70 protein-coding genes and 1 tRNA gene (1 of these 71 running past the window's edge) are annotated in these 88197 nt (G+C 35.6%); 26 read left to right on the top strand and 45 right to left on the bottom strand.

Going from position 1 to position 88197, the window contains the following annotated elements:
* Both odhB and BLS90_RS04995 read right to left on the bottom strand, forming a co-directional pair.
* Window positions 1-180 carry the start of a 2-oxoglutarate dehydrogenase complex dihydrolipoyllysine-residue succinyltransferase gene (odhB, locus tag BLS90_RS04990; protein WP_091255928.1) on the bottom strand. It extends 1044 nt beyond the left edge of the window, so only the first 180 of its 1224 coding nucleotides appear in the window; the start codon lies at window positions 178-180; its stop codon lies beyond the left edge, outside the window.
* An 83-nt stretch (window positions 181-263) separates the two neighbouring features.
* On the bottom strand, window positions 264-3038 hold the full coding sequence (locus BLS90_RS04995; protein ID WP_091255938.1) for a 2-oxoglutarate dehydrogenase E1 component: 2775 nt from the start codon (window positions 3036-3038) through the stop codon (window positions 264-266).
* Between the two features lie 120 nt (window positions 3039-3158).
* Here BLS90_RS04995 and BLS90_RS05000 point away from each other — a divergent pair, with 120 nt between their 5' ends.
* Together BLS90_RS05000 and BLS90_RS05005 are read left to right on the top strand one after the other, a co-directional pair.
* Window positions 3159-3701, top strand: a complete 543-nt coding sequence (locus BLS90_RS05000) for a hypothetical protein (protein WP_091255941.1) — start codon at window positions 3159-3161, stop codon at window positions 3699-3701.
* Between the two features lie 9 nt (window positions 3702-3710).
* On the top strand, window positions 3711-5042 hold the full coding sequence (locus BLS90_RS05005; RefSeq protein ID WP_091255943.1) for an alkaline phosphatase D family protein: 1332 nt from the start codon (window positions 3711-3713) through the stop codon (window positions 5040-5042).
* Here BLS90_RS05005 and BLS90_RS05010 read toward each other — a convergent pair whose 3' ends face one another.
* A complete protein-coding gene (locus tag BLS90_RS05010) occupies window positions 5043-5393 on the bottom strand; it encodes a hypothetical protein (RefSeq protein WP_073354810.1) in 351 nt (116 codons plus the stop codon).
* Between the two features lie 156 nt (window positions 5394-5549).
* Complete coding sequence (locus BLS90_RS05015; protein WP_073354812.1) at window positions 5550-6524, bottom strand: polyprenyl synthetase family protein; 975 nt, start codon at window positions 6522-6524, stop codon at window positions 5550-5552.
* A 213-nt stretch (window positions 6525-6737) separates the two neighbouring features.
* Here BLS90_RS05015 and BLS90_RS05020 point away from each other — a divergent pair, with 213 nt between their 5' ends.
* The 5 genes from BLS90_RS05020 (at window position 6738) to BLS90_RS05040 (ending at window position 13680) form a co-directional block, all read left to right on the top strand.
* Window positions 6738-7259 (top strand): YceI family protein, encoded by a 522-nt coding sequence (locus tag BLS90_RS05020; protein ID WP_091255945.1) that lies wholly within the window; start codon window positions 6738-6740, stop codon window positions 7257-7259.
* A gap of 151 nt (window positions 7260-7410) precedes the next feature.
* On the top strand, window positions 7411-8007 hold the full coding sequence (locus tag BLS90_RS05025; protein WP_091255948.1) for a TetR/AcrR family transcriptional regulator: 597 nt from the start codon (window positions 7411-7413) through the stop codon (window positions 8005-8007).
* A gap of 2 nt (window positions 8008-8009) precedes the next feature.
* On the top strand, window positions 8010-9350 hold the full coding sequence (locus BLS90_RS05030) for a TolC family protein (protein WP_091255951.1): 1341 nt from the start codon (window positions 8010-8012) through the stop codon (window positions 9348-9350).
* A gap of 4 nt (window positions 9351-9354) precedes the next feature.
* Window positions 9355-10416, top strand: coding sequence for an efflux RND transporter periplasmic adaptor subunit (locus BLS90_RS05035; protein ID WP_091255954.1), 1062 nt, complete (start codon window positions 9355-9357; stop codon window positions 10414-10416).
* A gap of 90 nt (window positions 10417-10506) precedes the next feature.
* Window positions 10507-13680, top strand: coding sequence for an efflux RND transporter permease subunit (locus tag BLS90_RS05040; RefSeq protein WP_091255956.1), 3174 nt, complete (start codon window positions 10507-10509; stop codon window positions 13678-13680).
* Window positions 13681-13771: 91 nt separating this feature from the next.
* Here the strand turns inward: BLS90_RS05040 and BLS90_RS05045 are convergent, their stop codons facing one another.
* The gene (locus tag BLS90_RS05045; RefSeq protein ID WP_091255958.1) at window positions 13772-14212 is read right to left on the bottom strand and encodes a LexA family protein; all 441 of its coding nucleotides are present in this window, start codon (window positions 14210-14212) and stop codon (window positions 13772-13774) included.
* On the bottom strand, window positions 14203-15477 hold the full coding sequence (locus tag BLS90_RS05050; protein ID WP_091255960.1) for a Y-family DNA polymerase: 1275 nt from the start codon (window positions 15475-15477) through the stop codon (window positions 14203-14205). Before BLS90_RS05050 ends, BLS90_RS05045 begins: the two co-directional genes overlap by 10 nt.
* 402 nt (window positions 15478-15879) lie before the next feature.
* On the opposite strand from BLS90_RS05050, the gene BLS90_RS05055 reads away from it, so the two are divergent.
* Window positions 15880-16557, top strand: coding sequence for a hypothetical protein (locus tag BLS90_RS05055; protein ID WP_091255962.1), 678 nt, complete (start codon window positions 15880-15882; stop codon window positions 16555-16557).
* Between the two features lie 95 nt (window positions 16558-16652).
* Here the strand turns inward: BLS90_RS05055 and BLS90_RS05060 are convergent, their stop codons facing one another.
* A complete protein-coding gene (locus tag BLS90_RS05060; RefSeq protein WP_091255964.1) occupies window positions 16653-17525 on the bottom strand; it encodes an AraC family transcriptional regulator in 873 nt (290 codons plus the stop codon).
* Between the two features lie 186 nt (window positions 17526-17711).
* On the opposite strand from BLS90_RS05060, the gene BLS90_RS05065 reads away from it, so the two are divergent.
* Window positions 17712-18308 carry a T9SS type A sorting domain-containing protein gene (locus BLS90_RS05065; RefSeq protein ID WP_091255965.1) on the top strand — a complete coding sequence of 199 codons (597 nt, stop codon included), beginning with the start codon at window positions 17712-17714 and terminating at the stop codon, window positions 18306-18308.
* Window positions 18309-18396: 88 nt separating this feature from the next.
* On the opposite strand, the gene BLS90_RS05070 is transcribed toward BLS90_RS05065, so the two are convergent.
* From BLS90_RS05070 to aspS, 17 genes are all read right to left on the bottom strand, one after another.
* Complete coding sequence (locus BLS90_RS05070) at window positions 18397-19113, bottom strand: DsbA family oxidoreductase (RefSeq protein ID WP_091255966.1); 717 nt, start codon at window positions 19111-19113, stop codon at window positions 18397-18399.
* Between the two features lie 179 nt (window positions 19114-19292).
* Window positions 19293-20663, bottom strand: a complete 1371-nt coding sequence (locus tag BLS90_RS05075) for an NADH-quinone oxidoreductase subunit N (protein ID WP_091255967.1) — start codon at window positions 20661-20663, stop codon at window positions 19293-19295.
* 13 nt (window positions 20664-20676) lie between these two features.
* On the bottom strand, window positions 20677-22119 hold the full coding sequence (locus BLS90_RS05080) for a complex I subunit 4 family protein (RefSeq protein ID WP_091255968.1): 1443 nt from the start codon (window positions 22117-22119) through the stop codon (window positions 20677-20679).
* 9 nt (window positions 22120-22128) lie between these two features.
* A complete protein-coding gene (gene nuoL, locus BLS90_RS05085; protein WP_091255969.1) occupies window positions 22129-24012 on the bottom strand; it encodes an NADH-quinone oxidoreductase subunit L in 1884 nt (627 codons plus the stop codon).
* Window positions 24013-24018: 6 nt separating this feature from the next.
* Window positions 24019-24339, bottom strand: a complete 321-nt coding sequence (gene nuoK, locus BLS90_RS05090) for an NADH-quinone oxidoreductase subunit NuoK (protein ID WP_066079401.1) — start codon at window positions 24337-24339, stop codon at window positions 24019-24021.
* A 1-nt stretch (window position 24340) separates the two neighbouring features.
* Entirely contained in the window at window positions 24341-24853 is a 513-nt protein-coding gene (locus BLS90_RS05095) for an NADH-quinone oxidoreductase subunit J family protein (protein WP_073352265.1), read from the bottom strand.
* On the bottom strand, window positions 24853-25398 hold the full coding sequence (locus BLS90_RS05100; RefSeq protein WP_073352267.1) for a NuoI/complex I 23 kDa subunit family protein: 546 nt from the start codon (window positions 25396-25398) through the stop codon (window positions 24853-24855). The genes BLS90_RS05095 and BLS90_RS05100 overlap by 1 nt, the downstream gene beginning before the upstream one ends.
* 173 nt (window positions 25399-25571) lie before the next feature.
* Entirely contained in the window at window positions 25572-26624 is a 1053-nt protein-coding gene (gene nuoH / locus BLS90_RS05105; RefSeq protein WP_073352268.1) for an NADH-quinone oxidoreductase subunit NuoH, read from the bottom strand.
* Complete coding sequence (locus BLS90_RS05110) at window positions 26617-27666, bottom strand: 2Fe-2S iron-sulfur cluster-binding protein (protein WP_091255972.1); 1050 nt, start codon at window positions 27664-27666, stop codon at window positions 26617-26619. The genes nuoH and BLS90_RS05110 overlap by 8 nt, the downstream gene beginning before the upstream one ends.
* 94 nt (window positions 27667-27760) lie before the next feature.
* The gene (gene nuoF / locus BLS90_RS05115; RefSeq protein ID WP_091255974.1) at window positions 27761-29128 is read right to left on the bottom strand and encodes an NADH-quinone oxidoreductase subunit NuoF; all 1368 of its coding nucleotides are present in this window, start codon (window positions 29126-29128) and stop codon (window positions 27761-27763) included.
* Between the two features lies 1 nt (window position 29129).
* On the bottom strand, window positions 29130-29660 hold the full coding sequence (locus BLS90_RS05120; RefSeq protein ID WP_091255976.1) for a complex I 24 kDa subunit family protein: 531 nt from the start codon (window positions 29658-29660) through the stop codon (window positions 29130-29132).
* An 81-nt stretch (window positions 29661-29741) separates the two neighbouring features.
* On the bottom strand, window positions 29742-30980 hold the full coding sequence (locus BLS90_RS05125; RefSeq protein WP_073352276.1) for an NADH-quinone oxidoreductase subunit D: 1239 nt from the start codon (window positions 30978-30980) through the stop codon (window positions 29742-29744).
* 35 nt (window positions 30981-31015) lie between these two features.
* Window positions 31016-31537: an NADH-quinone oxidoreductase subunit C gene (locus BLS90_RS05130; protein ID WP_091255977.1), complete on the bottom strand. Its 522-nt coding sequence runs from the start codon at window positions 31535-31537 to the stop codon at window positions 31016-31018.
* Between the two features lie 3 nt (window positions 31538-31540).
* Window positions 31541-32089: an NADH-quinone oxidoreductase subunit B gene (locus BLS90_RS05135; RefSeq protein WP_066079375.1), complete on the bottom strand. Its 549-nt coding sequence runs from the start codon at window positions 32087-32089 to the stop codon at window positions 31541-31543.
* Window positions 32090-32175: 86 nt separating this feature from the next.
* Entirely contained in the window at window positions 32176-32541 is a 366-nt protein-coding gene (locus tag BLS90_RS05140; RefSeq protein WP_066079373.1) for an NADH-quinone oxidoreductase subunit A, read from the bottom strand.
* A gap of 291 nt (window positions 32542-32832) precedes the next feature.
* Window positions 32833-33027: a cold-shock protein gene (locus BLS90_RS05145; RefSeq protein WP_007137066.1), complete on the bottom strand. Its 195-nt coding sequence runs from the start codon at window positions 33025-33027 to the stop codon at window positions 32833-32835.
* Window positions 33028-33159: 132 nt separating this feature from the next.
* Window positions 33160-34905 carry an aspartate--tRNA ligase gene (aspS, locus tag BLS90_RS05150; protein WP_091255978.1) on the bottom strand — a complete coding sequence of 582 codons (1746 nt, stop codon included), beginning with the start codon at window positions 34903-34905 and terminating at the stop codon, window positions 33160-33162.
* A gap of 227 nt (window positions 34906-35132) precedes the next feature.
* Between aspS and BLS90_RS05155 the strand changes: the two genes are divergently transcribed.
* A complete protein-coding gene (locus tag BLS90_RS05155; RefSeq protein WP_091255979.1) occupies window positions 35133-35477 on the top strand; it encodes a toxin-antitoxin system YwqK family antitoxin in 345 nt (114 codons plus the stop codon).
* A 240-nt stretch (window positions 35478-35717) separates the two neighbouring features.
* Here BLS90_RS05155 and BLS90_RS05160 read toward each other — a convergent pair whose 3' ends face one another.
* From BLS90_RS05160 to BLS90_RS05190, 7 genes are all read right to left on the bottom strand, one after another.
* Window positions 35718-37388 (bottom strand): sodium/sugar symporter, encoded by a 1671-nt coding sequence (locus tag BLS90_RS05160; RefSeq protein WP_091255981.1) that lies wholly within the window; start codon window positions 37386-37388, stop codon window positions 35718-35720.
* Window positions 37389-37419: 31 nt separating this feature from the next.
* Window positions 37420-38469 carry a UDP-glucose--hexose-1-phosphate uridylyltransferase gene (locus tag BLS90_RS05165; protein WP_091255983.1) on the bottom strand — a complete coding sequence of 350 codons (1050 nt, stop codon included), beginning with the start codon at window positions 38467-38469 and terminating at the stop codon, window positions 37420-37422.
* Window positions 38470-39639 (bottom strand): galactokinase, encoded by a 1170-nt coding sequence (gene galK / locus BLS90_RS05170; RefSeq protein ID WP_091255985.1) that lies wholly within the window; start codon window positions 39637-39639, stop codon window positions 38470-38472.
* Between the two features lie 94 nt (window positions 39640-39733).
* Window positions 39734-42160 carry a DUF4982 domain-containing protein gene (locus BLS90_RS05175; protein WP_091255987.1) on the bottom strand — a complete coding sequence of 809 codons (2427 nt, stop codon included), beginning with the start codon at window positions 42158-42160 and terminating at the stop codon, window positions 39734-39736.
* A gap of 193 nt (window positions 42161-42353) precedes the next feature.
* The gene (locus BLS90_RS05180; protein WP_091255989.1) at window positions 42354-43403 is read right to left on the bottom strand and encodes a glycoside hydrolase family 53 protein; all 1050 of its coding nucleotides are present in this window, start codon (window positions 43401-43403) and stop codon (window positions 42354-42356) included.
* 6 nt (window positions 43404-43409) lie between these two features.
* Window positions 43410-44510 (bottom strand): glycoside hydrolase family 53 protein, encoded by a 1101-nt coding sequence (locus BLS90_RS05185; RefSeq protein WP_091255992.1) that lies wholly within the window; start codon window positions 44508-44510, stop codon window positions 43410-43412.
* A 1-nt stretch (window position 44511) separates the two neighbouring features.
* Entirely contained in the window at window positions 44512-45564 is a 1053-nt protein-coding gene (locus BLS90_RS05190) for an aldose epimerase family protein (RefSeq protein WP_091255995.1), read from the bottom strand.
* A 104-nt stretch (window positions 45565-45668) separates the two neighbouring features.
* On the opposite strand from BLS90_RS05190, the gene BLS90_RS05195 reads away from it, so the two are divergent.
* Together BLS90_RS05195 and BLS90_RS05200 are read left to right on the top strand one after the other, a co-directional pair.
* On the top strand, window positions 45669-46667 hold the full coding sequence (locus BLS90_RS05195) for a GntR family transcriptional regulator (RefSeq protein WP_091255997.1): 999 nt from the start codon (window positions 45669-45671) through the stop codon (window positions 46665-46667).
* Between the two features lie 598 nt (window positions 46668-47265).
* Window positions 47266-47841 carry a hypothetical protein gene (locus BLS90_RS05200; RefSeq protein ID WP_091255998.1) on the top strand — a complete coding sequence of 192 codons (576 nt, stop codon included), beginning with the start codon at window positions 47266-47268 and terminating at the stop codon, window positions 47839-47841.
* Between the two features lie 146 nt (window positions 47842-47987).
* On the opposite strand, the gene BLS90_RS05205 is transcribed toward BLS90_RS05200, so the two are convergent.
* Window positions 47988-48067 (bottom strand) — tRNA-Leu (locus tag BLS90_RS05205).
* A 291-nt stretch (window positions 48068-48358) separates the two neighbouring features.
* Between BLS90_RS05205 and BLS90_RS05210 the strand changes: the two genes are divergently transcribed.
* From BLS90_RS05210 to bioB, 7 genes are all read left to right on the top strand, one after another.
* Window positions 48359-49300 (top strand): ribose-phosphate pyrophosphokinase, encoded by a 942-nt coding sequence (locus BLS90_RS05210; RefSeq protein WP_091255999.1) that lies wholly within the window; start codon window positions 48359-48361, stop codon window positions 49298-49300.
* 43 nt (window positions 49301-49343) lie between these two features.
* Window positions 49344-49955 carry a 50S ribosomal protein L25/general stress protein Ctc gene (locus tag BLS90_RS05215; RefSeq protein WP_091256001.1) on the top strand — a complete coding sequence of 204 codons (612 nt, stop codon included), beginning with the start codon at window positions 49344-49346 and terminating at the stop codon, window positions 49953-49955.
* A gap of 292 nt (window positions 49956-50247) precedes the next feature.
* Window positions 50248-50874, top strand: coding sequence for an aminoacyl-tRNA hydrolase (gene pth / locus BLS90_RS05220; protein WP_091256003.1), 627 nt, complete (start codon window positions 50248-50250; stop codon window positions 50872-50874).
* A gap of 168 nt (window positions 50875-51042) precedes the next feature.
* Window positions 51043-53079 (top strand): M43 family zinc metalloprotease, encoded by a 2037-nt coding sequence (locus tag BLS90_RS05225; protein WP_091256006.1) that lies wholly within the window; start codon window positions 51043-51045, stop codon window positions 53077-53079.
* A gap of 98 nt (window positions 53080-53177) precedes the next feature.
* Entirely contained in the window at window positions 53178-54107 is a 930-nt protein-coding gene (locus tag BLS90_RS05230; protein ID WP_091256083.1) for a bifunctional riboflavin kinase/FAD synthetase, read from the top strand.
* 117 nt (window positions 54108-54224) lie between these two features.
* Complete coding sequence (locus BLS90_RS05235; protein WP_091256008.1) at window positions 54225-54680, top strand: hypothetical protein; 456 nt, start codon at window positions 54225-54227, stop codon at window positions 54678-54680.
* A 249-nt stretch (window positions 54681-54929) separates the two neighbouring features.
* Window positions 54930-56015, top strand: a complete 1086-nt coding sequence (gene bioB, locus BLS90_RS05240; protein WP_091256010.1) for a biotin synthase BioB — start codon at window positions 54930-54932, stop codon at window positions 56013-56015.
* A 62-nt stretch (window positions 56016-56077) separates the two neighbouring features.
* On the opposite strand, the gene BLS90_RS05245 is transcribed toward bioB, so the two are convergent.
* The 3 genes from BLS90_RS05245 to BLS90_RS05255 all read right to left on the bottom strand — a co-directional run bounded on the left by BLS90_RS05245 (window position 56078) and on the right by BLS90_RS05255 (window position 69451).
* Window positions 56078-59935, bottom strand: coding sequence for a T9SS sorting signal type C domain-containing protein (locus BLS90_RS05245; RefSeq protein ID WP_091256012.1), 3858 nt, complete (start codon window positions 59933-59935; stop codon window positions 56078-56080).
* A gap of 187 nt (window positions 59936-60122) precedes the next feature.
* Entirely contained in the window at window positions 60123-65024 is a 4902-nt protein-coding gene (locus tag BLS90_RS05250; protein WP_091256015.1) for a T9SS sorting signal type C domain-containing protein, read from the bottom strand.
* A 257-nt stretch (window positions 65025-65281) separates the two neighbouring features.
* Complete coding sequence (locus BLS90_RS05255; RefSeq protein ID WP_091256018.1) at window positions 65282-69451, bottom strand: T9SS sorting signal type C domain-containing protein; 4170 nt, start codon at window positions 69449-69451, stop codon at window positions 65282-65284.
* Between the two features lie 395 nt (window positions 69452-69846).
* Here BLS90_RS05255 and BLS90_RS05260 point away from each other — a divergent pair, with 395 nt between their 5' ends.
* Entirely contained in the window at window positions 69847-70344 is a 498-nt protein-coding gene (locus BLS90_RS05260; protein ID WP_091256021.1) for a regulatory protein RecX, read from the top strand.
* A gap of 301 nt (window positions 70345-70645) precedes the next feature.
* Here BLS90_RS05260 and BLS90_RS05265 read toward each other — a convergent pair whose 3' ends face one another.
* The 5 genes from BLS90_RS05265 to BLS90_RS05285 all read right to left on the bottom strand — a co-directional run bounded on the left by BLS90_RS05265 (window position 70646) and on the right by BLS90_RS05285 (window position 75590).
* Window positions 70646-71800, bottom strand: coding sequence for a beta-ketoacyl synthase N-terminal-like domain-containing protein (locus BLS90_RS05265; RefSeq protein WP_091256024.1), 1155 nt, complete (start codon window positions 71798-71800; stop codon window positions 70646-70648).
* 217 nt (window positions 71801-72017) lie between these two features.
* Entirely contained in the window at window positions 72018-73322 is a 1305-nt protein-coding gene (bioA, locus tag BLS90_RS05270) for an adenosylmethionine--8-amino-7-oxononanoate transaminase (protein ID WP_091256026.1), read from the bottom strand.
* Between the two features lie 2 nt (window positions 73323-73324).
* Window positions 73325-73942, bottom strand: coding sequence for a dethiobiotin synthase (bioD, locus tag BLS90_RS05275; protein ID WP_091256029.1), 618 nt, complete (start codon window positions 73940-73942; stop codon window positions 73325-73327).
* 56 nt (window positions 73943-73998) lie between these two features.
* Complete coding sequence (locus BLS90_RS05280; protein WP_091256031.1) at window positions 73999-74391, bottom strand: GxxExxY protein; 393 nt, start codon at window positions 74389-74391, stop codon at window positions 73999-74001.
* Window positions 74392-74438: 47 nt separating this feature from the next.
* Entirely contained in the window at window positions 74439-75590 is a 1152-nt protein-coding gene (locus BLS90_RS05285) for an aminotransferase class I/II-fold pyridoxal phosphate-dependent enzyme (protein WP_091256034.1), read from the bottom strand.
* Window positions 75591-75886: 296 nt separating this feature from the next.
* Here BLS90_RS05285 and BLS90_RS05290 point away from each other — a divergent pair, with 296 nt between their 5' ends.
* The 6 genes from BLS90_RS05290 to BLS90_RS05315 all read left to right on the top strand — a co-directional run bounded on the left by BLS90_RS05290 (window position 75887) and on the right by BLS90_RS05315 (window position 80932).
* Entirely contained in the window at window positions 75887-76426 is a 540-nt protein-coding gene (locus BLS90_RS05290; RefSeq protein WP_139171387.1) for a hypothetical protein, read from the top strand.
* Window positions 76427-76928: 502 nt separating this feature from the next.
* The gene (locus BLS90_RS05295) at window positions 76929-77852 is read left to right on the top strand and encodes a transporter (RefSeq protein WP_091256038.1); all 924 of its coding nucleotides are present in this window, start codon (window positions 76929-76931) and stop codon (window positions 77850-77852) included.
* Window positions 77842-79398, top strand: a complete 1557-nt coding sequence (locus BLS90_RS05300) for a phosphatase PAP2 family protein (RefSeq protein WP_091256041.1) — start codon at window positions 77842-77844, stop codon at window positions 79396-79398. Before BLS90_RS05295 ends, BLS90_RS05300 begins: the two co-directional genes overlap by 11 nt.
* A 269-nt stretch (window positions 79399-79667) precedes the next feature.
* Window positions 79668-80180 carry a DUF2975 domain-containing protein gene (locus BLS90_RS05305; RefSeq protein WP_091256043.1) on the top strand — a complete coding sequence of 171 codons (513 nt, stop codon included), beginning with the start codon at window positions 79668-79670 and terminating at the stop codon, window positions 80178-80180.
* 66 nt (window positions 80181-80246) lie between these two features.
* Window positions 80247-80720, top strand: coding sequence for a DUF2975 domain-containing protein (locus tag BLS90_RS05310; RefSeq protein WP_091256045.1), 474 nt, complete (start codon window positions 80247-80249; stop codon window positions 80718-80720).
* A 2-nt stretch (window positions 80721-80722) separates the two neighbouring features.
* Window positions 80723-80932, top strand: coding sequence for a helix-turn-helix domain-containing protein (locus BLS90_RS05315; RefSeq protein ID WP_091256047.1), 210 nt, complete (start codon window positions 80723-80725; stop codon window positions 80930-80932).
* Between the two features lie 164 nt (window positions 80933-81096).
* Here BLS90_RS05315 and BLS90_RS05320 read toward each other — a convergent pair whose 3' ends face one another.
* The 5 genes from BLS90_RS05320 to BLS90_RS05340 all read right to left on the bottom strand — a co-directional run.
* Window positions 81097-81378, bottom strand: a complete 282-nt coding sequence (locus tag BLS90_RS05320; protein WP_091256050.1) for a FoF1 ATP synthase subunit delta/epsilon — start codon at window positions 81376-81378, stop codon at window positions 81097-81099.
* An 80-nt stretch (window positions 81379-81458) separates the two neighbouring features.
* Window positions 81459-82970, bottom strand: coding sequence for a F0F1 ATP synthase subunit beta (gene atpD, locus BLS90_RS05325; protein ID WP_091256052.1), 1512 nt, complete (start codon window positions 82968-82970; stop codon window positions 81459-81461).
* A gap of 259 nt (window positions 82971-83229) precedes the next feature.
* Window positions 83230-84723: an SGNH/GDSL hydrolase family protein gene (locus tag BLS90_RS05330; protein WP_091256054.1), complete on the bottom strand. Its 1494-nt coding sequence runs from the start codon at window positions 84721-84723 to the stop codon at window positions 83230-83232.
* Window positions 84724-84757: 34 nt separating this feature from the next.
* Window positions 84758-87583 carry a carboxypeptidase-like regulatory domain-containing protein gene (locus BLS90_RS05335; protein ID WP_091256056.1) on the bottom strand — a complete coding sequence of 942 codons (2826 nt, stop codon included), beginning with the start codon at window positions 87581-87583 and terminating at the stop codon, window positions 84758-84760.
* Between the two features lie 361 nt (window positions 87584-87944).
* Window positions 87945-88197, bottom strand: a 253-nt coding sequence (locus BLS90_RS05340) for an integrase core domain-containing protein (protein WP_139171388.1), incomplete at its 5' end; no start/stop codon positions are given.

Consider the following 88197-nt stretch of genomic DNA (forward strand, 5'->3'; position numbering starts at 1 on the left):
TGCTTTCAACGTAATGATTCCGCTGGCTTCTGCAGGCAATTCTAAGGTTGCTTTGTCAGAATCAACCTCAGCAATAGCTTGGTCTTTTTCTACATAATCTCCATCTTTTACCAACCAAGTTGCAATTTCAACTTCTTTTATAGATTCCCCTGGTGATGGGACTTTCATTTCTAAAATCATCTTTTTTTTGTTTAAGGTTTGAATTGTTTAAAGTTTAAATTCACCCGAGAGCAACTTTAAACCTTAAACTTTAAACTATTTTTTTATCTATATAAATTTTTATCAAAAACCATTCGCAAAGCATCTGCCTGACGACGTTTTGCTCTTGTATAACTACCTGAGGCAGGAGCTGCGTATGCTTTCAACGATGCTAATCTCCATTTTACTAAATCAAAATTCATCAACATGAAACTATAGGCTCCCATATTTTTAGGCTCTTCTTGTGCCCAAACATAATCGTCAGCATTTGGATATTTAGCAATAATATCTTTCAATTGCTCCACAGGCAATGGGAATAATTGTTCGATTCTGACTACCGCTACATCATTCCTACCCAGATTTTCTCTTTCAGCAGTAATATCATAATAGAATTTTCCGGTACAGAAAACTAATGTTTTTACCTCCTCTTTATTCACCGTAATATCATCAAATGTTTCTTGGAAACTACCTGTTGCAAATTCCTCAACTGTAGAAACCACTCTTGGGTCACGCAACAAACTCTTTGGTGTAAACACGATAAGCGGTTTACGGAAGGTTGTTTTCATTTGTCTTCTCAACAAGTGATAAAAGTTTGCTGGGGTTGTACAATCCGCAACATACATGTTATGTCTGGCACAAAGTTGCAAATAACGCTCCATTCTGGCTGAAGAATGCTCTGCTCCTTGTCCTTCATATCCGTGAGGCAATAATAAAACAATTCCGTTCTGGTTGTTCCATTTATCTTCTCCACAAGAGATGTATTGGTCAATCATAATTTGGGCTCCATTACTGAAATCTCCAAATTGTGCTTCCCAAATGGTTAGTGTATTTGGGTTTGCCAAAGCGTATCCGTAATCAAATCCTAAAACTCCGTACTCAGATAAAAGTGAATTGTAAATATTGAATTTTCCGGTTGCTCCTTCTAAATTACTCAATAAAGTAACTTCTTCTTCTGAATCTTCCACTTTTACAACAGCGTGACGGTGAGAGAATGTCCCTCGCTCCACATCTTGCCCGGAAATACGAACATCGTATCCTTCTTTTAAAAGTGAACCATACGCTAAATGTTCGGCCATAGCCCAATCCAGCTTATTCGTTTCGAAAAACATTGTTTTTCTGTCGTTGATCAGTTTTTGTATTTTGCTAATAAATTTCTTGTCAGTTGGCAAGTTACAAATCACGTTTGCAACTTCAGTAAGTCCTTCTTTTGGGAAAGTGGTATCTACTTTTTTTAGCATTTCAACATCAGAAACTTGCTCGAAACCTTTCCACTCATTTTTCATGAATGGCGTAATTATAGTTAAATCCTTCTTGCGGGATTCTTCTAAGTTTATTTCCAAATTTGATTTGTATTCTTGCTCTAATCCTTTTACAAAAGTGTTGTCAATTACTCCGTCAGCAAGTAATTTCTCCATGTAAATATCTCTTGGATTTTTGTGCTTAGCAATGATTTTATACAATACGGGCTGTGTAAAACGAGGCTCATCACCTTCGTTATGTCCGTATTTTCTATATCCTAATAAATCGATAAATACATCTTTACCAAATTGCATTCTGAAATCCAAAGCAAATGACATGGCGTGAACTACTGCTTCAGCGTCATCCGCATTTACGTGCAATACTGGCGAAAGCGTTACTTTGGCAACATCCGTACAATAGGTAGATGAACGTGCATCAAGGTAATTAGTCGTAAATCCTACTTGATTATTGATTACAATATGGATTGTTCCTCCGGTTTTGTAACCGTCCAATTGCGCCATTTGTACAATTTCATAAAGAATTCCCTGACCTGCAATTGCGGCATCACCATGAACGGCGATTGGCAATACTTTAGAGAAATCATTTGGGAAATATTTATCTTGTTTTGCTCTTGTAATTCCTTCGATTACAGCACCTACTGTTTCAAGGTGTGAAGGATTGGGAGCTAAATTAATATTGATTTTTTTTCCTGTAGCGGTCACTTTATCAGCCGTTAGCCCTAAGTGGTACTTCACATCCCCATCAAAATATTCTTGATCGTAGTCTTTACCGTCAAACTCACCAAAAATATCTTGCGTTGACTTGCCAAAAATATTGGCCAAAACATTCAAACGACCACGGTGTGCCATTCCCATTACAAATTGTTCCACCCCTTTTTCGGCTGCTTTTTCTAGCAAAGCATCCAAAGCGGGAATAATTGACTCTCCACCTTCAAGAGAAAAACGTTTTTGACCCACATATTTTGTGTGTAAAAAGTTTTCAAAAGAAACAGCTTGGTTCAATTTATTCAGAATTGATTTTTTTTCATCTGCAGAAAAATTAGGCTGATTATCATTGACTCCTAATTTTTTCTGAATCCACTCCACTACTTCCGGTTTACGAATATACATATATTCCACCCCAATGTGCTGGCAGTATATAGTATCTAGGTGTTTGATGATTTCCTGAAGCGTACAAGGCTGAATATTTATCACCTTAGCGGCATCGAATACAGTGTTCAAATCCGCGGATGAAAGTCCAAAATTAGTAATTTCAAGTGTTGGCGATGTAGTACGTCTTTCTCGAACCGGATTCGTTTTAGTAAACAAATGGCCGCGGGAACGATATCCATCAATCAATTTCAATACATTAAACTCTTTTTGAAGTTTATCAGAGACCAAACTTACATCCGTATTACTAGAGGCAAAATTTGCAATTTGATCCACTGGGTTCTCCTCATTGTAAGTGGTCATCCCAAAGTCGAACCCTTGAAAAAAACTTCTCCAACTTGGCTCTACGCTATCTGGATTCTCTAAATATTGATCGTATAATTGTGCGAAAAATTCTGTGTGTGCTGCGTTTAAAAATGAAAACCTATCCATAATGTTTAGTGAATATACCTTTTTTGTTAAAATAGTTTCGCAAAAGTACGATAATACAATAAATTTCTAATTTATTTTAAGATACTTTTACATTGAATATTGTTAAAAAACTAGAAACTTATGACAAAGAATTGCTTTTTGAATTATTCCAAATCATTTTTGGTGATAATCACTGTGTTTTTTTCAAGTTGTCTCTTTGCACAACAAAATGACGTGCCGGTACAATTGGAAAACCAGTTCTGGAGAAATGTACAATTTGGAGGCGGTATCGGCTTAGGTTTTGGTTCCGGCTATACGGATGTTTCAGTGGCGCCAAGTGTGATTTATAATTTCAATGAATATGTCGCTTTAGGTGTTGGACTACAATATAAATATTTAAAGCAAAAGGATTTTTACGCTTCTCATTTATATGGAGGGAGTGCAATAGGTTTTTTTAACCCCTTACCTGAAATCCAACTTTCGGCTGAACTAGAGCAATTAAGAGTCAATGTGAATTTAGATGGTTCCAACAGTATTTCAGAAAATTACTGGAATACAGCTTTATTTATAGGGGCTGGTTATCGATCTGGAAATGCTACAATTGGCGCCCGCTACAATGTTTTGACAGATAAAAATAATATTTACGGCAGCGCATTTATGCCATTTATCCGATTCTACTTTTAAATACATCCCATGAAAAAAATCATTCTTTTACTATCAATTTTATTTATAAATCTAAGTTTTGCCCAAAAGTCTATTTTACAATCTGGACCTATGGTTGGCTATTGCGAAATAAAAGAAGCTGTTATTTGGCTTCAAACCAATAAAAATGCCACTATCAAAGTAGAATATGCTACAACTGACAATCCGTCTAAAGTCTTCCATTCTGAAAATTATACCAGTTCAAAAGAGTTTGGATATACCTATCATATTATTTTAGACCAATTACAACCAGGCAAAAAATACAATTACACTGTTTTCATAGACAACAAAAAAATAATCTTGCCTTACGAAACTTCTTTTTCATCAAAAAAATTATGGGAATGGCGCGAAGACGCTCCTGATTTTACAGTTGCATTTGGCAGCTGCATGTATATTAACGAACCCGAAGTCGACAGACCGGGAAAACCTTATGGTAGCGGCTATACCATTTTTGAAAGCATCAGTAAAAAAAATCCAGATATCATGATTTGGGGTGGAGACAACACCTATTTAAGGGAATCAGATTGGGACAGTAAAACGGGGATTTATCACAGAAACACTCACTCTAGATCGATTAAGGAAATTCAGCCTTTGCTAGCAAAAACTCAAAATTTTGCTATTTGGGACGATCATGATTATGGACCAGACAACAGTGATCGTAGCTTTTATAACAAACAAATTACTCAAAAAGCTTTTAAAGATTTTTGGGCGAATAAATACTACGGAATGAACCCAAATCAAAACGAAGGTGTTTTCTCGACTTTTACTTGGGGAGACGCACAGTTTTTTCTAATCGACGGACGGTTTTTCAGATCACCGGAAGCACGAATTACAGGAGATAAAACGATGTTAGGCACCACGCAGTTTGAATGGTTGATTGACGCATTGAGCGCATCGGAGGCGAGTTTTAAAATAGTGGTTATTGGAGGCCAAATTTTAAACACCGTACTCGATAGCGAAAACTACAGCCATTTTCCAGAAGAAAAAGAAAAACTACTGCAAGAAATTACAGCCAATAAGATTAAAGGTATTTTCTTTTTAAGTGGGGACAGGCATTTTGCTGAAATGTCAATGCTGCCTAGAAATAATAGTTATCCTATTTATGACTGGACTGTTTCTCCATTAACATCCGATATTGCTTCTCAAAAGGTTTTAAAGGAAGATAATAAATACAAAGTTCCAGGAAGCGCCTTTGTACAGCATAATTTTGGCACCATCTCCTTTTTGGGCACCCAAGAAAACCGACAAATGAAACTTACTTTATTTGATGCAAACGGAAGTGAATTATGGAACAAAACAATCTTAAAAAAGGAATTGCAATAACTAATACTTATTTCTAAACCATACTTTCTGCCATTCTCTTTTCAAAATCAAAAAGGCAACTTGCTCAGCGAGAATTACTAAATCAGAACCGTCGAGTTTTTTTATTTCTTCTTCGGATACATCTATAATGTAAAGCAAGTTGAGATATTCGGCAAACTTGTATTGTATTAGTCGGTAAATTTTTTCATGCAATTGCATTTTCAATTCATCTGGAGTACTGCTCAAGGCAAGATCAATTGCTTCATTAGCCAAATTGAAATCCTTGTTTATCTGTTCAATTAATTTCAAGTATAAATTTTCACCTGCTGCTTCGGTTAGCAATAAATCGGTATTTTTTGGAACTATAAACATTTGATTTCAGATTGTTGATTAACGAATTTAGATTTTTGATTTTAAGAAATTGCTTTAAATGTTTGATTTTTTTTAATTATACTGATTTTTGAAATAAACCATTATTTACCCAAAGTAAAACTTCTGCGATCAAAAATCGTTAATCTAATCAAAAATCTACACTTTCCGTCCCATTAGGTTTTCACCAAAAGCCTTCAACATCTCTTTTTTATCTGTGCTAATATTCATTTGATCTAAAGTTTGAAAAGCCTTAAACGTAAAATCTTGTATCGCGTCTTGAGTTGCTTTTGAAGCACCAGAACTATTGAAAAGCGCTTTCACTCGTTCAATTTTATCCGTGCTGTCTTCAGGTTGAATCGAAAATAATGTTTTCAATTCCTGCGCTTCCATTTCATTTGAAAACGCAACCGCTTTTAGGTACAAATACGTTTTCTTGTTTTCAATAATATCACCACCTACTTGCTTTCCAAAGGTTTCTGGATTACCAAAAGCGTCTAAGAAATCATCCTGCAATTGAAAAGCCAAACCTAAATTGAGACCGAAATCATAAATTAAATTAGCGTTTTCTACAGAAGTTTCCGCAATAATCGCCCCCATTTTCATGGCTGCTGCCACTAAAACTGCAGTCTTATATTGAATCATTTTCAAATATTCCGCAATAGTTACATCGGTACGCTCTTCAAAATCAACATCCCATTGTTGCCCTTCGCAAACTTCGAGTGCCGTTTTGCTAAATAACTTTGCTAAATCCCTAAATATAAGAGGTTCGTATTGTTCGAAATATTGGTACGCTAAAATTAACATGGCATCCCCGGATAAGATTCCAGTGTTCAAATTCCATTTTTCATGCACGGTTTCCTGTCCTCTGCGCAAAGGAGCATCATCCATAATATCATCATGAACCAACGAAAAATTATGAAAAACCTCAACCGCCAGAGCAGCAGGAAGCGCTTTTTTATAATCAGCGTCAAAAACCTCAGCACTCATCAAAGTCAATACCGGACGCATTCTTTTTCCACCAAGATCTAAAATATAATGTATAGGTTCATATAGATTTCTAGGCTCTTTGGTTTCATATTGTGAGTGCAAATATTCCGACAGAAACTCTTGATACTGATAAATGGTATGCATAAGACAAATTTTTCGGCTAATTTACAGTATTCAATTTGTATTACAAACTCCCTTTTACGATCAAATGTTAAATAAATCAAAATACACAGGAAACTATTTTGGTATTCAAAGTTTCCATTATACATTTGCACTCGAATTTTACCATTCAAATCCTACGATACTTTTTTCAAATGATTGTGAGATCAATTAAATTTTTAATACACCCGACGAATTATGAAAACTAAATGGACCATTGACTCCAACCAATCTGATGTTCTGATTAAAATGAGGCATTCAATACTGGCGTATCTAGCCGGTTCCATAAATACATTCAACGGATACATTGACGTTAAAGACAATGAAATTGAAGATGCTGCTATCGAATTTTCATTGGATGTAAAAAGCAAGGATGCAAAATTGGAACAAATAGACACGCATTTAAAAATGAATGACCTTTTTGATGTCAATCAATATCCTATTATTAGTTTTAAATCGACCTCATTCGAAAAAGTAAACAAGAACATCAATTTCTTGAAGGGGAATTTGACCATCAAGAACATCACTAAAATGGTGGAACTAGATGCAGAATTCATTGGGATAAATACTTATAATGGCGATCAAAAAGCAGCGTTTGAAATAACTGGTAAAATTAACCGTAAAGATTTTGGACTAACCTTTAACTCCTTCAATCAAAACAGCGGCTTGCCTTTAGGACAGGACATCAAACTAATTGCTAATCTAGAATTTACGGCTTAGCATAGCTATTTTAAATAAACGTTAAATAACCGCAAATAAAAGGAAACTATTTTAGTGTTCAAAGTTTCCTTCTTATATTTGCACTCGATATGGATTTGAATTTACAATCGAACTTAATTAAAACGTACTGAAACTATTTCAGCATAAAAAGATGAAAGAAAAAATTATAAATAAAGCGAAAGATATGTTTTTGAGACTGGGTTTCAAAAGCATAACGATGGATGATATTGCCGGTGAAATGTGTATTTCTAAAAAAACAATTTATAAATATTTTGCCAATAAAGAATTGTTGATACAGGAAAGCACACAAGTACTTCACAAAGAAGTTCACGAAATTATAACCGCAATTATTTCTCGAGGTTATAACGCAATTGAGGAAAACTTCCAGATTAGAAAAATGTTTGCTGACATGTTCAAATCTTCAGATACCTCTCCTATTTATCAGCTAAAAAAGCATTATCCGGAAGTATACGAAAAGGCTTTAGAGTATCAAGTTCAAGAATGTGAAAGCTGTTTCAAACAAAACATTGATAAAGGAATTGCTCAAGGCTTGTATAGAAAAGACATTAATATCGACGTTTATGTCAAACTTTATTATGCTTTGATTTTTACCATTAATGAAAATACCCGTTCCGAAAGAGAAGCTGCTGCCTTAGAAATGGAAGCACTGGAATACCACACCCGAGCAATGGCGACAGAAAAGGGAATTGCCGAATTAGAAAAAAACTTACTTAACCCAATTACATAACAATGAAAAAAACAATTTTTTTAATAATATTGTCATTTGCTCTGGGCGCGAATGCACAAGAAGTAAAATCACTTACGCTTAAAGAAGCCATAAACTATGCGTTAGAGAATAAAGCCGATGCTAAAAAAGCAAAACTCAAAGTAGAGAACAGCGAATATCAAATTCAAGAGGTACGTTCTAGAGCTTTACCTCAAATCTCGGCAAATGGCAATTTGACGTACAACCCTGTAATACAAACAACCGTTATTGATGGTGCAGGATTTGGACAGCCAGGAACGATTATTCAAGCTGCTTTTGGCCAACCTTGGATTTCTACCGCTGGAGTTTCTTTGACACAAGCCCTATTTGACCAAACGGTTTTTACGGGTTTAAAAGCGGCAAAATCGACTAGAGAATTCTACCAAATCAACGAACAATTAACAGAGGAACAAGTAATTGAGCGCGTAGCCAATAACTATTATCAGGTTTACGTACAAAGACAAAAACTAACGGTTATTGACAGTACGTTTAAAACCACCAATAAAGTTAAAGACATTATCAAAGGGCAATTTGACAACGGATTAGCTAAAAAAATTGACCTAGATCGAATTCTAGTAAAAATTTCAAACATCAGCACGCAGCGCCAGCAAGTATTAAATGCAGTTCAAATTCAAGAAAACGCGCTTAAATTTTATATGGGAATGCCTATAGAAACTCAAATCGAGATTCCACAAACTGCATTTGAAGTAAGTCCACAAGCATTGTCTGAAATTCCAAATACTTCGAACAGATCAGAATTTTTACTATTGAAAAAGCAAGAACAACTTTTGACCTATCAAAAAAAGGCAATCGAAGCAGGATATTACCCCACTTTATCATTGAGCGCCGGATACAATTATATTGGTCAAGGTCCTAAAATGCCTATTGGCGGAAAACCAGCCGATGGCGTGTATTGGTCGGATTTCTCTTCTATTGGTTTGAATTTAAAAGTGCCCATTTTTACTGGATTTGGTACTCGTGCCAAAGTAAGACAAGCTGATATTGATTTGCGCTCGATAAAAGAAGACTTGGTTGATACCAAATTATCCCTTGACTTGGCTTTCGCCAATGCTAAAACGCAAATTGACAATAGTTTAACCACTATTACCAGTCAAAAAGAAAATGCGCAATTAGCCAAAGAAGTTTTAGACAATACCAGAAATAATTATGTTCAGGGATTAGCTTCTTTAACGGACTTATTGGATGCTGAAAACTCTTTGACAGAAGCACAAAATAACTACACCTCAGCTATATTAGACTACAAACTGGCAGAAATACAATTAATCAAATCAAAAGGCGAATTAAAAACACTTATAAATAATTAACAAAATGAAAAAAAGCATACTTACCATAGTACTAATTGTTGCCACTTTAGGAATTATTGCCTACGTTTTAACCAATAATAAAAAAGAAAATGAAGCAAAAACTGCTATAGTAGCAGAGAAAAATGCTAGCATTTCAGTAAAAGTAGCAACGGTAAAAACCGAAGAAGTTTCCCTTGATTTTGTGGCCAATGGGAATTTTGCACCGCTACAAGAATTAAGCTTTTCAGCAGAAAAACCAGGAAGAGTAGTTCGTGTTTTAGTTGATGAAGGCGATAGAGTACGTATTGGTCAAACGCTAGCCATTGTGAGAAGCGAACAAATTACAGCTGACTTGCAAACTGCACAGGCCTCCTATCAAAATGCTTTAACAGATTACAGTCGTTTTGAAAACGCTTTTAAAACAGGCGGAGTTACTAAACAACAATTAGACCAAGCTAAATTGAGCTTGGTAACTTCAAAATCAAGATTACAGCAAGCAAAAATAAACATCGGGGATACCAATATCAAGGCCACAATCAACGGCATTGTAAATAAAAAATATGTAGAACCCGGATCTGTTCTTGGGGCTGGAACTCCATTATTTGACATCGTAAATGTTTCCAAATTGAAACTGAAAGTAAATGTCAATGAAAATCAAGTAGCAGGTTTAAAATTAGGCAATTCAATTAGTGTTACCGCTAGTGTGTATCCAGATGCTCAATTCTCTGGAAAAATTACCTTCATCGCCCCAAAATCAGATGCAAGTTTAAACTTTCCTGTAGAGATTGAAATTACTAATACTGCATCCAATGACCTAAAAGCTGGAATGTATGGAACGGCAGCTTTTACTGCTAGTAAACAAAAACAATCGTTAATGGTTGTTCCTAGAAATTCTTTTGTAGGAAGTGTAAGCAGCAACGAAATCTTTGTAATCGAAAACGGAACTGCTAAACTGAAAACAGTTACAGCCGGAAGAATTCTTGGTGACAAAGTAGAAGTTTTAAATGGACTTTCAGATGGTGAAACTGTAATTGTTACCGGTCAAATCAACCTTCAAGACGGATCTAAAGTGGAAGTTATTAAATAAAGTAATTAGTGATTAGTGAACAGTTATTAGCCAAAAGCTTTTTACTATTTACTATTCACTAATCACTTATCACTCTTTTAAAATAAAAAAATGAAATTAGCAGAAATATCCATAAAACGTCCGTCATTAGTCATCGTATTGTTTACGATACTAACTTTAGGAGGATTGTTCAGTTACAGCCAATTAGGCTATGAATTGATTCCAAAATTTGAAACCAACGTAATTTCAATCGCTACTATATATCCTGGCGCATCACCTAGCGAAGTGGAGAACACCGTTACTAAAAAGATTGAAGACGCGATTTCTTCTTTAGAAAACATTAAGAAGATCGACTCTAAATCCTTTGAGAGTCTATCCTCGGTTTCGATAACATTGACATCTAATGCTGATGTAAATATTTCGATGAACGATGCGCAGCGAAAGATAAATGCTATCATAAACGACTTACCGGATGATGCGGAAGCCCCTTCCCTAAACAAGTTTTCTTTGAGCGATTTACCAATTATGACCATTGGTGCCAACGGAAAAATGGACGAAGTTGAATTTTACGACTTAGTTGATAAAAAATTAGCGCCCGTATTATCTCGTGTACAAGGAGTCGCACAAGTAAACATTACCGGTGGACAAGAAAGAGAAATTCAAGTCAATCTTGATGCTGTAAAAATGCAAGCCTACGGACTTTCGGTACCGCAAGTGCAACAAAACATTTTATCCTCCAACTTGGATTTTCCTACTGGAAATATTCAAACCCGTGAGCAAAAAATATTAATCCGTTTAGCCGGAAAATATAAGAATGTTGAAGAGTTAAGAAACTTAATTGTCTCTTCTAAAAACGGAATCCAAGTTCGTTTAGGCGAAATCGCTGATGTACAAGACACTCAAAAAATCACGGAGAAAGTAGCTCGTGTCAATCAGAAAAGTGCTATTATTTTGCAAATCATAAAACAGTCCGATGCTAATGCAGTGGCTGTAAGTGAAGAGTTGGTGAAAACAATTGCTAAACTAGAAGCGGAGTACAAAACGACTGAATTAAAACTAGAAATCGCAAAAGACAGTACTGTATTTACACTTGAAGCTGCTGATGCCGTTGTACATGATTTACTTATTGCAGTACTTTTAGTAGCGTTTGTAATGTTGTTTTTCTTACACAGTATTCGAAACTCATTGATTGTAATGGTTTCTATCCCAGCTTCGTTAATTGCTACTTTCATCGGAATTTATTTAATGGGATACACCTTGAACTTAATGAGTTTATTAGGACTGTCGCTCGTTGTTGGTATTCTTGTGGATGATGCTATTGTGGTATTGGAAAACATTTATCGACACATGGAAATGGGCAAAAACAAAGTTCGTGCTGCCTATGATGGTACGGCCGAAATTGGTGGAACAGTAGTGTCGATTACGCTTGTAATCGTGGTTGTGTTTTTACCAATTGCATTGAGTTCTGGACTGGTTTCTAATATTATTACGCAGTTTTGTGTAACGGTAATTATATCTACTTTACTATCATTAGTTGCATCATTTACTATTATTCCTTGGTTATCCTCCCGATACGGAAAATTAGAGCACATCACTGGTAAAAACCTTTTCGGAAGAATCATCCTTGGTTTTGAAAGTTATTTAACGCGTTTCATCAACTGGATTTCTGGATTATTGACCTGGAGTTTAGATCATTACAAAACAACACTAGCTATTGTTTTAGTTATCTTTTTCAGCTCAATTGCATTGGTTCCTGCAGGCTTTATTGGAGGTGAATTCTTTGCAGCATCAGACAGTGGTGAGTTTTTAGTTCAAATTGAAATGCCAAAAGATGCCTCGCTAGAACAAACTAACTTCATGACACAAAAAGCTGAAGCTTTTTTAGAGAATGAAGCTATTGTCGAAAGCCAGTTTACTATTGTGGGTCAAACCAGTGGTGGGCTTGGAGCTTCGCAAGCAACTGCATACAAATCAGAAATTAACGTGAAAATGGTCCAATTAGACCAACGCGATGAACCTGCAAATGTTTACGCTGCAAAAACCAAACGTAAATTAGAAAAATTACTAGTTGGCGCAAAAGTAAAAACCGTTCCGGTAGGTATTTTAGGAACGGCTGAAGATGCTACTTTAGGACTTATTGTAACGGGTCCAGATGTAGCAAGTGCCATGAAATTTGCCATTGCTGCTGAAAAAGAATTGCGTACTATTCCAGGAGCAACAGAAATCGAATTATCTGTAGAAGATGGAAATCCTGAAGTAAGCGTAAAAGTAGACAGAGATAAAATGGCGGCACTTGGTTTGAGTTTACAAACCGTAGGTTTGACTATGCAAACGGCTTTTAGCGGGAATACTGATGGACGTTTTAGAGCTGGGGAATACGAATATGATATCAATATTAAATACAATGCATTCGATAGAAAAAGTATTGCTGATGTAAGCAACTTGATTTTCATCAATGATATGGGTCAACAAATTAAGTTAAATCAATTTGCAACCGTTACGGAAGGTTCTGGTCCAAGCCAATTGGAACGTAGGGACAAAACGGCATCGGTGACAGTAAAAGGGCAAAACGTGGGAGTTGCTTCTGGAACAATTGTTACGAAATGGCAAGAAAAATTAGATCAACTAAAAAAACCTACCGGTGTCAACTACATTTGGGGTGGTGATCAAGAAAACCAGTCAGAAGGTTTTGGAACATTAGGAATTGCTTTATTAGCTGCTATTATCTTGGTTTACCTTGTAATGGTTTCCTTATACGACAGTTTTGTGCATCCATTCGTAGTATTATTTGCTATTCCGCTTTCATTCATTGGAGCATTACTAGCATTAGCTTTAACGAATAACACCTTGAACATCTTTACGATTCTTGGGGTCATCATGCTTATTGGTCTAGTATGTAAGAATGCGATCATGCTTGTGGATTACACCAACCAACGTAGAGCCGCTGGTGAAACCATTAGAACCGCATTAATTCAAGCGAATCATGCGCGTCTTCGTCCAATTTTGATGACAACCATTGCGATGGTATTTGGTATGTTCCCAATTGCATTAGCTGCTGGAGCTGGAGCCGAATGGAAAAATGGTTTGGCATGGGTAATTATTGGTGGATTAATAAGTTCCTTATTCCTAACCTTGATTGTCGTTCCAGTAATTTACGAAATCATGGAGAAGCTAATTGCTAAATTCAGCAAAGGAGAAAAAGTGGATTACGAAGCGGAAATGGTTGCTGATTATGACCACATCGAGTTAAGCGAAGATGGTTTTAATCCAAAACATACGGTATAAAACGTAATTATATTAAATAGAGAAAGGCTTCCAGTATCATATTGGAAGCCTTTTTGTTTTTAATAATTCCAATTCGAAATAAAAGATTTAATTATAATTTCTTAATTACATATGTCACAATCCCCCAAATAATTAATTGATTTTCTTCAGTGACTTTTATAGGAGCATAATTGGGATTTTCAGGCATCAGAAACAAACAGTCTTTCTTGACTTGTATGCGTTTCACCGTAAACTCACCATCAATAAAACAAATCGCAATTTTATTGTTTTGCGGTTCCAAGCTTCTATCAACCACGAGAACATCTTTGTCATTGATTCCGGCATCAATCATGGAATTTCCTTTGACTTTTATATAAAAAGTCGCCAACGGGTTTTCACTCAATTGTTTGTTCAAATCAATGCTCATTTCCATAAAATCAGCTGCCGGCGATGGAAATCCTGCTGAAACACCTTCGCTGATGAAAGGAATTCGCAATTCACCTTCAAAATCAGGCAGGAAAAAAGTCAGTTTTTGATCTTTGTTTATAGACATTTGATTTCGAGTATATCTTTAAAATTAGTAGTGTATCTAGGCGACAAATGATTCTGATTCATGTTCCAGGTCAAACTTAAATTTTGGGTAGCCAACTTTACTTTCTTGTCACCAATCTTTTTATTCAGGCCGTCCATTACTTTCATCAATAGCAAATGTTTTGGATTTTCCTCATCAAACAGCTGCAACTGTTTTTTATTTTCATCAATCAATTCAGTGACAATAACGCCCGCTTTTTTGAATTTTAAATGCTCATTTCCTTGGTGCAGCTTTTTCAGCATCGAGACCGCAGCATTAGAAATTGTCAACGTAGAGTTTGACCCATAAGGCAATGTAACCGCCATATTAAAATGATATTTGGAGGTTTGAACTGTATGTTTATCCACCACAAGCATTACAATAATGGTATGACAGCAGGAGTTTTGTTTTCGCAATTTCTCGGCGCAAACGGCTGCAAAAGTAGCTACACGTTCGCGTAGCAAATCAAAATCAGCAATTTGTTTAGGAAAACTTCGGGTCGTAGCGATACTTTTCTTTTGGTCCACAAGAGGCTCTAAATCCAAGACTGATTTGCCTTCGAGCTCGTATTTTAAACGCATACCAATCACGCCCATTTCTTTTTTAATCCACGCTTCGTGTTGTGGCGCCGTAAAATCCAGTGCAGTCACAATATTTTTGGCTTTCATCTTTTTATTCATGCGATACCCAATTCCCCAAACGTCTTCAATCTTTGTCCATTTTAAAGCTTTGATTCGTTTTTCTTCGCTATCAATAACGTAAACACCTTTCGTTCTGTCTTGGAATTTCTTGGCTATTTTGTTGGCTACTTTTGACAATGCTTTGGTTTGGGCAAAGCCAATGCAAACGGGAATTCCTACCCATTTTTGCACACGGGTTTTCATTTGGATTCCATAATCATGATAATCGGAAATCGTTAAACCATCAAAATTCAGAAACGCTTCGTCTATGCTGTAAATTTCTAGATTGGGTGTAAACTGACCTAAAATTGCCATTACGCGATTACTCAAATCACCATACAACGCATAATTTGAAGAAAATAATTGTACGTTTTTTTCTTTTACCAATTCCTTGATCTGGAATGCTGGTGCTCCCATAGGAATACCAACCGCTTTCGCTTCATTACTTCTAGAAATGACACAGCCATCATTGTTTGATAAAATCGCAACTGGTTTTCCGTTGAATTTCGGCTGAAAAACACGTTCGCAGGAAGCGTAAAAATTGTTACAATCGACTAATGCATACATGCTACAAAATTACTTAATATCCAATGATGGGAGTTTGTAACTAAAGTTAATTTTAAAGTAATGTTGATAAATAATTTGATGTGAAACGGGTTTTACAAATAAGAATTTTTCACTTTTATTGTGATTTTTTCTTAGACTAAACCATAAAAAATACATTTGGACTACCAAGAATTCTATTAAAGAAATCTTAATATTAGCTTCTGGATAAAATTATTTTATTTCTTTTTAAAATTTTAACTATTTGATTTAAAGTTAATTAAATAGTTACAATCAATCTACCACTTAAAAACACAAAACCTATATTTCAATTTCTGGCACGCTACTTGGATATGCCTAATCAAATAAGTAAAAAAGCGAAAGCCGAAAAGCTTAAGAGTAGGCAAAATTCAAAATAACTGTATCATGAAAAAAATTACCTTTTTAGTTGCTAGTATCTTCGTATTGGGAGGTAGTGTAGTAAACGCAGCAGAGAAAATCGATTTTTCTGTAGAAAGAAGATCTCCAGTAGATTTTAGAAACGCCGATCCAATTGTGTTCACAGAAAGAGGAATTGAGTTCTTCGTGTTCCCTGACGGACAATTAGATTTTAATACACGTCCTACAACAGGACGAGATATGTATTACAAATCAACCCGAAAAAATAGTGTCAATAAAACATTTGGCGCTCCAGGCAATATACGAAATGGGAATTATGGCGTAAAAGTGGAACACGATAATATGGGTCGAGTAAGACAAGTTGGGAATGTTTTCATCAATTATGATGCGAATGACAGAGTAAAAAGAATCGGCTCTGTTTACATGACCTACAACCGTTTTGCATTAGAAAGAGTAGGCGGATTAGAAATTATCTACAACCGTCGTGGTCAAATTGTTGATACTTTTGGCACCGTAAAAGGAGGTAGAGTCTACCAATATGGACATAACAGTTTTGGTGACAATGATTTTGGTGACAATGATTTTGGTGACAACCAAAACTCAAATGAACAGGACTACTACTATTACAGATCAAATGGCACAAAAGCCAAAATTGAAAAAACTAAAGTAGTTGATAACGCTGTCATTGTATTAAATAGAAGATAATTATTTGGTTTGAATGGTTTGGTTTGAAAATTCCCGTTGGTATTCGTATCAGCGGGTTTTTTGTATAAAAGCACTCTGAAATAGTACCATTTGCACTACTTCAGCACCAACCGTAACTCCTGACGGTATTGCGAAGCGCTTTTACCCGTAAATCCTTTGAACGATTTATTAAAATAACTAAAATTGTTGAAACCACTTTCATAGCAAATCTCAGTAATACTGATGGGTTTCTCCGCCAGCAATTTCGACGCATGAACCAAGCGATAATCATTGACGAATTTGGTAAAAGTTTTATTCGTAATCTTCTTGAAATACCTGCAAAAAGAAGGTTCTGTCATACTCACTAATTCTGAAACTTCTTCCAGCGTAATATGTTCCTGAAAATTATCTTTTACGTAATTAAAAACAGCATTGATTCGGTCATTGTCCTGCATTTGCATTTCCATCGAAAATCCATCTGCATTCAAAACAGTCACTTCTTTAGATAACTCCAACTCATTCAGAATACTTAGCATGGTCAACAAGCGATTAAATTGCGACTGTTGTTCCATTGATTCTATTTTCTTCCCGATAATTTTTTTGGTTTCACCATGAAAAGCAATTCCGGCTTTGGCTTGACTAAAAAGATTCCGAATATTCGTCATTTCAGAAATATCAAAAAAACCATTCCCTAAAAAATCTGGTTTCATCTGGATTACTGTTTCATTTTTATTGCCGGTTTCTTCATTGGTAAACCCACAGTGCGGCAAATTACTTCCTATCAAAATCAAATCACCATCGGTATAATACGAAATATGGCTTCCAATCAGGCGTTTTCCGGAACCGCCATTTACAAAAACCAATTCAATTTCAGGATGATAATGCCACAAGTGTGCTTTGCTATTCGCGTTTTCGACATATTTCGAAAAGTAAAAAGAACTCCCAAACGAAGGCGTAATAATTTCAAAAGCTGGCGGTATAATCTTCATACGGATCCATATATAATTAGCACAAATTTACCAAAAATAAACACTCAATTAACTTTTTTAACCTTAATCGATTTCGTAAAAGGTAAAATAGCACACAAATTAGAAAATTCAGCACTCCTCATACTGAATAGGTTACAGTAAATTAGCTTTAGATAAGTATCATTATAAATCTAAAAATTTACAAGTATGAAAAAGATTTTAAAATTTAGTTTAGTGTTAGCCGCAGTAGTATTGACTGCCGCACAAGCACACGCCGGAAACGCAGATTTTTCACTGGATTTAATAAAAGAAGAGGGGAAAACGGTAAGTTTTAATTTGAAAGAGACAAAGAAAATTAATTTGTCCATTTATGACACCAATGACAGTTTAATCTATCAGGAAAAAGTTACTTCTGAAGACAATATCAGCAGAACATACGATTTGACTGCTTTGCCAGACGGAATCTACTTCTTGAAAGCAGAGAGTGATCTTAAAATTTCAAAATATAAAATTGAAGTTGTAGGTAACAAAGCTAAATTATCAGCTGATGCTATTTCTGAAGTGTACAAACCAGTTTTGGAAAACAAAAACGGAATGGTCACTGTTAACATTTTAAACCTTGGAAAAGCTCCGGTTACTGTTGCCATTTACAACTCTGAGGAAAACGAAGTGTATAATGAGACTTTGACCGTTGATCTTTATGTGGGTAAAATATTTGATTTAACTAGTGCACCAAGTTCAAAATATACGTTTGAGATTACTTATAACGGAAATACATATATTGAAACTGTGACTACCAAGTAGTGATTAAATAAATAGTCGTAGTTAAAAGGCTGTCTTTTAGGACAGCCTTTTGTTGTAGTGAAAAATTGAAAACACTACAATTTATAGTTTAATTACAACCATCTATCCCGCAGCTGTTTCCATCAGTAGTGTTTAATAGCGTTGGTTTAGCTTCAAATTTGCCCTCTTCCCATACTTTTTCCAATGTTTTCACAAATGTCTCCACATGTTGCGCACCCGAAACTGCATATTTATTATCGAAAACAAAGAATGGAACACCTTGAACACCGATAGATTGCGCCTCATTAATATCTTGCTGTACTTCATCTGCGTAAGCATTAGAATGCAATACTTCATTAATGGATTCAGCATTCAAACCAACTTCCAGTCCAAATGCTTTCAATGTATCCAAATCATTAATATTCTTACCATCCGTTAAATAGGCTTTAAACAACAACTCTTCAAGGTCATTTGCCATATTATACTTTTTAGCCAAATGCAACAAGCGATGTGCATGCAATGAATTGGCCATAATCGCTTTTTCAAAATGAAAATCCAATCCTGAATTTTTAGCATTCTGCGTCATATCATCAAGCATTCCTTGAGCCCAATCTGAATCTTTTCTATATTTTTCTGCCAAATGCTCGACCATATTATCTTCTGGAGAAGCGATAAAACGTGGGTCCAACTGAAAACTCTTCCATTCAATCTCGACTGCGTCCTTATGTTCAAAATTTTGTAAAGCACCTTCTATTCTTCTTTTTCCGATGTAACAAAATGGACACATGATATCGGACCAGATTTGTATTTTTAATGTATTCTGCATCTTCTTTTATTTAATAATGATTAAATCATTTGTATATACAAATTTACGAAAAACAAACAGAAAATGAGCATACATTGTATTTATATTATGAATAGACAAATTAGAATTAGTTTACAATAGAGCATAAAAAAACCATCAACATTGCTATTGATGGTTTTTGAATTATCTTAAAATTTGGCTTATGCCAATAAATCTAGTACTAAAGAAGGAAACAATCCTAACGCGATGTTCAAAACAATAGCTACAACAGCCACTGCATAAATTACAAATGGCGTTTGTTTCTTATCTTCATTTGGCTCTTTGGAATACATTGCTAAAATCAATTTAAAGTAGTAACCCACACTTATAATAGAGTTCACCACGGCAACTAGTACTAACGCTAAATAACCCGCCTGAATCGTTTGGCTAAATAAAACCAACTTACCAAAGAATCCCGCAAAAATAGGAATACCTGCCATAGAAAGTAATGAAGCAGTAAGAATAGCCGCTAACAAAGGATTCGTTTTTCCTAAACCATGAAAATTCACAACATCTTCATTATCTCTATTTTTACAAACGTATAAGATTACACTAAAAGCAGCGATTCCAGATAGCGAATACGCTGAAGCATAATATAACAAACTTCCGGCTGAAGTGGATAGACTAAGTAAAGTCATTAACATGAATCCTGCATGTGAAATACCGGAGAAAGCCAACATCCTTTTTACATTTGTTTGTCTTAATGCCATAATATTTCCTATGGTCATTGACGCCATAGAAATCACTACTACAACAATTTTGAACGACTCCGAAACATCAGCATTCATAACGGATAACAATTTGTACAAAGTAGCCATAGCAACTACCTTAGCCAAGGTACTCATTAATGCGGTTGTCAATGCTGGAGAACCTTCATATACGTCTGGTGCCCAAAAGTGAAATGGAACTGCAGCCACTTTAAACAACATTCCTATCGTCACTAATACAATTCCAATAGGAAACCATACAGGCAACTCCGCTGATTGTGATAATTCACTGATTTCAGTAACATCAAAACTTCCCATCGCTCCATAAATCAAACAGATACCAAAAAGAATAATTCCTGAAGCAAAAGATCCCATTAAGAAATACTTCATTCCCGCCTCATTACTCTTTAGATTCATACGATCACTAGCAGCAAGTACATAAAGGGAAATAGACAATACTTCGATTCCTAAAAAGAACATGGCTAAGTTTCCAAAAGAAACCATTGCCACTGCCCCAGCCAATAAAAATATTTTTATGGCAATGTAATCAGAGATTTTAGATTGGTGATTTTCGTAAAAATTATGTCCTAAAGTCACTAAGAAAATAGTTAGAACAATAAATAAAGAGGAAAAAGCAGTCGAAAATTTACTCACAACAATCATATTGTTATAGTAACTTTCTGTTGAATTAAATTCAGAGATAGTCAAACCAAGAACTCCTAACAATCCAATAATTGTAAGTGGCACAATGGCTTTTCGTAAATTAAAAATTTCAAATAAAAGGCATAAAACACCTAATCCTATTATAGCTATTAATGTATTCATTTTTTTACTTGACTTAGTTTATTCGGTTTATTTGAATTAAAATTTCTTCAAGACTTGGTGTGATCAAATCTATAATCGGTTTTGGATACATTCCAAAAAAGAATAACACGGCGATTACTAGTACCAAAGTTATCCCTTCGTTGCCACTTACATCCGTAAATATTCGTGTATTAGTTTCACCTAACATGGACTGTTGAAACATTTTCAACATATAATAGGCTCCTAATATTATCGTAGTTCCTCCTAAAATGGCAAACCAAATATTAATTTGTGAAAGACTGTATAAAACAGTAAATTCTCCAACAAAGTTAAACGTAGATGGCAAAGCCACTGAAGCCAAAACCAAGATTAAAAACATGGAGGTGAATTTCGGTGTCTGCGAACGAATACCTCCCATTTCAGCAATTACTCTAGTTTCATATCGTCTAAAAATGATTTCTGCAATATAAAACAATCCAACAACTACAAATCCATGAGCAATCATTTGTAAAACTGCTCCACGTAATCCGTCTAAAGTCAAAGTGTAGCTACCTGCAGCAATTAAACCCACGTGCGCTAAGGACGAATAGGCCAATAATTTCTTTAAATCTTTCTGTTTCAAAGCCACGATAGATCCGTAAATCACACCTGCAATCCCAAGTCCAATAAAAACATACATGTACTCTTTGGCTGCTAATGGCGCCAAAGGCAATTGCCAACGAATAACGCTATACAATCCCATTTTTAACATGATCCCAGATAAAAGCATGGTTCCAACGGTCGGTGCTTTTTGGTACACATTGGCTTGCCAAGTATGAAAAGGAATTAATGGAATCTTTATGGCGTACGCCAAGAAAAAAGCAAGGAATATCCACAATTGTTCTGTAGCAGACAAATTTACTTTGTACAAATCCTCTAATAAAAAGCTTCCCGCTTTTTGATACAAATAAACAAATGATACTAGCATGAACAAGGAACCTGCTAGGGTATAAATAAAGAACTTAACAACTGCTTTTTTACGATCTTCTACATCTCCGTTACCCCAGACAAGTGCGATGAAGTAAATAGGAATTAAAGATAATTCCCAAAAAATATAATACAATAAACCGTCTGATGCTAAGAATGTTCCTGCCATTGCAAACGACATAAACAAAATTAATGCATAAAATGATTTGGAATTTTTATATTGGTTCCCGAAAGAAGAAAATATAATGATAGGAGTTAAAATAGTAGTTAGTAAAAGCATAGCCAAAGACAATCCATCTGCTTTCAGCGCAAAAGATATATTAGGCTGTGTGATCCACTGATTGATGAAACTAATATTTTCACCTAAATTATAGTGATTTAATAATGCAATAGAAGCGCCTGCAGCAGCTAAGCTAAAGAACAATGCTACTTTTGAAGCTAGTTTATCACCCGCGAGAAAGGTTGCAAAAGCACCAACTAAAAGAATAATTAAAATAAGAGATACGTTCATAATGAAAAATTATTGAGCTAAAAATAAATAAGAAACAATGGCACAAAGTCCTAAAACAAAGGCAAAAAGATAAAGACCTATACTTCCGTTTTGTACTTTCTTTCCTTGATAACTTATTTCGTTGGTCAGTTTTCCGAATCCAAAAACCAAAGCTGATAAACCTGATTCTACTGTATCTCTGAAAAAACGAGACAAGAAATTAACAGGTTTCACAAAAATAGTATCATAAAATTCATCAACATAATATTTATTGTAAAGCACTTTAGAAAATCCTGTAATCATTGCATCTTCACTTGGGACAGCATTTTGCTTTATGTATTTGGCGTAAGCAATACCAATCCCAACTAATCCGCCTATAACAGCAATAGCCATCAAGATATATTCAGTAGTTCCTAAATGGTGTTCAGCAGTTGCTAACTTAGGTAAAATAGGCGTCAAATATTCATTCAACCAACTATTTCCAGGCAAACTAATCAATCCACCGATAGTAGCTAAAAATGCTAGAACAATCAACGGGATGGTGATCAACGGAGAACTTTCGTGCAAATGGTGTTTTTGCTCTGCAGTTCCTCTAAATTCTTTAAAGAAAGTCAAGAACATTAAACGGAACATATAAAAAGCAGTCATTATAGAGGCAATAGAAGCCACAACCCATAACGGTATGTTATGATGAAACGCCACTAATAAAATTTCATCCTTAGAGAAAAAACCAGAAAACAATGGAACTCCTGAAATAGCTAATGACGCAATTAACATCGTAGCAAATGTAATTGGCATGGCGCTTTTCAAACCACCCATGTTGCGCATATCTTGTTCTCCGTGCAACGCGTGAATAACAGAACCGGATCCTAAGAACAAACAAGCTTTGAAGAAAGCGTGAGTGATCACATGGAAAACAGCCACTTCATAAGCGCCCAATCCCAAGGCAAGAAACATTAATCCCAATTGTGAAACGGTAGAATAAGCCAATACTTTTTTAATGTCATTTTGAACTAAACCAATTGTTGCAGCTACTAAAGCTGTAACAGCTCCCACTATGGCAATTATATTTTGAACATCCGGAGTCAAATCAAACAAGAAATTTAATCTGGTAATCATAAAAATCCCTGCAGTAACCATCGTCGCTGCGTGAATCAATGCCGATACTGGTGTTGGTCCTGCCATCGCATCCGGTAACCACGTATATAAGGGTATTTGTGCGGACTTACCACAAGCTCCAATAAACAAAGCAAAAGCAGCTACAGAAAGCCAATACATATTAAGATCAGTTGCACCAGAAATAGCCGTTTTCAATGTGGCAAAATCTAAAGTAGAAAATAACATTCCTAAAATAAAAATCCCAATCAACAACCCTAAATCACCAATACGATTCATAATGAATGCCTTTTTTGCCGCATCATTAAATTCTTGGTTTTTATGCCAGAATCCAATCAACAAATAGGAACAAAGACCAACGCCTTCCCACCCTAAAAACATCACTAATAAGTTGCTTCCAATTACTAGTGTAATCATGAAAAAAACAAACAGATTCAAATAGGCAAAATATTTATGCATATTCTCATCATCATGCATGTAATTGATCGAATACAAATGAATCAATGAACCAATTCCAGTAACAAATAGCAACCATAAAACAGATAATTGATCTAATTGAAATCCAAAATCAACTTTAAAATTACTAATTTGAATCCATTCAAAAAGTGAAATATGAATTCCTTCTGGTATTGCAGCAATTGCTCCAAAGAAATAAAATGTCACCGCAAATGAAACAGCAACAGCAATTGTCCCGATTATTCCGGATACTGTTTTTCCCAAACGCGATCCAAAGAAAATATTTAATAAAAATCCTAAAAAAGGAGCTGATAATAAGAGTAAAGCTAAATTCGTATTCATTATAGTTTATCCTTTTAAGTTTTTTAAATTATCGATAGTAATGGAGCCCAAGTTTCTAAAAATAGAAACTAAAATTGCTAATCCCACGGCAACTTCTGCGGCAGCAACAGCCATCGAGAAAAACACAAAAACTTGTCCTTGCGCATCTTGATGATAAGTCGAAAATGCTACGAACAAAAGATTCACGGCATTCAGCATTATTTCTATCGACATAAATACGATAATGGCATTTCGTCTGTACAATACTCCGAAAACACCAATACAAAAAAGTATTACGCTTAGGAATATATAATTTTCAATACCAATGTGGTTTAAAATATTGTTCATCTTATTTTTGCAATTTTTCTTTTTTAGACAATAATACCGTTCCAATCATAGCAACTAAAAGTAGAATAGAAGCAAATTCAAAAGGAACCATATATTCATTCAATAGTACTTTACCCAATACTTTTATAGACTGATAATCTTCGCCAGTAGTTACATATTCTCCAACAATAGGTTTTGAGTTGATGAAGATTGCGATCAATATTAAACAAATTAAGCAAAAAGAAACAATTGCTCCTAAGCGCGTAATCCTAGGTCGGTGCACTTCTTTTTCTTCATTCAAATTCATCAACATAATGGTAAACAAGAACAAAATCATAATCGCTCCAGAGTACACAATAATATGAACAATCGCTAAAAACTGGGAGTTTAATAAAAGATAATGACCAGCTATCGAAAAGAAACAAATCACTAAATAAATAGCACTATGTATTGGATTTCTACTGAAGATTGTCAAAAAAGCGGTTGCTAAAGTCACCGCGGATAGTACGCAAAAAATTATAAGTATCGTAGACATTAATTAGCGTTTTTAAGTTGAGCATTTTTCATTGCGATATCTAAAGGCATGACTAATTTATCTTTTCCAAAAATAAAATCTTCTCTTTCGTAACTCGAAGGAACTAATACTTTGGAGGTAGTCAAGTAAATTGCATCTTTAGGACAAGCCTCTTCACACAAGCCACAAAAAATACAACGCAACATATTAATTTCATAAATAGAAGCATATTTTTCTTCTCTGTACAAATGTTTTTCATCGGCTTTGCGTTCTTCTGCCTTCATCGTAATTGCTTCCGCTGGACAAGATAAAGCACACAAACCACAAGCGGTACAGTTCTCACGACCTTCTTCATCACGTTTCAGCATGTGCTGACCGCGATAAACCGGACTCATTTCACGCACCTGCTCTGGATATTGAATCGTTACTTTTCTGGTAAACAAATGCTGAATTGTAATTATCAATCCTTTGACAATCGCAACTAAATACATTCTTTCCCAAAAAGTCATCTCCTTGTTAGAGACTAGCTTTTTTCTCCCCGATAAGGATATACTTTCTATACTCATTTTTTATTTTATTTGAAGCTGCTTCCTGCTATCCGTTTCAATCTTTAATCCTGAACTTGTTTCAGAATCCTGAAACAAGTTCAGGATTAAAGGATTTTCACTACTATCAGGGCTAGGGCTTTTTTGTCTCAATTCAATTTTACCTTACTATTTCTTACTCGCCAATAAGATTGTTAAAAACCAAAATAGGCTGCAATATCTGCTCTTAACATGACAATTCCAGTAATCATAATATTTACAATCGATAATGGAATTAGTATCCTCCATCCCAAATGCATCAATTGATCGTATCTGAATCTTGGAATAGTCCATCGAACCCACATAAAGAAAAATATAAACCCACACAATTTGATAAACAAAGCACCAAATCCCATTATATTGGCAATATTTACACCCCAATTTTCAACAACCCAACTCATTCCTGGATAATTATATCCACCAAAAAATAAAACTGCTAAAATGGTAGAGGAGATAAACATATTGGCATATTCAGCAAATAAATAGAATCCCATTTTCATCGACGAATATTCTGTGTGGTATCCTCCAATTAATTCTGTTTCACATTCAGCTAAATCAAAAGGTGTTCTGTTGGCTTCTGCGAAAGCACAAATTAAAAAGATAATAAAAGATAAGGGTTGGTAGAAAACATTCCAATCCATTCCAGCTTGTTGCGCCGAAATTTCTCTTAAACTTAAAGTTCCAGTCATCATCAATAAGGCAATCAAGGAAAGCCCCATGGCCACTTCATAAGAAACCATTTGTGAAGCAGCACGAACCGCCCCAATCAAGGAGAATTTATTATTTGAAGCCCAACCTCCAATCATAATTCCATAAACTCCCACGGATACAACTCCAATAAAATATAATAAACCTATATTCAAATCAGTGGCTTGTAATAAAATATCTCTTCCAAACAGGTGCAATCTGTCTCCCCAGGGAATAACCGCGCTTGTCATCAAAGCCGTACTCATTGCAATGGCAGGACCTACAAAAAACAAAAACCGATTTGGTGTATTAGGTTCAAATTCCTCTTTAGAAAATAATTTTAAACCATCTGCTAGCGGTTGAAACAATCCAAAAGGACCCGCTCTATTAGGACCAACACGATCTTGAAGCCAAGCGGCCACCTTACGTTCAGCCCAAGTGGAATACATTGCCATCAACATTGTTAAAGCAAAAACCGCTACAATAATGACACCTTTTTCTATGATAATAGTACTATCCATTATTGCCCAAACTTTTTTGATTTATAATATCTTCTTCGGTCAATGGAAATTCAGCCATACTAATTTTTTTACGATCTTCTTCTCTACCAATAAGGATATGCGATTCAGTAGCTATTTCAACTTTTTCTAACTTTCTGTTGTATTTATTTTGATTGATAACCGAGTCTTTTTCAAAAGCTCTTGGTCCTTCAATGATCCAGTCTTTCACTTCTTTGTGATCAAAACGACAACCATTACAAATAAACTCATCTACTTCATGGTATTCGTCTTTTCTTCCAGTTACACGTTGAATTTCGTCACCAAACATCCAAACGGTAGTTTTTCCAGAACAAGTAGGACAATCTCTGTGTGCGTTGTACGGCTTACTGAACCAAACTCTAGATTTAAATCGAAACGTTTTATCGGTTAATGCACCTACCGGGCATACATCAATCATATTTCCAGAAAACTCATTGTCAACTGCTTTTGAAATACAAGTCGATATATTCGAATGATCTCCTCTATCCATAACTCCGTGAACACGATCGTCCGTCAATTGGTCTGCAACCATCACACAACGGTAGCAAAGAATACAACGATTCATGTGCAACTGAATATTTGGACCTATATTCTCTGGTTCAAAAGTTCTCTTTTCCTCAATAAAACGAGTTTCTGACTTTCCGTGCTCAAAGCTTAAATTTTGCAAATCACATTCCCCAGCTTGGTCACAAACTGGACAATCTAAAGGGTGATTAATCAATAAAAACTCTGTCACCGATTTTCTAGCTTCGGTTACTCTTGGTGAAGATTTACTGTTCACTTCCATTCCGTCCATACAACCGGTTACACAAGATGCCATTAATTTTGGCATTGGTCTTGGATCCGCTTCACTTCCTTTGGCAACTTCCACTAAACAACAACGGCATTTTCCACCGCTTCCTTTTAGTTTAGAATAATAGCACATCGCTGGCGGAACTACTTCTCCACCTATCATACGTGCTGCCTGCAGGATTGTTGTTCCTGGTTCAACTTCTATTGAATGTCCGTCTATTGTTACTTTCATTATCTAACTCTATTTAACTCCTAAGGAGTATCTTAATTCTGAAATGCTACGCCAGTTCGCTGACGCTCGGGTCAAAAATCGTTAATCCGTAATTTTAAATCAATTGTTTGGCTACCAAATGCTTTACTTTTTCAAAAGGTTCAGCAACAAAATGATCTCTATTTTTTATTTTTTCTGGGAAACGAATGTGGTATTCAAATTCCTCTCTAAAGTGACGTATTGCTGCTGCCACTGGCCAAGCTGCCGCATCTCCTAATGGACAAATCGTATTTCCTTCAATTTTACTTTGAATACTCAACAGCAAATCGACATCTTCTTCACGACCGTGACCATTTTCTATTCGGTGCAATACTTTTTCCATCCATCCAGTACCTTCGCGACATGGGGAACATTGTCCACAGCTTTCATGGTGGTAAAAACGAGAGAAATTCCAAGTATTGCGAACAATACATGAAGTATCATTATACACAATAAATCCGCCTGATCCTAACATCGATCCTGTTGCAAATCCACCGTCACTCAACGATTCGTATGACATCAAACGATCCTCACCGTTAGCCGTTTTGTAAATTAAATGCGCTGGTAAAACCGGAACAGAACTTCCTCCAGGCACAAATGCTTTCAAAGGTCTATCCGAACTCATTCCGCCCAAATATTCATCAGAATTCATAAATTCGTACACACTTAAACCTAATTCGATTTCATACACACCAGGATTTTTGATATGTCCTGAAGCTGAAATTAATTTAGTTCCTGTAGAACGTCCAATACCAATTTTGGCATATTCCGCACCTGAATTATTTACAATCCAAGGCACTGCGGCAATCGTTTCTACGTTATTTACAACTGTTGGATTTGCCCAAAGTCCTGAAATAGCAGGAAATGGTGGTTTGATACGAGGATTTCCTCTTTTTCCTTCCAATGATTCAATCAACGCGGTTTCTTCACCACAGATGTAAGCCCCAGCACCACAATGAACATAAAGTTCTAAATCGTAGCCAGAACCTAATATATTTTTACCTAAAAATCCAGCAGCTTTTGCTTCGTTGATGGCTCTTTCTAATATTTTATAAACCCACATGTATTCTCCACGAATGTAGATATAAGATAGATTTGCTCCCAATGCATAACTGGAAGTAATCATTCCTTCAATCAATAAATGAGGGATAAATTCCATCAAATAACGATCTTTGAACGTTCCCGGCTCTGATTCATCCGCATTACAAACTAAATGTCTGGGTTTTCCTGATTTTTTATCAATAAAACTCCATTTCATTCCAGCTGGAAATCCAGCTCCACCACGACCACGTAATCCAGAAGTTTTCACTTCCTCTACCACTTCATCAGGTGTTAATGTTTTCAAGGCTTTTTCTACAGATGCATATCCTCCGTTTGCACGGTATACTTCGTAGGTTTTAATTCCTGGAATAGTTACTTTGTCTAATAATATTTTTTGTGACATATTATATATCGTGTAGTATTATTGTATCATTTTTGCAATCTTCAATTAGCTGATCTACTTTTTCCTTTGTCAGATGTTCTTTGTAAAAATCACCTAGTTGCATCATTGGCGCATAGCCACAAGCTCCTAAACATTCTACACCTCTTACCTCAAAAAGGCCATCTGGAGTAGGCTCGCCTAGTTTTACACCTAGCTTTTCACAGGTATAATCCATAAGATCCTCAACACCATTCAGACAACATGGAGAAGTTTGGCAAAATTCAAACATGTATTTCCCAATTGGTCTTTGATTGTACATGGTATAAAATGAAACTACTTCATAAACCTCAATAGGTTTTATTTGAATAATTTCAGCTACTTTATCCATCAATTCGATACTCAACCAATTTTCGTGCGCATCTTGAACTTCATGCAAAACCGGCAATAAAGCCGATTTTCTTTTGTCTTCAGGATAATGACTGATTAACTCATTGATGCGAGACATCAATGCTTCAGTTATATTTATTTCTTGTTTGTAATGTGTTCTTTCCATTTTAATTATTTTAAATTTTGAATTATAAATTTTAAATGTTTCGAATAATTTATAATTTAAAATTCATCATTTATAATTTTACTATGCGTCTAGCTCGCCTGCAATAACATTTAAACTCGACAAAATAACAATCGCATCTGAGAGCAAAGCTCCTTTAATCATTTCTGGATACGCTTGGTAGTAAATAAAACAAGGTCTACGGAAGTGCAACCTATAAGGTGTTCGACTTCCGTCAGTAACTAGATAAAAACCTAATTCTCCATTCCCACCTTCTACAGGATGATAAACTTCAGCAACTGGAACAGGAACTTCTCCCATTACAATTTTAAAATGATAAATCAACGACTCCATACTTGTGTAAACATCTTCTTTTGGAGGAAGGTAATAATCCGGAACATCAGCATGGAAGTCATTCCCTTCCGGCATTTTTGCTAATGCTTGACGAATGATACTTAAACTTTCCCATACTTCAGCATTACGAACACAAAAGCGGTCGTAGGTATCACCCGATTTCCCTACAGGAATAATAAAGTCAAAATCTTCATAAGAAGAGTAGGGTTGCGATACTCGAACATCATAATCCACTCCTGCAGCACGTAAATTCGGACCAGTAAAACCATAAGCCATAGCTTGTTCAGCGGATATTGGTCCAACATTTACCGTTCTATCAATAAATATTCTATTTCTTTCAAATAAGTTTTCAAATTCCTTCCAAGCTGCCGGAAATTCTTCTAAAAAAGTGTTTAGTAATTCAAATGCCTTTGGTGACCAATCTCTTTCGAAACCACCAATTCTCCCCATATTAGTAGTCAAACGTGCTCCACAAATTTCTTCGTAAATTTCGTATACTTTTTCTCTAAATTGGAATACATATAAAAATCCAGTATAGGCTCCAGTATCCACACCAAGGATAGAATTACAGATGATATGATCTGTGATTCTTGCCAATTCCATTACTATAACTCTTAAATACTGTGCTCTTTTAGGAACTTCAATATCCAACAATTTTTCTAATGTCATCCACCAACCCATGTTGTTTATAGGTGACGAACAATAGTTCATTCTATCCGTAAGCGGTGTTATTTGGTAAAAAGGACGGTTTTCCGCAATTTTCTCGAAAGCTCTGTGAATGTAACCAATGGTTGGTTCCGCTTCCAGAATTCTTTCTCCATCCATCAGCAAGATATTCTGAAAAATACCATGAGTAGCTGGGTGTGTTGGTCCTAAATTCAAGATAGAAAGCTCGCTTCCATCTTCATTTAGTTGTTCTTTAATTCTTTTAGCATAGCGATGCTCTGGAGGTAATAATAGTTCTGACATTTATTTAATGTGAAAAATTATAATAGTGTGTGTTTTTAATAATTGTCGGTTGTTCTTCCAAAGAAACGATCATCTTTATCTGTTCTTCCGCTATCTTCCATTGGGAATTCTTTTCGCATTGGAAAAGAAATCATTTCATCCATATTTAAAATTCTTTTCAACTGAGGATGTCCTATAAAGTTTATTCCATAAAAATCATACGTTTCTCTTTCCATCCAATTGGAGCATAAGAAAATATTTGATATTGATTTTATTTCGGGATTTTCACCATTTATATAGGTTTTGACCTTAATTCTTTTGTTTTCATACCAATTGTGTAAATGATATACCACTGCAAATTGGTGCTCTTCATCATTGTCCGGATAATGAATCCCACATAAATCTGTTAAAAAATGAAAACGTAATGTTGGATCATTTTTCAAAAAAAGAATCACTGCAGTTATTTTATCCGCAGCGACTTCAAATGAAAATATATCTCTTTCTTGCTTGAATTCAAAAACAGCTGAGTCAAATGATTCAACTAATTTTTCTTTGATTTGTATTGTTTCTAGCGCCATTATTTATTTTATATTATAAGAAGCTAATAATTCTTGGTATTCTGGAGAACTTCTTCTTCTTACCGATTCTGTTCTCACCAACTCCTGCAATTTCATAACGCCATCTACAATTTGTTCCGGTCTTGGTGGACAACCAGGAACATAAACATCAACCGGAATCACTTTATCAATCCCTTGCAAAACCGAATATGTGTCAAAAATTCCACCAGATGAAGCACAAGCTCCAACGGCGATTACCCAACGAGGTTCTGACATCTGTTCGTAAACTTGACGTAAAATAGGAGCCATTTTCTTTGAAATTGTTCCCATTACCATTAACATATCCGCTTGACGAGGTGAGAAACTCACTCTTTCCGAACCAAATCGTGCTAAATCGTAATGCGAAGCCATCGTTGCCATAAATTCAATTCCGCAACAAGAAGTGGCGAAAGGTAAAGGCCACAATGAATTTGCACGAGCCATTCCCACAACGTCATTAAGTTTTGTAGCAAAGAAACCTTCACCAACAACACCCTCTGGAGGGGCAACCATATTTATATTTGAATCACTCATTTTTTGTTATTTAGAATTAAAAATTCTGAAATATAAATTAAAAACCAAATTCTTTATTATTTATATTTCAACATTTAAAATAAATTTTACTCCCACTCCAACGCTTTCTTTTTGATGATGTAGAAAAAACCCACCAAAAGCAAAAGCATAAAGATCACCATCTTCACCATTCCTTCCATTCCCAACTCCTTGAAATTTATTGCCCATGGGTAGAGAAAAATAACCTCAACATCAAACAAAACAAATAAAATCGCAACAAGAAAATATTTTACTGAAAATGGTATTCTAGCATTTCCAACGGACTCAATACCGCATTCGAAGTTTTTATCTTTGTTTTCAGAAGAACGTTTAGGACCTAATTTCCCTGAAACTATTATCGTTCCTACAACAAATCCTACAGCTAAAATAAACTGCATTAAAATAGGAATATAATTTAATTGATCGGATTGCATATGGCAGTTATTTATGAATAAGAATAAGCGACAAAGATAACTTTCAAATTATTAAATAACAATTAAAACAAAGAAATACATCGCCACTACATCGATGTAAATTTACAATTTTTATTTATTATAAATAAGAAACGACGGCTCTATTAAGATGTGTTTAACGTTTAGAGGATTTAACAACACTAATACATCGCATTATTATGCCGATTAAGGATGAATATAAAACAAAAAAAAACGTTTCGAATTTAATCGAAACGTTTTACACATTCTTAGACAAAAAAATAAATTTTTTGCTTAGATAACTGCTACTTTCGCAGCAACTTTTCCTTTTCTTCCTTCTTCTTCTTCATAGCTTACTCTATCACCTTCGCGTAATTCTTCCGCGTTGATTCCTGATGCATGAACAAAAATGTCTTTTCCTGTTTCTTCGTCTGTAATGAATCCGTAACCTTTAGATTCATTGAAAAATTTAACTGTACCTGTACGCATTGTAATTGTAATAATAATTTATAATGAGGCAAATGTAATATTTAATATAATACGAAATACTATCTTATGTTTTTATTTTGTAAAAATATTGATATTCAACGTTTTCTAACAAATTTTACCGATGAACAACAATTAAACTAATTTAATATGAAGCTCTTTCAGCTGCGATTCATCTATTTTAGAAGGAGCATCAATCATAACATCTCTTCCCGAATTATTTTTTGGAAAAGCAATAAAATCACGAATAGTTTCCTGCCCACCTAAAATTGCGACTAACCTGTCCAGTCCAAAAGCCAAACCTCCATGAGGTGGCGCACCAAATTGGAACGCATCCATTAAAAATCCGAATTGTGCTTTCGCATCTTCTTCGGTGAAACCTAAATATTTGAACATTAATTGTTGTGTTGCTTTATCGTGAATACGAATTGATCCACCACCAATTTCATTTCCATTTAAAACCATATCATACGCATTGGCACGAACTTTCCCTGGATCTGTTTCTAATAAGTGCATGTCTTCCGGTTTTGGAGAAGTAAATGGATGATGCATGGCATGGTAACGTCCACTTTCTTCATCAAACTCTAATAAAGGAAAATCAACTACCCAAAGCGGAGCAAATTCAGCTGGATTTCTCAATCCTAAACGAGTTGCTAATTCCATTCGCAATGCACTCAACTGGGTTCTTGTTTTATCCGTTGGACCAGAAAGCACAAAAATCATATCTCCAGGTTTTGCTCCGGTAATTTTTGCCCATTGCGCTAAATCATCTTGATCGTAGAATTTATCAACAGATGATTTATAGGTTCCGTCTTCATTACATTTTACATAAACCATTCCGGTCGCACCTACTTGAGGACGTTTTACCCAATCAATTAATCCATCTATTTCCTTACGGGTATAGTTTCCAACTCCCGGAACTGCAATACCAACCACAAATTCAGCAGCATTAAAAATAGGGAATTCTTTGTGTTGTGTTACTTCATTTAATTCCCCAAATTCCATTCCGAAACGGATATCTGGTTTATCATTCCCGTATGTTTTCATGGCATATTCGTAGGTAATTCTTGGGAATTTTTCTACTTCGAGGCCTTTTATTTCTTTTAGTAAATGTCTTGTCAATCCTTCAAAAACATTCAAAATATCTTCTTGCTCCACAAAAGCCATTTCACAATCGATTTGTGTAAATTCCGGTTGTCTGTCTGCACGTAAATCTTCATCACGGAAACATTTCACGATTTGGAAATACTTATCCATTCCACCCACCATCAATAATTGCTTGAACGTTTGTGGCGATTGTGGTAATGCATAAAACTGACCTTCATTCATTCTGGAAGGCACCACAAAATCTCTTGCTCCTTCTGGAGTAGATTTAATCAAATAAGGCGTTTCTACTTCACAGAAATCTAAATCCGAAAGATATTTACGCACTTCCATGGCTACTTTATGACGAAACATCAAACTGTTTTTTACCGGATTTCTTCGAATATCAAGGTAACGGTACTTCATTCGGATGTCTTCTCCACCATCCGTTTCATCTTCGATTGTAAAAGGTGGCGTCAATGATGCATTTAGAATAGTCAACTCCGTAACTAAAATTTCAATATCACCCGTGGTCATGTTTCTGTTTTTGGCTTCCCGCTCAATAACAGTCCCTTTAACTTGGATTACAAATTCACGACCCAATGTTTTAGCCAACTCAAAAACAGATTTTTCCGAACGACCTTCGTCAAAAATTAACTGCGTAACTCCATAACGGTCGCGTAAATCAACCCAATTCATAAATCCCTTATCTCGGGATTTTTGAACCCATCCCGCAAGTGTAACTTCTGTATTAATATGTGAGGCGTTTAATTCGCCACAGTTATGACTTCTATACATGTTCTAAATTTTTGATTATTCTGCCCTTTGGACACGACTGCAAATTTAGGACTAATTATGAATAATGAATTGCGAATTCACAAATTTTAGTAATTGGTTTTAAAGCCCTTTTTATTTGCAATGTTAAATTTCATTCCAATGTTACTAAATTGTTAAGTAAAAGTTTTTTTATTGTAAAATGTTTTATATATTTGTTAAGCTAATATGAATTTAAAAATCCAAACGACATGAAAAAATATATAATATTAACCGCATTACTCTTCTCAGGAATAGCATTCGCTCAAGAAAACAATCCAAAATTAGAAGCTGTAGGTGACTTAGTCAAAACTACATACTACTATGAAAACGGAAAAGTACAGCAAGAAGGTTTCTTTAAAAATGGAAAACTAGAAGGCATCTGGATTTTATATGACGTAAACGGAAACAAATTATCTGTTGCTAATTATGAAAATGGAGAGAAAACTGGAAAATGGCTTTTTTGGAATGGTAACAAACTGAACGAAGTAGAATATTCTAATAGCAGAATAGCTTCTGTAAAAACTTGGAAACAAGATGCTTTGGTTAACAACTAAAAAATAAATTAAAATACCACTAAAGCTTTCGTTATTCGAAGGCTTTTTTTGTGATTTATATTTTTTATTCAAACTACACTTTAGAAGATTATTGCTTCTAAAAAAACACGTTGAGCATAAAACAACCTTTATAGTACTCTATATCATTTGCAACAATTGTATTTCAACCTTATTATCAAATAAAAAAGCGATGAATTCAATTCAATTGAAACCATCGCTTTTTTGAATTTAGGCTATTTTCTACCAGAAAATCGTATAGAAAGCGGCAATTAGCGAAAGTACAATCAACATTCCGACTGTAAAACCTGGTGACATTTTAAACATGGTACGGTCAATTTCCAGACCATTTGTTTTAACGCCTCTCGCTGTTTCATACATACTAATGGTGTACATTCCGATAACGCAAATCAAGAAAACAAATCCCATGCGATCAATAAAAGGAATTTCATAGACACCATTCCCATTTGGAACTGAAAAACCGGTAGAATGAAGGAACGATAAATCTACAAAAGCCGGCATGAATTTGAACAGGATAGAAAACATAAATCCACCAATTGTTGCAAACAAAGCCGCATTAGAAGTTGTTTTTTTCCAAAAGAATCCTAAAATAAACATGGCAAAAACACCCGGACTTACAAAACCCGTATATTCCTGAATGTATTGAAATCCTCCTTTTTTATCAATTCCAAGAAAAGGCGCTACAACAACTGCAATTAACATCGCCACTACAATAGCTTTCTTCCCCACATTAACTAATGTCTTTTCATCGGCATCTACATTCAATTTTGTTTTGTAAATATCCAACGTAAAAATTGTAGCAATACTATTTGCTTTTCCAGCCAAAGAGGCAACAATTGCCGCAGTCAGCGCTGCAAATGAAAGTCCTTTTAGGCCTACGGGAAGCAAATTTAACAAAACTGGATACGCACGATCAGGATTTACTGTACCATCTTGCAACATTTCAGCACCAAAATGTCCGTTCTGATACAATATAAAAGCAGCTATTCCGGGCAAAACAACAATTATAGGCATTAGCAATTTCAAGAAAGCAGCAAACAAAATTCCATTTCTAGCTGTTTTTAAATCTGCCCCCAACGCACGTTGCGTGATGTATTGGTTACATCCCCAATAATTTAAATTGATGATTAACATTCCTCCTATCAAAACTGACAATCCTGGTAAATCCATATAATTAGGATTCGTTTTTTCAAAAATCATGTGAAAATGGTCGTTTGCATGAGTCGTCATCAAATTGAACCCATTTATAACTCCCGTAGAACCAAATTCTTCGGCTACTAAATTCAATGCCAAATAAGTAGTTACCAATCCGCCCAAGATCAAAAAGAAAACTTGAACCACATCCGTGTATCCAATCACTTTCATTCCTCCTAGCGTAATCATCACAGCAAAAAACGCTAAGAAAATCATACACAAAGTAATGTCCAGGCCAGAAATGCTACTTATCGCTAAAGCGCCCAAATATAATATAGAGGTAAGATTGACCAAGACATACAACAACAACCAAAAAACAGCCATAATCATAGCAACATTACTGTTATACCTTTGATTAAGGTATTGTGGCATGGTGAAAATTTTATTTTTCAAATATACCGGAATAAAGAAAATGGCAACAATAATCAGAGTAAAAGCCGCCATCCATTCATACGTAGCAATCGCCAGTCCCATTTTGAAACCGCTCCCACTCATTCCTATAAATTGCTCCGCACTAATATTACTGGCAATTAATGATGCGCCAATGGCCCACCAAGTGAGTGATCCTTCTGCTAAGAAATAATCTTTACTGCTCGTTTCTTCTTTCTTTTTCTTCCTATAAATCCATATTCCATAACTGACGATCAGGATAAAATAGAAGAAAAAGACAATATAATCTTGGATTGCTAAAGTTTGCATTGGTTAAATGTATTTGGTTATTGGTTAATGGTTATCTATTTTTATAATGAACGTTCGACTGTTCCCTTAAAAAGGCAGCACTTTTCTCCGGCGTGATGTCTCTTTGTGATTCTCCCATCATTTCATACCCTACCATAAATTTCTTTACGGTAGCAGAGCGCAGCAATGGCGGATAAAAATGCATGTGAAAATGCCATTCCGGATGCAATTCTCCGTCTGTAGGCGATTGATGAATTCCGGATGAATACGGGAAAGACGTTTCAAAAAGGTTGTCGTACTTGGTCGTCAATTGTTTTAAAATAACCGCAAAATCGGTTACTTCTGTTTCCGTAAAATCCGTTATTTTACTTATATTTCGTTTGCTGACAATCATAGTTTCATAAGGCCAAATCGCCCAAAAAGGAACCAATACCACAAAATGATCATTCTCAATCACAATGCGTGCATCTAACTTCAACTCTTCTTTTACATACTCTTCTAAAAGAGTTTTGTTATGTTTGTCAAAATAGGCTTTCAGGTTATTTTGCGTTTTCTCTACCTCGGTTGGCAACGAAGATTGCGCCCAAATTTGTCCGTGTGGATGCGGATTACTGCAACCCATAACACTTCCTTTATTTTCGAAAATCTGAACATGGTTGATATAATCTACATTCCCTAAATCTGTATATTCTTTTTGCCACGTATGAATGATATTTTCAATCGCTTCAACTGGCATTTCTGGCAAGGTCAAATTGTGTTTTGGCGAAAAGCAAACCACTCTAGAAATTCCTCTTTCTGGTTTTGCTCTAAAAAAAGTTGCACTACTATTTTCTTCAAAAGCAATTTCTTCTTGCTTTAAAGCAGCAAAATCATTTTCAAAAACAAAAGAACTTTCATAATCCGGATTGACCATTCCATTCGCTCGAACATTTCCTGGACACAAATAACAAGTTGGGTCATATTCCGGCAATGCATCCGAAGGTACTGTTTCATTTTGTCCTTGCCAAGGACGTTTCGAACGGTGTGGAGAAACCAGCACCCATTCGTTGATTAACGGATTATAACGTCTGTGCGGATCTTCGTTGATGTCAAAATTTTTCATTTATTTCGCAATATAAAGTGATGTTCCGTTTCCAATTTTTACATCGTAAATTTTTAATTCTATTCCAAATTTATCTAAATAAAGAGTAGAAAGCTGTTGTTTAATTCGCTCTTCTTGTCCTTTTTTAATCAAATTAATGGTACAACCGCCAAAACCGCCGCCCATTAATCGAGAGCCTATCACTGATTTATCTTCTTTCACCGTGTGTACTAAAAAATCTAATTCGGCACAACTTACTTCATAATCCAATGATAAACCTTCGTGCGTTTCGAACATTAATTTACCCAAGGTTTCGATATCTCCTTTGTCCAAAGCATCACAAGCCTGAGTTACTCGTTTGATTTCTTTTACAACAAAAAGACACCTTTTATAAACATTGGCGCTCATTACATGCTGCAATTCTAAAACATGTTGTTCGTTACAATCTCTAAAACTAGTTATCTCAGGAAAATTACTTTTTATAATCGCAATACCTTCTTCACATTGCTGCCTTCTCTCATTATAAGCCGATGTCATTAAGGAATGTTTCACGTTCGAATCGAATAAAATTAAGGAATAATCATTAAAATTAGCCTCATGGTATTCGAATTCCAAAGTTCTGCAGTCAATTTTTATGACTTTATTTTCTAAACCCATCACACTGGAAAACTGGTCCATAATTCCGCAATTGATTCCTACCCAATGTTCCGCTTTTTGTCCCATAAGAGCAATATCTATGGTTCTAATTTTCAAATCGAAGAGTTCATTTAAACCAAACAAAAAGCCACATTCTAAAGCTGCCGAAGATGACAAACCGGAACCAACTGGAATATTACTACTAAAAACACAATTGAAACCCTCCACGGAATAACCGTTCATTTTCAACTGATTCAGAACACCACGCAGGTAATTTGTCCAAACACTATCCGTCTGCTTTTGATCGTCATTTACACAAACTTCGAACTCGTCGTTCAAATCTATGGCCACAATTTTAGCTGTATCCGAATTGTTTTTTTCGAAAGCAAAACAAATAATTTTATCGATTGCTGCAGGCAAAACAAAACCATCGTTATAATCAATATGTTCCCCGATAATATTGATTCTTCCAGGCGAAAGAACCGTTTTTGATGGTTCTGAGCCAAAAGTCTGATGAAAAAAATCAGTTGTTTTGTGTATTAAAATGTCATTCATGATTTAAAAATTATCCATTCCCTTTTTTTAGGAACTCGCTGTTATTATTGTTATTTTTTTAAAATATTCTGTAAAAATTATATGGATTTTTCGTCTATTTCAAGGCATTCAATGTCAATTTTCCGCTCTTAAGCCCTGCTCCATTCACCTCAAGTTTTATATCGCCAGCAGTTATAGTCGATTTTACTAGCACTACCAATTTACCGCTAAACAATTTCATGGTATCTTTATTAAACATTTCAAGCGAAGTGGCATCGCCATTGCAAGCCGCTCTGTAAGTACCCGCTCCAGTAACCTTGAATTTTAGCTGGTTCGTCGCCGTAGGGCAAGGAATTCCGTTTTTATCCACTACCGATACAGTTACAAAAGAAATATCCTCGCCATTGGCAGTGATTGTCTTTCGATCTGCGTTTAGAACAATTTGGCAAGGCTTACCAGCAGTACGTACTTCTTGTTCTGCAACGGCTTTCCCATTGTCATCAAAAGCCACTACTTTTACCTTTCCCGGCTCATATTTTACATCCATCCACATCAGACGGTAACGATTTTGTGGAGTGTTTTTGTTTTTTTTCTGGACTCCCATACTTTTGCCATTGATAAAAAGTTCTGCGCTGTTGTAGTTCGTATATACAAAAACGGGGGTAATCTCTCCTTCACGGCCTTCCCAGTTCCAATGCGGTAAAATATGCAGAGTGGGTTCCTTCGTATTCCAACGGCTTCGGTATAAATAATAGCGGTCTTTAGGCAAACCCGCTAAATCGTTAATCCCAAAATAAGAACTTCGGGACGGCCAGCTTTCATCATAAGGCGTAGGTTCTCCTAAATAATCAAAACCGGTCCAAACAAACTCACCAATCACCCAAGGCTTATCATCTTGAAGTACAAAATCTTCATCGGGCACATTAGACCAGCTACAGGCTTCTAAATCATAAGAGGAAGATTGAAAATCAGGATATTGTTTCATTTTTTCCTGAACGACAGGGAATTTATAAATCCCTCTAGAGCTAACCGTTGAAGCGGTTTCTGAACCTAAAATAAACCCTTGCGGAAATTTTTTATAGGCTTCATCGTATAAATGTACCCGATAATTCAACCCTGGAATATCTAGCAAAGCGCCAAAACCAGATTCAATAGTTGCTTTTACTTGATCCATACCAACTGTAACGGGACGAGTTGGGTCTTCCCTATGAAAAATTTCTTGTAGCCATTTTGCGCGTTTCACTCCTTCTTCTCCCCATTGATCCGGCACTTCGTTTCCAGAACTCCACATCACAATCGAAGGATGATTTCGTGTCGCTTGTACTAAATTGACGATGTCTTTTTCGGCATATTCCTCAAAAAATCGATGATAGCCATTTTCTACTTTTGGCTTTGCCCATTCATCAAAACTCTCTGCTAAAAATAGAAAACCCATTTCATCCGCCAGTTCCAATTGCTCGAAAGAAGGCATGTTATGCGAGCTGCGAATCGCATTACAGCCCATATCTTTCAATATGGTCATTTGCCTGCGCAACGCCGCTTTATTTACTGCAACTCCCAGCGGACCCAAATCGTGGTGTAGACAAACGCCTTTAAATTTGGTACTCTTTCCATTTAGGCTAAAGCCTTTATTGGCCTCGTATTTTATTTCTCGAATACCAAAAACAGTTGTATTCTCATCTTTAAGTTCATTTCCAACATACAATTGGGAAACTGCTTTATACAAATAAGGAGTTTCGGGACTCCACAATTTTGGCTTTACTACCTTTATATTTTGATCAAATTCTTTTCCGAATTGAATAGTCGACTCCGAAGAATTTAGTTTATGTCCTTCGGCATCAAAAATAGTGGTGACTAAACGCGTATTTTCGCCGGAGACTTTAGTTTTAATGTTGACTTTTGCCAATTCTTCACTGATAAAAGGTGTCTTTATAAACTGTCCCCATTGGTCAATACTTTCATTATTTTTTATAATAACACTTACATTTCGATACAATCCTGCACCCGGATACCAGCGAGAAGCAAATTCTTTATTGGTTAGTTTTACTGATAACGTGTTGGCTCCTTCTTGTATAAATTGGGAAACATCAAAATAGAAATAACTATAGCCATAGGCCCATTCTCCCACTTTTTTTCCGTTTAAATAGATTTGAGGCTCGCTCATCGCACCTTCAAAAAGTAAAATTATTTTTTTGCCTTTTACATCTTTAGGCAAGTTGAATGTATTGCGGTACCAAGCAGTTCCAATATGCGGCAAAGCGCCTGTTCGTCCTGTTTTTTCGGTAGCTATGGTTTCTCCATTTTGAACAATAGCAACTTTTTGTATGTCTACATTTTTATCAAAAGGTCCGTAAATGGCCCAATCATGCGGAACGGTTACAGATTCCCATTTCGAATCATTAAAATTTACTTTATGTGCCGCTTCAAAATCGCCTTTTTGAAATTTCCAATTGGCTTTTAGCACTTTAACTTCTCGTGATTGAGACAAAGCAACTTGTGTACATGCTAAAATCACAACAAGAAAACATATCAATTTCTTCATTTTTATAATAAATTAGAATTTATTTTTTTGAAACACATAAGTCATTTAAGCTTTTAATTTGAGTAATTAAAGTGAAAATCCTAGTGAATTTAAGTAATATCTGATGGCTTTGTAAAAAATAATTTCGGTCTATACTCCCCTTATACCTTTGACATAAGTCAACTGATTTTAAACACTTAAATGACTTATATGTTTACAATTCTTTAAACGCGTCTAATGCCATTGATGGTTTACCGTCAGATTGCCAAGCACTCAATGAATAACCGCTCCAACTTTTTTCTCCCTGCGGCTCCCAATATATCACGCCAAGTCCTTTATTATTAGGCACAGCTTTTACCGCTTTGATTGTTGCTGCTAGCATCTCGTAGGTATTTTGCACTTTGTCATATTCACCACCAACTTCAACAACCATAACTTCTTTGTTGTATCTGGCAACCATATCGTTTAGATTATACGCTAAATCCGAAATAGTTTCCGTGTAATCTTTCTTGATCCAAAAAGGGTAATAAGACAATCCAATCACATCGTACTTTACATTATTTGCTGTAGCATTATCAAAAAACCAGCGGAATTTTTCATTATTATTTCCTTCGTCAAGATGAACAATTACTTTGATTTTAGCATCAATGGCTTTTGTTGCTTCATAGCCTTTATTGAGTAATTGTGCTAGTTGGCTCCAATTTTTGGTACTTCCTTCCGGCCACAACATTCCTCCTGGAATTTCATTTCCTACTTGAACCCATTCCGGAGTAACTCCAGCTGATTTTAAGGCACTCAAAACATCAAAAGTATGGTCGTACACATCCATCATTAACTCCGGGAAAGTATGATTTTCCCATGCTTTTGGTTTAAATTGTTTAGCAGGATCGGCCCACGAATCACTATAATGGAAATCGATCATGATACGCATTCCCATTTTTTGAGCACGTAAAGCCATGACAACAGTTTCTTTCTTGCTGCAATGTCCACTCGCTTTGTCATCATTTGGATTTACCCAAACACGAAGACGAATGGTATTCATTCCTCTGTCCTTTAGGAGTTGCAAACAATCTTTTTCAGCGCCATCGGTATCGTAAAATTTATATCCTGTGGCTTCCATCTGCGGCAACCATCCCACATCAGCTCCTTTTGCAAAAGAATTCTTGGCTGTTGATTGCACATTTTTAGATGTACTGCAAGAAAAAAGTAGTGAAACCAGTGCAGAAGTGACAACGAATCGGAAATACATCGGTATGTTTTTCATTTTAAATTATTTATTAAACACCTGCAAAACAGGTAATGCTTTATTATTAAAATCATAAAATGCTTGGTTTTCAAATGTAGATCCATTTGCGGCTTGATTCCCTTTGAAAGAAATCCATTCGCCTCCCCAATACGCAAATCCCAAACCGTACTCTGACTCTTTTACGAGTGTTTTTACTGCCAAAACAAAGTTTTTTTGTCCATCAGGAGTCGCTGGGTAACCCGAAACGAGTTGCGAATCTAAACCCACTATATTATTCGTCCAGTCATTATAGCCTAACGTAAAAGGATAAGCGGTTTCAGCAATAATCACTTTTTTACTGTATGTTTTTCCTAATGTATTAATGCCAGTTTTTATAACTTCTAAATCTTTTCCGTGCCAAATGGGATAATACGACAGCCCAATGTAATCGTAATCTATACTTTTAATTTTGTTGAAAAACCAATTCGTATCCGAAGCTTTCACACCTGCATAATGAATCATGATTTTGGTATTTGGCGCTTTGGCACGAATAGTTGCGCTGGCAGTTGCCAATAAAGAAATACTTTGTACTTCTTGATTGATTAAATTTCCTTGTGGCCAAAGCAATCCGCTGTTTATTTCGTTCCCAATCTGGATAATATCTGGATTAATTTCAGTGAGTGTTGTCGAAGTATAATTGGCAACAGCCGTTTTCAAATCGGTAAATGATAAATTTTTCCATTCTGCTGGCGTAGTTTGAACCGCAGGATCAGCCCAAGTATCCGAGTAATGTACTGTTAGCCAAACTTTCAGTCCGGCTTGTTTGACGCGTTGCGAAAGCGCTTTAACTTCGGCCATACCAGAACGTCCATTTGCTGGATTTTTCCAAAGACGAATTCGAACCGTGTTACAACCCGCATTTTTCAGAGTTGTAATCATATCTTCTGCTTGGTTGTTGCTGTTGTATAAAACCGCCCCTGATGTTTCTATTTCCGGTAAAAAAGAAAGATCAGCACCTCTAATAAAAGAATCAACTGCAACTGGTGATTCTACTGCTGGCGTTTCTGCTGAATCATTACTATTAGAACAGGAAAAAAGAAGTACAAAAAGAGTCAAGAACCCTGAAATTAGAATATTTTTTTTCATCTTAAAAAGATTGAAATTTATAAATAGTTTTATGATAATATAATTCTCCTTTTCTCAAAACAGAAGATGGGAAATGTTCGTGATTAGGCGCATCAGGGAAATTTTGAGTCTCAAAGCAAATACCGCTTGTGGGATGATAAGTAGCATTTTCTTTCCCTTTTATTGTATTATAACAATTTCCGCCAACATAGATGTGAACCGCAGGCTGATTAGTATAAACAGACATCTTCAATGTTTTGTCACTATTATAAAGAGACGCTGCGTATTCCTTTTCCTTGTTTAAAACGAAAGTAGTGTCAATTTTTGACGGACAGGTTCTGGCCGAGGTGAAATCAAAAGGACAATTAGCAACATTCAGAAACCGTCCCGTAGGGATTCCCGAAGTTGCGGTTTCCAATATTCGTTGAGAATTTACACGCATTTCCTGATTAGTAACGGAGGATTGATGACCATCAAGATTGAAATAACTGTGGTGCGTTAAATTTATAACGGTATCTTCTGTTGTGCTGGCGATGTATTCTATAATTAATTCATTATCGTCAGAGAGCATATAAGTCAAATCAACCGACAGTTCACCTGGAAAATACTCCTCATTATCCGCACTTACACACGTAAAAGTTACTGAAGGATTTTTGCCTTCACTGTACTTTTTTATTTTCCAATTTTTCTGGCTAAAGCCAATGGTGCCGCCATGCAATGAATTCTCATTGTTGTTTTTATTAAGGCAATTTGTTTTTCCGTTCAGTTTAAATTCGCCTTCATTTATTCTTCCGGCAAATCGCCCTACGGTTGCTCCAAGATAAGGCGCGCTTTCTAAATTAAAGGACTGCATGTAGGCCTCTAAAGTGTCAAAACCTAAAACCACATCTACCAGATCTCCATTTTTTAATGGAACTTTTAAGGAAGTAAGTGTAGCACCATAACCCATCACTTTCATTTGTATACCATTCTTGTTTGTAAGTTCACATACAGAAACCTCTTCCCCATCTGGCATCAAACCAAATGATTCCATTGCATAATTGGTTTTAAAATGTGATATGTGTTTTATTTTCATGGTTTAATTATGAAATGTGAAAAACCAAAAGTAAAATATTTGTTACCATTAACATACCAGTACCTACCAGTTTTTTTGTATATTACCAAGAAATTCACTGCTGTATGAAAATAATTTCGATTCAAAACAATCTTGGAGTTCCTAAATACCGACAAATTATTAGTTCCGTCGAGAAGGCAATAGAATACGAAAACCTACAAAAAGGAGACAAACTCCCCTCCGTAAACAAAGTTTGCCTTGAATTCTCCTTGTCCCGTGATACGGTTTTGCAAGCCTATGAAGAATTGAAGAAAAGAGGAATTATTTATGCTATTCCGGGTAAAGGATATTATATAAAAAGCGTTGAAGTCACCATAAAACAAAAGATATTTTTACTTTTTGACGAATTAAATATTTTCAAAGAAGACTTGTATAATTCCTTCTTAGAAAATATTGGTACAAATGTTCAGGTCGATATTTTCTTTCATCATTTTAACACGCCTGTTTTTAAAAAACTTATCGATGACAGTAATGGCAATTACACTAAATACATTATTATGCCGACCAATTTAGCCGAGGCGGCAACGGTGATAAAAACCCTACCAGTTAACGAAGTATACATATTAGACCAAACCAATCCCGAATTAAAATCCTTTCCGGCAGTGTATCAAAATTTCGTAAAAGACATTTATGAAGGCTTACTGAATGGCAAATCCAAATTAAACAAGTACAAAAAACTGATTATGATTTTCCCGGGTTTTCGGGAACCGCTGGGCATGAAAATAGGTTTTGAAAATTTCTGCAAAGACTTTGCATTCGATTATGAAATTATTACTGAATTTAAAAATCAGGAAATTAATAAAGGCGAAGTCTATATCATACCGAGTGACCGGGATTTAGTAAGTGTTATTGAAAAAGCAAAAATTCAGAAGCTACAATTGGGTACTGATTATGGTATCATTTCATATAACGAAACCCCACTTAAAAAAGTAGTAGAAAACGGCATCACAACGATTTCAACTAATTTTGAAGTCATGGGAAAGGTATTGGCACAAATGATTTTAAAAGGCAAAAAAGAACAAATCGAGAACAAGTGTGATTTGATTATCAGGAATTCGTTGTGATATAAAACCAAAAAAACCACCTTCCCGATTTTTTTGTACACGGAGCTGTAATAAGCCACTTAATATGGTCAATACTACAAACTCAAACCTATTTTAGATAATAAGAGAAACCTTGTAGATGATAAAAAAAATATTACAACCATTATTGAGATTGCTATTCATACTAAGGATTAGAAACTATCATTTCATTATTTAACAAAATCACTGATTATGTTACTCGTTCGAAAGCATCTCTAATAACTTACCTCTTTGGGGAACTTTTAATTAAAATCTATTAAACCTACAACTAACTATCAATTAAATCTATTGAATATTCAGTGATTTAATAATAAAACTAATTACATTTGCAGCATCAAAGTTATCCACAATTAAGAGTATTTATTCACATTTCATACACAGAAAGATGAAAATTATTTCAAAATTCTTGAAAAAATCAAAAGAACTAACTAGCACTAGCGTTGCAGGTAAAGATATTAGAGATATCGATTTTACTTGTAATGTAGTTCATGTAGGCCACCTTTTAACTGAAAGTGATATCAATAAAAACAGATCAAGCAAATATAGCTACCTTTCTTTTTAATATTTCAATTATTTATAAATGATATTAAAAGGCTACCCTTATATCCCAAAGGGTAGCGATTTTGACTCAAATAACACTCCATTAAATCGATTTACATTTAAATCTGACATAGTAAATCAACAATATATTGTTGAAGCACTAATGCTTAAACACGACATATACGTAGTTCAATTTTATCTAAAGAGTCATAGGCTATCAGGTAAAAGATTCAATCTCCTCCTAGATAATCCAAAGGAAAAGAATAATAAGCATGTTTTTTATGTTTTAAATACGATTACAAATATTTGTTTAGAGATATATAAAAAAAATCCGAATGCGTCTTTTGGATTTATGGGCGCCCCGACTTCAAAAGAGTCAAATCCTAAAAAAAATAAAGCAAATATAAATCCTGACCGAACGATTAAAGATACTAAAAGACATAGAATATATTCTCTATATGTAAAAAGATACTTTTCCCCTGAAAAATTTTCACATATAGTTTTTAATCAATCAAGCTGCTATCTACTAAAAAATAATTCAAATAAAAAGTTAGATACTTCGCTTTCTAATGATTATCATAACGAATTGATAAAAACTAAAATATCCAATAGCTAAACAAAATATTATATTTTATAAAAAGAGAACTAATAATTTTTACTTACAATAACAAAGATGATTAGCCAAAAGCAAAAGAAATTATAACTCTAAAAATTATAAACCCCATAAAACCAAAAAAACCGCTTCTTTCGAAGCGGTTTTTGTACCCGGAGCCGGAGTCGAACCGGCACGGTTTCCCACAGGTGTTTGAGACCAGCGCGTCTACCAATTCCGCCATCCGGGCTTAGCTAGACATGAAATAACGACAGTTACCTCAACGCAATAAAAGAGATGATTGTGTTTAAATCAACCATTAATTCCTTTAACACGGTGCAAATGTAAAAAATAATATTAAATGTTCAACTAAAAATACTTAATTTTTTCCTTTCAGAGTTGAATAAATTTTATAAATTTGCACCTCGTTAAAAACACAACACACAACTAACTACACCCGAGGCAAATACGCACACAAGGCTTTAATCAATAGACAAAGCTAAACTGTATGGAGCGCAGCGGAATAAAAACAACAAACTAAATGTTACACCTAGAACCAGAAGCTAAAATTTTTGCTTGTTCACAAAGTGTCTATCTTGCTGAGAAAATAGCAAAGGAATACGGAATCCCGTTAGGGAAAATTACCATGTCAAAGTACAGTGACGGTGAGTTTCAACCTTCGTATGAAGAGTCTATAAGAGGATTGCGCGTATTTATTGTTTGCTCTACTTTTCCAACAGCAGATAATTTAATGGAAATGTTACTAATGATTGATGCTGCAAAACGTGCTTCGGCAAGACACATTACGGCAGTAATCCCATACTTCGGTTGGGCAAGACAAGATAGAAAAGATAAGCCAAGAGTTCCGATAGGAGCTAAACTAGTAGCTAATTTATTAGATGCAGCAGGCGCAACAAGAGTAATGACCATGGATTTGCACGCCGATCAAATTCAAGGATTCTTTGAAAAACCGGTAGATCATCTTTTTGCATCAACCATCTTTTTGCCTTACGTGAAAAGTTTAGGTTTAGACAATTTGACTATTGCTTCTCCAGATATGGGAGGATCAAAAAGAGCGTATGCGTATTCTAAATTTTTAGAATCGGATGTGGTAATTTGTTACAAACAAAGAAAAGAGGCCAACATTATCGATACCATGGAATTAATTGGTGAGGTAAAAGGTAGAAATGTAATCTTAGTAGATGACATGATTGACACCGGAGGCACTTTGGCGAAAGCCGCAGATTTAATGATCGAAAAAGGAGCATTGAGCGTAAGAGCGATTTGCACCCACGCGATTTTATCCGGCGATGCTTATGAAAAAATAGAGAATTCTAAATTATTAGAATTAATCGTTACCGATTCTATTCCGTTAAAGAAAGAATCAAACAAAATAAGAGTGTTGAGTTGTGCGCCACTTTTTGCTGAAGTTATGCACATGGTACATCATAACAATTCTATTAGTGGAAAGTTTATAATGTAACCCCAAACAAGTAATATTATTTAATAACTATATTTTTTTTACAATGAAATCGATTACAATTAAAGGATCAGAAAGAGAAAGCGTGGGTAAAGTTGCGACTAAAGCCCTACGTAATGCTGGATTGGTTCCTTGCGTATTATACGGAGGAAATCAGGCAGTTCATTTCTCAGCAGAAGTTATGGCTTTCAAAAACTTGGTTTACACTCCAAACGCTCACACAGTTGAGATCGATCTTGGAAAAGGAAAATCATTTAACGCAATTTTACAAGACATCCAGGTTCACCCGGTGTCTGACAAGATTTTACACATTGACTTCTTTCAATTATTTGATGACAAAGAAATCACTATGGAAGTTCCTGTAAAAATTGTTGGAACCTCTAAAGGTGTTCTTGCAGGTGGTGTTTTACGTTTGAACACTCGTAAACTTAAAGTAAAAGCTTTACCAAAAAATCTTCCAGATTTTATTGAAGCTGACATTACTCCACTTGAAATGGGAAACAAATTGTACGTTACTAAATTAGCAAACGACAACTACAAATTGATTCACCCTGAAAACACGGTTGTTGCCCAAGTAAGAATCTCTCGTGCGGCTATGAAAGCAGCTCAAGAAGCAGCCAAAGCAGCGAAAGCTCCAGTAAAAGGAAAGAAAAAATAATCTTTTTTCTATCAAATTTAAAAGCATCAGTTTTACAACTGATGCTTTTTTTATGATTTATAATGGCTACTTATTTCGTATTTTTAGGAGCAACACTCCTTGGATGTTACACCCTAATCGTCCCGCTTTTCGTTGCAATCTTTTTGCACGCTAAAAAGCGAACAAAAAGGATTTTCACTACAATCTGGGCTACGCTACACTTATATTATTCTTTATGTAAATCCTCCCTAACATCTGGAAATTATCTAAATATGTCATAGTCAAATCATGTAATTAAGTTTACTTTTGCAATATGATAAAATGGATTTCAAATTTAATCTCATCACCACAAATAGAGGACAATACAGCTAATATGAAGAAATTTTTAATAGTTGGACTTGGTAATATAGGCGCTGAATACGTCAATACAAGACACAACATCGGATTTAAAATAGTGGATTTCTTTGCTAAGAAAGAAGGAATCAATTTTGAAACTGTCAAACTAGGCGCACTAGCGGAATACAAATTCAAAGGAAGAACGTTGCTACTTTTAAAACCAAACACTTATATGAATTTGAGCGGTAAAGCCGTTCAATACTGGATGGATAAAGAGAAAATTCCTTTGGAAAATATTTTGATAATTACTGATGATTTAAATCTCTCTTTTGGAACCATTCGCATCCGTCAAAAAGGAAGCGATGGTGGACACAACGGATTAAAAAACATCAACTTAGTACTAAACACGCAGAACTACGCTCGATTCCGCTTTGGCATCAGTGATGAATTTAAAAAAGGAAAACAAGTAGACTATGTGCTTGGTGACTGGGATGATACAGAAAAAACAGCACTTCCAGAAAGACTAGAAGTAGCATCAGAGATCATAAAATCTTTTGGAACCGCAGGATTAGAAAATACCATGACTGCTTTTAATGGGAAATAAAAAAGTCTTAATGTGCATCGAAAAGAAAAATTATTTAATTTTACACTAAAATAGCGTATTTAACTTCAAACCAATCAACGACTTACCTATAAAAATACAACCCTAATCCTATTTAGGAGTCTCACCAATAACTGAGCTGATTTCGTTAAATTCAAAAATACTGATACCATGAAAAAAATTACTTTTCTTTTATTAATAACTCTCCTTTTTGCGGTCAGCGCTACTTTCGCTCAGGTCAGTAACACAAAGGAGGTAATGCTTTTTGGCAAAAAGAAAGTAATCAAAGCAGGCTCCATAATTCGATGTGCCACCACGGAATATGAGGACTATTTGAAAGCCAAAAATCCTAACCGATTGTCTACAGCTGAATTTGAACAATGGATTGCTCCCAAAATCAACTTGGAGAAAAACAAACCAGTAATTTCGCCTAAAGAATTTAAAACAAAAGCAGTAATAACAATTCCTGTAGTTGTGCACGTGATTCACAACGGAGACTTATTAGGTGCAGATGAAAATATATTTGATGAGCAGGTAATTTCTCAAATTCAAGTACTAAATGAAGATTTTAGAAAAAAACTAAACACTCCAGGCTATAACACCAACCCCGTAGGAGCTGATGTAGAAATTGAATTTGCTCTAGCAAAACGAGATCCTGCAGGCGTTTTATCAAATGGAATAAACCATGTGAATTTAGAGCAAGAAAGCTGGTCTACCGATGACATTAATACTATTGTAAAACCACAAACACAGTGGGATCCTGAAAAATACTTAAACATTTGGGTAGTGAAATTTACTAGTACAGAACTTTTGGGGTATGCACAGTTTCCCAGTGGATCTGGACTTTCTGGCATAAGCGCAGATCCTGGAACAGCTGCTACCGATGGGGTCGTGATTGGATATGCTTTTTTCGGATCATCCAGCTACTTTCCCGGCGGAACTTATGTAACAAATTATGACAAAGGAAGAACTACTTCACATGAAGTAGGACATTGGCTCGGCTTAAGACATATTTGGGGAGACGGAGGCTGCGGTGTAGATGATTTTTGTAATGATACACCCAACGCAGGACAAGCAAATGAAGGCTGCCCAACAAATATTGACTCCTGTCCCGAATCCCCGGGATTAGATATGGTTGAAAATTATATGGACTATACCGATGATGCGTGCATGAACATATTTACGGCAGATCAAAAAACACGTATGATAACCGTTATGAATAATTCCATAAGAAGAGCCGCTTTAAAAACCTCTGATGCGCTTACCCCAGGCGTTGTATTTGCAAATGATGCCGCTACAATTGTTCAAAACTTAAATATCATTCCTTGCAACAATTCTTTTATTCCAGTTATCAAAATAGTCAACAAAGGAAGCGCAAGGTTAACCTCGGCTTCAGTCACTTACGGAGTTGACAATGCGAACTTGCAAACGTATAATTGGACCGGTAATCTTGCCAACAACGAATCCCAAAACATCACTTTAAATAACGTGACTTCAAGTGGAGGAAATCATAATTTCAATGCAACAATCATTAGCGCAAATGCAACCACGGATCAAAATTCGAATAACAATAGCAACACGGTAAATTTTGACATTACCAAAAACTACGCTACTAACACAGTAATATTTTCATTACAATTAGACCGTTTTGGAACAGAAACTACTTGGGAACTTACCAATGCAACAGGGACTAAACTGTATCAAGGTGGTCCTTATACTGACACGCCTACAAGCAGTCCACTTCCCGCACCTATAAAAACTAGTTTCGACCTACCAACTAATGGCTGTTATACCTTTACTATTTACGATACTGAAATGGATGGTATTTGTTGTGATTACGGAGTTGGATCTTATACCTTATCGACACCATCAGATGAAATTATAGCTACCGGTGGAAAGTTTGGCGAAGTAGAGACTAAAAGTTTTATAATTGGATCACTCGCTACAGCGGACATAACAAACTCAAACGCTGTCTACCTGTATCCCAATCCTACATCAAATATATTGAATCTTGTTGTTCAAAATAAATTAGAAACTCCGGAAGCCTACACCATTATCAATAGTTTAGGTCAAATCATAAAAACAAAAAAGATAGAAACAGAGGAGGATCTCCGCATAAACGTTTCCACTTTGTCTCAAGGTATTTATTTTTTAAAATTATCTAAAAATCAAGCCGAAACAAGCACCGTTAAGTTCATTAAGAAATAAAATAACACCTAATTATCTAAAAAGGATTGAAGTTTTCAATCCTTTTTTAGTTATATCGATTGGATACCTTAAATTTGCGCTATTATAAAACACTTGCTTTGAATATTTTTCATTCTATAAACGATTTCAGTTCCACAAAAAAAACAATTATAACGTTAGGAACCTTTGACGGAGTTCACATTGGTCACAAAAAAATTCTGGAAAGAGTACTTCAAAACACTGATAATGAAAAATACGAAAGCTTAGTGCTTACTTTTTTTCCGCATCCTAGAATGGTCCTACAAGAACATTCTGAAATACAATTGCTCAACACCATCAATGAAAAAATAGATTTACTAGAGAAAATCGGCATCGAAAACCTTGTCATTCATCCTTTTGACGAAATATTTTCAAGATTGACTGCTGAGGAATTCGTAAAGACGATTCTTGTAGATTGCTTTCATATCCAGAAAATCATTATTGGTCATGATCATAGATTTGGAAGAAATCGAACAGCAAACATTGATGATCTGATTGCTTTTGGAAAACAATATGATTTTGAAGTTGAACAAATATCGGTTCAGGAAATCAATGAAATTTCCGTAAGTTCAACCAAAATTAGAAATGCCTTATTAGAAGGAGATATGACTTTGGCCAACGAATATTTAGGTTATGATTATTTTTTAACTGGAAATGTTATTCAAGGAAAACAACTGGGAAGAACGATTAATTTTCCAACAGCCAATTTAAAAATCGAAGAAAACTACAAACTGATTCCCAAAAATGGAGTCTATGTTGTAAAAAGTATATTGGACCAAAAAACTGTTTTTGGAATAATGAACATTGGATTCAACCCCACAGTTAATGGAGATATTCAATCTATTGAAATCCATTATTTCGATTTTGATAAAGACATTTACAACAAATCTATTTGTGTTTCAATACTAAAAAGAATTCGTTCCGAACAAAAATTTGAATCGGTTGACCTCCTAAAAGAGCAACTACAAAAAGACAAAAAAAGCGCACTTACCTTTATAGGCAATTTATAATTTTACAATAAATTCTTTCGTTTTTTGATAAAAAATTCCCTTTTTTTCTTTAATTTTGATTGTCATACCTTTTTTATCTAAAAAAAAAATGATTTTTCAACCTTTAAAACCAGTCTTATGAAAATACCGAAAGAATTAGTAAATGGATTCATTATAGTAGTAGGCATTGGAATTTATTTCTTAATAATGGAACTTTTAGGTCTGGCAGACATTTATCTTTTGCGCCTTTTCAATGTCCTTTTTATTTTTTATGGCACCCATAAAACGCTTAAGGAAAATTTTGCTCAAGGAAATACCACACTGGTTTCTAATTCCGTTGCCGCACTATTCACAGCTTTAGTAGGAGTTGTTTTGAGCATAATTGCACTAATTATTTATAGTTATGTAAGAGGTGGGGAAGCCTACATTGCATCATTGTCAAAAACCTTCTTATTTGGCGGACAACCTTCAGTAATGACCTATTCGATATCTTTATTATTTGAAGGAATTGTATCCGCGGTAATTGTAACATTTATGCTTATGCTCTATTGGGATACCCGTTATACCTCAGATAAACACGGTGCTGAATCATAAAGTAAAACACACATCAACCTTAATTTTTAGATCCTCGCAAAAGCAATAGTAAAGTCTTTTCGAGGATTTTTTAATCTGTGTTTTTCTAAAATATTCTTATTACTTTAAAACCACTATTAGATTACAAAAATACTTGGACCCTCTTTTAAAAATTAATTTGCTGAAATTTTAATGCGTGGCTTTTCAATACTATTGCATTGCTTCTTTAGAACAATTTAACTACTTTTGACACATCATAAAATCGTATCGATGAGCATTACAAAACACAACTGGACTAAAGAAGAAATTATTGCACTATACAACAAACCTATGATGGACTTGCTTTATGAAGCAGCTTCAATTCATAGAGAACATCACGATCCTAACGTGGTTCAAGTTTCAACTTTACTATCTATAAAAACAGGTGGCTGTCCAGAAGATTGCGGGTATTGTCCGCAAGCAGCTCGGTATCATACTGCTATTGAAGGAAATGATCTAATGTCTGTCAGTCAAGTAAAAGCACAAGCTTTACGTGCAAAATCAAGTGGTTCGTCCCGTGTTTGCATGGGAGCAGCATGGAGAAACGTAAAAGATGGTCCTGAATTTGACCAAGTTTTAGAAATGGTTCGCACCATTAACAAACTAGATATGGAAGTGTGCTGTACTCTTGGGATGATCACTGAAAACCAAGCACATCGTTTGGCGGAAGCAGGTTTGTATGCCTATAATCACAATTTAGATACCTCTGAAGAATACTACAAAGAAGTTATTTCGACACGCGGATTTGAAGACCGCTTGCAAACCATAGCCAATGTTCGCAAAACCAACGTTACCGTTTGTAGCGGTGGAATCATTGGAATGGGTGAAAGCATCGAAGACAGAGCTGGGATGCTAGTGGCGCTTTCTACGTTAAATCCACAACCTGAATCAGTTCCAATTAATGCCTTGGTAGCCGTGGAAGGAACTCCAATGGAAGAAGAAAAACCAGTTGAAATATGGGAAATGATCAGAATGGTAGCCACTACCAGAATCATCATGCCGGAAACCCAAGTTCGTTTATCTGCAGGAAGAATGAACATGAGCCGTGAAGGTCAGGCCATGTGTTTCTTTGCTGGTGCCAACTCCATTTTTGCAGGAGACAAGCTGTTGACAACCCCAAATCCTGACGTAAACGAAGACATGAAAATGTTTGAAATGTTAGGTTTAAACCCTCAAAAACCATTTACAAAAGTTTCTCAACCGCAAACCGTTGAGGCTGAAAATTCTCAATTTGCTCCACTTGGTGAAAAACCAAAATGGTCCAGACCCGGACATACTATCGAAAAAAACATTGAGGCTTCTGCTAAAGAAAAATAATAATTTTTTAAAATCAATACTAAAAACCATCTTGTTTAAGCAAGATGGTTTTTTTATGAAAATTAGTAGCGCACTTTCTTAGTAACAGACAGCCCGTTTTGCATACCTATTTTTACCAGCACTATTTGAGGAGCTAAAAACCAACTTGTTATGGAAAAATCGGTCTTATTTATACCGTTTTTGTGGTATATTTTTTTTCCTTCTACACTATATATTGTAATCTCCTTTATGACTTCCTTTGATGAATTTACTCGCAATTCTTTGTTTTTACTCGAAACAAAAACGGACTCTTTATCCCTTTCCGTATCATTAACAGTCAAGGTTTTATTTATAAAACGAACAACAAAACGGTCATCAAAAGTCCCAATTGCAGTAGTAAAAGCATAACCTGTTTGGTTTAAATCCACTACGGTATTACTCCATTTATCCTCAATAAAAATACTTTGATTTGATAAAAGCCCATCCGTTTCATCGATTTCAATTGTAAAGTTCCCCGCTACTGTACTAGTGAATCCCAATTTAATTTCATCTGTTGGATCAAAGGGTAAAGCTCTCCCTTGTATCACTAAATTCTTCTCTTGATTAATGCTGTAAAAGTCTAAATACTGATTCCCATCAAAACTCTCTCCATCAATAGAAGGATCAAAATCATTTGTAGCTCCCTCGGCATATCCTATCAAAATCTGTTTGAAAGCTCCATCGCTATTCGATAAATTGAGCCAAATACGATGCTTTTCCATCGCGCTGGATTTGGATTTTTTTGATGAACCTACTTTAAAAAAATTAGTATTCTGACCCACTAGCCGCATTGTATTGTTAAAAACAGCAAATCCACCGCCATTACTACTCGTCACAAAAAAAGACTGTCCCGAGGCTATTTTTCCATCTGGTTTTGCATTATTAACTCCTGAATTTAAAGCAGCACTTGTACCTACACCTCCTAGAAGATTGTATACTGCATAATCATCTGAAGTATATACGTTTTTATTAATGGCAGTATTATGTGTCCAGAAATAAATGGTTCCATCTATAACTCCTTTGTTCCCATTTATAAAGGAATCTGCATTTATGGCTGAAGGGTAAGGATTACCAATTAAGTTGGAAGTATCGGTTGCCGCAATTGGAACTGAAACCAATCCATTATTTGGAACTCCTTTAAAAATAGCTTCGTAGTTTGCTGCGGTAGTTTCGGAAAAAACCCTTGGACCACGTATAATATAACCTCTACCGACGGACATTAAATTACTTGCATTCTCATTAAACCAGGAATCTCTCAATGCATCAAACGAATAAAATTTATCTATAGGCGTGTCGGGAGATACGTCAATCAATTTTTGACTTGAAACGGGTGAGGACCAATACGTGTAGTCAGTCACGAGCATTGGAGTTGTTTTTCTTTTCTGCTCAATGGTGCCTGAATTATTGACTTGCTCTTCAGATTGATACAAAGCCGCATTATTTTCTAGAATTAACGTACCTAAACCACCGTAGTCAAAAGCCAAACCTAAGGTGTTTCCATCTAGAACTGTAACTGTATTTCCTGCACTGATAGTACAAGAACAGGAATTTAGGTTACTTGCTGCGGTATAATTTTTGTTAAAAATTAGAGTCTTTTCTACCGAAGGGATTCCATTGTTCCAAAAAGACCCATCCCAAACAGAGCTATTTGTACACAGTTTGACTCGGGCAACCCGATGCTTTGCTACACCAGAAACAGAATTAAAATTTCCGCCTATCATTACTTTATTATTTGATGTAAAATCTATGCTAAATAACGTATTATTCAAATTTACAGTAAAGGTAGTATCATACATACCACTGGAAAGAAGACGTACCATTCGCCTTACCGCCGCTCCATTATAATTCCCAGAGAAGGTTCCTCCAATTAACAAGCGGTTGTCCGGTTGAACCAAAATAGCCCGAATTTCTCCATTGCTAAAACTGGATCCCGTTAGAAAAGAGGTGTCTAAACTACCGTCACTGTTCAATCGCAAAAGTCTTTTTGCAGATAGGCCTTTAAAATTCAAAAACGTCCCGCCTACAATTAGCTTTTTATCCGCTTGTAAGGCTAATGAAAATATATTTTTATCAAAACCAACACCAATTTCAAATGACGAATCTATGCTTCCATCGGAATTGAGTCGAACTATTCGATTGCACGAACTTCCATTAATGGTGGAGAACCGCCCACCCAAAACAATTTTTCCATCTAGTTGAACTATAACGACTTCTACAATAGCATCCGCTCCTAAGCCAGGATTAAAACTAGAATCTCTCATTCCATCAGGTAACAACCTTATAATTCTATTGCTAGCCGTACCATTATAACTCGTGAAATTACCACCCACAATTAGCTTTCCATCCGCTTGAATCGCCACGGAATACACTATATTGTTAAACCCCAACCCCATTACAAATGCAGGATCAATAGCTCCATTTGGGAACACTCTAGCAATTCGGTTTGTAGTTATACCATTATAACTTGTAAAACTTCCCACAAAAACAATTTTAGCATCCGTTTGTAGAGCGGCGCTTCTAATACTGTTATTTGCACCAATACCAGAGGAATCAAAGGACATATCGATTGTTCCATCTTCTCGTAATCGCGTAATTCGGGAAGCACTCACTCCGTTAAACTTTGTAAAATTTCCGAAAACCATTGTTTTGTTATCCAACAATGAAATCACCTTCAAAACCGAATTATCAAATCCAACACCTGCAGTCAAATAGCCAATATCATGTGTTCCCTCCCCATCGATTTTAGCTAGTCTACCTTGATTTTGAGAATCAAAAGCAGTAAAAGTACCACCCAAATAAAACGAACCTACTGCATCGTTCGTTAAAGTATAAACAATGCCCGTTGCTGGTCCAGAACCAATATCGAACACAGGATTTAGTACGCCATTAGCATCAAATAAAACTAATCTATTGACGTCAACTCCATTGTATTTTCCATTAAATGAGCCTCCAACCATAATGGTTCCAATAGAATCTAATTTTATAACATACACTCCCGAATCACTAAATCCTGTACCAGAATTAAAACTGTTATCAATTGATCCGTTTGCATTTAATCGAACAATTCTATTGGCTTCAGCTTCATTGTATGTTGTAAAATCACCTCCAACCAAAATTTTCCCATCCATTTGAATTGCAAGAGTTCGAGCGGCGTCATTAAAACCTGTTCCGGCATTAAAAGTAGCATCTATACTGCCATTCGCATTCAATCGAATTATTCGATTACACGAAATCCCATTGAATGAAGCAAATGATCCTGCTATCACTATCTTACCATCGGATTGAATTTGTACTGTATTTATGACACCACTTGCCCCTGTTCCACTTGCAAAAGTGGTATCGAGATTTCCATTGGGTAAAATTCTAGCAATCCTATTAACAGTGGTAGTATTGTATTTTGTGAAACTACCTGCAAGGACCAAGCTTCCATCAGCTTGCAAAGCGACTGAATATACTATCCCGGGAGTCGCTGCAGTCGAAGTGTCAAAAGTGCTGTCCCTGGAGCCATCGGCATTCAACCGAATTAATTTTCCGGCACTCGACCCATTAAATGATGTAAAGTTTCCCCCTACAATTATTTTACCGTCCGGTTGTATCAAAGTACAATACACCCCAGACTGGAAACCGATACCCAATGTAAAGGAAGGATCTTTAGAACCATCCGGCAACAACCGACATAAATAGGGAGTTGAACCTCCATTAAAGTTCAAAAAATCTCCCCCTACAATCAGTTTCCCATCAGCCTGCAACGCAGTTGTTCTAACGGCATTATCAAAACCATCCCCTAGCAAACCGTCATCAAAAGTATTGAATGTAGGATCAGACTTTCCTTGCTGGGAATAAGCTGCGTTTAAGATCGAAAAAAGAAATGCAATCCCGAAGTAAAGTAGTTTTGTTTTCAAATTTAGAGTGGATTTAAAATTCTATTATAAATAGCGATAGTAGCAATACTAAAGTATTTTTAATAAAAGTAGAAACAATCTTTATCTCTCACAATACCCACATTTAGTGATATTTACATAAATAAAAAACCCATTCAGTCTAAACAGAATGGGGTTTTTATAGGATTCAAAATTTAGTTCCTTGAGTCTAGAAAACAACTTTTTTTGAGAGGACCTGACCGTTGGTCAATATTACTTTTACTATGCCTATTTGGTTTTTCAGAGCATTATTTGAAGTTCGAAATTCAGTGCTGTTTACTGCTGGATTATCAAAGATTATTCGACCCAGCATATCAAAAACCGTAATTCGTTTTATGGTTTCCAATTCTGATTTTATCTTTAATTCGTTTTTATCTTTAGCAATCAGAACACCATTCACATTTAATTCAAAATCAGCCGATGCTAATGTTTTATCCTTAAAACGCAATTCAAAACGCTCATTGAAAGTTCCTTTTTCAGAATTGAAAATGTACGGATCTTCTTTTAGATTGTGAACGACATTTAATACTTTATCTTCTAAATAAATATTTTGATTGTCTGAAAATAATCCATCCACTTTATCGATGCTTATTGTTGCATCTCCGGCAACATTTATACTGTAACCAAAAGAAATTACATCGGTATCAACAAACGGCAGGGATTTACTTTGAATCGCCATCTTTGAAGTTCCAATGAAACTATACAATGAAAACGCTTGATTTTCATCATACACATAACTATCATAACCTGGATCAAAATCATTGGTAGAATTGGAACCATAGCCAACTAATGTTCCGGTCAAATCACTTGTTCCTTTTTGTAATTTCAGCCAAATTCTGTGCTTTTCTTCTTCTGTATTTTTGGTCTTTTTCTGTCTGTAGAAGTTGTTATTATTTGAAATAACTCTCATGCTGTTGTCAAAAGTAACATTGCCAGCCAAATCGTTCTCAATAAAAAATCCTTGACCCGATGCAATATATTGATTTGGATCAGTTATGTTCCCTGTTCCGGAATCTACTCCAACGCCCCCAAATAAATTATAAGTAGCATAATCCGATGCTAAATAATCGTTGCCTGACAAAGTGTGATTGTGTGTCCAAAAATACAACGTTCCTGTAATGGTCTGGTTGATTGTACCTGTTCCTACAAGATTAGCATTGATAAAAGCATCTGCATCAATGGCTGAAGGATAAGGGTTTCCTACTAATCTCTCGCCCACACCATCTGATGTTCTGACCGTAACCGGAATATTAATTGTACCATTATTAGGTACTCCAATAAACCGTAAAGAATCATCAACCGCTGGCATACCAGGCGGAATCAATGTCCCTTCTGCACGAATAGCATATCCTATTCCGGGTGCAAAAACAGTTGATGATGCATTTACATTAGCCCAATCATTATTGTATTCAAAATATTTATCGCTTTGAGTGTTTGGCGAAAAATCGCGTAATGTTTGTGTTCCTTTTGTTGGCGAAGACCAATACGTAAAATCATCTAAAACAATTGGAGTTGTATTTCTTCTTACGGTAACGTTCCCAACATTATTTCCTGTAAAAGTAGTTTGGACTAAACTTGAATTGTTTTCTAAAGTCAGTGTCCCCGAAGAAAGCACTGTTATTGCACTATCAAGGTTTAAAGAAACAGAATCATCAACAGTTACATCTCCATTAGTAATTGTAAATGTGTTTGCGACATCAATATCAGTAACAATTCTATAATTGCCTCCAATACCTGAAAATAACAGATTGTAGTAATTTCCGCCAGCTACAGTTTGTCCTATACCGTAATAATCTACAGTACCTGAAGGGAATGACACTCCATTTGAAACTCCTGAAAAACGTACAGTTCCATTCATGGCGTCAATAACAGTAAATGATAAATTGCCGTTTTTCATATCCAGTACAGCATCAGCTGCAGCGATATTTAAAATAGTGGCCGTTAAATTAAATCCATTCATATTGAATACCGTTGTTCCCACAGCCTCAATATTTAACTTATTACCGGCAATAATATTCCCTGATGCAGTTTGAGTCCCGGAACTATTTTTAAATTCTAAAGAAGGTGTTCCGTTATAAGTACCACTAACAATAGTTTGACCACCCACTGCATTATTAAAAATCACTGTGCACGTCCAAGCTTTACCTGCAGGAATTGGAGTTGCAGAGCTATTAGCTGTTAGAATTTTCCCGCTACCCGAATTTAAAAAAGTCCCTCCACCAATCAAGACAAAAATTGACATATCAAGCACAGATGATGAACTGTTTATGTTTAAAACATTATTTACTGTAAGTCCTATTGCAGCAGTAATACTTGAAAGCACGTTTGAGTTTGTAAGGTTATGAAAAGTAGAAACTATTGTCCCTTCAATTATTTGAGGTAAAGTTCCATTAAAGTTCACAGTACTGCTATTTGGAATAAATGTTCCATCATTTTTCCAGTTGCCACTAACGTTTAATGTATTAGTACCTGATAAGGATAAAATCGCACCATTAGAAATAGTTAAATTTCGAACATTCCCATTTGTGCCCAATGCTGGTTGATTGGTTGATGCTGATGTAATTACAACATTGGTAGACGACGATGGCAGTATTCCTCCACACCAATTTCCCGGAGTATTCCAATTGGAACTTATACTACCTATCCAAGTACCTTGAAGACAAGAAACATTCACGTTCAAAATACCGTTTGTAGTAGAGCCAAACCTTGTTGCATCTACGTTTGTTGCTGCAGATGTAGTACCTCCCCAAGATCCATTGCTTTGCAATGCTATACCAAAAGTCAAAGATTGCGAAGAAGAAAATCCACTTGAAAGTAGTGCAATAGCTGACCCGCTAATTTTTAAATCTCCCATTATAGTTGTAGCTGCGGGGAATGTTTTATTCCCAGTACCACTTAGGATTAAGTTCCCATAGGTTCGTGTAGCAACCGTTTGAACATTTCCACTATATTCCACTGTACTTAGGGCAGTTAAATTAGTATTATTAAACGACGGTAATGTGCTTGTAACTGTAACCTTCAATAAACCACCATTATTAACATTTAGCGTTAAACCTCCAGAAATTGCGAAACCTCCATTTTCCAAAGTTGCTCCACCAGCAATAGCAAGAGACGAAGAAGCTCCAAAAGTTTTAATCCCGCTTACCGTAATTATTCCCGTATTTATGATCGTAACTCCGCCAGTTGCGGTGAATGGACTTCCCCACTCTAATCCTGTAGGCAAAGAAACAGTTCTATTGTATTGAAGCGTAGCTGCCGAACCATAATTTGGAACCGCCGAAACCGTTGCTGTTCCTTCCATAGAAAGAATACCATTGATTATAGGAATACCCGTAAACGTTTTTATCCCGGAATTTGAAAATATCAGATTATTAAATGTTGTGGCTGTTGCCAATGTCTGTGCGGTTCCACCAAAATTTACAATTCCGATCCCTGCTACAAAATTAGCTCCTATACCATTCCAAGCTGTGGCACTTGTCGCATTTACATTAAGCCTGCTTGAACCACCATTCAATATTCCGTTTGATAAGGTTACAATACCTGATAATGTATGTGTCAATCCTGAACCTAGATTTAAAGTTCCGCCAGTTCCATTAATTGTTAATGCACCTCCGCTAACAGCACCTGTAAAAATTGCTGTTGCTGCAGTCTTTACCATAGATATTGCTCCTGTTGTTGAGAAAGCTCCAATGTTTTGAGGAACTGTCCCAGCTATTGTAACACCGCCTGTAGTTCCGGTTATACTCCCGCCATTATTGATAAGATCTCCATTTAAGGTTAACAAAAAAGTAGATAAAAGTAACTTTCCACCACCGTTTACGGTTAAAGGAATTGAGTTATTGAACGTTTTAGCCGAATTTAGTGTTACGTTTTGGGTTGTGTTAATCACAACACCTCCAGAAGCAGCAAAAGGACTTATCCACTCTGCTCCAACGTTCCTTATAGTTGAGGTATTGTATTGCAAAGTAGCCGAAGCGCCATAAGTTGGAGCTGCCGAGGCGGTTGCTGTTCCTTCCATGGAAAGAACTTTATTTATAAAAGTTGTTGCTGTTGTTATGGTTTTTGATCCGGAGCCAGAAAGCGTCAAATTATTATAGGTTACGGGAGCTACTGTCTGAGCAGTACCAGTTGCTCGGTAATATTCTACCGTTCCTGTGCCAGCATTAAATGTTCCAACAGTTCCCGAAGCACTTAAGCCAATCCTAAGTAAACTTGAGCCGCAATTAAGCGTTCCATTTGTTCTTGTCCACGTTGAGCTAAAGGAATGTGTTCCTGACACTAAATCTAAGGTTCCACCAACTCCATTTATAGTCAATCCACCACCATTTACATTCCCTGTTAGAGTGGCTATCCCTCCTGTTTTAAGCATACTAACTATTCCTGTTGTGGTAAATCCTTGTATGGTTTGATTAGCTGTACCCGTAAATTGAACTAATGCGGAGCTTAAAGTAACCGACCCAGAAGTGCTATAATTCCCTCCCAACAACAATCTTCCCGCACCACTTAATGTAAAATTTCCAGAGTTATTGAAATTTCCAGATGCAATCGTTAAGCGACCAGTAGTGAGCGTAAAATTACCTGAATTTGTAAAATTACCTGTCAACGCTACAATTCCTGTTGTTCCCGTCAGCGTTCCGTTATTTACAAAAAACCCGGTAGTAGTAAGTGTTCTATTCGCTATATTCAAGGTTGCTCCTGCATTAATAGTAACGTTGACAATACTGGCACTTGTTCCTACTGTAACTACATTTGCTCCCGTAGTGGCGATAATAACATCATCACCCGCAACTGGCGCAACGCCTCCAACCCAAGTAGAACCTGTTGCCCATGTTCCTCCTGCAGCGGTACTCGTTCTAATGGCTGCACTAGCCCCTATAAAAGAAAAAAACAACACAACAAAGAATATTGTTTTTCGAACTGTAAAACTAGAATGAATCGCACCCAATAGATCACCAAATTCGCAAGTAAGATCTGCAATACTACTATTGTTTTTTTTTGTTTTTGGGGTTTGTAATGAAGCTGCGAGCTGCGCTAAAAGTATAAATAATGGAGAACGTAATTTTTTAATCATAAGGATGTAAAATTGATTTGCGGGGCGATTATAAAAAAACAACTAAATCTGTTTTAGCATAATAGCTACAAAATCAAATTATATTCCCCACAATTCAAAATTAATCCGATTAAAGGCAATTTATATAGACTAAATACACAATAATATGTATTTTGTTTAAAATTTTACGTGCTTGAAAAATTATAAAACAAAAAAAAATCCCATGTTATTAAACATAAAATGGGATTTTAACTCGATTCATGAACTTTTATAAAGTGCTAAAAAGCGACTTTTTTAGAGATTACTTGCCCATTAGCCAACGTCACTTTTACAATTCCCATTTGCTTAAATAAACTAACATTTGAAGAACGGAATTCAGTTTCATCTAAAGCTTCTTTATCAAATACTTTTTTCCCTAGTAAATCAAAAATAGTTACTCGTTTTATCGTTTCGGTTGCTGATTTTATCTTCAATTCATTCTTGTCCTTAGAAATAATCACTTGATCCTCTAATTGGTCCAAATCAGCTACTCCTAAAGTTTTATCTGTATAACGCAATACAAAACGATCGTCAAAGGTTCCTATTGCGGTTGTAAAGGTATAAGCCTCCTTTGTTAAATTGTGAATCGAATTATTCAATTTGTCTTCTAAATAAATATTTTGACTAACTAACAATCCGTCCACCTCGTCAATACTAATTGAGAAATCACCTTCTATCGCAGAACTGTATCCTAATGCTACAAAATCATTCTCGTCAAATGGTAAAGTCCTACCTTGAATCGCCAAAAATTCACCTTCACTAATACTATAGAAATCAATAAACTCATTCCCGTTATAGCTTGGCCCGTCAAAAGAAGAATCATAATCATTAGTAGCGCCTGTAATATAACCGACTAACATTTGCTTGAACGCACCTTGCGTATTAGTAAGGTTTAACCACACGCGATGTTTCTCTATTGTGTTTGTCTTTTTTGTTGAATTTTTCACTTTGAAAAACTGAGAGTTATTCATAATAGCATCGTTTACGTCAAGCCTCATCCTATTATTAAATACAATAGTATTATTGGTTGGATCAAGTCTACTACTGGTAAAAAAAGCTTGTCCTGCTGCTATTTCTCCAGTAGGCTTTGCACTAATGCTTTGTGATGCTGCACTACCAGGATTAGTTGCAAGTCCTCCAGTAAGATTATATGTAGCATAATCATTTGATGAATACGCATACACTCCAGATCCGGGATTAAAGACTGCATCTCCTATTGGAGTCATATGTGTCCAAAAATAAAGCGTACCATCTAGCACAGCACTATTGTCGTTTATAAACCTATTAGCGCTTAATGCCGAAGGATATGGATTTCCCAAAAGATAAGATCTGTCTTTAATAATTCCGGGAAGCTCTATTTTACCATTATTTGGAGTTCCTTTAAAAGTAGCTTCATGAAAAGCCAAAGGAGGAGGAGGCGTCGCAACAATTTTGGGCCCTCTAATAATGTAACCCGTTCCAACCCCCATAACAGTAGATGGAACCGCATTATTCCAATTATCGTCCGCTGCATTAAATGAATAAAAGAAGTCCGAAGGTGTTTTAGGAGATACATCAATCAATTTTTGCCCCGCTACTGGTGATGACCAATACGTGTAATCCGTCTCTCTGGTTGTACTATTACTACGAATATAGGATATAACACCTGAATTAACCGCGGCATCATTGACCTGTACCAAGCTCGCATTGTTGTGAAGAGTAAGACTTGTACCCGCGGCTGTATTTACTTTTACAGCATTCGTTATTTTTAACGTATGACCAGATTGTACAGTCACTTGAACTCCAGAATTCACGGTACAATCGCAGCCTTCCAGATTTCCAATAGAGGTATAGTTACCTGAGAAAACGATGCTTTGTTCAATTGTTGGCGGACCATTTGTCCAAGTACCATTGTATGTTGCCACCAGTGGCAACGGATTAATCGATACATTAGAACTAATAGGAGAAGTACAAGTACCATTAGACACTGAAAAAGTATAGGTTGTTCCCGCTACCAAACCTCCTACTGTTGCCGTTGCTCCTGTCCCTGTTAATCCTGTTAAGCCTGCTGTATTTGGAGTTGCAATAATGGTTCGAGATCCAGTTGCTGGCAAACCGCTTAATGAAACACTTCCTAATGCTAGTACACAAGTAGGTTGCGTTATCGCTCCCACAACTGGTACCCCTAGTGCTAAAAATGTGGATAAAAACCGCACACGTGACTGTCCTCCATTTTCAAAATACTCTAAAACAAAATTAGTAGTACCGCTAAGGTAAACCGTAGAGGTAGTTTCTTGGTACGAATGTGCATTCCAGTTATTTATAACATAAGTTAGGCCTCCGTCTAAACTTAAACGATAACCATCGTCGCCACCTACCGTAAAAGTATAGCAACCTGCTGGTAAATTTCTGTTCATTTTAAATCGTACGGCAAAATTATCAGCATAACTGCCACAGACATTAGGTCCTGAAAGCGCTCCGACACCTAAATTTAAATCAAAACTCTCCGTTTGCGTTACATACCCTCTATAGGTTGTACTAAAGGCATTGGTTGGCGGATTACCTCCATTTGTGTTGGCATATACAAAACCAATCCACGAGCCCGCACCATAGGTAACTTCATCTCCTTGTGGTGGAACTACAGAAATAGTTACTGGTGCTGTGTAAGGAGAATAACAAGTAACTCCTCCACTCACTGAAACTGTCCTCCTTTGATAACTTGTAGTTGCAATTAAGACTGGCGGAGAGTAATTTGCTGTTGTTTCCGCTGCAATTGTAACATAGCTTCCGCTAGCATTTGTTTGCCATTCGTAAGTAATAGCTCCTGAACCTGTTCCTACAGCTGTTGATGTTAAAGGAGATGGTGCTGTGTTACTACATATCGTTTGATCAGAACCAATTGTTCCTTGAGTTACTGCAGTATTTACTCTAACCATCACAATTGCGGAAGTGCTGGAATAAGTACATGAGGTTACCACTCTCCTGAACCAAGTATTTTGAGTCAATGGACCAGAAGTATAATTTACACTATTATTGGAACCTACTGCAGCTGCAAAACCTGCAGTGGCACTTGTAGTGCTACTTTGCCATTGGTATGTAAAGGTTCCAGTTCCTCCCGAAGGTGTAGCTCCAGTAATAGATACAATGCTCCCATTACAAATAGGTTGCGCGTAAGTTGCTGTAACAAACAATCTTTTACCTGTTCCTTCACAAGGATCAGTAAAAACTGTATTTGTAGCAGGAATCGTAGCTGTTGTGTTGCCTACTACATAACCCTCTGCTACAGATTGACTCGTTATGGAATGACAAGCACCTAATGTAAAATTTGGAGCTGTGCCATTTGGAGTGCCATAACTAGCAAAATTAACTGTAGCAAAATACGTATTAACTGGCGCGTTCAAAACCAAATTATTCCCTTCATTCGCAGTGGCATTAACTGGCATAGAAGTACCATTTGAATATGATACATTATTATTAGATATTGGTAGGTTAACAGTAAAACTAGTTGTACTTGTAGTTGTACCGCCAGGAGTAATAACTGTTATTGTACCAGTAGTGGCTGTATTTGGTAATTGTGCAGTTATTTGTGTACTACTATTTACTACAAAAACCGCAGCCACTCCATTAAAGTTAACTGTAGTTGCATCTGTAAAATTTCTTCCTGTTAGAACTACTGAAACTCCAGAATTTCCACAAGAATTGTTTGGTGTAAAACTGGCAATCACAGGTTTAGGCGTCCAAGTGAACGTCAATCCATTTACAGGCAATTCCCCTGATCCACTTCCAGTTCTACAACTAGCTGTATTAATAGTCCCTTGAGCAGACGAAGACCAGTTATTAGTAACTGATCTATTATTAAAATCACTGTTACTAGAGCCACGCAAACCCACCTGAGCATTCAAATCAGTATCATAATTTGTGGCACTGCCACCGTAAACAACTTGAACTACATTACTTGATTCATTCAATCTTATTTGAAAATTAAAATCTCCATTTCTAAGATTCCTACCCTCATATCGTCTGGTCTCCGTCCACTGTACTGTAAAAACTCTATTTGGCGCTGTGCCAGTTATACCATAAACTATATATTTCCTACTCTCTAAATCCATACCTAAAGCGCTAATTGACCCAGCATAACCTCCATTAGTAGAAATAGGCAAGTAACTAGTTGCTGAAGAAACAGTTGAACCAAAAGTAATATATCCATTAGAGTTAATAGAGCAAGTAGTGTGGGTGATTCCGTTAAATTCAAAAGAAAACCCAATTGGTATAGTGTTTTCAGTAACAAAATCATCCCAATTATAATTTTGCACTCCTGAAAAAGCTGTATAAGTACCAGAGAATTGTGAAAAAGAGTAATCCGCCACTTGTCCATAACCTAAAACAAAACTAAAAAAGAATGCAATTAGTAAAAGTAATTTTTTATTCATGTGATGATATTTTTTTATGTATCTTATATTTAAATCCTTAATTCGCTTTAACAACAAAAAAAGTAAAATCAGCTACGTTTGTAATATCGCTCCGTTTTTTAAATAAATTCTAATTTAATCGACCAAGTACTTAATAATCGGTTGAAATACATGTTTTAAGAGTTTGAAATATATAATTTTTAGCCTTTTTTTAATTCATTTTTTTAAGACTAACTCCCTTTAAAATAAGACTTAATATCAATAAAATGACAATCTGTTTTTTTGCGAAATCAACAAAAATTAAATTACTATTTGCCCTTAGAAGCAATATCAATTTAAAGACTTATTTTTGAGATAAAATTGTTGAAATCATATATCAACTTTAAGCTCGATAATACTGTTGTAAAACCAAGAAAATGAACCCCATATATACCGTAAAAATAGCCATTCCTAAAATTGAACACTACTGCGCCTATCAGGAACGCTGTCACGAAGAAGTGGTACAAAAACTGTGGAGCATGAAAATGGACTCTGATGAAATCGACACGATTGTAGTACATCTGATCAAAGATAATTTCCTGAATGAAAGTCGGTTTGCCTGCAGTTTCGCAAGAGGAAAACACCGCATCAAATTTTGGGGAAAAATCAGAATTGTAAACGAATTGAAATTTCGAAAAATCACACAATACAACATCAATCTGGCACTTAAGGAAATTACGCCTGAGGAATATGCAACAACCTTTGACTCCCTTTCCCAAAGACAATGGGAAGCCATCCGGGAAACAAACCGATTGAAAAAACGCAAAAAATTCTGTGATTATTTACTCCGAAAAGGTTATGAGAGTAATTTAGTTTACGAAAAAGTAAAAGAACTGGAAAGTTGGAACACGGATGACACGGATATAGCGGATTAACGCTGATTTATTTTTAGGTTGCCCAAAAAAAAGCTACTCCAAAACAATTAATTTTAGCCCAAGATTCAGTTCTAAGTCACATTGAAAAAAAACCAAAACCAACAATAGAATTATTTGATTTCATTCAAATGGTATTCCACACAAAAATACAAACCCGCTTAAATCTGCGGCATCTGTGTGTCATTAAACCTTGACCTATATATACAGCTCGCACCAATTAACAATGATTGCCAAAATTTGTGAAATTAGAGTAATTCGTAGCTCCCTTTTTACAAAAGCACACCTCTTATAAATTGCATCGTCATACACTCAAAAGTATACTCACGGCATTACCTCCAAAACCAACGGCATTAATCAATACTTTCTTAATCGGCTTGGTTTGAATTTGTGCTTCTGCAAAAGGAACTCCGATAAATCGATTGTGTTGCATCATCAGTATAGCGAGTTCCATACTCAAAATTCCCGATGCGCCAAAAGTGTGACCAATTTTCCATTTATTGGTGGTCAATAATGGGAGGCTTTCGCCAAAAACTTTCTCTATGGCTTTGTACTCAGTCAAGTCGCCTTTGATGGTTCCCGGAGCATGCATCACAATGACATCAACTTCGGACAAATCAGTATTTTGTAATGCCATTTTCATTGATTTTTGGAAACAAGTTGCTTCTGCCGATATTGAAATACTATGTTCCAATAACTCTGTAGCATATCCAATTCCTTCAATGTAAGCCAATGCGTTTTCTTTTTTTCCTATTTCGAGGCAACACACGCCGGCACCTTCGCCAAGAATCATGGTATTCTTCTTTTTTTCTAAATCAAGTGCCCGATTGGGATATTCTTCGGTACTGTTCGAATAAATTTTCAACGCGCGCATTTGGGCAATTGTAAAATCAGTTAAAGGCGCTTCAGTTCCACCCACTAAAAATTTATCGGCCATTCCTGCTTTTAGCCACGCCACTCCGTTCAGAACGGCATGCAACGCGGTAGAACACGTAATAGAATGTGAGATTTCCGGTCCGGAACTTTGCAAATCATGAGCTACCCAAGAAGAAATATTGCCCAAAGTAGTCGTTGGAGAAGCTAAAGTTTGTGCTTTCCCTGATTTTAAATATTCCTGATAATGCGTTTCAAATAAATCAGTAGCACCACGAGAGGAACCAATATTGATTCCGAAAACGTCTTTTGAAGTCCAACCTGCATTTTGCATGGCTTGTCGCGAAGCAGCCATGGCATACAAAACCGATTGGTCCAAAGATTTATATTTACTGTCTGACTGTTTCAATTTGCGAATTATTTCACTGGAATCAGCATCAATTTTGGCTGCAAATGTGTTTTTTTGGTCTAAAAAATGTTCGGATAAACAATGATTTTCCTTTAGATAATTTTCCCATATTCCTTCAGGTGTGTTTCCTAAAGGCGAAATGGAAGCTATGGCGGTTATGGAGATTATTGTTGACAAGATATTTTATTTTCCGCAAAGGTCGCAAAGTTTTTCGTGAAATTGGCACACGGATGACACAGATTTTAATCGATAAAAACGGATTTTTTTAATATGTGGAAATCCGTTCAATCCGTTTAATCTATGGCCAAAAAATAGCACACGGATGACACGGATCTAAACCGATAAAAACGGATCTTTCTAATCTGTGTAAATCCGTTTAATCTGTGGCGAAAAACTAGACTATTTCTAAAGCATTTTCGACTACTTGATATACTGTATCTAATTGCTCATCCGTAATAATGTAAGGAGGTAATATGTACACAATATTGCCAACCGGACGCAGAACCACGCCGTTTTCGATAAAAAAATCGTAGAGTTTGTTGCGTAAACTTCCATAATAAGTAGCTGCACTTTCTGTTTTTATTTCTAAAGCAAAAATAACGCCCAGCACACGAGTAGCAGTTACTTTTGCATGGTTTTTAATGCGCTCCTGAAATTCCAGATGATTTTGATTTACCCGAGCAATATTCGCTTGCATTTCATCGGATTGTAACAACTCCAAACTAGCCAAAGCCGCCGCGCAACCTGTTGGATTTGCTGTAAATGTGTGTCCATGAAACAACGCTTTATTTATATCATCATCATAAAAAGCATCAAATAAATCCTGCGTAAAAGTTGTAATCGCCATAGGAATTGTTCCTCCGGTCAATGCTTTGGACAAACACATCATATCTGGTTTTTCAATCAAATAATCCGTTGCAAATGTTTTTCCCGTTTTCCCAAAGCCCGTCATCACTTCATCTGCAATGGTCAGTACATTACTCTGCTGACAAATTCGTATTAATTTATCTAAAGATTCTGGCTCATACATTACCATTCCTGCAGCTCCCTGAACCAAAGGCTCAAAAATAAAACCCGCACAATTATTGTTTTTTATAACCGATTGTAAAGCATCATAACTTTCCTGCTCAAGTCCTTTTACAGGAACCGGAATCCGAATCACTTCAATCAAAGAATCCTTAAATGCTTCGACAAAAAACGATATTCCGCTTGCAGCCATAGCGCCAAAAGTGTCGCCGTGAAATGCGTTTTCGAAAGCAATTATCGCAGTTCTCTTTTCTCCTTTATTGAAAAAATATTGTAGTGCAACTTTAATCGCAATTTCAACAGCCGTAGAACCATTATCGGAAAAGAAAATTTTTTGTTGGTTTTTGGGTAAAATTTCCATCAACTTCTCGCCAACCAAAATAGCAGGTTCGTGTGTAAAACCACCAAAAAGCACATGCTCTAATGTTGTGAGCTGTTTGTAAATGGCATCAGCAATAAATGTATTCGAATGTCCATAAGGATTCACCCACCAAGAGGCAATTGCATCGATGTATTCTTTATTATTTTCGTCCCAAAGCAATGCGCCTTTCCCTTTTTTAATGGCAATTGGCAGCGCTGCAGTTTTGTGTTGGGTATATGGATGCCAAAGATTTTGTTGATCTCTTTCTGTAAGCCCCCTAGTCACCGAAGTAGATATATTTGTGCTCGTCATAATTATAAATTCAATAGATTTTCTCTAAATCGGTCTGCGTATTCTTTGATGACATTTTGATCAAAATAGGGTTCTTGTTCTATTCGTCCAATGCATTTTACTCCCGTTTTACTCAATATTATTGCTTCAGTAGCTTTGTTTTCATCTCCCGAAAAAACTATTCCCGCGACTGTGATTTTTCTATTTTGCAAGGCCTCAATTGTCAATAACGTATGATTGATGCTTCCTAGATAATGTCTGGATACCACAATAACTTTATAATCAGGCTGGATCAAATCAATCACGCAATCCTTTGAATTTAAAGGGACAAAAACGCCTCCCGCACCTTCAATGACCAAATGATTTTCTGTTTTGGGCTCGATGATTTTATCTAGATCAATGGAAATTCGGTCCAATTCAGCAGCAAAATGCGGACTGGCTGGTGTATTCAAAGCATAGCTATTGGGATGAATCACCGTCTTTTTATTTGACAAAAAAGACTTGATTTTATGACTATCAGAGTTTTCTAAATCGCCTGCTTGAATAGGTTTCCAATAATCAGCTTCTAAAGCTTCTGTAATAATAGCTGACGAGATGGTTTTACCTACATCGGTTCCAATTCCTGTTATAAATAGTTTCATATAATTAGCTCATGGATGACACAGATTTAACTGATTGTCACGGATTTTTAAAAAATTTATTTTAGTTTTTTTCTGTCGTTACTGTAAATGGACCTTTTAAATTCTGGAGTTGTTCCAAAGTTCAATAACAATCCAATTTCTACATCAGTTGCTTTTAGATAGTTTAAAAGTTGGGCTTTATGCTCGTCTAACAAACATCCACAGGCTTTAAGTTCAAGAATAATAGAGTCTTCAACCAATAAGTCCGCAAAATAGTCCCCTACCAATTGACTTTTATAATATACTTTAATTTGTTTTTGAGCTTCTACTTTATACCCTTGGGATTTTAACTCTAAATACATGGCATTTTGATACACTTTTTCAAGAAACCCATATCCAAGTTCGTTGTAAACTTCAAAATAGATTTTCAAAATAATCTCGCTCAAATTCTTGTGCAATAAGTCACCCATTGTCTTTATTTTAAAAATAAAATCCGTGTTAATCAGTTAAATCCGTATTATCCGCGTGCCATAAAAACAAAAGTACTCAACAATCGCAACACTTCCGTGATTTCCTCACTGGAATTATAACTGTGTAAACAAAAACGCAAGCGTTCCTGCCCTTCGGGAACGGTTGGCGAAAGTATCGCTTTTACATCAAATCCTTTTTCTTGTAGTTGGTTCGCAATTGCTTTTACTTTTTCATTTCCCGGAATAATAGCCGATTGTATCGCTGATTTGCTTCGAACGAAAAGCGGCTTTAATCCCAACATATTCTTTTCCTGATTAAAATGAATGATGTTTCCTCGAAGTACTTCTATATTTTTTTTATTTTTTTCTAAAAATTGATAGGCAACCAAAATCGTAGCAACCGAATGCGGCGAAAGCCCCGTGGTATAAATAAAACTTCGAGCGAAATTTATCAAATAATCCCTTAATTCAACTGAACCTAAAATCGCTGCTCCATGACAACCCAATCCTTTACCGAAAGTCATAATGCGAGCAAAAACGTGATCTTGCAAGCTCAACATTTGAATAAATCCTTGGCCTTCTGCACCAAAAACTCCTAAAGCATGCGCTTCATCAACAACAAGATAACACTGGTGTTTATTTGAAACCAAAATCAATTCTTCCAGATTTGGACAATCACCATCCATCGAAAAAACAGATTCGGTGACGATATAAATCGTGGTGTCTGGATTTCGTAAAATCAATTCTTCTAAGTCTTCAAAATCATTATGGTTAAACTTATAGGCTTTCGCATTCGACAGTTGAATTCCGTCCCGAATAGAAGCATGACACAATTCATCGTATAAAATCAAATCTCCTTTTTGTGGAACCGAGCCAAAGAATCCAAGATTAGCATCATACCCGGAATTAAAAATTAGCGCTGTTTCTGATTGATGGAACTCAGCAATGAAGTCTTCTGTTTCTTGATACAATTTATGATTTCCAGACAATAAGCGGGAACCGGTTGCTCCGTTTTGAGTGATTTTATTGCGAATTAAAAACTCGTGCGTTTCCTCAAAAATAATTTCGGATTGTGAGAACCCAAGGTAATCATTGGAAGAAAAATCAATCCTTTTGCTTGATGAAGGTAATTTTCGTAACGCATTATGCTGCTTTCGAATTTCAAGTTTAGCAGACAAATTTTCTGGAAAATGTTTCATAGACCACAAAAATAAGCATCTTTTTTGGTTTATAAATTTTGTGTCCCAATTGTTTAATTTTCTATCAAAAATTTATAAAAAACAAGCTGTTTTTATCTAAACCCAAATTTGGCTTCTTCATCAATGAAATCATATCCATAATAAATTAACGCCAAGAGTAAACCTATGAAAACAATTTGTGTAAATTTTTCCGAAAACGGTTTCGATTTACAACTTTATTAAATTTATGTTAATAAAAACTTAAAATTAACATTAAAGATATTAACCTATGAAATAGTTTTCTACTTTCGGCTACTATGAGACGAATTGCATCACTTTTTCTAATAGTAACGTTGTTTTACAACGTGATGGGATACTATCTGATGTTTGCTTATCAAGAAGAGCAAGCATGGGTATCATCTATGGAAAAAAGAAATGATTCAGAGTTTCAAGTAATTCAATTGAACGCCACTTTATACTCGTTTATCGAAGACACTGATTTTGAATATGTCAATGAAGATGTGGTTATCAACAATAAAAGTTACCATATTTTCAAGAAAAGAATTCAAAACAACATACTTAGTCTGTACTACCTACGCAATTCACATCAAGATGCGATCAGTCAAGATTTAAAAGACATTGTTGACAATCAATTATTTAACGGTTCCTCATCTAAAGAGTCACCGGTAAAAAAACTCATGAAGTCTTTTCTAAAAGATTACGTACCAAATACAGCCGATTGTTTTACTTTTTCACCCAAAATAGAAGCAGTAGTTGTCCCTTTTAATGAAAGTCCTACACCGTCCTTACACTCAGGACACGTTGCCAAAGCTTATACTCCACCCGATTTCGTTTAAATCTTTTTTCATTTTAGTAAAGTTGTTCGCTTTTATCTGGCATTTGAAGTCTAGATAATTCACGGTTGCTTTTTAGCTAAATCTGTACATTTATTAAACCCTTTCATTAGAAATTACGCCTGCAAAAAATGCAAAACAAACTTTTGTGTTTTAGGATTCCTCTTTTTAGATGACTTCACCGGCATACTATATTTCAATTCTGGTCTGTTTTGTACCACTAGCTTGTAGCATCCTGAATTAAATTGATTGGCAAATTCAAATATGGATTTTTGAATAACATTCTTTATTTCAAAGAAAAGCTTTCATCGATCAGCTTTGTGTTGTAAAATCACGCATAAATTATTGGCGAAAGCCAAAAGTAAATCTTGTTTTATAGCGACACAATTGATCAACCAACCTAATTTTTAGCACATACTTTCTCTCCGGAAGAAGTTCTTGTTACCCTATTTTATCACAATTGACCATTCAAAAAAACTAAACCATTAACAAAAATCAGTTATTAATGAAAAAAATTTATCTGAGTTGCCTGCTGTTCGCACCCTTATTTATGAATGCTCAAACTGAGATTGATGGCATTATGATGAGCAAGAATAATTTTTGTTTTGGAGCAGTGTACCAACAAAGCACTTGGGACGAATATTGGGAAGGAACATTTAAAAGAGAAAATCTTAATCTTGGCACTGTTTCTACAAAATCAGTTACTCTAAATGGAAACTACGGAGTTTCTGATAAATTGAACATTATTTTCACTCTTCCGTATGTAGAAACAAAAGCTTCCGCTGGCACAATGGAAGGCCAAAAAGGATTACAGGACCTATCTTTAACCGTAAAATATATGCCTTTTCAAAAAACGATTGGAAAAGCAAGTTACTCTTTATATGTCTTAGCAGGTTTTTCAGTTCCAGTTTCTGATTATTCAGCAGATTATTTGCCTTTAAGTCTTGGCATAAAAAGCAAGACTGCATCTTTACGATTGATGGGTGATTATCAAAGAGGGCGTTTTTTCACCACCTTATCTGGTGCGTATGTAAAAAGAGCTAATATTACCATTGATCGAAATTCCTATTATACTAACGAAATGCATTACACCGATAAAGTGGATATGCCAGACGCTATTTCCATTAACTACAGAATAGGCTATCGTTCCAATAGATTAATCGCTGAAGCAGTACTTGATAACTGGGTTACGCAATCTGGAGGATTTGACATTACAAAAAACAACATGCCTTTTCCAAGCAATACTATGAATGCATTAAAAATAGGTGTAAACACTAAATATACGCTCAAAAAAATACCAGCATTATCTATTATTGGAGGATGTAACTTCGTAACACAAGGTAGAAATATTGGACAATCAAACACCTTTTATGGTGGTTTACTCTACAACATTAATTTAAAAAAAGCAGTAAAGGAAAATGAAAAATAAATTACAAAAAGCAGCCTATACCAGCCTTTTAGTTTTGTCACTTACGTTGAACTTTTCTTGTAGTGACGAGTTAACAGAACGCAACGAACTATTTCCACAATTGAACCCAGCCAATACAGACGAATTAGCAGGAACCTGGAAAACATTTCTATTGACTAAACCTGATGAATTTTCTTTGGATGCACCAATAGAAACTACTACAGCTGCATTTACAAGAGAAATTAACGAAATAAAAAGTTATCAAGCGAGTATAACGCCACAGCAGAAAAAAATAATAAAATACTGGAGTGCCGGAGGTGTTTTACGTTGGAATGAAATCATGCGAACATTAGTGGCAAGACACAATCGTCCACCGTATCAAAATGAAGACGGAACTTATCCGGCACCATCTGCGGGAAATCCATTTTCGAATCCTGAATTTCCTTTTTCAAATCCTCCATATGCAGCCAGAGCTTATGCTTATGTAAGTGCGGCGCAATACGATGCGATGATTGCGACTTGGCACTATAAAAAACTGTACAATAGAGCTGCACCTTTTACCGTTGATGCTACTGTGCCGGTTTTAATCCCAAAAAGCACGTTACCTTCTTACCCATCTGAAGATGCAGTTCTAGCAGGAGTTACTGTTGAATTATTAAAATTATTATTCCCAACAGAAATTGCTTACATACAAGAAAAGGCTGAGGAACAAAAATTATATCGCATTATCAGTGGTGCCAATGTCCGAAGTGATGTTGATGCAGGGATTATTTTAGGCAGAAAAATTGCAGGCAAATTTATCGCCAGAGCGGCTTCTGATGGAACTGGAGCAGCTATTGGTAATCAAACGCTTTGGACACAACTGGAAACTCAAACTGCTGCCACAGGAGAAACTCCTTGGAAATCATTAGATGTCCCTGCAAGACCTCCAATGTTACCATTATTTGGAAAAGTAAAATCATTCTTGATGTCTCCTGAAATGGTTGTTGCCAATCGCCCGGTTCCACCGCCTTCTACAAAATCAGAACAATTTGCAAAAGAATTAGCTGAAGTCAAAAGATATGGACAAAATGCGACCAGAAAGAACATGCAAATCGTTACTTTTTGGGCTGATGGTGTAGGAACTTATACGCCCCCCGGACACTGGAATGCAATTGCCTCAGAGTCATTTGTAGCACTAAATTATAGTGAAGTACGATGGGCAAGAAATCTTGCTCTATTAAATATTGCTATGATGGATGCTGCAATCAGTTGTTGGGATGCTAAATACACCTACTTCAACCCAAGACCTTCACAAGTAGATCCGTCTATAAAAACATTAACAGGAACGCCTAATTTCCCTTCCTACGTGTCAGGACACTCCACGTTTAGCGGTGCTGCATGCATAGTTTTATCACATATCATTCCCACAAAAAAACAAAGTTTTGTAGCTATGGCAAAAGAAGCTTCGGATTCTAGAATGTTTGGATGCATCCATTACAGAAGCGATTGTGAAAAAGGACTTCAACTTGGTGAAAAAGTAGGTGGTTTTGCTGTAGCAAGAGCTCTTATTGATGGTGCAGAATAACTTAAAATAATTAAATTGATAATTTGTTTAAAGGTTTGTTTAAAAATTCTTTATCAGCTAAAGCCTAACAGATATTGGAAACCTGTTAGGCTTTTTTTTATAAAATTTATTTAAAAAGGACTTTTTCCTGAAGCATTTTCAATTTTAAAATTAGAATAAAAGAAAAGTTCCTAAAATTAATCTTTAAAAAATTTTTATTGTTTTAGAATATTTAATTATTGTTTATCAATAATTATTATATATTTGTTGAAACTTATAACTTTATAAAAATGAAAAAATTACAAATCTTGAGAGCTATTTTGGACTTTTTCTGGTTTTTTTCTTTAATCAGCGAAATTGGAATTTTGATATTCTTAGCATTTTATTTGTTTGATCCTGATATGGAAATCCCTATAAAAATAAACGGTCACGTAATAACACCTACTACGCTACTTTCTAAGTTGATTATTTTAGCCAATGTGATCAGTGGAATTCTCTTTTTATACAGCATCTACGTATTGAGAAAAGTGGTTGGGTACTTCCAAAAAAAAGAAATCTTTAAATCTGAGGTTATAGAAAATTTTAATTTAATCGGTAAATTAGTTATTAGCTCTTCACTTATTAGCCATTTATCCTTGTTCATCTTCAATTACATCAATCGAGGCCCTGTAGTCTTCTCAATAGAATTTGGAAACTATGACTCCTTCTTAATTTCAATTAGTTTGGGGATGTTTTTCATGGTGATTAGTGAGGTTTTCAAAATAGCTAAGAATATAAAAGAAGAAAACGAATTAACAATTTAGTACTAATAATCAATTACAGTCTCCGATTAAAATCAGCAATTAACTATATTAAAAAATTGAAATAAGATGAAAAAAATAATTATTCTGAATTGGGTATTAAAAATATTTATAGCATTATTAATCTTAGCAGTTCCAATAAACGAGGTTTTACGGTATAACCTATCTAATGAAGCAATAACTTTAATGTACAAAGATTCCATTTTCGGAAATTTTAGTCCTTATGTAATGTTCTTACGCATCGCTATTTTAATATTTGCACTTTTTAACATACAAAAAGGGTTACAAGGATTTATTAAAGAAGGCTTTTTTAATTTCAAAAGCTCAGAAAGATTTAACAGAAGTGGTTATCTTTTATTATTTTTAAGTGTTTCTGGAATTATAATTACATTGTTAGGCATGAATCAATCACAAGAAGTCGAAACACTATCTAATATAATTATTGATTTATTATTACTAGCAATTGGTATTGGGCTATTAGCTTTTTCTGATGTTATCAAAAAAGGAAATAGTATCGAGACAGAAAATAATCTTACAATATAACCATGTCTATTATAATTAACTTAGACATAATGCTAGCTAAACGAAAGATGCGTTCCAATGAATTAGCGGAACGAATGGGAATAACCACTGCCAATCTTTCTATTTTGAAAACCGGAAAAGCAAAAGCAATTCGGTTTTCGACTTTAGAACTGATTTGTGAAATTCTGGAATGTCAACCCGGAGACATTATGGAGTTTACAAAAGACAAATAATTTCCTGTTCTCTGCATTTTAGCCCAGATGGCAACGGCATCCTTTTGTAAAGCTACAAGCCTTTGGCTGGAAGTTCTACAAAAGATATAGTGGACAGCTGGAAATAGCTCCAAAAAAAAAGCCTCACAAATTGCGAGGCTTTCATTTATTTAATCAAAATTACTTTAGTCAACTAAAACAATAACTTTGTTATCTTTCATTTCAATTGTTCCTGAATTGATAGCAAGGGTGTAATTTTGGGCATCCAGCTTGGTGAATTTACCTGCAACCTCTTTTGCAAATGTAAAGTTAGTAGCTGTAATTTTCACTACACCTTTTCCTAAAATTGAAACGATTGGTGCGTGGTTATTCAAAATTTGAAAGCTTCCATCAACTCCGGGCAATGTAACCGAAGTTACTTCTGCTGAAAACAATTTTGCTTCTGGTGATACTATTTCTAATAACATATTTCTTTTTAGTTTAAAGTTTAAAGTTTAAAAGTTTAAAGTTACGAGTGAACCTTAAACTTTAAACTTTTAAACTAATTTTAAGCTTCCGCTAACATTTTTTCTCCAGCTTCGATAGCTTCTTCAATTGTACCTTTAAGGTTAAAAGCGGATTCTGGCAAGTGATCTAATTCACCGTCAATAATCATGTTAAATCCTTTGATGGTATCTTTGATATCAACTAAAACTCCTTTCAATCCCGTAAATTGCTCAGCAACGTGGAAGGGTTGAGATAAGAAACGTTGTACACGACGTGCTCTTGAAACGGCTAATTTATCTTCTTCAGATAACTCTTCCATACCTAGGATCGCAATGATATCTTGTAGTTGTTTGTATTTTTGTAAAATCTCTTTTACTCTTTGTGCACAGTCATAATGCTCATCACCTAAAATTTGAGGAGTAAGTATTCTTGAAGTAGAATCCAATGGATCAACTGCAGGATAAATACCTAACTCAGCAATTTTACGAGATAATACTGTTGTTGCATCAAGGTGAGCAAATGTTGTAGCCGGAGCTGGATCCGTTAAATCATCCGCAGGTACGTAAACCGCTTGTACAGATGTAATAGAACCTTTGTTTGTAGATGTGATACGTTCTTGCATCGCACCCATTTCTGTTGCTAATGTTGGTTGGTATCCTACTGCAGATGGCATACGACCTAAAAGTGCCGAAACCTCAGAACCTGCTTGAGTAAAACGGAAGATATTATCCACGAAGAACAACACATCTTTCCCTTGATCAGTTCCTGCTCCATCACGGAAATACTCCGCAATAGATAATCCAGAAAGTGCTACACGAGCACGAGCTCCAGGAGGCTCATTCATTTGACCGAAAACGAAAGTAGCTTTAGACTCTCTCATTCCTGGCATATCCACTTTAGATAAATCCCATCCTCCATTTTCCATAGAGTGCATGAATTCATCCCCGTATTTTATAATTCCTGACTCTAACATCTCACGAAGCAAGTCATTTCCTTCACGTGTTCTTTCTCCTACTCCTGCGAATACAGAAAGTCCACCGTGACCTTTTGCGATATTGTTAATCAACTCCTGAATCAATACTGTTTTACCAACACCTGCACCACCAAACAATCCAATTTTCCCTCCTTTTGAGTAAGGCTCAATTAAATCGATTACTTTAATACCGGTGAATAAAACTTCAGAAGAAGTAGATAGATCTTCGAATTTTGGTGCTTGTCTGTGAATAGACATACCGTTTTCTCCTGTTTTTGGTAAATTACCTAAACCGTCGATTGCATCTCCAATTACGTTGAATAAACGACCGTAAACATCGGCACCAATTGGCATTTGGATCGGATTTCCTGCTCCAACTACTTCATAACCTCTGCTCAAACCATCTGTTGAGTCCATCGAAATGGTACGTACTGTATTTTCACCAATGTGAGATTGTACTTCAAGTACCAATAAAGTACCATCTTTTTTTGTGATTTCTAACGAATCATAAATTTTTGGAAGTTCAACATCTTTACCGTTGAAAACTACGTCAACTACTGGTCCAATGATCTGGGCAACTTTTCCTATTACTTTTGACATTACTTATGTGTTTATTAAATAGCTATTTAGGTTTATGAATTAGTACTAATCGAAACGTATCGATTAAATGCCTTTTTCAGAGCGCAAAGATAATTTTTTAAAATAAAAAATCAACACCTTTTACGATAAAAAAAGGATATTTTTAATAGCTCGCGTAGAAATGACCAAGAAACGGACAAAAGAGCACAATATCCTTAAAAATAAACAACCACCACGTCAAAAGACGGGTGGCTGTTTATTGTAAAAAAATGAATTTTAATTATTGAATTGTAGCTGGATATTGAATTCCATATAAACCTAAGTCAACCCCTTTAAGATTTGAACCGTATTTAACATTAATTGCTTCAATGAATTTATTCGCAATCAGAGCATAACCTCTAGGACTTGGATGAACTCCGTCTAGAGAAAAAGTACCCCCAGTGACATAAGCAGCAGTCATGTGAAAATTACCAAAGCGAATTCCGCCATTGTTTAGCTGATTCAAAATAGAAGCAGCATCAACGAAAGCCAACCCATTAGATTCGGCAGCAGCTTTAATTGTTACATTATAAGCATCTGTAGCTACTTTTATCTCCAAAACCTCCGAAGCTGTTAAAACTCTATTATCTTGCAAAGGATAAGTTACTCCAACAGTATTAAACGGAGCAGGAACTCCAGCTTGTGATGTTCCAATAACCGTTCTAGTTGTTAATAATACAAAATCCTTATTGGCAACATTTGCACCTCCGTTAGCATGACGCGCTTGCCCGTATAAACTACCCATTAAGCCTGCTTGACCAGCAGGAACTCCAGCAGCTATTAATGCACCAGTAATTTGAGCGCTATAATTTACTAAGGTCTCATCTCTTATCAATAGGGGATTTGTAGCCGAAGCAGTTAATGTTTTAATTCTAGTGCCTGCACCCAAAGCCGTAAGGATTTGTTTGACAGGTCCCAACAACTGCGAGTTCAACTGCGTTGCTGTAGCTGCATTTAACGGTACTGGATTATAAGGAACTGTTGTGAAAAACGGAAGATTATTAATATACGGTAAGTTTGCAACAACTCCTTTTCTGCCTCCAGTGGCAAGAGCAGTCGCTAAGGCGTTATAAGCAGCATTAAAAGTACCTGCAGGAGTTATATCATTTCCTAAAACAGGATCTTGTGACGTTGGCACACCTCCATTAGTTGCATATCCTAAAACATCATTTCCACCTATAAATAAGGAGAAAAAAGTTGGGTTTTGATCCGTAGCATCTTTAAGCATACTTGACATTGCCGTTTTAGCAAATCGTCCAAAATATGGATTTGCTTGACCGTAACCTGCCACTCCTAAATGAATTGCTTTTGCACCTGGAACACCCATATTACTGTAATATCCAGAGATACTAGCACCAAAAACAGTCCCTGAAACACCAGAAACATTTACGGGTCCAGCTCCATTAAAATACAAACGCGTTGGGAACTGAGGGATTTGATTCCCACCAATAGAAAAACCTCCTCTATTGTCCTCTGCCATGAATGGATTTGTAAAAGCACCTCCACTAACCAGAGCAAACTGCTCAGCCATGATGTTTGGATATGAATTTTTTTGACCCGCTTTAAAAAGTGCTCCATCACTGTATCCAGCTGCAAATGAATCTCCTAAGGCAACGAATTTCGAAAAATCTGCTGTACCCGCTGTTAACGGCTCTTCGACAACTACTTCATCGTCGTTATTACATGCTGCGAAGGTTAGCGAAATCAACAACAGCCATTTGAAATTTTTTATCATAATATATTTTTTAAAATTATTGCCCTTTTTAGTTTTATGGGTTGATTGTCCATGAAGCAAACCATTGTTGACCTATAGCACCCGCTCCTATTACTTGAATATAATCCTTTCCACCAATATTAGTAGCACCTACTTTAAGTACTGATTTTAATTTAGGAAAACCATAGTTAATTTGAGCATCTAACACTGTGTTTTCTGGAACAATTCCATCAGCAAAAGAAGACTGCCATAAATACTCCGTGTTGTATCTTGCGTTTATATTGAACCCAAAGTTTTCAAACAATCTTGAATTTCCAATTGAAGCTTTTACTCTGTGTTTTGGAGTGTTGAAACCAGCTATAAAACTAGGATCTTCTTCTTGGTTAAAATTAAATTCAGCATAATTGTAATTCACACCCAATTCAAAATCTTTATATACTTTTTTAGATAAACCTACACCAAAACCTAATGAAGTAATTTTTGCAGTTGTATTGGTATATACTTGATAAACTCTTCTATCACCATTAGCTAAAGCGGATAATGTAGCTAATGTAGCTGGATTACCAAAGTCAAATGTTGTATTAACATCTCCATAATACGGACTGATTACTCTTGATGTATTCATGAAATCATTGTAAATATTATAGTATCCATTCACATCAATTGACAAATCGTTGTTTACAACAGAACGATAACCCAATTCGATTGCCTGCACCTCTTCTGGCTTAACTAATCTAGGATTAGCTGTTTTCAACAAAGCTGCTGCTGCAGGAACATTTGTTGGATTAGCAGCAATAGCAGCACTAAATGCTTGTACCGAAGTCAAAGTGTATGAATTATTATATGCATTTTGACCTGTTAATGTCAAAGTTGAAGGTATTCCCAATGCTTGACCTGCGGAACTAACTCCTCTAACCTCTGTAAAACGATCTAAATTCTCTGGAGCAGAACCAATCAAAGCAAACGGTCCTAAGTCAAGACCAATATACTGATCTTGTGTTGTAGGGTTTCTAAATCCTGTTTGATAAGAAGCTCTAAAATTGTGTCTTTTAGTTGCTCCTGCAGAATACACCAATGATACACGTGGCGAAATGTTTCCATTAAAATTTTGACTTTTATCGTAGCGCGCTGATCCTGTAAATTTCAATCGGTCATCCATGAATTTTTTAGTCAATTGACCGTAAGCGCCATATTCGTTATATCTTAAAGGACCATCAAAATCAGTAAAGATTGTTCCTTGAGAATTCATTTCATATTGCCTGAAAGAACCACCTAATTGAATCTCAGCAAATTTTACTAAATCTTTGAAATTATAGTTCACATCTGAATGATAAATTTTTGACTGATCAATAAACTTAGCCCCTTTGGTTAGATCTGGCTCAGCAATTGCTGCAGCCAAAGCATTTTTGAACTGTACAGAACCCGGCTCAAATCTCGCACTTCCTGTTGGAGTTGGTAAAAAAGGCAACCCTGTTGGTTTAATATTGAAATCAGCATAATTTCTTGCATTCGCAGCTGATTGTTGTGCGTTAGTACCTAATACTGCTCCCGAAAGTTGATATGCAGTAGCATAGTTCGTAAACCATTCTGTATCTGATTTTGCAGCTCTGTTAACATTCCAAGCAGCAAAACGCATATCATAAGAATTTCCCGCATCCTCGTCAGTCACATACCCTCTTACAAAGAAATTTTTTCCTTTTATTTCTAATTTAGATTGTTGCATAAAGAAATCCCCTAATGCATATCTATTTGCTCCTTGATATATTGTACTTCCTAAACCTATTTTATGTTGTAAAATAATTTCGGTTTCCCCTTCCCAAGGTTTAAAATGCAAAGAAAAATCAGCTTTTACACTTCTTACTTTGTTATCATTTAAATCTTGCTCACGGTACCCTGTTCTGCTTACTTGCCCTACATTAGTTATGAAGGTTGTAACCTCATCTCCATACAAGTTTAAACCATCATAATTTTGATTATTAGCATGTCCGATGGAGCCTCCAGTGACACTTCTTTGATCAGCAGCAATCCATTCCGTAGCTCTCAAAAAATTAAAATTTCCTTTAGCAGCAAAATGTTTACTAAATGCTTTGGCAGCTCTTAATCCAAAATCAAAATAGTCATTAGTACCCGCAGCCTGTTGCGTGGTCTGACCATATTTTACATACGTACTAATCCCTTGATTTGTAAAAGGATTTTTACTGTTCATAAACAAAATACCATTGAAGGCATTTGCACCATATAAAGCTGAAGATGCTCCTGGAAGTAACTCCACACTAGCAACATCAATATCTGATAGTCCAATTAAATTCCCTAGTACAAAGTTCAAAGCAGGTGATGAATTATCCATTCCGTCTACCAATTGCATAAAACGTGTATTTGCCACTGTAGAAAATCCTCTAGTATTAATGGACTTGAAGGAAATACTACTTGTATTAAAATGCACTTCTTTAAGATTTTCTAAACCATCATAAAATGTTGGTGCGGTAGTGTTTTTAATTTGTTGAATACCCATTCTTTCAATAGTAACAGGTGACTCAATCACTCTTTCAGGAGTTCTTGAAGCTGAAACCACAATCTCGTCTAGCTTATTCTCTTCATCTAAAAGCGTAACAGCAATTTTTTGATTGTTTGAAGAGACAGCAATTTTTTGGGATCGGTACCCCACACTTGTAACCTCAATTGTAAATGGTGGCTTTACGGTAGATTGCAACGTAAATGCCCCGTTTAAATCGGTAGTCGTACCCGAAGAATCTCCAACAATCTTAATGTTGGCTAAAGGAATAGGCTGGTTGTTACTGTCTGTAACAATACCTGAAATTGAGTTTTGAGCAAAAGTTAGGCTACAAAAAAACAATGACAAAAAAAGTAAATACACTCTCATTGGGTTATTATTTGTTGGTTTATGAAGCCAAAGTACAAATATTTTTGATATTAATAAAAAAGTCCCTTAATAATTTCATATTTATCAGCTAAATTGCCTCATTTGCACTTATTCTACATTTGATTCTAATTTTTTAATGTTAAATTTTGCAATAAAAAAACAAAATATCACTATGCATGCATATAAAAAATACAGATATCACAAAATTTTTATTAATTTTTAGATATTTGATAAAAGTGATTGAAAACTAAAAATTTATCTATAATTTACTACGATTGAAAAGTATCAGGACTTTACCATATCTCGATAAAACTGTCTTGTCCTGAATAACCGATACAGATTATTAGATAAAAATATTTAATTAAACACTTGCAAAAACGTTTTTGCAAGTGTTTTTTGTTTTATATGTCCTCATTTTAATTTGACTTTGTATATGCATTTTGTTTGGAGTCAGCATGAAATTAGAATAATGAGGTCTTAATTCATTGTATATACTGATTGATTCTTTTACAATTTGTTTCATGATTTTTAAATCTAGGTTGTATTTATCAATCATGAATTCCTGTTTTAATATTCCATTTATTCTTTCTGCTACTGCATTTTCATATGGGTCA

This window comes from Flavobacterium omnivorum (genome assembly GCF_900099915.1).
In the GTDB taxonomy this organism is placed as follows: domain Bacteria; phylum Bacteroidota; class Bacteroidia; order Flavobacteriales; family Flavobacteriaceae; genus Flavobacterium; species Flavobacterium omnivorum.

Bases quoted from the DNA above. Each gene is read 5' to 3' on its own strand.
- BLS90_RS04995 (WP_091255938.1), bottom strand. From the start codon at position 3,038: ATGGATAGGTTTTCATTTTTAAACGCAGCACACACAGAATTTTTCGCA.
- BLS90_RS05000 (WP_091255941.1), top strand. From the start codon at position 3,159: ATGACAAAGAATTGCTTTTTGAATTATTCCAAATCATTTTTGGTGATA.
- BLS90_RS05005 (WP_091255943.1), top strand. From the start codon at position 3,711: ATGAAAAAAATCATTCTTTTACTATCAATTTTATTTATAAATCTAAGT.
- BLS90_RS05010 (WP_073354810.1), bottom strand. From the start codon at position 5,393: ATGTTTATAGTTCCAAAAAATACCGATTTATTGCTAACCGAAGCAGCA.
- BLS90_RS05015 (WP_073354812.1), bottom strand. From the start codon at position 6,524: ATGCATACCATTTATCAGTATCAAGAGTTTCTGTCGGAATATTTGCAC.
- BLS90_RS05020 (WP_091255945.1), top strand. From the start codon at position 6,738: ATGAAAACTAAATGGACCATTGACTCCAACCAATCTGATGTTCTGATT.
- BLS90_RS05025 (WP_091255948.1), top strand. From the start codon at position 7,411: ATGAAAGAAAAAATTATAAATAAAGCGAAAGATATGTTTTTGAGACTG.
- BLS90_RS05030 (WP_091255951.1), top strand. From the start codon at position 8,010: ATGAAAAAAACAATTTTTTTAATAATATTGTCATTTGCTCTGGGCGCG.
- BLS90_RS05035 (WP_091255954.1), top strand. From the start codon at position 9,355: ATGAAAAAAAGCATACTTACCATAGTACTAATTGTTGCCACTTTAGGA.
- BLS90_RS05040 (WP_091255956.1), top strand. From the start codon at position 10,507: ATGAAATTAGCAGAAATATCCATAAAACGTCCGTCATTAGTCATCGTA.
- BLS90_RS05045 (WP_091255958.1), bottom strand. From the start codon at position 14,212: ATGTCTATAAACAAAGATCAAAAACTGACTTTTTTCCTGCCTGATTTT.
- BLS90_RS05050 (WP_091255960.1), bottom strand. From the start codon at position 15,477: ATGTATGCATTAGTCGATTGTAACAATTTTTACGCTTCCTGCGAACGT.
- BLS90_RS05055 (WP_091255962.1), top strand. From the start codon at position 15,880: ATGAAAAAAATTACCTTTTTAGTTGCTAGTATCTTCGTATTGGGAGGT.
- BLS90_RS05060 (WP_091255964.1), bottom strand. From the start codon at position 17,525: ATGAAGATTATACCGCCAGCTTTTGAAATTATTACGCCTTCGTTTGGG.
- BLS90_RS05065 (WP_091255965.1), top strand. From the start codon at position 17,712: ATGAAAAAGATTTTAAAATTTAGTTTAGTGTTAGCCGCAGTAGTATTG.
- BLS90_RS05070 (WP_091255966.1), bottom strand. From the start codon at position 19,113: ATGCAGAATACATTAAAAATACAAATCTGGTCCGATATCATGTGTCCA.
- BLS90_RS05075 (WP_091255967.1), bottom strand. From the start codon at position 20,663: ATGAATACATTAATAGCTATAATAGGATTAGGTGTTTTATGCCTTTTA.
- BLS90_RS05080 (WP_091255968.1), bottom strand. From the start codon at position 22,119: ATGAACGTATCTCTTATTTTAATTATTCTTTTAGTTGGTGCTTTTGCA.
- nuoL (WP_091255969.1), bottom strand. From the start codon at position 24,012: ATGAATACGAATTTAGCTTTACTCTTATTATCAGCTCCTTTTTTAGGA.
- nuoK (WP_066079401.1), bottom strand. From the start codon at position 24,339: ATGAACAATATTTTAAACCACATTGGTATTGAAAATTATATATTCCTA.
- BLS90_RS05095 (WP_073352265.1), bottom strand. From the start codon at position 24,853: ATGTCTACGATACTTATAATTTTTTGCGTACTATCCGCGGTGACTTTA.
- BLS90_RS05100 (WP_073352267.1), bottom strand. From the start codon at position 25,398: ATGAGTATAGAAAGTATATCCTTATCGGGGAGAAAAAAGCTAGTCTCT.
- nuoH (WP_073352268.1), bottom strand. From the start codon at position 26,624: ATGGATAGTACTATTATCATAGAAAAAGGTGTCATTATTGTAGCGGTT.
- BLS90_RS05110 (WP_091255972.1), bottom strand. From the start codon at position 27,666: ATGAAAGTAACAATAGACGGACATTCAATAGAAGTTGAACCAGGAACA.
- nuoF (WP_091255974.1), bottom strand. From the start codon at position 29,128: ATGTCACAAAAAATATTATTAGACAAAGTAACTATTCCAGGAATTAAA.
- BLS90_RS05120 (WP_091255976.1), bottom strand. From the start codon at position 29,660: ATGGAAAGAACACATTACAAACAAGAAATAAATATAACTGAAGCATTG.
- BLS90_RS05125 (WP_073352276.1), bottom strand. From the start codon at position 30,980: ATGTCAGAACTATTATTACCTCCAGAGCATCGCTATGCTAAAAGAATT.
- BLS90_RS05130 (WP_091255977.1), bottom strand. From the start codon at position 31,537: ATGGCGCTAGAAACAATACAAATCAAAGAAAAATTAGTTGAATCATTT.
- BLS90_RS05135 (WP_066079375.1), bottom strand. From the start codon at position 32,089: ATGAGTGATTCAAATATAAATATGGTTGCCCCTCCAGAGGGTGTTGTT.
- BLS90_RS05140 (WP_066079373.1), bottom strand. From the start codon at position 32,541: ATGCAATCCGATCAATTAAATTATATTCCTATTTTAATGCAGTTTATT.
- BLS90_RS05145 (WP_007137066.1), bottom strand. From the start codon at position 33,027: ATGCGTACAGGTACAGTTAAATTTTTCAATGAATCTAAAGGTTACGGA.
- aspS (WP_091255978.1), bottom strand. From the start codon at position 34,905: ATGTATAGAAGTCATAACTGTGGCGAATTAAACGCCTCACATATTAAT.
- BLS90_RS05155 (WP_091255979.1), top strand. From the start codon at position 35,133: ATGAAAAAATATATAATATTAACCGCATTACTCTTCTCAGGAATAGCA.
- BLS90_RS05160 (WP_091255981.1), bottom strand. From the start codon at position 37,388: ATGCAAACTTTAGCAATCCAAGATTATATTGTCTTTTTCTTCTATTTT.
- BLS90_RS05165 (WP_091255983.1), bottom strand. From the start codon at position 38,469: ATGAAAAATTTTGACATCAACGAAGATCCGCACAGACGTTATAATCCG.
- galK (WP_091255985.1), bottom strand. From the start codon at position 39,639: ATGAATGACATTTTAATACACAAAACAACTGATTTTTTTCATCAGACT.
- BLS90_RS05175 (WP_091255987.1), bottom strand. From the start codon at position 42,160: ATGAAGAAATTGATATGTTTTCTTGTTGTGATTTTAGCATGTACACAA.
- BLS90_RS05180 (WP_091255989.1), bottom strand. From the start codon at position 43,403: ATGAAAAACATACCGATGTATTTCCGATTCGTTGTCACTTCTGCACTG.
- BLS90_RS05185 (WP_091255992.1), bottom strand. From the start codon at position 44,510: ATGAAAAAAAATATTCTAATTTCAGGGTTCTTGACTCTTTTTGTACTT.
- BLS90_RS05190 (WP_091255995.1), bottom strand. From the start codon at position 45,564: ATGAAAATAAAACACATATCACATTTTAAAACCAATTATGCAATGGAA.
- BLS90_RS05195 (WP_091255997.1), top strand. From the start codon at position 45,669: ATGAAAATAATTTCGATTCAAAACAATCTTGGAGTTCCTAAATACCGA.
- BLS90_RS05200 (WP_091255998.1), top strand. From the start codon at position 47,266: ATGATATTAAAAGGCTACCCTTATATCCCAAAGGGTAGCGATTTTGAC.
- BLS90_RS05210 (WP_091255999.1), top strand. From the start codon at position 48,359: ATGTTACACCTAGAACCAGAAGCTAAAATTTTTGCTTGTTCACAAAGT.
- BLS90_RS05215 (WP_091256001.1), top strand. From the start codon at position 49,344: ATGAAATCGATTACAATTAAAGGATCAGAAAGAGAAAGCGTGGGTAAA.
- pth (WP_091256003.1), top strand. From the start codon at position 50,248: ATGATAAAATGGATTTCAAATTTAATCTCATCACCACAAATAGAGGAC.
- BLS90_RS05225 (WP_091256006.1), top strand. From the start codon at position 51,043: ATGAAAAAAATTACTTTTCTTTTATTAATAACTCTCCTTTTTGCGGTC.
- BLS90_RS05235 (WP_091256008.1), top strand. From the start codon at position 54,225: ATGAAAATACCGAAAGAATTAGTAAATGGATTCATTATAGTAGTAGGC.
- bioB (WP_091256010.1), top strand. From the start codon at position 54,930: ATGAGCATTACAAAACACAACTGGACTAAAGAAGAAATTATTGCACTA.
- BLS90_RS05250 (WP_091256015.1), bottom strand. From the start codon at position 65,024: ATGATTAAAAAATTACGTTCTCCATTATTTATACTTTTAGCGCAGCTC.
- BLS90_RS05255 (WP_091256018.1), bottom strand. From the start codon at position 69,451: ATGAATAAAAAATTACTTTTACTAATTGCATTCTTTTTTAGTTTTGTT.
- BLS90_RS05260 (WP_091256021.1), top strand. From the start codon at position 69,847: ATGAACCCCATATATACCGTAAAAATAGCCATTCCTAAAATTGAACAC.
- bioA (WP_091256026.1), bottom strand. From the start codon at position 73,322: ATGACGAGCACAAATATATCTACTTCGGTGACTAGGGGGCTTACAGAA.
- bioD (WP_091256029.1), bottom strand. From the start codon at position 73,942: ATGAAACTATTTATAACAGGAATTGGAACCGATGTAGGTAAAACCATC.
- BLS90_RS05280 (WP_091256031.1), bottom strand. From the start codon at position 74,391: ATGGGTGACTTATTGCACAAGAATTTGAGCGAGATTATTTTGAAAATC.
- BLS90_RS05285 (WP_091256034.1), bottom strand. From the start codon at position 75,590: ATGAAACATTTTCCAGAAAATTTGTCTGCTAAACTTGAAATTCGAAAG.
- BLS90_RS05290 (WP_139171387.1), top strand. From the start codon at position 75,887: ATGAGACGAATTGCATCACTTTTTCTAATAGTAACGTTGTTTTACAAC.
- BLS90_RS05295 (WP_091256038.1), top strand. From the start codon at position 76,929: ATGAAAAAAATTTATCTGAGTTGCCTGCTGTTCGCACCCTTATTTATG.
- BLS90_RS05300 (WP_091256041.1), top strand. From the start codon at position 77,842: ATGAAAAATAAATTACAAAAAGCAGCCTATACCAGCCTTTTAGTTTTG.
- BLS90_RS05305 (WP_091256043.1), top strand. From the start codon at position 79,668: ATGAAAAAATTACAAATCTTGAGAGCTATTTTGGACTTTTTCTGGTTT.
- BLS90_RS05310 (WP_091256045.1), top strand. From the start codon at position 80,247: ATGAAAAAAATAATTATTCTGAATTGGGTATTAAAAATATTTATAGCA.
- BLS90_RS05315 (WP_091256047.1), top strand. From the start codon at position 80,723: ATGTCTATTATAATTAACTTAGACATAATGCTAGCTAAACGAAAGATG.
- BLS90_RS05320 (WP_091256050.1), bottom strand. From the start codon at position 81,378: ATGTTATTAGAAATAGTATCACCAGAAGCAAAATTGTTTTCAGCAGAA.
- atpD (WP_091256052.1), bottom strand. From the start codon at position 82,970: ATGTCAAAAGTAATAGGAAAAGTTGCCCAGATCATTGGACCAGTAGTT.
- BLS90_RS05330 (WP_091256054.1), bottom strand. From the start codon at position 84,723: ATGATAAAAAATTTCAAATGGCTGTTGTTGATTTCGCTAACCTTCGCA.
- BLS90_RS05335 (WP_091256056.1), bottom strand. From the start codon at position 87,583: ATGAGAGTGTATTTACTTTTTTTGTCATTGTTTTTTTGTAGCCTAACT.